General features: G+C 66.3%; 106 protein-coding genes, 1 tRNA gene, 1 other RNA gene and 1 pseudogene (1 of these 109 only partly in view). 48 read left to right on the top strand and 61 right to left on the bottom strand.

Features of this window, described 5'->3' with window-relative positions; all coding sequences use genetic code 11:
- Positions 1-109 carry the start of a putative pterin-binding protein gene (locus CXR42_RS00820; protein ID WP_146037972.1) on the bottom strand. The gene continues 410 nt to the left of window position 1, outside the view, so only the first 109 of its 519 coding nucleotides appear in the window; its start codon is at positions 107-109; its stop codon lies beyond the left edge, outside the window.
- Positions 110-387: 278 nt separating this feature from the next.
- Between CXR42_RS00820 and CXR42_RS00815 the strand changes: the two genes are divergently transcribed.
- The 25 genes from CXR42_RS00815 to CXR42_RS00695 all read left to right on the top strand — a co-directional run bounded on the left by CXR42_RS00815 (position 388) and on the right by CXR42_RS00695 (position 28800).
- Positions 388-987, top strand: coding sequence for a response regulator transcription factor (locus tag CXR42_RS00815; protein ID WP_103255626.1), 600 nt, complete (start codon positions 388-390; stop codon positions 985-987).
- 69 nt (positions 988-1056) lie between these two features.
- A complete protein-coding gene (locus CXR42_RS00810; RefSeq protein ID WP_103255625.1) occupies positions 1057-4164 on the top strand; it encodes a hypothetical protein in 3108 nt (1035 codons plus the stop codon).
- The gene (locus CXR42_RS00805) at positions 4148-5200 is read left to right on the top strand and encodes a hypothetical protein (protein ID WP_103255624.1); all 1053 of its coding nucleotides are present in this window, start codon (positions 4148-4150) and stop codon (positions 5198-5200) included. Before CXR42_RS00810 ends, CXR42_RS00805 begins: the two co-directional genes overlap by 17 nt.
- Positions 5197-6741, top strand: coding sequence for a glycoside hydrolase 5 family protein (locus CXR42_RS00800; protein WP_146037971.1), 1545 nt, complete (start codon positions 5197-5199; stop codon positions 6739-6741). Before CXR42_RS00805 ends, CXR42_RS00800 begins: the two co-directional genes overlap by 4 nt.
- Before the next feature lie 135 nt (positions 6742-6876).
- Entirely contained in the window at positions 6877-8109 is a 1233-nt protein-coding gene (locus tag CXR42_RS00795; RefSeq protein WP_103255622.1) for a glycosyltransferase, read from the top strand.
- A gap of 168 nt (positions 8110-8277) precedes the next feature.
- Entirely contained in the window at positions 8278-9165 is an 888-nt protein-coding gene (locus tag CXR42_RS00790) for a glycosyltransferase (protein WP_103255621.1), read from the top strand.
- A gap of 1 nt (position 9166) precedes the next feature.
- Entirely contained in the window at positions 9167-10429 is a 1263-nt protein-coding gene (locus CXR42_RS00785; protein WP_146037970.1) for an MATE family efflux transporter, read from the top strand.
- 10 nt (positions 10430-10439) lie between these two features.
- Positions 10440-11864: a mannose-1-phosphate guanylyltransferase/mannose-6-phosphate isomerase gene (locus CXR42_RS00780; protein WP_103255619.1), complete on the top strand. Its 1425-nt coding sequence runs from the start codon at positions 10440-10442 to the stop codon at positions 11862-11864.
- A 56-nt stretch (positions 11865-11920) separates the two neighbouring features.
- Complete coding sequence (locus CXR42_RS00775) at positions 11921-13291, top strand: phosphohexomutase domain-containing protein (RefSeq protein ID WP_103255618.1); 1371 nt, start codon at positions 11921-11923, stop codon at positions 13289-13291.
- Between the two features lie 81 nt (positions 13292-13372).
- Positions 13373-14437, top strand: a complete 1065-nt coding sequence (locus CXR42_RS00770) for a DUF4123 domain-containing protein (RefSeq protein ID WP_180995943.1) — start codon at positions 13373-13375, stop codon at positions 14435-14437.
- Entirely contained in the window at positions 14434-15090 is a 657-nt protein-coding gene (locus CXR42_RS00765; RefSeq protein ID WP_103255616.1) for a hypothetical protein, read from the top strand. Before CXR42_RS00770 ends, CXR42_RS00765 begins: the two co-directional genes overlap by 4 nt.
- The gene (locus CXR42_RS00760) at positions 15087-15752 is read left to right on the top strand and encodes a hypothetical protein (RefSeq protein ID WP_103255615.1); all 666 of its coding nucleotides are present in this window, start codon (positions 15087-15089) and stop codon (positions 15750-15752) included. The genes CXR42_RS00765 and CXR42_RS00760 overlap by 4 nt, the downstream gene beginning before the upstream one ends.
- Positions 15749-17008 carry a phospholipase effector Tle1 domain-containing protein gene (locus tag CXR42_RS00755; protein WP_103255614.1) on the top strand — a complete coding sequence of 420 codons (1260 nt, stop codon included), beginning with the start codon at positions 15749-15751 and terminating at the stop codon, positions 17006-17008. Before CXR42_RS00760 ends, CXR42_RS00755 begins: the two co-directional genes overlap by 4 nt.
- Before the next feature lie 2 nt (positions 17009-17010).
- On the top strand, positions 17011-17268 hold the full coding sequence (locus CXR42_RS00750; RefSeq protein WP_103255613.1) for a PAAR domain-containing protein: 258 nt from the start codon (positions 17011-17013) through the stop codon (positions 17266-17268).
- A 107-nt stretch (positions 17269-17375) separates the two neighbouring features.
- Positions 17376-19427, top strand: a complete 2052-nt coding sequence (locus CXR42_RS00745) for a type VI secretion system Vgr family protein (RefSeq protein WP_103255612.1) — start codon at positions 17376-17378, stop codon at positions 19425-19427.
- Positions 19428-19433: 6 nt separating this feature from the next.
- Entirely contained in the window at positions 19434-20411 is a 978-nt protein-coding gene (locus CXR42_RS00740; RefSeq protein ID WP_103255611.1) for a DUF4123 domain-containing protein, read from the top strand.
- A gap of 1 nt (position 20412) precedes the next feature.
- Positions 20413-21021 (top strand): hypothetical protein, encoded by a 609-nt coding sequence (locus tag CXR42_RS00735; RefSeq protein ID WP_103255610.1) that lies wholly within the window; start codon positions 20413-20415, stop codon positions 21019-21021.
- The gene (locus CXR42_RS00730; RefSeq protein ID WP_103255609.1) at positions 21021-21605 is read left to right on the top strand and encodes a hypothetical protein; all 585 of its coding nucleotides are present in this window, start codon (positions 21021-21023) and stop codon (positions 21603-21605) included. Before CXR42_RS00735 ends, CXR42_RS00730 begins: the two co-directional genes overlap by 1 nt.
- A 222-nt stretch (positions 21606-21827) precedes the next feature.
- On the top strand, positions 21828-22202 hold the full coding sequence (locus CXR42_RS00725) for a hypothetical protein (protein WP_103255608.1): 375 nt from the start codon (positions 21828-21830) through the stop codon (positions 22200-22202).
- A 226-nt stretch (positions 22203-22428) separates the two neighbouring features.
- On the top strand, positions 22429-24027 hold the full coding sequence (locus CXR42_RS00720; RefSeq protein ID WP_103255607.1) for an ABC transporter substrate-binding protein: 1599 nt from the start codon (positions 22429-22431) through the stop codon (positions 24025-24027).
- A 44-nt stretch (positions 24028-24071) separates the two neighbouring features.
- Entirely contained in the window at positions 24072-25133 is a 1062-nt protein-coding gene (locus tag CXR42_RS00715) for an ABC transporter permease (RefSeq protein WP_103255606.1), read from the top strand.
- The gene (locus tag CXR42_RS00710; RefSeq protein WP_103255605.1) at positions 25130-26035 is read left to right on the top strand and encodes an ABC transporter permease; all 906 of its coding nucleotides are present in this window, start codon (positions 25130-25132) and stop codon (positions 26033-26035) included. The genes CXR42_RS00715 and CXR42_RS00710 overlap by 4 nt, the downstream gene beginning before the upstream one ends.
- Entirely contained in the window at positions 26032-26874 is an 843-nt protein-coding gene (locus tag CXR42_RS00705; protein ID WP_103255604.1) for an ABC transporter ATP-binding protein, read from the top strand. The genes CXR42_RS00710 and CXR42_RS00705 overlap by 4 nt, the downstream gene beginning before the upstream one ends.
- 100 nt (positions 26875-26974) lie before the next feature.
- Positions 26975-27751 carry an ABC transporter ATP-binding protein gene (locus CXR42_RS00700; RefSeq protein ID WP_103255603.1) on the top strand — a complete coding sequence of 259 codons (777 nt, stop codon included), beginning with the start codon at positions 26975-26977 and terminating at the stop codon, positions 27749-27751.
- Positions 27748-28800 carry a dipeptidase gene (locus CXR42_RS00695; RefSeq protein WP_103255602.1) on the top strand — a complete coding sequence of 351 codons (1053 nt, stop codon included), beginning with the start codon at positions 27748-27750 and terminating at the stop codon, positions 28798-28800. The genes CXR42_RS00700 and CXR42_RS00695 overlap by 4 nt, the downstream gene beginning before the upstream one ends.
- Positions 28801-28915: 115 nt before the next feature.
- Here the strand turns inward: CXR42_RS00695 and CXR42_RS00690 are convergent, their stop codons facing one another.
- A complete protein-coding gene (locus CXR42_RS00690) occupies positions 28916-29287 on the bottom strand; it encodes a response regulator (protein ID WP_103255601.1) in 372 nt (123 codons plus the stop codon).
- Complete coding sequence (locus CXR42_RS00685; RefSeq protein ID WP_103255600.1) at positions 29284-30786, bottom strand: sensor histidine kinase; 1503 nt, start codon at positions 30784-30786, stop codon at positions 29284-29286. Before CXR42_RS00685 ends, CXR42_RS00690 begins: the two co-directional genes overlap by 4 nt.
- A 135-nt stretch (positions 30787-30921) precedes the next feature.
- Here CXR42_RS00685 and CXR42_RS19680 point away from each other — a divergent pair.
- A pseudogene (locus tag CXR42_RS19680) lies at positions 30922-31434 on the top strand (integrase core domain-containing protein); the annotation flags it as partial.
- Between the two features lie 503 nt (positions 31435-31937).
- Here the strand turns inward: CXR42_RS19680 and CXR42_RS00675 are convergent.
- The 5 genes from CXR42_RS00675 to CXR42_RS19675 form a co-directional block, all read right to left on the bottom strand.
- Positions 31938-32408 (bottom strand): hypothetical protein, encoded by a 471-nt coding sequence (locus CXR42_RS00675; protein WP_103255598.1) that lies wholly within the window; start codon positions 32406-32408, stop codon positions 31938-31940.
- A 321-nt stretch (positions 32409-32729) separates the two neighbouring features.
- A complete protein-coding gene (locus CXR42_RS00665) occupies positions 32730-35414 on the bottom strand; it encodes a DEAD/DEAH box helicase (protein WP_103255596.1) in 2685 nt (894 codons plus the stop codon).
- The gene (locus CXR42_RS00660; protein ID WP_103255595.1) at positions 35414-37042 is read right to left on the bottom strand and encodes a site-specific DNA-methyltransferase; all 1629 of its coding nucleotides are present in this window, start codon (positions 37040-37042) and stop codon (positions 35414-35416) included. The genes CXR42_RS00665 and CXR42_RS00660 overlap by 1 nt, the downstream gene beginning before the upstream one ends.
- A gap of 75 nt (positions 37043-37117) precedes the next feature.
- On the bottom strand, positions 37118-37774 hold the full coding sequence (locus tag CXR42_RS00655) for a hypothetical protein (RefSeq protein ID WP_103255594.1): 657 nt from the start codon (positions 37772-37774) through the stop codon (positions 37118-37120).
- Between the two features lie 9 nt (positions 37775-37783).
- Complete coding sequence (locus CXR42_RS19675) at positions 37784-38359, bottom strand: hypothetical protein (protein WP_245875310.1); 576 nt, start codon at positions 38357-38359, stop codon at positions 37784-37786.
- A gap of 236 nt (positions 38360-38595) precedes the next feature.
- On the opposite strand from CXR42_RS19675, the gene CXR42_RS00645 reads away from it, so the two are divergent.
- A complete protein-coding gene (locus tag CXR42_RS00645) occupies positions 38596-38817 on the top strand; it encodes a hypothetical protein (RefSeq protein WP_103255593.1) in 222 nt (73 codons plus the stop codon).
- Between the two features lie 63 nt (positions 38818-38880).
- Here the strand turns inward: CXR42_RS00645 and CXR42_RS00640 are convergent, their stop codons facing one another.
- The 24 genes from CXR42_RS00640 to CXR42_RS00520 form a co-directional block, all read right to left on the bottom strand.
- Positions 38881-39333 (bottom strand): hypothetical protein, encoded by a 453-nt coding sequence (locus tag CXR42_RS00640; RefSeq protein WP_103255592.1) that lies wholly within the window; start codon positions 39331-39333, stop codon positions 38881-38883.
- Positions 39330-39761, bottom strand: a complete 432-nt coding sequence (locus tag CXR42_RS00635; protein ID WP_103255591.1) for a hypothetical protein — start codon at positions 39759-39761, stop codon at positions 39330-39332. The genes CXR42_RS00640 and CXR42_RS00635 overlap by 4 nt, the downstream gene beginning before the upstream one ends.
- A complete protein-coding gene (locus tag CXR42_RS00630) occupies positions 39758-40279 on the bottom strand; it encodes a hypothetical protein (protein WP_103255590.1) in 522 nt (173 codons plus the stop codon). Before CXR42_RS00630 ends, CXR42_RS00635 begins: the two co-directional genes overlap by 4 nt.
- Positions 40280-40587: 308 nt before the next feature.
- Positions 40588-41175 carry a hypothetical protein gene (locus tag CXR42_RS00625; RefSeq protein ID WP_103255589.1) on the bottom strand — a complete coding sequence of 196 codons (588 nt, stop codon included), beginning with the start codon at positions 41173-41175 and terminating at the stop codon, positions 40588-40590.
- Complete coding sequence (locus CXR42_RS00620) at positions 41172-41606, bottom strand: hypothetical protein (RefSeq protein ID WP_103255588.1); 435 nt, start codon at positions 41604-41606, stop codon at positions 41172-41174. The genes CXR42_RS00625 and CXR42_RS00620 overlap by 4 nt, the downstream gene beginning before the upstream one ends.
- A 68-nt stretch (positions 41607-41674) precedes the next feature.
- Positions 41675-42292, bottom strand: coding sequence for a hypothetical protein (locus CXR42_RS00615; protein ID WP_103255587.1), 618 nt, complete (start codon positions 42290-42292; stop codon positions 41675-41677).
- Positions 42293-42502: 210 nt separating this feature from the next.
- On the bottom strand, positions 42503-42898 hold the full coding sequence (locus CXR42_RS00605) for a hypothetical protein (protein WP_146037969.1): 396 nt from the start codon (positions 42896-42898) through the stop codon (positions 42503-42505).
- Positions 42891-44171, bottom strand: coding sequence for a hypothetical protein (locus CXR42_RS00600; RefSeq protein WP_103255584.1), 1281 nt, complete (start codon positions 44169-44171; stop codon positions 42891-42893). Before CXR42_RS00600 ends, CXR42_RS00605 begins: the two co-directional genes overlap by 8 nt.
- A 182-nt stretch (positions 44172-44353) precedes the next feature.
- Positions 44354-44548 carry a helix-turn-helix domain-containing protein gene (locus CXR42_RS00595; RefSeq protein WP_103255583.1) on the bottom strand — a complete coding sequence of 65 codons (195 nt, stop codon included), beginning with the start codon at positions 44546-44548 and terminating at the stop codon, positions 44354-44356.
- A 237-nt stretch (positions 44549-44785) separates the two neighbouring features.
- Positions 44786-46039: a tyrosine-type recombinase/integrase gene (locus CXR42_RS00590; protein ID WP_103255582.1), complete on the bottom strand. Its 1254-nt coding sequence runs from the start codon at positions 46037-46039 to the stop codon at positions 44786-44788.
- Between the two features lie 188 nt (positions 46040-46227).
- A tRNA-Ser gene (locus tag CXR42_RS00585) sits at positions 46228-46317 on the bottom strand.
- Positions 46318-46364: 47 nt separating this feature from the next.
- Positions 46365-47084: an alanyl-tRNA editing protein gene (locus CXR42_RS00580; protein ID WP_103255581.1), complete on the bottom strand. Its 720-nt coding sequence runs from the start codon at positions 47082-47084 to the stop codon at positions 46365-46367.
- Positions 47081-49501 carry a DUF3772 domain-containing protein gene (locus CXR42_RS00575; RefSeq protein ID WP_103255580.1) on the bottom strand — a complete coding sequence of 807 codons (2421 nt, stop codon included), beginning with the start codon at positions 49499-49501 and terminating at the stop codon, positions 47081-47083. Before CXR42_RS00575 ends, CXR42_RS00580 begins: the two co-directional genes overlap by 4 nt.
- On the bottom strand, positions 49498-50532 hold the full coding sequence (locus tag CXR42_RS00570; RefSeq protein WP_103255579.1) for a cysteine synthase A: 1035 nt from the start codon (positions 50530-50532) through the stop codon (positions 49498-49500). The genes CXR42_RS00575 and CXR42_RS00570 overlap by 4 nt, the downstream gene beginning before the upstream one ends.
- A gap of 229 nt (positions 50533-50761) precedes the next feature.
- Complete coding sequence (locus CXR42_RS00565) at positions 50762-52156, bottom strand: aspartate aminotransferase family protein (RefSeq protein ID WP_103255578.1); 1395 nt, start codon at positions 52154-52156, stop codon at positions 50762-50764.
- 229 nt (positions 52157-52385) lie between these two features.
- Positions 52386-53042: a GntR family transcriptional regulator gene (locus CXR42_RS00560; protein WP_103255577.1), complete on the bottom strand. Its 657-nt coding sequence runs from the start codon at positions 53040-53042 to the stop codon at positions 52386-52388.
- 57 nt (positions 53043-53099) lie between these two features.
- Positions 53100-54671, bottom strand: coding sequence for a glycoside hydrolase family 43 protein (locus CXR42_RS00555; RefSeq protein ID WP_103256953.1), 1572 nt, complete (start codon positions 54669-54671; stop codon positions 53100-53102).
- 93 nt (positions 54672-54764) lie between these two features.
- Positions 54765-55898: a Gfo/Idh/MocA family protein gene (locus CXR42_RS00550; RefSeq protein WP_103255576.1), complete on the bottom strand. Its 1134-nt coding sequence runs from the start codon at positions 55896-55898 to the stop codon at positions 54765-54767.
- A 12-nt stretch (positions 55899-55910) separates the two neighbouring features.
- On the bottom strand, positions 55911-56660 hold the full coding sequence (locus CXR42_RS00545) for a sugar phosphate isomerase/epimerase family protein (protein ID WP_103255575.1): 750 nt from the start codon (positions 56658-56660) through the stop codon (positions 55911-55913).
- A 15-nt stretch (positions 56661-56675) separates the two neighbouring features.
- Positions 56676-59048: a beta-mannosidase gene (locus CXR42_RS00540; protein WP_103255574.1), complete on the bottom strand. Its 2373-nt coding sequence runs from the start codon at positions 59046-59048 to the stop codon at positions 56676-56678.
- A gap of 3 nt (positions 59049-59051) precedes the next feature.
- Entirely contained in the window at positions 59052-60131 is a 1080-nt protein-coding gene (locus tag CXR42_RS00535; protein WP_103255573.1) for an ABC transporter ATP-binding protein, read from the bottom strand.
- Between the two features lie 3 nt (positions 60132-60134).
- Positions 60135-61037 carry a carbohydrate ABC transporter permease gene (locus tag CXR42_RS00530; protein ID WP_103255572.1) on the bottom strand — a complete coding sequence of 301 codons (903 nt, stop codon included), beginning with the start codon at positions 61035-61037 and terminating at the stop codon, positions 60135-60137.
- Positions 61030-61860 carry a carbohydrate ABC transporter permease gene (locus tag CXR42_RS00525; RefSeq protein WP_219727930.1) on the bottom strand — a complete coding sequence of 277 codons (831 nt, stop codon included), beginning with the start codon at positions 61858-61860 and terminating at the stop codon, positions 61030-61032. The genes CXR42_RS00530 and CXR42_RS00525 overlap by 8 nt, the downstream gene beginning before the upstream one ends.
- Before the next feature lie 178 nt (positions 61861-62038).
- Positions 62039-63259 carry an ABC transporter substrate-binding protein gene (locus CXR42_RS00520; protein ID WP_103255570.1) on the bottom strand — a complete coding sequence of 407 codons (1221 nt, stop codon included), beginning with the start codon at positions 63257-63259 and terminating at the stop codon, positions 62039-62041.
- Positions 63260-63571: 312 nt separating this feature from the next.
- Here CXR42_RS00520 and CXR42_RS00515 point away from each other — a divergent pair, with 312 nt between their 5' ends.
- The 3 genes from CXR42_RS00515 to CXR42_RS00505 all read left to right on the top strand — a co-directional run bounded on the left by CXR42_RS00515 (position 63572) and on the right by CXR42_RS00505 (position 66925).
- Positions 63572-64618 carry a LacI family transcriptional regulator gene (locus CXR42_RS00515; protein ID WP_103255569.1) on the top strand — a complete coding sequence of 349 codons (1047 nt, stop codon included), beginning with the start codon at positions 63572-63574 and terminating at the stop codon, positions 64616-64618.
- Positions 64619-64642: 24 nt separating this feature from the next.
- On the top strand, positions 64643-65698 hold the full coding sequence (locus CXR42_RS00510) for a sugar phosphate isomerase/epimerase family protein (protein WP_103255568.1): 1056 nt from the start codon (positions 64643-64645) through the stop codon (positions 65696-65698).
- A gap of 66 nt (positions 65699-65764) precedes the next feature.
- The gene (locus CXR42_RS00505; RefSeq protein ID WP_245875309.1) at positions 65765-66925 is read left to right on the top strand and encodes a Gfo/Idh/MocA family protein; all 1161 of its coding nucleotides are present in this window, start codon (positions 65765-65767) and stop codon (positions 66923-66925) included.
- A gap of 120 nt (positions 66926-67045) precedes the next feature.
- On the opposite strand, the gene CXR42_RS00500 is transcribed toward CXR42_RS00505, so the two are convergent.
- The 5 genes from CXR42_RS00500 to CXR42_RS00480 all read right to left on the bottom strand — a co-directional run bounded on the left by CXR42_RS00500 (position 67046) and on the right by CXR42_RS00480 (position 72493).
- The gene (locus CXR42_RS00500) at positions 67046-67930 is read right to left on the bottom strand and encodes an NUDIX domain-containing protein (RefSeq protein ID WP_281256676.1); all 885 of its coding nucleotides are present in this window, start codon (positions 67928-67930) and stop codon (positions 67046-67048) included.
- Position 67931: 1 nt separating this feature from the next.
- Positions 67932-68384, bottom strand: a complete 453-nt coding sequence (locus tag CXR42_RS00495) for a TrgA family protein (RefSeq protein WP_103255567.1) — start codon at positions 68382-68384, stop codon at positions 67932-67934.
- Between the two features lie 9 nt (positions 68385-68393).
- A complete protein-coding gene (locus tag CXR42_RS00490) occupies positions 68394-69608 on the bottom strand; it encodes an SAM-dependent methyltransferase (RefSeq protein WP_103255566.1) in 1215 nt (404 codons plus the stop codon).
- A gap of 58 nt (positions 69609-69666) precedes the next feature.
- Complete coding sequence (locus CXR42_RS00485; protein ID WP_103255565.1) at positions 69667-71079, bottom strand: cryptochrome/photolyase family protein; 1413 nt, start codon at positions 71077-71079, stop codon at positions 69667-69669.
- A 187-nt stretch (positions 71080-71266) separates the two neighbouring features.
- The gene (locus CXR42_RS00480; RefSeq protein WP_103255564.1) at positions 71267-72493 is read right to left on the bottom strand and encodes an aminotransferase class V-fold PLP-dependent enzyme; all 1227 of its coding nucleotides are present in this window, start codon (positions 72491-72493) and stop codon (positions 71267-71269) included.
- A 425-nt stretch (positions 72494-72918) separates the two neighbouring features.
- Here CXR42_RS00480 and CXR42_RS00475 point away from each other — a divergent pair, with 425 nt between their 5' ends.
- The 13 genes from CXR42_RS00475 (at position 72919) to CXR42_RS00415 (ending at position 83757) form a co-directional block, all read left to right on the top strand.
- Positions 72919-73965, top strand: coding sequence for an ABC transporter substrate-binding protein (locus tag CXR42_RS00475; protein ID WP_103255563.1), 1047 nt, complete (start codon positions 72919-72921; stop codon positions 73963-73965).
- Between the two features lie 65 nt (positions 73966-74030).
- Positions 74031-75401, top strand: a complete 1371-nt coding sequence (locus CXR42_RS00470; RefSeq protein WP_103255562.1) for a bifunctional enoyl-CoA hydratase/phosphate acetyltransferase — start codon at positions 74031-74033, stop codon at positions 75399-75401.
- A gap of 37 nt (positions 75402-75438) precedes the next feature.
- Complete coding sequence (locus CXR42_RS00465; protein ID WP_103255561.1) at positions 75439-76986, top strand: cation:proton antiporter domain-containing protein; 1548 nt, start codon at positions 75439-75441, stop codon at positions 76984-76986.
- A 96-nt stretch (positions 76987-77082) separates the two neighbouring features.
- Positions 77083-77438, top strand: a transfer-messenger RNA (tmRNA) gene (gene ssrA, locus CXR42_RS00460).
- Between the two features lie 118 nt (positions 77439-77556).
- Entirely contained in the window at positions 77557-78207 is a 651-nt protein-coding gene (locus CXR42_RS00455; RefSeq protein ID WP_103255560.1) for a DUF1194 domain-containing protein, read from the top strand.
- A gap of 110 nt (positions 78208-78317) precedes the next feature.
- Positions 78318-79115, top strand: a complete 798-nt coding sequence (locus CXR42_RS00450) for a chromate resistance protein ChrB domain-containing protein (RefSeq protein WP_103255559.1) — start codon at positions 78318-78320, stop codon at positions 79113-79115.
- Entirely contained in the window at positions 79112-80368 is a 1257-nt protein-coding gene (gene chrA / locus CXR42_RS00445) for a chromate efflux transporter (RefSeq protein ID WP_103255558.1), read from the top strand. Before CXR42_RS00450 ends, chrA begins: the two co-directional genes overlap by 4 nt.
- A gap of 86 nt (positions 80369-80454) precedes the next feature.
- Positions 80455-80916: an SspB family protein gene (locus CXR42_RS00440; protein ID WP_103255557.1), complete on the top strand. Its 462-nt coding sequence runs from the start codon at positions 80455-80457 to the stop codon at positions 80914-80916.
- Positions 80916-81467, top strand: a complete 552-nt coding sequence (locus CXR42_RS00435; RefSeq protein ID WP_103255556.1) for a class I SAM-dependent methyltransferase — start codon at positions 80916-80918, stop codon at positions 81465-81467. Before CXR42_RS00440 ends, CXR42_RS00435 begins: the two co-directional genes overlap by 1 nt.
- Before the next feature lie 122 nt (positions 81468-81589).
- Positions 81590-82984 (top strand): class II fumarate hydratase, encoded by a 1395-nt coding sequence (gene fumC, locus CXR42_RS00430; protein ID WP_103255555.1) that lies wholly within the window; start codon positions 81590-81592, stop codon positions 82982-82984.
- Complete coding sequence (locus CXR42_RS00425) at positions 82984-83163, top strand: DUF4169 family protein (protein ID WP_103255554.1); 180 nt, start codon at positions 82984-82986, stop codon at positions 83161-83163. The genes fumC and CXR42_RS00425 overlap by 1 nt, the downstream gene beginning before the upstream one ends.
- Before the next feature lie 47 nt (positions 83164-83210).
- Entirely contained in the window at positions 83211-83441 is a 231-nt protein-coding gene (locus tag CXR42_RS00420; RefSeq protein WP_103255553.1) for an N-(5'-phosphoribosyl)anthranilate isomerase, read from the top strand.
- A 91-nt stretch (positions 83442-83532) separates the two neighbouring features.
- Positions 83533-83757: a ribbon-helix-helix domain-containing protein gene (locus tag CXR42_RS00415; RefSeq protein WP_103255552.1), complete on the top strand. Its 225-nt coding sequence runs from the start codon at positions 83533-83535 to the stop codon at positions 83755-83757.
- Here the strand turns inward: CXR42_RS00415 and CXR42_RS00410 are convergent.
- The 3 genes from CXR42_RS00410 to CXR42_RS00405 all read right to left on the bottom strand — a co-directional run bounded on the left by CXR42_RS00410 (position 83736) and on the right by CXR42_RS00405 (position 85321).
- A complete protein-coding gene (locus CXR42_RS00410) occupies positions 83736-84371 on the bottom strand; it encodes a DUF1638 domain-containing protein (RefSeq protein WP_103255551.1) in 636 nt (211 codons plus the stop codon). The two genes, CXR42_RS00415 and CXR42_RS00410, sit on opposite strands and share 22 nt — an antisense overlap.
- A 22-nt stretch (positions 84372-84393) precedes the next feature.
- The gene (locus CXR42_RS19420; protein ID WP_180995941.1) at positions 84394-84552 is read right to left on the bottom strand and encodes a hypothetical protein; all 159 of its coding nucleotides are present in this window, start codon (positions 84550-84552) and stop codon (positions 84394-84396) included.
- A gap of 73 nt (positions 84553-84625) precedes the next feature.
- Entirely contained in the window at positions 84626-85321 is a 696-nt protein-coding gene (locus tag CXR42_RS00405) for a corrinoid protein (RefSeq protein ID WP_103255550.1), read from the bottom strand.
- A gap of 156 nt (positions 85322-85477) precedes the next feature.
- Here CXR42_RS00405 and CXR42_RS00400 point away from each other — a divergent pair, with 156 nt between their 5' ends.
- Positions 85478-86560 (top strand): PA0069 family radical SAM protein, encoded by a 1083-nt coding sequence (locus CXR42_RS00400; protein WP_103255549.1) that lies wholly within the window; start codon positions 85478-85480, stop codon positions 86558-86560.
- 75 nt (positions 86561-86635) lie between these two features.
- Here CXR42_RS00400 and CXR42_RS00395 read toward each other — a convergent pair whose 3' ends face one another.
- The 3 genes from CXR42_RS00395 to CXR42_RS00385 all read right to left on the bottom strand — a co-directional run bounded on the left by CXR42_RS00395 (position 86636) and on the right by CXR42_RS00385 (position 88519).
- Positions 86636-87007, bottom strand: coding sequence for a DUF4260 domain-containing protein (locus tag CXR42_RS00395; RefSeq protein WP_103255548.1), 372 nt, complete (start codon positions 87005-87007; stop codon positions 86636-86638).
- A 3-nt stretch (positions 87008-87010) separates the two neighbouring features.
- A complete protein-coding gene (gene bmt / locus CXR42_RS00390) occupies positions 87011-88024 on the bottom strand; it encodes a betaine--homocysteine S-methyltransferase (protein WP_103255547.1) in 1014 nt (337 codons plus the stop codon).
- Positions 88025-88204: 180 nt separating this feature from the next.
- Positions 88205-88519, bottom strand: coding sequence for a DUF1476 domain-containing protein (locus CXR42_RS00385; protein ID WP_103255546.1), 315 nt, complete (start codon positions 88517-88519; stop codon positions 88205-88207).
- Positions 88520-88697: 178 nt separating this feature from the next.
- On the opposite strand from CXR42_RS00385, the gene CXR42_RS00380 reads away from it, so the two are divergent.
- Together CXR42_RS00380 and purS are read left to right on the top strand one after the other, a co-directional pair.
- Entirely contained in the window at positions 88698-89450 is a 753-nt protein-coding gene (locus CXR42_RS00380) for a phosphoribosylaminoimidazolesuccinocarboxamide synthase (RefSeq protein ID WP_103255545.1), read from the top strand.
- Positions 89451-89523: 73 nt separating this feature from the next.
- Positions 89524-89763, top strand: a complete 240-nt coding sequence (purS, locus tag CXR42_RS00375) for a phosphoribosylformylglycinamidine synthase subunit PurS (protein ID WP_103255544.1) — start codon at positions 89524-89526, stop codon at positions 89761-89763.
- A 394-nt stretch (positions 89764-90157) separates the two neighbouring features.
- On the opposite strand, the gene CXR42_RS00370 is transcribed toward purS, so the two are convergent.
- The 3 genes from CXR42_RS00370 to CXR42_RS00360 are packed head-to-tail and all read right to left on the bottom strand — an operon-like array spanning position 90158 to position 93509.
- On the bottom strand, positions 90158-91483 hold the full coding sequence (locus CXR42_RS00370; protein WP_103255543.1) for a cytochrome P450: 1326 nt from the start codon (positions 91481-91483) through the stop codon (positions 90158-90160).
- Positions 91480-92691 carry a hypothetical protein gene (locus tag CXR42_RS00365; protein ID WP_103256950.1) on the bottom strand — a complete coding sequence of 404 codons (1212 nt, stop codon included), beginning with the start codon at positions 92689-92691 and terminating at the stop codon, positions 91480-91482. Before CXR42_RS00365 ends, CXR42_RS00370 begins: the two co-directional genes overlap by 4 nt.
- A 59-nt stretch (positions 92692-92750) precedes the next feature.
- Entirely contained in the window at positions 92751-93509 is a 759-nt protein-coding gene (locus tag CXR42_RS00360; protein ID WP_103255542.1) for a cytochrome c biogenesis CcdA family protein, read from the bottom strand.
- 124 nt (positions 93510-93633) lie between these two features.
- On the opposite strand from CXR42_RS00360, the gene CXR42_RS00355 reads away from it, so the two are divergent.
- Positions 93634-93864, top strand: coding sequence for a sulfurtransferase TusA family protein (locus tag CXR42_RS00355; RefSeq protein ID WP_103255541.1), 231 nt, complete (start codon positions 93634-93636; stop codon positions 93862-93864).
- A gap of 471 nt (positions 93865-94335) precedes the next feature.
- Here CXR42_RS00355 and CXR42_RS00350 read toward each other — a convergent pair whose 3' ends face one another.
- The 6 genes from CXR42_RS00350 to purQ all read right to left on the bottom strand — a co-directional run bounded on the left by CXR42_RS00350 (position 94336) and on the right by purQ (position 102850).
- On the bottom strand, positions 94336-97068 hold the full coding sequence (locus CXR42_RS00350; protein ID WP_103255540.1) for an Rne/Rng family ribonuclease: 2733 nt from the start codon (positions 97066-97068) through the stop codon (positions 94336-94338).
- Between the two features lie 416 nt (positions 97069-97484).
- A complete protein-coding gene (locus CXR42_RS19245) occupies positions 97485-97688 on the bottom strand; it encodes a hypothetical protein (RefSeq protein WP_146037968.1) in 204 nt (67 codons plus the stop codon).
- A 130-nt stretch (positions 97689-97818) separates the two neighbouring features.
- Positions 97819-98721 carry a hypothetical protein gene (locus CXR42_RS00345; protein ID WP_146037967.1) on the bottom strand — a complete coding sequence of 301 codons (903 nt, stop codon included), beginning with the start codon at positions 98719-98721 and terminating at the stop codon, positions 97819-97821.
- Positions 98722-99038: 317 nt separating this feature from the next.
- Positions 99039-100367 carry a sigma-54-dependent transcriptional regulator gene (locus tag CXR42_RS00340; RefSeq protein WP_103255538.1) on the bottom strand — a complete coding sequence of 443 codons (1329 nt, stop codon included), beginning with the start codon at positions 100365-100367 and terminating at the stop codon, positions 99039-99041.
- 10 nt (positions 100368-100377) lie between these two features.
- The gene (locus CXR42_RS00335; RefSeq protein ID WP_103255537.1) at positions 100378-102135 is read right to left on the bottom strand and encodes a sensor histidine kinase; all 1758 of its coding nucleotides are present in this window, start codon (positions 102133-102135) and stop codon (positions 100378-100380) included.
- Positions 102136-102181: 46 nt separating this feature from the next.
- Positions 102182-102850, bottom strand: coding sequence for a phosphoribosylformylglycinamidine synthase subunit PurQ (gene purQ / locus CXR42_RS00330; RefSeq protein ID WP_103255536.1), 669 nt, complete (start codon positions 102848-102850; stop codon positions 102182-102184).
- A 97-nt stretch (positions 102851-102947) separates the two neighbouring features.
- On the opposite strand from purQ, the gene CXR42_RS00325 reads away from it, so the two are divergent.
- Positions 102948-104321, top strand: a complete 1374-nt coding sequence (locus CXR42_RS00325) for an FAD-binding oxidoreductase (protein ID WP_103255535.1) — start codon at positions 102948-102950, stop codon at positions 104319-104321.
- Here CXR42_RS00325 and CXR42_RS00320 read toward each other — a convergent pair whose 3' ends face one another.
- From CXR42_RS00320 to murB, 9 genes are all read right to left on the bottom strand, one after another.
- The gene (locus tag CXR42_RS00320) at positions 104322-104483 is read right to left on the bottom strand and encodes a DUF3563 family protein (RefSeq protein ID WP_103255534.1); all 162 of its coding nucleotides are present in this window, start codon (positions 104481-104483) and stop codon (positions 104322-104324) included.
- Positions 104484-104612: 129 nt separating this feature from the next.
- Positions 104613-106256: a DNA repair protein RecN gene (gene recN / locus CXR42_RS00315; RefSeq protein WP_103255533.1), complete on the bottom strand. Its 1644-nt coding sequence runs from the start codon at positions 106254-106256 to the stop codon at positions 104613-104615.
- A 39-nt stretch (positions 106257-106295) separates the two neighbouring features.
- Positions 106296-107135, bottom strand: coding sequence for an outer membrane protein assembly factor BamD (locus CXR42_RS00310; protein WP_103255532.1), 840 nt, complete (start codon positions 107133-107135; stop codon positions 106296-106298).
- A 137-nt stretch (positions 107136-107272) separates the two neighbouring features.
- Positions 107273-108190 carry a UDP-3-O-acyl-N-acetylglucosamine deacetylase gene (gene lpxC / locus CXR42_RS00305; RefSeq protein ID WP_103255531.1) on the bottom strand — a complete coding sequence of 306 codons (918 nt, stop codon included), beginning with the start codon at positions 108188-108190 and terminating at the stop codon, positions 107273-107275.
- A gap of 191 nt (positions 108191-108381) precedes the next feature.
- Positions 108382-110037 carry a cell division protein FtsZ gene (ftsZ, locus tag CXR42_RS00300; RefSeq protein WP_103256949.1) on the bottom strand — a complete coding sequence of 552 codons (1656 nt, stop codon included), beginning with the start codon at positions 110035-110037 and terminating at the stop codon, positions 108382-108384.
- Positions 110038-110237: 200 nt separating this feature from the next.
- Positions 110238-111572 carry a cell division protein FtsA gene (gene ftsA / locus CXR42_RS00295; protein ID WP_103255530.1) on the bottom strand — a complete coding sequence of 445 codons (1335 nt, stop codon included), beginning with the start codon at positions 111570-111572 and terminating at the stop codon, positions 110238-110240.
- Entirely contained in the window at positions 111569-112474 is a 906-nt protein-coding gene (locus CXR42_RS00290; protein WP_103255529.1) for a cell division protein FtsQ/DivIB, read from the bottom strand. Before CXR42_RS00290 ends, ftsA begins: the two co-directional genes overlap by 4 nt.
- Complete coding sequence (locus tag CXR42_RS00285) at positions 112462-113382, bottom strand: D-alanine--D-alanine ligase (protein ID WP_180995939.1); 921 nt, start codon at positions 113380-113382, stop codon at positions 112462-112464. Before CXR42_RS00285 ends, CXR42_RS00290 begins: the two co-directional genes overlap by 13 nt.
- A gap of 39 nt (positions 113383-113421) precedes the next feature.
- The gene (murB, locus tag CXR42_RS00280) at positions 113422-114348 is read right to left on the bottom strand and encodes a UDP-N-acetylmuramate dehydrogenase (protein ID WP_103255527.1); all 927 of its coding nucleotides are present in this window, start codon (positions 114346-114348) and stop codon (positions 113422-113424) included.
- Between the last annotated feature and the right edge of the window lie 2 nt (positions 114349-114350).

The following is a 114350-nucleotide window of genomic DNA, read 5'->3' as shown; positions in this document are numbered from 1 at the left end:
CCAGCACGACCTCGCCCGTGGGGGCGGGCAGATCCTGGGCCAAAGCCGGCGAGGCCAGCAGGGCCCCAACAACAAGGGCAAAAGCGCGTCTGGTCAAGGCAATCGTCATGATTCCACCTGCAAGGGGCTGTCCACGGTTCTTTCGCATAGGAACGGCAATGGGTCATCCGCTCATCAGGATAGTCCGCTATCCTTTCGTATAGGTTTCGCTCTCATTTGCGATGGGTTTCGCGCCCTTTGGCAGCGCGACGGGGCGAAGGATCGGCGTTACTTCCATTCAGGACGGCCAACACCCCGGTTGGCACAGAAGGAAGTCGATCCATGCATGTAGCAGAGATTTTGAAGCGCCCGTTGACGGTTGTCTCCGCAGCCCCCAATGTGGCCGGCATGCGAGTGCTGATTGCCGATGACCATGATCTTGTCCGCGAGGCGCTCGCCTCGTTCCTGAAAAGCGAAGGCGTCGCCGAGATCGTGACAGTGCCCACGCTGGACGATGCGATCCGCGCTGCCGACGAGAGCGGCAGCTTCGACCTGGTCCTGCTGGATTACAACATGCCGGGCATGAACGGGCTTGAGGGGTTGGGCCGTATGCTGGCCGCGAATGACCGCCGTCCTGTGGCGATCCTGTCCGGCAATGTCTCGAAGGCGATTGCCGAGCAGGCGATCCGTGCAGGCGCCGCCGGGTTCGTGCCAAAGACCATGTCCTCACGCTCGATGGTCAGCGCCGTCCGGTTCATGGCCGCCGGCGAGGTCTATGCCCCCTTCAACATCCTGCAACAGGCGGACACCGCCAGCGGCAACCTTAGCCAGCGCGAGACGGATGTGCTGCGCGGGTTGTGCGAGGGCAAGTCGAACAAGGAAATCGCGCGCAGCCTGGACTTGCAGGAAGTGACGATCAAGCTGCACGTCAAGACGCTTAGCCGCAAGCTGAACGCCAAGAACCGCACCCATGCCGCGATGATCGCGCGTGAGTTGAACCTCATCTGACCCCCCTTTCCAGCCTAGCAGCGGAACCGGCCGGCCCATGGGGTTTGGCCGGGCGTCCCGGGACTGTCCATGTCGCAGCCACGCCCCCTTTCCGATGCCGATCAGGCCGAGCACAGCGCCGGGCTGCGCCTGCTGCTTGTCGCCCTTGCGGCGGTGGTGCTGTTCCATGGCGGGTTGCTGCCGTTCACGCACGGCAACACCTACGACGCCTTCATCCACATGTTCTTCGCCGACCACTATTTCCGCAGCTGGTTCGACCCGTGGGAGCCGCGCTGGTACACCGGCTTTGCCGTCACCTCCTACCCGCCCGGCACCCACATGGCGATGGCGGGGCTGATGCACCTGGTTCCGCTGCGGGCGGCCTTCGTGCTGGTGCAACTGGGCGGGCTGTTGCTTCTGATCACCGGCATCTACCGCTTTGCCCTTTTGTGGGTGCCCCCGCGGGCGGCGGGCTATGCGGCGCTGGCGGGGGTGCTGGCCTCGTCGATCTCCGAGACGGTGCATCTCTTTGGCCAGTTGCCCACGATCTGCTCGCTGGGGATCTTCCTGAACGGCCTGCCCTACGTCTATCGCTGGATCGTGCATGGCGGCTGGCAAAGCTGCGCGGCGGCGGTGATCTTCTCGGCGGCGACGACAGCGGCGCATCACGTCACGACGATCTTCGGCGGCGTCCTTTTCATCCTTCCCCTCGGCCTTCATGCACTGAAGGCCGTGGCCGAGTTGCGGCCGGCCACCGGCAGATCGCGATTCTACCTGCTCTGGCGCTTTGTGCCCCCGCTGACGCGCGGTGCGGTGCTGGCGGTGCTGATGCTGGGCGCCATCATCGTCACCGTCTTTCCCTACTGGTACTGGTCGGTGACCGACCCGATCACCCAGGTCTCGATCCCGCATGGCAGCCGGGAAAGCTTTATCCAGCGGCTGGACCTTGGGTTGGTGTTCTTCGCGATCCCCTGGGGGGTGGCGCTGCTGTTCCTGCCCTATGCCATCTACAAGACCGCCACGACCCGGCTTTGGCCCCTGGGCCTGTCCCTGCTTCTGTGCGTACTGCTTGGCACTGGCGGGACCACCCCCCTGCCCCGCGCGATCCTGGGGGGGGCTTTCGACATCCTGACGCTGGACCGCTTCACCTTCTGGGCGACCATCCTAATCCTGCCCTTCCTGGGGCTGATGTTCGACGGCCTGCTACATGGCCGCTCGCGCGCCATCATTGTCGAGGCGTTCGGCAATGGCCTGCACCGGCTGCTGGTCGGCGGCATCTTCGCCGCGATGACCGCGATGGCCGTCCTGCCGGCCGTCCTGCCCACCGTCCAGCCCACCCAGCCTGAATTCGTCGATCCCGCCCCCATCGCCAATTTCATGGCCGAGGACGAGCATGACCGCTGGCGCTATCTGACGCTGGGGCTGGGCGACCAGTTCGCCTATCTCTCGGCCCAGACCACGGCGCAATCGGTGGATGGCAACTACCACTCGGCCCGTCGCCTGCCCGACCTGACGCGCTTTTCGGTCGAGCGGCTGGAAAACGCCAAATACCTTGGCGTGCCGGGCCTTGGCTCCTTGCGGCAGTTTCTGGTCAACGCCGAGCGATACCACCTGAAATACGTCTTTTCCAACGACGCCTTCTATGACCCGCTGCTGCACTTCACCGGCTGGACCCGGCTGAACCGGCTGGGCAACGGCGTGGTCGTCTGGGAAAAGCCCGACATTCCCCCCTTGCCGCTGGTCCAGCCCCGACGGCAAATCCCGGCGCTGCATGTGCTGATGTGGGGCCTTTTGCCGCCGCTGGCCCTGGCTGCGGCGGGCCTTGTGTTCCTGGGCTCGGCCCTCGGGCGGACCTTCGGTTTCCGCCCGACCGAGGTCCGGCAGGTGACGCGCGCGCGCCACCGCTTCCGCAACCCCGCAAGGGTCCGCACCGTGGTCCTTGGGCTGGCCGCCTGCGCCCTGGTCGGGGCGGGCGCGCTGGCCTGGCAGCTTCGCGGCCATCTTGTGCGGGACATCCCCCCGCAAGAGGTGATCGCCGCCTATTTCGCCGACCTCGACTTTCGCCGGCACGAGGCCGCTTTTGCCCGGCTTGACCCCGAAACCCGCGGCCGGTTTCAGGATGTCCAGTTCGGCTGGCGCTGGACCGGGGGGCTGGTCGCTTCGTACGGGAAACTGGTCGATGTGGACGTGACGCCCCTGCGTCTGGACGGGGCTATCGCTGACTTCTCTGTCACGCTGCGCTGGCTGACACCGCTTGATGTGCAAGAGCAAAGCCTGACCGTTCGCACTGTCCAGCGCGGCGGCGCCTGGTATCTGGCGCCGACCGTGCTGCGGCCGGTGCAGACGCCGCTTTTGCTGCAACGGCAGGAAACGCTGGAGTTGAACGTGGTCGGCCGCCGCCAGCCCCGCCCCGAGACTGACCTGCACCGCGACCGGCTGGACCGCCCCCGCATCGCGATCTCGGGCGCGCGGCTGGTGCGGCACGGCGACCGCTTCGCCGTCATCGGCCAGGTCACCAATGCCGATGCCGACCCGGCGCATGTCTCGCTGACCGCCGACATGATCGGGCAGACGCAGGTCCTTGCGCAAGAGGCCGCGGGCCTGATCAGTGCCCACCGCCTGCTTCCGGCAGATACCGCCGGGTTCCGCATCGACTTCGAAGGGGTCTTGTCCCTGCAAGACGCCCGCGCCGGTGGCGAGTATGACCCGACGCTTTTCATCCCGCCCGAACTGCCCGAACCGCCCAAGGCCGCCAGCTTGACCGGCCGCGCGCTGGTCACCGGCAAGGACCTCTATCGCGGCATTTCGCTGAACGGCATCCGCAGCCGGGTCGAGGGGGGGCAGCTGGTCGTGACCGGTCTGGCCGTCAACACCGGCACGGAAACCGCCAGCATCGTCGCGCTGAACCTGCTGCTTTACGGCCCGGACGGCCGCCCGCTTTGGACCGACTGCGGCACCGTGCCGGCAAACATCTACCCCGGCCAAAGCGCCCCCTTCCGCGTCAGCCTGCCGCTGGGGGCGTCGATCACCGTCCTCCACGAGCTTTCGCCCGCCGACGTCACCGCCAACGGCCGCACGCAAGAGCCGGACCTGTCCCCGCCCGACGCTAGTGCCGGCACCATCCCCCTGCCCCCCGCCTCCGGCTTTTCCGCCGTCCGCATCCTGGCCACGAGCATGACCCATGACCCGTTATTCTAGCCTTCTCCCGCTTCTCATCGCCCTGCCGCTGGCTGGAACCGCCGCCTCCCAGACGCTGATTGCCGATGCCTTTGGCCTGTACGACCCCACAAGCGCGCCCGGGCGTCAGTCTTGGGCCGGCTGGACCTCGGCCGGACTGGTCGCTGCTGCCGGGCCTGACCGGGTGCTGATCCTGGCTGGCCCGAAAAGCCTGGTCGCGGGCAAGGACCCCGGGCATGTCGTGGCCCTTGTCCTTGACCGGCATGGCAATCTGGTCGCGGATGGGACCCCGGCCAGCGTGACCGTCGATGGCACTCCCTTTCCGACGCCGACCCGGGGCGGGATTGCCGATCTCCTTGTCCCACCAATGACCCGCGCGGGCGAGGTTTTCGCAGGCGCCACCGCAGGCGACCGGCAAAGCCCCAAGGCCATGCTTGGCGTCACGGCCGACCTCGCCTCGGTCGCTCCAGCCCTGGAAAAGGTCCAGTCCAACGTTACCGGCGAAACATTCTTCGAAATCGCCTCGGCCAAGCTGACGGATCGCTTCGGCAACCCCCTGCCCGAGGGCACAGCGGCCAGCGTGATCTTGCAGCACGAAGACGGCAGCCACAGCGTTGCCTACGGCTTGGCGCTGCAAGATCGCATCGGGGCACGCTTCATCGCACGCGACATCGCCGGCCCGGCCACGGCGCAGCTTGCGCTCGGGTCCCGAACTTCGGACGAAACCGGACTTGCCATCCTTGCCCCCCAGCCGGTCGGCCGCCCGAACCTGGAGGTGACCGCCCTGCCCCTGGTCGCCGCCGTGGACGTCCGCCTGGGCCCGTTCCTGACGACCGACGGCTATACGCTGAACGATGGCGCACCGGTGACGCTGGCCCTGGCCCTGGGCGACGGCACCACCATCACCGAAGCCGGCTGGATCCGCGATGGCGAGGTCAGCCTGACCCTGCCCATTGCCCCGGGCACCGGCGTCACCGCCGTCACGCTGACCTCGCCCCTGGGCATGCTGGACTTCCTGGCCGATTGGCAGGCCGCCGCGCCGAGGTCGATGCCATGACCCGCCGCCTGTCCCTTGCCCTGGCATCCGCCCTGTTTCTGGCGGCGGGTGCGCTGCTCCTTTGGCTTGCCGCCGACGCCTTCGCCGCCGCGCAGACCCGCGAGCGTGAGTATCGCTATCTGACCGAAGCCCTGGACCCGGTCGAGATTCCGGCGGCCGCGGTGACCTGGGGGCCACCCCTGCGGCCCCTGGTGCGCGACTTCGCGCCCACAGATAAACACCTGGTCGGCACGGCGCTGACCCAGGCCTGGCGCGCGTTTGCCGCCGCCTCGGACACGGGGGAAACCCGGGTTCTGGCTGACCATTTCTCGGGACAGGCCTTGCAACGCGCCACGCTGGCCGCGGCACAGGCCTGGCAGGACGGAACCCGCATGGTGGTGCTTGAGACCTCGGCCCGCCCGACGTTCCTCCATCTCGACGGCTCTCTCCTGCAGGTCGAGGGCGAGGCGCTGAGCGTGCGCTATGCGCTGCGGGACGGCGCGCTGCACCGGGTGGAGGTGACCCGCGACGCGGTGCGTACCACCCTGACCAACGAGACGACCGGCTGGCGCATCTTCGGCCATGAGCTTACGGCCTCTGCCCCGCTGCCAGCGGTCGCCCGCACCGACCGGGCCGTACCGCGCCTTTTCGGGGTAAACTACTATCCCGCCCGAACCCCCTGGCGCCGCTTCTGGCCCGAGTTCGACGCCGCCATCGTGGCCGCCGACCTTGATCTTGTCCGCAGCCTTGGCGGCAATTCCGTGCGCATCTTCCTGCCCACCGCCGCTTTCGGACCCGATGCCGGTGGCCAAAAGAACCTTGACCGACTAAAGCTTTTCCTCGACCTGGCAGAAGAGCGGCAGCTTGCCGTCGTCCCCACGCTCTTCGACCTGAAACCCGGATATCGGCCCGCCCTTTGGGCCGAGGATCTGGCCTACCTGCGCCGCGTCCTGCCGGTTCTGGCCGGTCATCCCGCCGTGGCGCTGGTTGACCTGAAGAACGAGCCGGACCTGGACCGCGAAGCGCATTTACCGGGCCAGGTCGATGCCTGGCTGGCCACCATGATCCACCTGTCGCGGTCGATTGCCCCCGACCTGCCCCTGACCATCGGTTGGGCCAGCGCCTCGGCCGCACAGGCCTTCGCGGCCGAACTGGACGCGATCACCTACCACGACTATGCGCCCGTCGAGGGCACCGCCGAGCGTCTGGCCACGGTCCGCGCCGCCGCCCAAGGCAAGCCCGTCCTGGTGACCGAGATCGGCGCAAGTTCCTATACCTTCGCCCTGGGCGTCCCCGGCTCTCCCACGGCGCAGGCAGGATTGCTGGCGGATCGGCTGACCCACTTGCAGGGGGCTGACGGCGCCCTGGTCTGGACCTTGCACGATTTCGAGAACCCCGATCCCGGCGCCTTCGGGGCCTCGCCCTGGACCCTGCGCCTGCAAGGCCGCTACGGGCTTTTCGACCCCATGGGCACCCGGAAACCGGCCGCGCAAGCCGTTGAAAAGGCGTTTGCCGCCGCCCGTGCGGCCACCCCTGCTGCCGGCTATACCGATCCGCCCTGACCTATCCGAAAGCGCACAAGACCTGAGACGCGGCCCACGCCAAGAAGGGAACAGGACCGGCCGCCCGCCCGCACCACGCCGGGCGGGCGGCCACCGATCCATTAGCCCAACCGTCCCGTCTCAGGAGCATCGCCCGTGTCCCCCCTTTCCTCGCCCCGCCGCATCGCCCTGGTCTCGGCCTTTCCGCCCGGCACCCAGACCCTGAACGAATATGGCCTGCACCTGGCCAAGGCCTTCGCCGCCCGCCCGGATGTGGCCGAGGTCGTCATCATCGCCGACCGCCTGCCCACGCCCTTGCCGGAACTGGACCTGGGTCCCAAGCTGCGGGTCCGCCGGGTCTGGGACTTCAACTCACCGCTCGCAGGCGCGCGGATCGTGGCGGCGCTGCGCCGCGAGCGGGTCGACGGGGCAGTGTTCAACCTGCAGATGGCCAGCTTCGGCAACAGCGAAGTGCCGGCGGCGCTGGGGCTTCTGGCCCCCCTCGCCGCCCGGCTGGCGGGCATCCCCTCGGGCGTGATCGCGCACAACCTGATCAGCGGGGTGGATCTGGAACAGACCCAACTCAAGGGCCAGGTCCTGCGCCAGAAACTGGTCCGCCTGGGTGGGGCGGTCATCACCCGGGCCCTGCTGGCGGCCAACTACCTGACCGTGACGCTGGAAAGCTACCGCGCCGACCTCAAGGCCCGCTATCCCGGTGCGCCGGTGATACTGGTACCCCACGGCACTTTTGACACCGAATGCCGCGCCCTGGTCCCGTCCCACCTGCGCCCGAACCGGATCGTCACGATGGGAAAATTCGGCACCTACAAGCGGCTTGAGACGCTGATCGCCGCGGTCCGCCACTTGCGCGACCAGCCAGGCTTTGCAGACCTGGAGCTGGTGATCGGCGGGACCGACCATCCCAATACCCCAGGCTACCTGGCTTCGGTGGCCGAACGCTGCGCCGGTGAGGCGGGGCTGCACTTCCACGGCTATGTGGCCGAGGACGATATCCCCACCTTCTTCGCCGAGGCGCGGGCCAGCGTCTTCGACTACAGCACCACGACCGGAAGTTCCGGCGTCCTGCACCAGACCGCCTGTTACGGCGCAGTGCCGGTCTTTCCGCGCATCGGCGATTTCGTCGACGTCTGCCGGGACGAGGGGATCGACGGCGCGACCTATGCCCCCGGCGATGTCTTGGGCATGGCCGACGCCATCGCCAGCGTCCTGGCTGATCCCGGTTGCGCCGACCGGCTGGCAGAGGCCAACCGCGCAGCGGCGCTTGGCATGCCGATCAGCGCGGTGGCCGAGGTCCACATGACCCTCCTCGCCCAGCGCCCCAAGTCGCGCCCGCTCCCCGCGCCTGTGTCCGCCAAGGCAGCGGCCTGAACTCGTAGACGACCTATCCGAAAGAAGTGCGCGGGGTCCCATTCGGGACCCCGTTCCGCTTGAAAGGATAGCCCGCGTATCCGTCAGATTACCCAGCATATACATAGGCTTGAGCGACACCTTGGCAGAAATTTGGCACAGTGGGATCAGTCAACAAGGGGGACCGACATGACCGCTTTCGCACCCGACGCCACCTTCACCACCAACGTCATCCCGCTTTATGTCGAGCCGGCCGAACGACCCGCCAGCGTTGCCATCGTCGTGCCCTGCTACAACGAGGCCGCCCGTCTGGACCTTCCGGCCTTCTCATCCTACCTGTGCGCAAATCCCTGGGTGCGATTTGTCTTCGTCAATGATGGCAGCAAGGACGACACCCTCGGCGTCCTCGACCGGCTGCACGCCCAGCACCCCGACCGGATCGAGGTTCTGTCGCTCACGCGCAACTCCGGCAAGGCCGAGGCGGTGCGCATGGGATTGGCCTACGCCGCGCTGACCGGCTGCGATTTCCTGGGCTATTGGGACGCAGACCTTGCCACGCCTCTGGATGCGATCGGGGATTTCCTGCGGATCTGCCGCCGGTATGACGACGTCGAAGTGGTCTATGGCGCACGCCTTCAGCTTCTGGGTCACCGCGTCGCGCGGACCCTGACGCGCCGCATCATCTCGCTCATCTGCGCCAGGATGGCCCGTGTCGCGGTCGGGTTGCCGATTGGCGACACCCAGTGCGGCGCCAAACTGATGCGGATGAGCCCGCGCCTGGCTCATGCCTTGTCCGAACCATTCTCGGCAGGCTGGCTCTTCGACGTCGAACTGTTCAGCCGGATCGCTGACACCGCCAGCTGCAAAAGCAGGGCGTTCTACGAATACCCGCTGCCGGAATGGACCGAGGTTCCGGGCTCCAAGGTGACCGGCCGCGCCATCCGCCGCGCGGGGTTCGCCATGCTGCGTCTGATTGCCGAGCGCAAGCTGGGCCTGCGCGCCCGCACTCCGCGGCAAGCCCCGGCGGGGCTTCAAGTGCACCGCTCGCTGGTCGTGGCCCTGGAACAGGCGGCCTGACATGTTCGCCCCCCCAGCCCACCCACGCCGCATGCTGACAATGGCGACGGCGCTTTGCGCCAGCCCGGTTGTTGCCATCTTCCTCTCTGCGAACCTGGCCAACCTCGGGAACCTGGCGTTCAACGTTCTCTTCAGCCGCTGGATGGGGCCGATCCTTTTTGGCCAGCTGGCCACGTTTCTGACCCTGTTCCTTGGGGTGATGGCCGTCCTTGGCGCGCTGCAAATCGCGGTCAGCCAGCGCATCGCCGCCCACCGGGACGAGACGCTGCTGCCGGCCCTGGCGCAGTTGTCGCAGCGCGGTCTGACGGTGACCCTCGTGGCCCTGCCGGTCCTGATTGCGCTGACCCTTGTCACCAATATCGGCCCGGCCTTGGGCCTTGATGCGGTCGGCTTGCTGCCACTGCTTCTGCTTTGCCTGCCCTTCGCGCTACCTTTGGCGCTGGCGCGCGGGGTGGCCACCGGCAAACTGGACGCACGCGCCGTGATCCTGTCGGCACAGGTCGAGATGTGGGTTCGCCTGATCGGGGCCGCGCTCGCCTGGCATGCAGGCCTTGGGCTGCAAGGGGTGACCGCCGTCATCGCGCTGTCGGTGCTGGCGGGCTGGCTTCCGCTGCGCCGCGCACTTGGCGCACCCAGCGCCGATGCACCTGACCTGAAGCGCACCCTTCTTCTGGCCGCCCTGCCCTTTGCCCTTCTGCAAGGTGCCCAGGTCATCCTGATGGATGGCGACGTGATCCTGGCCCAGGCCCTGCTGCGGGCCGAGGATGCGGGCCACATCGCCGCCCTGGGCCTCTTCCAGCGCATCCAGTTCTTCGCCTGCTTCAGCCTGGTGGCCGTCCTTCTGCCCACCGTCACCGCCGAGATCGCCGCCGGGCGCAACCCGCTGCGCGCCGCACGGCCGGTCTTCGGGCTTTATGCCCTGGTCTCGGTCAGCCTGGTGACCCTGGCCTTCGCCGCGCCCGAAGACCTTGTCATGGCCCTGGTCGGCTTCGACTTCCTGCCGGCGGCCCAGTTCCTGCCCTTTGTCTCGCTTTCAGCGGCCGCCTTCACGCTCAGCTACCTGCTGGCGACCTATCTTGCCGCGATTGGCGACCGCTGGGGGATCTGGGCCCTGACCATCGCCTGCCCGCTGCAACTGCTGGTCCTGCTGCTGCGCACCGACAGCCTGGCCACCCTGATCAGCGCGAAACTTGCCTTCCAGATCGTCCTGGCCGCCTGGCTTCTGGCCCGCGCCCTTCACTCTGCCGCCCCCCGTAAATGTTAGGAGATTTCCGATGTCCCTGCCCAAGATCCATCCCGTCATCCTCTGCGGCGGCTCTGGCAAGCGCCTCTGGCCCGCCTCGCGCAAAAGCATGCCCAAGCAGTTTGTCCGCTTCGGCGATGATGTCAGCCTGCTGCAACAGACGATCCGCCGGCTTGAGGACATCAGCTGCGCCCCGCCGGTCCTGTTGACGGCGCATGACTACCGCTTTGTCGTCGCCGACCAGACCGCCGAACTGGGCCTGCGCGGCCACAAGCTGGTGGTCGAGCCTGAACCGCGCAACACCGGCCCCGCCGTCTGCGCTGCGGCGGAACTGATCCACGCCCAGGACCACGACGCCCTGGTCCTGATCTGCCCGGCCGATCACCTGATCACCGACGTGATGACCTTTGCCAAGGCGGTCGCCGCCGCCATCCCCAGCGCCGCGCGGGGCGAGATCGTGACCTTCGGCATCCGCCCCGACCGGGCCGAAACCGGCTTTGGCTATATCGAACTGGCCAGCGCCCATGCGGCCGACGGCCTGCCGCATCCCTTTACCCGCTTCGTGGAAAAGCCCGACGCCGCCACTGCCGCGGCCATGCTCGACAGCGGCCGGTACGTCTGGAACGCCGGCATCTTCCTGGCCTCGGCCAAGACGCTGATCGCCGCTTTCGGCCGCCATGCCGGTTCGCTGCGCGCCATTGTCCGCCGCTCGATCCGCGAGGCAAAGACCGACCTCGACTTCCTGCGCCTTGGCCCCTGCTATGGCGAGGCCCCCGATCTGTCGGTCGACTATGCGGTGATGGAACATGAGAAGGGCACCGTTGTCCCGGTCTCGATCGGCTGGAACGATCTGGGCAGCTGGCGCGCGGTCTGGGAAACCGCCAAGCGCGATGCGGCGGGCGTGGCGACCAGTGGCCAGGCCCTTGCGATGGACTGCCAGGACACCCTGCTGACGGCCCGAGATGACGGTATCCAGGTCGTCGGGATCGGCCTGCGCAACATCGCCGCCATCGCCACGCGGGATGCGGTCCTGATCGCCGATCTGGACAGCACCCAGTCGGTCGGCGAGGCGGTGAAAGAGCTGAAACTGCGCAAGGCCGCCCAGGCCGAAGGCTTCCGCAAGGAGTTCCGCCCCTGGGGCCATTACGAGACGCTGGCCCTTGGCCCGCGCTATCAGGTCAAGTCGATCGTCGTGAAACCGGGCGGCGAGCTTTCGTTGCAAAGCCACATGCACCGGTCAGAGCATTGGGTCGTCGTCGAAGGGACAGCACGGGTGACCATAGGGGCCACCGTCTCCAACGTCGCCGAGAACCAGTCGGTCTACATCGACCTGGGCCAGGTGCACCGTCTGGCCAACCCCGGCAAAGTCGACCTGCGCCTGATCGAGGTCCAGACCGGCGCCTACCTCGGCGAGGATGACATCATCCGCTACGAAGACATCTACGCCCGCGCCTGAACCTGTTCGGGCGGGGCCGCCCCGCCCGTCACCCCTGTTGGAGAGGAACGAGTCCCATGCACAAGCTTGCAGCCTTCAAGGCCTATGACATCCGCGGCAAGGTCGGCATCGACCTGGATACCGACTTTGCCTTCGACCTGGGCCGCGCCATCGCGCACCGGCTGGCCGTCACCTCGGTCGTGATCGGACGCGACGTGCGGGAAAGCTCGCCTGTCCTTGCGGCTGCACTGGCCCATGGCCTTGCGTCCGAAGGTGTGGATGTCCACGACCTTGGCCTTTGCGGCACCGAAGAGGTCTATTTTGCCACCGATCACCTTGGGGCCGGGGCCGGCGTCATGGTGACCGCATCCCACAATCCCATCGAATACAATGGCTTCAAGCTTATCGGCCCCGGCGCGCGCCCCCTGACCGAGGCCGAATTTCGCGGGATCGAGGCCATGGTCGCCGCCCCTCCTGCCCCTCGCGCCGATCAGCCCGCCGGCCGCATCCGGCCCGCCGACCTGCGCGCGGCCTATGTCGACCGTGTCCTGTCGTTCATCGACCCCGCCGGACTGGTGCCGATGCGGCTGGTCGCCAATGCCGGAAACGGCGCCGCAGGGCCGACCTTTGACGCCATCGCCACTGCTCTGGCCCGCAAGGGGGCCCGGCTGGACATCCGGCGCGTCCACCATCTGCCCGACCCCGGCTTTCCCAACGGCGTGCCGAACCCGCTGTTGCCCGAAAACCATGCCGCCACGGGCGATGTGGTCCGCTCTGCCGGCGCGGACCTTGGCGTCGCCTGGGACGGCGATTTCGACCGCTGCTTCTTCTTCGACGAAACCGGCGCTGCCGTGCCGGGCGAATATGTCGTGGGCCTTCTGGCCCGCTCGATGCTGGAAGCCGGCGGCGCCGGGCAGGTCGTGCATGATCCGCGCGTGGTCTGGAACACCCGGCGGATCGTCGCGGCCTATGGCGGCACCACCGTCGCCTCGCCGGTCGGCCATGTCTACATGAAGGACCGGATGCGCCGCACCAATGCCGGTTATGGCGGCGAGATGTCGGCCCATCACTATTTCCGCGATTTCATGTATTGCGACAGCGGCATGATCCCGCTTTTGCTGATCCTCGCCCTTCTGTCGCGCACCGGCCGCAACCTTGGCCAGGAAATCGCCGAGATGCGTCAGCACCACCCCTCCTCGGGCGAGTTGAACTTTCGCGTCACCGATCCCCGCCACGTCCTGTCGCAGATCCGCAGCCGCTATGCCCCGGATGCCACGCTGGTCGACGATCTGGACGGGCTAAGCTGCGAGTTCCCGGACTGGCGCTTCAACCTGCGCAGTTCGAACACCGAACCCCTGCTGCGCCTGAACCTGGAAACCGCCGGCTCGCCCGACCTTCTGCATGTCCGCCAGGACGAGATCAGCGCGCTGATCCGTCTGGCCGGTTAGTCAACCGGATTGCGCCGCCACTTGCCATACCACGGACGACCTGCCTAAGCTTGGGGCGGTTGTGAATGGTCGCAGGTGGCGGTGAATCTAGCACCCGAGTTTCTAGGGCTTAGTGCAGGCGAAGCCGGTCCAGATCGCTGGCTGTCCGTCGATTTCATCGACGACATCCTGCCATTGTCCGGCACGACCGCGCCGGCGGACATCCAGCCGACTGCCGATGGCTTTCGGACCCTCCTGTTCGATCCCCAGCGTGCGGACGGGACGCGGCGCCGGACCTATGCGATCCTTGACGCTGCGGTCTGTCCCCACCTGCCCGAACTGCTGGAGACAGCGGACCTGGAACACCGCTGCTTCTTCACCGGCGAAGCGTTCGAAGAGACGGGCGACGTCGCCCCCTGGCTGGTCGCGCTAGAGCTGGACCACCGCCTGACCCGGATGCTGATCAGCACCTCGGACCGGCCCGGCGGGCTGTGGGACCTCCAACCCGGCATCATCCTTAAGTCCAGCCTCGATTTTGCGGCGCTTTGGACCCACTGCCGCAAGTTCACCCGGATCCAGGACGCCGAGGGGAAATGGCTGTTCTACCGCTTCTGGTCTGCCCCGGTCAGCACACGCGCCATGTCCTTGGGCAACCGGCCCGAAATGGTGCAGTTCGTCAGCCCGTTCTTTCCGACCAGCGATCCGGGGTTCGAGGTCCTGCTGCTGAACACCGACCTGAACGCGCGGCTCACCCGGATTCCCGGCACGCATCCCCCACCCCACCGCCCCATCCTGACCGAGGCCGTGCATCAGACCATCCGCCAGGTGCGGCGCGCCCAGCAGTATGAGGAGCTGATCGAGATCACCCTGCGGCATGTGCAGGGCAAGACCCCGCTGGCGGAAGCGGTCATCCGCCACAATCTGCGGATCAAGCGCGACTGGTACTTTCAGGTGGGCTTCTGGCAGCGCGACCACATCGCCAAGCTTCTGGTGTGGGAAGTGCTGCTTGGCCCCGACTTCATCGAAACCTATGCGGACGGCACCATCCGCGCTATCATCGCCTCGGCGCAGCAGCCCTACGAGGCCATAATGAACATCGAGTTCTTCCTGGAGGCCCAGGAAATCCGCCGCGCCGAGCAGGCCGCTCGCCAAGCGGCGACGCCATGAGGGCCGGGATCTGGCTGGCTGGGATCTGGCTGGCCGGGATTGCGGCGGCGGGTCTGATTGCTGCGGGGGGAGTGTTCGCCAAGGACGAGACCAGACCCAGCCGGGTCTCAATCGCGGTCGAGCCGCATGGCTCGGCTCTCGCGGTGATGAGTGCAAGCGTGAAGGGCCTGCCACTCTTCGACTGGTCGCTTCGGGGTAGGACCGAGTCGCGCAGTCCTGGCTATCCGGGGTCTGACAAAGCCACACTGGCGGTGGAGCTGATGTGGTACGACATTCCTTCCGACCGCTACTACCAACATGCGTTTCAGCTGGATGCCCGCGACCTGTCCACCTTTGGCGACCGTACGGACCATGCCGAGGTCAGGATCGTCATGGGACCCGGTGCCGATATCACCGTCACCACGCCCCATCCCGAAGCATTGCGGCTGGTCGGATTGAACCGGATGGACGAGATCACGCCGGAAATGGATGTGGATATCGTCCTTGCGGAACTCTGCGCCACCGCGTCGACAAATGACCCTTCCGCCGACAAACGGCTGAACCTGACAGTGGCCGAAGCGGCCGAGGTTGAAAGGGCCACCTTCAACCGCGACAACTGGCTTGCCGCAAATGCAGCCTCTCCGTCGCGCTGCAGTCCAAAGGAAGGTCAATGATTTTACCGCGTCAGATCGTCGGAAAAGCCGGTATCGTCCTGGCTGCGCTTGCCGTTCTGGGCGCGCTGTCCACCGGGGGGATGATGTCCAAGGCCGAGACCAGACCCAGCCAGGTCTCAATCGCGGTCGAGCCGCATGGCTCGGTTCTCGCGGTCATGCGGGCCGTCGTGAACGGCCTGCCGCTGTTCGTTTCCTCTTTGCAGGGACGGACCGAGTCGCGCAGTGCGGACTATCCGTCCTCTGACGATGCCACACTGGCGGCGGAACTGATGTGGTACGATATCGCAGCGGACCGCTACTATCAGCTTGCCTTTGATATCGATGCCCGCGACCTGTCCACCTTCGGCGACCGCACGGACCATGCCGAGGTCAGGATCGTCATTGGCCCCGGTGCCGACGTCACCGTCACCACGCCTCATCCTGAGGCATTGCGACTGGTCGGATTGAACCGGATGGACGAAATCACGCCCGAAATGGATGTGGATGTCGTCATCGCCGAGCTTTGTGCGACCCTCTCGGCGGAAGATCCTTCTGCAGACAAAGACCTGCGTATGGCGATGGGTGATGAGATCGCCGTGGGCGAGGCCGTTTTCAACCGCGACAACTGGCTCAGCGGCAATGCCGCCCCCGCACCCAGGTGTCCGGCGGAGGATGGCCAATGACCACGCCCGGTGAGGCTTTGCAGACAAGTACCGCCGCCGGTGCCGCCGCCGGGTCCCGGTCAGCCGATTCCACAACGGCGGGCTGCGATCTGGTCCGGGTCGGCATGTTCTTCGACGGCACCGGCAACTCACGGGCCCATGTCGGCACGGACAATATCGATTCGTGGCACAGCAATGTCGATCTGCTGGAGCGACGGTATCGCAAGACCAGCGCCCCGGTCACCGCCACACATAACGGCGCTTCCGTCCGCGCATCCTTCGGATCGCGCTACATTCGCGGCGTCGGGATCGAGGAAGGCGGTGGCAACCAGCAATGGGGCATCCCGCGCGGGCTGGCCTGGGGCACCGGGCCCGAGGGCGTCGCATCGCGCACGCGTGAGGGGCTTGACGCCGCACGCCAGGAGATTCGCACCCGGGCCAGAGGCTTGGAGCCGTGCTTCGTCCTGCTCGACACTTTCGGCTTTTCCCGCGGGGCCTGCGTGTCGCGCGACTTTGCCAATCATATCAAGGACGGGGCCATCGTCTTTGCCGGCAAGACCGCGCAGGTCATGGTCATGGGGCTTTGGGACACCGTCTCGTCCATCGGCAATGCCGGCAACACCGGCAACTGGCCCGATGAAAACGTGCGCATCAACACGAATGGCACCGCGCGCCATATCGTGCATATCACTGCCAAGGACGAGTTGCGCGTGAACTTCCCCCTGACCCTGGCGCAAGGCGGCAAACGCATCCAGATGGTCGGGGTCCACTCGGACATCGGCGGCGGCTACGCGCCGGGGGTCAACACCGGAACTGTCGCCTACTCGGCTGGCAGCCAGGATGCGTTCTTCGACACGATCGCCGAAAAATGGGGGCTGCAGCTTGGCAACTGGCAGCGGTCCTTCACGGTGCAATCCCGGGAATCCGCGCGGGTCGAGGGGGATCGGCTGAGCGAGGTGATGGTCCAGGGGACCTGGATGAAAGCCTTCAATTGGTCGGCACAGCACGGGCTGCAGTTCGTCTCGCTGCGCCTCATGCATGATCAGGCGCTTGCCCAGGGTGTTCCGCTGTTGCCACTCGGCAATGCGATCGACGGCATCAACGTCAGTATCAGCGGGGATCTTCTGGCCTATTACACGCAGCTCAAGAACGCCCCGCACGCCAGCGACCCCGCGACCGAGCTGAACATCCGCCGCAAGCACGCGCATATGTCGGTGGCCAACTCTACCGGCATGGGCCCCGAACCGTCCGGCCGCCGCCGGGTAACGACGTTGTAAGCATGATGCGCCAGGTCGCCTGTGTCGGAGACATCCATATCTGCCCGGCCCACGGGCCGAACGCCATTGCGGCTGGGGGAACAGCCATTCTGGACGGCCGGCCGGTGGCGCGGATCGGTGATCCTTGTCTGTGCGGCTGCCTGATCGTCGACGGCGCGGGGGACGTGCTGCTGGACGGGCGGCCCGTCGCCCTCCTGGGCGCCAAGACGACCCTGGGCGGGGTGATCACGGCCTGTGCCGGCACGGCGGTCGCCAAATAGCCCGCCGGTACGAATCCTGTCGGCTGGTCCTTGCGCATCTTCGGCTATCGCTTGCGCGGATTGTCGCGTAAGCTCTCGGCGTCAAAGACGAGTTTGTGCGGGGTGACATGACGGATCACTTCTTCCAATCCGCCCGCTTGGGTCGTCTGACGACGGCTCTCGGGCCAGATGTTCTGGTGCTGATGCGGTTCGAGGGGGAAGAACGGCTGAACGGGCTGTTCGACTTTGATGTCGACTGCCTGGCCACCAGCGCGGACCTGGATTTCGACAAGCTGCTGGGAACGCAGGCCAGCGTGACGCTGTCCAACCGCAAGTCCAAGCGCCAGTTCGACGGGATCGTGACCGAGGCGCGCTGGCTGGGCGCGGGCGAGAACGGGCTGCGCTATCGCCTGCGGCTACAACCCTGGTTCTGGCTGGCTGGCCTGCGCCGCAACCAACGGATCTTTCACAACCGCACCGTAGTCCAGATCCTGGAAGAGCTGCTGGCAGACTACGCCGATGCGGGCCGCCTGGTCGTCGAGACCGAGTCCGATTACCCCAAGCTGGAATACACCGTCCAGTTTCGCGAATCCGACCTGGATTTCGCCTGCCGGATGATGGAGCGGCACGGCATCTCCTACCACTTCCGCCACCACGACGGCGGGCATGACATGGTGCTGACGGACGCCGCCGCCGCACATGCCACCATCGGCGACCGCGAATTCCACCCCGACGAAGGCCACCACTGGATCGAAGACGGCCATTTCTGGTCCTGGCAGCCGGCGCGGCGCATCACCACGGGCGCGATCCGGCTGACCGATTACAATTTCAAGAAACCCCACGCCCGGATGGAAGTGGACCGGATTGGCGATGCAGCCCACCCGCAGGGGCGGATTGAAAGCTTCGACTGGCCGGGCGACTACCTTGATCTGGACCGGGGCAAGGTCGTGGCGGCCCTGCGCGGCCAGTCCGAGCGCGGGCAGGACTGCCGGTTCGAGGCGGAAGGCGATGTGCTGTCGCTCTCGGCCGGGGCGCGGATGACGCTGGCGGGCGAGCCGGTTCCGGGCACCGGTGCCACGTATCTTTGCCTGGTCGCAACCCATTCCTACACGTCCGACAACTATGGCTCGGGCGGGCAGCAGGGCGAAGAGATGGCCTATCGCGGGCGCTATGTCCTGATGCCCGACACCGCGCCGATGGTGCCCGAACGCAAGACCCCGCGCGCGGATGTGCGCGGGCCGCAGACGGCGGTGGTCGTGGGCGCCAAGGGCGAAGAGATCGACTGCGACGAGTACGGCCGCATCCTTCTGCGCTTCCACTGGGATCTGGAGGGCGCCTGGTCCATGCGCTGCCGGGTGTCGCAGAACTGGTCCGGCAACGGCTGGGGTGGCATGATCATCCCCCGGATCGGCATGGAGGTGGTGGTCGAATTCCTCGATGGCGACCCCGATCAGCCGCTGGTGACCGGCTGCGTCTACAACGGCCGCAACTCCCCGCCCTATTCCCTGCCCGAGGGCAAGACCAAGTCGGTATTCAAGACCGACACGCACAAGGGCTCGGGCTTCAACGAGTTGACCTTCGACGACGACAAGGACAACGAACTGATCTACATGCACGGCCAGAAGAACCAGCAGATCGAAATCCTGAACGACAGGTCAAAGACCATCGGGCGGGACGAAACCAACGGCATCGGCCGCGACCGCATCCAGACCGTGGGGCAGGACGAAACCATGTCGGTCGGCCGCGACCAGCGCGAGGCCGTCGCCCGCGACGTGGTCTACAACGTCGGCCGCAACCAGCAGGAATCCTATGGCAAGGACCACGTCCATGTGGTGGGCAACATCCACAAGCAGGACATCTTCGCCGACCACCTGCTGCAGATCGGGCGCAACTTCGAAGGGGCGGTCTCGGGCAAGTACACGCTGGATGTAACCAACTCGATCACCACCAACACCGCCACCCACACGCTGATGGCCTTCGGCAAGTTCGTCATCAAGGGTCCCGCCGGCAAGATCACCCTGGATGCCGCCGGAATCACGCTTGAGGCGCCGCTGATCCAGTTGAAGGGGATGGTCAAGATGGGCGGCTCGGGCAGTTCGCAGGTGCCGACCTTGCAGGGTGCCGCCAACGACGCGCTGCCGCTGGTCGAGGAATGCGTGAAGCAGACGACGGACGAGTGATCCGCGGTGCAGTTCACGCGCCATCCGACCCTGCCGGTCACGCCGGCCGCCACCCCGGCCCCGCTGCAAGACCCGCTGCGCGCGGCGCTGTTTGCGGGGGACGCCTTCTGTTACGCCCTGATCGACGGGGCCCGCGTCCCCGCACTTGAGGCGATCCTGCAGATGGCCGGGGCCGAAGGGCACAGCCTGTTCCATGCCGATGCGCTTGAGGATGTCGCCGCCGCTGGTCCCTGGCTGGTCCGGCTGGGTCCAGACGACCCGTATACCCGGTTGCTCTTTACCGCGTCGAAAGCGCCGCAGCACCTTTGGGGCCGCGTCAGCCTGGTCCTGCTGCGCAGCCACGCCGACGCCCCGACGCTGATCGCGCATTTCCGGCACTACATCCGGTTACGCCGCGCCGACGGCTCGCGCCCGCTGTTCCGGTTCTGGGATGGCCAGGTCCTGTGCGACTATTTCGACGGCTGCGCCACCCTGCCCCAGCGCGCCGCGCGCTTTTTCGGGGCGCAGGGCGACGCGCCACTGGTCAAGACCTTCCTGCTGGCAACCCGCGACGCGGCGGGGCTGGAGGGTTTCAGCCTGCACGGCCCTCTCCCGCCCGAGGCGCGGATCGCCGATCCCAGCCTGACCGCCGAGGATGAGGCGATCTTGCGCGCGGCGGCCGACAGGCGGATCGTGCGCCGCGTCGAAACCCGGCTGGCCGAACGCTTCGCCAAGGTCGATCCGGCCCAAGCCCATCACGCACAGCCCTATGCGCGCGGGGCCATGTCCTTCATCCGCCAGTTCGGCAGCGGACAGATGGCCGACATCGAAAAGGATTGCTTCCAGCTTGCGCTTGTTGCCTTCCTGCTCGGGCAGTCCTGGCCGACGGTGGCCAAGGGACCGATGCTGCGCGAACGCCTGGTGCCGATGTCGCAGCGGATCGCGATGCTGCGGGAAAGCTATTTCGCGGCGCTGCAAGCGGCGCCGCCGCAAGGAAAGGGCTGACATGGTCGTACAAGCAGCAGCACCCGTCTACGTCGGAGGCGCGGCCCTGGTCGCCGGGGCGCTCTGGCTGATGACGCCCGCCGGACAGCGCGCCTCGCAGTCGCTGGGCGAGGCGATGGTCGCAGGCAGCTCACAGGCAGTGGACAACATCCGCAACCTCTTTGCCGACGAGACCGAGGCCCCCGCCGTCCCCGGCACCCAGGAAGGCACCCGAACCGAGGAACGCCGCTGCGACGGTCCGCACCGCGGGCGGCTTCAGGTCCAGGGCTACCGCCCGCCACATGATCCCGTCCCGGTCGAGCTTTCCTGGCCCTGGAACCGGTCCTGCATCCCGCCCTTGCGGCCCGAGGGGCTTGTGGCACTGTCGGGGGATCTGCTGCCGCGCACCCGGGCGATCAGCTTCACCTCGGCCGGGCATCGCGGGCCGGCGTTTTCCAAGATGAGCCAGCACATCCAGTCGGCCCCCCCGACCGGGTTTCTGGCGGGACACCGGATGGGCTGGGGCATCCATCCCGCGACCGGCCTTGCCGTGCCGAACCTGCGCGCAGGCCCAGCCGCCCCGCGCGTCGATCTGGAGGTGCACGCCGGCCGTGCATTCGGGGTGCGCTGATGCTGCTGGTTGAGACGTTCAAGGACGATCCGTTTTTCCCGTTTGCGGGCTATGCGACCGATATCCAGCATTTCATCGGCGCGCAGCGCTATTGGCTGACCCTCTTGCGCGCCATACCCGAGTTTCACGAAGAGGATTGGCATCCCGTCCTGCGGGCGGTGGATGTGACGGCGGACCAACTCTCCGGCCTGATGCTGCGATTGCAGAACCTGCGGCAGGCCAAGCTCTTGACCCTGCACACCAACAGCCTTGACGGCTGCGCGGCCGAGCTTCTGGCCGACAACCCGCCGATGACGCCGCAGGCGGTGGCCGAGGCGCAGGATCAGTTCGACTGGACGCCCGACGCCACACAGATCGCCGGACTGACGCCCGAGGCAGCCCGACGCGACGCTGCGCTGATCTATACGCCCTTCACCAGCCAGGTCGAAGGCTCCGAGATCTACCTGCCGCAGTCCGGCCATCCCGAAGGCGGCGTTCTGGTTCCTGCCCGGCACCTCCTCCTGCAATCCGAAATCTCGCGTGAGTGCGAACCCCTGGCCTGGGATGCGCTTTCGGATTTCCTGCGATCCGGGGCTCCGGCGTAAAGCCACGGGAACTCCAGATGATCCTCCATCGCTTCCGCGACCTGCCGGATTTCCCGTTTCCGCACTATTTCGCGGACCCGGCGCAGTTCCTTCATGCCCGGCACTACTGGCTGGCCTTGCTGCACGACACCAAGGGCTTCGTTGACGCACAGTGGCAGCCCACATCTCGGCCCGAGAACCTGGCCGATGACATGTATGTGGGCACCAAGCCTCGCAAAGGTAATGTCGATCCAGACCTTCAGCCTGGAGGGGGACATCAACATGGCCTTGCGCGAGAACGGCCCGATGGACCCGGCCAATGTTTTCGACCTGCCGGACCCGGCGCAGCGCGCTGCGATCATTGCGGGCACACCGGCGGACAAGCTGCACCGCGACACCGTCGCGCATCATGTGCCGATGCTGGTCTGGGTGGAAAGGGCCACGGTCTGGCGCGCAATTCCCGGCCATGCCGAAGGCGGCACCGAAATTCCGATTGAACGCCTGATCCTGACCGCGACCATTTCCGAGGATTGCGAACCACATGCCCGCCGCGCGCTAGAGCTTTTTCTTGCAGACGGTGCTGCAGCCGAACGGGTCAACTCCGCATTTCCCGGATGAAAACCGGCCTGGATGGTCCTCGCATGACGGCCCCCGTGCGTTGCCACAACCGCCGATCCCGCTCTGACCCTCGCGCGTCTCACGAAAGGGGCCAGCCATACGCAGGACCGCCAAACCGCAGCGCATGCTGACGGTTAACCATTGACTCCTGAGGCCCGCTTTCATCCAATCGAAGCAGGCTCTGGCAGATGTCGGGACCTCATCAATCGATCAAGGGAGATGGACAATGCAGATAAAGCATGGATTTAGCCGTGCGGCGGCGATTGCTGCGCTCTTGGGCGGCACCGCGCCATTGGCCTTGTGGGCCGAGACTCCGGCCGACACGTTGGTCCTTGCCGACGCGATCGACGACATCGTGTCCATCGACCCGCATGAGGCCTTCGAATTCTCGGGCACCGACCTTAACAACAACCTCTACGACACCCTGATAGAGCTTGACCCGACCAAACCCGGAGAGCTTGTTCCCGGCCTTGCGGAAAGCTGGGCCGTCGCCGAGGACGGCATGACCTACACCTTCAAGGTCAAGTCCGGCATCACCTTTTCCTCTGGCAACCCCGTCACCGCCGAGGATGCGGCGCTGTCCCTGCGCCGCGTGGTCAAGCTGAACAAGACGCCGGCCTTCATCCTGACCCAGTTCGGCCTGACGCCCGAGAACGTCGATCAGATGATCACCTTCGACGGTGACACCGTGACGCTGAAGACGGACAAGGCCTATGCCCCCTCCTTCGTCTACAACTGCCTGACCGCGGGCGTGGCCAACATCGTCGACATCAAGACCGTGATGGCGAACGAGGTCGAGGGCGACATGGGCAATGCCTGGCTGAAGCAGAACAGCGCCGGGACGGGTGCCTATGTCCTGCGCTCGTTCAAGCCGAACGAAGGCTATGTGCTTGAGGCCCGCACCGGCCACTGGCGCGGCGATGCGAAGATCAAGAACGTATTCATGCAGCACGTCCCCGAAGGCGCGACCCAGCGGCTGCTGCTGGAAAAGGGCGACATCGACATCGCGCGCGAGATGACGCCGACCGATATCGACGGCGTGACCGGCAACCCTGACGTCACCGTCCAGAACGACGTGGGCGGCCAGCTCTACTATCTGGCCCTGAACCAGAAGAAGGCGGAACTCGCCAACCCCAAGGTGCAGGAAGCCATGCGTTGGGCGGTCGACTATTCCGGGATGACCGACAGCATCCTGAAAGGGCAATGGGTGGTCCACCAGGCCTTCCTGCCTGAAGGGTTCCTTGGCGCGCTGACCGAAAATCCCTACAGCCTGGACATCGAAAAGGCCAAGGCGCTTTTGGCGGAATCGGGCGTGACCCTGCCGCTGGAAGTCGGCCTGACTGTCCGCAACAACCAGGAGCGGCTTGATATCGCCACCTCGCTGCAGAACACCTTCGCCCAGGCCGGGATCAACCTGACGCTCGACGTCGGTGACGGCGCCCAGGTGCTGGAGAAGTATCGCGCCCGCCAGCACGACATCACGATCCAGACCTGGGGCCCGGACTATCCCGATCCGCACACCAACGCCTCGACCTTCGCGATGAACCCCGACAACAGCGACGAAGCGGGCGCGACCGGCTACCTCGCCTGGCGCACCGCATGGGAGCCGGGTGAGCTTCACGCCATGACCGAGGCCGCCGTGGTCGAAAAAGACACCGCCGCCCGCACCGCCATGTACGAGGAGATCCAGCGCAAGCACCGCGACAACTCGGCCTTCGTGATGATGTTCCAGCAGGCCCGACAGGACGCGATGCGCGCGAATGTCTCGGGCTTCTACGCAGGCGGGGCGACGGACTCGGCCACCTACTGGCTTGTGACGAAGTAAAGCGTTCGGGCCGCCGCCTTCCCGGCGGCGGCCCGGTATTTCGAATGACCTCGATCCCGTCACCCCCGCGCAACCCGCTGATCCAAGGGCTTGGCCAGGTCGGCCTTGGCCTTCTGACGCTTGCGATCACCCTTCTGGGCCTGCTGCTTGTCACCTTCATCATCGCCCGCGTCGTGCCGACCGACCCGGTCCTGTCGATCGTGGGGGAACGCGCGACGCAGGCGCAGATGGACGCGATCCGGGTGCGCCTGGGCCTTGACCTGCCACTCTGGCAGCAATTCCTGATCTATGTCCGCGACGCGGTGCAGGGCGATCTTGGCACCTCGATCCGCAGCGGGCAAAGCGTCGCCTCCGAAATCGCGCGCTACTTCCCCGCGACGCTGGAGCTTGCAACGCTTGGCACGATCTTCGGCACCCTTGTCGGCGTGCCCGCCGGCGTCCTTGCCGCCACCAGGCCCGGCAGCATTGCCGACCAGATCGTTCGCGTCGTCGGCCTCATGGGCTATTCGATGCCGGTATTCTGGCTGGGCCTGATCGGGCTTCTGGTGTTTTACGGCCAGCTTGACTGGGTCGCCGGCCCCGGCCGTCTTGACCCGACCTATGACATGATGATGCAGTTCACGCTGACCTCCTATACCGGGATGATCCTGGTCGACAGCGCGCTGAACGGCGCCTGGGACGTGTTCGCCAACGCGATCAGCCATATCGTCCTGCCGGCCGGCATCCTTGGCTATGTCTCGATGGCCTACATCAGCCGGATGACCCGCAGTTTCATGATGAACGAGCTTGGCCAGGAATACATCACCACCGCCCGCGTGAAGGGGATGCCGGAGTGGCGGGTGATCTGGGTCCACGCGATGAAAAACGTGTCGGTCCCGCTGATCACGGTCATCGCGCTCAGCTATGCCTACCTCCTCGAAGGGTCGGTCCTGACCGAGACGATCTTCGCCTGGCCGGGCCTTGGCAGCTATATCACCGACGCGCTTTTCGCCAATGACATGCCGGCGGTGCTGGGCGGGACCGTGGTGGTGGGCGTGGTGTTCGTCACCCTCAACATGGTCTCGGACATCCTTTACCGCCTCGCCGACCCGAGGGCGCGGACATGACCACGCTGCGCGCCTGGCTTGCGGACCCGAACCCGACCTCGCGGCGGCAGGCGCGGCTGGGGCAGTTGTGGCTGGCCTGGGTGCGCATCCGGCGCAACCGACTTGCCATGGCTGGGCTTGTCATCGTCGGCCTCCTGCTGGTCGTCGCGATCTTCGCCCCGCTTCTGGCACCGCACAATCCCCTGACGCAGGACCTCTCGCGCCGGCTTCTCCCACCCGGCACGCCCGGCAACCTGCTGGGCACCGACGATTTCGGGCGGGATATCCTGTCGCGCATCATCTACGGCTCGCGCATCACGCTGTACATCATCGCGCTTGTGGCCGTGACCGCGCCGGTCCTTGGCCTTCTGATCGGCACCGTCGCGGGCTACTTCGGCGGCTGGATCGACGCCGTCCTCATGCGGGTGACGGACATCTTCCTCGCCTTCCCGCGGCTGATCCTGGCGCTCGCCCTTGTCGCCGTCCTCGGCCCGGGGATCGAGAACGCCGTCCTTGCCATCGCGCTGACCGCCTGGCCGCCCTATGCCCGTGTCGCCAGGGCCGAGACCTTGACCGTCCGATCCTCCGACTACATCGCCGCCATCCGCCTGCAAGGGGCCAGCGCGCCCCGGATCATCGCGGGGCATGTGGTGCCAATGTGCCTGCCATCGGTCATCATCCGCGTGACCCTGGACATGGCGGGTGTCATCCTGATTGCTGCGGGCCTTGGCTTCCTTGGCCTTGGCGTCCTGCCACCCGCGCCCGAATGGGGGCTGATGATCTCCTCCGGCCGGAAGTTCCTGTTCGAACAATGGTGGGTCGCCACCATGCCGGGCCTTGCCATCTTCCTCGTCTCGCTTGGCTTCAACCTCTTGGGCGACGGCCTGCGCGACGTCCTTGATCCCCGGAGCGCCAGCCGATGAGCCTTCTGGACGTGAAGAACCTGCGCGTCACCTTCGCGACCGAGACCGGCCTGGTCGAGGCAGTGCGCGGCGTCTCGTTCAGCCTGGGGCACGAACGCCTGGGCATCGTCGGCGAAAGCGGCTCGGGCAAGACGATGACCGGCCGCGCCGTCCTGCGCCTGATCCGCCCGCCGGGCCGGGTTCAGGCCGATGCGATGACCTTCGACGGCCAGGACATCCTTGCCGCCAGCGAGCGCGAGATGCGGGCGCTGCGCGGCAAACGGATCGGCATGGTGATGCAGGACCCGAAATACTCGCTGAACCCGGTGATGACCGTGGGCCGCCAGCTGACCGAAGGGCTGCGCCTGCGCGACCGGCTGGGCGCGGCCGATGCCACCGCCAAGGCCGTGGCCGCACTGGAAGCGGTCCAGATCCGCGACCCCGCCCGCGTGATGGAAGCCTACCCGCACGAGCTTTCGGGCGGGATGGGCCAGCGGGTGATGATCGCCATGATGCTGATCCCCGAGCCCGACCTGCTGATCGCCGACGAGCCGACCAGCGCCCTGGACGTCACTGTCCAGGCCGAGGTGCTGTCGATCCTCGACCGCCTGGTCCGCGACCGGGGCATGGGGCTGATCTTCATCAGCCACGACCTGCGGCTGGTGGCGCGGTTCTGCGACCGGGTGCTGGTGATGCACAAGGGCCTGGTCGTGGAAGAGATCGCCGCCGCGAACCTCTTGCAGGCGCAGCACCCCTATACCCGGGGCCTTCTCAACTGCCTGCCCCGGATCGGCGGGCCACGCGGGCCGCTTCCGGGCCTGGACCGGACCGGTGCCTGGGCGACCGAGGGGCGGACATGACCCGCCAGCGTCAAAGCCTGGAAGGCTTCCAGCCCGGACCCATGGCAGAACCCCACGCGATTTCGGCGCAGAAAGCGCCCCCCTGCCCGAAGGTCCGCGCATGAGCCTGATCGAGATCGAGAACCTCAGCGTGGTCTTTCGCGCCAAGGGCCGCGACGTGCGCGCGGTCGAGAATGTCAGCCTCTCGATCGACGCGCAGGAAAGCTATGGCCTTGTGGGCGAAAGCGGATCGGGCAAGTCGACGATCCTGCGCGCGATCTGCGGCATGGCCCCGGTATCCGGCGGCATGATCCGCATTGCGGGCCAGCCGGTTCCCACCCCGCGCGGGCGGGCCTTCTCGACCCAGGTGCAGATGGTGTTCCAGGACCCTTACGCCAGCCTGCACCCCCGCCACACTATCGACCGCACCCTGGCCGAGCCGCTGGCGATCCATGGCCTTGGCGACCGCGACTCCCGCGTCGTGCAGGCCCTTACCGATGTGGGCCTGCCGCCCGCCTTCCGCTTCCGCTATCCACACCAGCTGTCCGGCGGCCAGCGCCAGCGGGTGGCCATTGCCCGGGCGCTGATGCTGAAGCCGAAGATCCTGCTTCTGGACGAACCGACCAGCGCGCTGGATGCCTCGGTCCAGGCCGAGGTGCTGAACCTTCTGAACCGCCTGCGCGCCGAACTTGGGCTGACCTTCCTGATGGTCAGCCACGACCTTGCCGTGATCGACCACATGTGCGACCGGATCATGGTCCTCCAGCATGGCAGGCAGGTCGAGGAACTGACCCGCGACGACCTTGCCGCCGCCCGAATGACCACCCCCTACGCCCGGAGCCTCTTTGACGCGAGCGCGGACCGGATGCTGGACAGCCCGACGGAGCCCGCCCGATGATCCCCGTTTTCGACGGCCACAACGACATCCTCCTGCGCCTTCTGCAGGCCCCCGCGCGGCGCGAAGAGATCTTCCTGACCGGCGAAGGCAAGGGCCACCTTGACCTGCCGCGGATGCGCGAGGCGGGCTTTGCCGGCGGGTTCTTCGCGATCTACCTGCCCTCGCCCGTCGCGCATGACGATCCCGATTACCACGCGCTGATGGCCAACCCGCCCTATGCGCTGCCGCTGCCCGACCCGATCCCCTTTGCCCAGGCGATCGAGCCTGCCGTGCGGGCCGCGGGGCATCTGCTGTGGATGGAACGCGCCTCGAACGGCGCGCTGAAGGTCTGTCGCACGGCGGCAGAGGTGCGGGCCGCAGTTGCAGCCGGCGTCATTGCCGCGATCATGCACATGGAAGGGGCCGAGGCGATCGACGAAAGCCTGGATGCGCTGCACCTCTTCCATGCCATGGGCCTAAGGTCGCTGGGTCCGGTCTGGTCGCGCCCCACGATCTTCGGCCACGGGGTCCCCTTTGCCTATCCCTCCAGCCCCGATACCGGGCCCGGGCTGACCGACGCGGGCAAGCGCCTTGTCGCCGAATGCAACCGCCTTGGCATCATGCTCGACCTCAGCCACATGAACGAGGCCGGGTTCAACGACATCGCCCGCCTCTCCACCGCCCCCCTTGTCGCGACCCATTCCAACGCCCACGCCCTGTGCCCTTCGTCGCGCAACCTGACCGACCGGCAACTGGCGATGATCCGCGAAACGGGCGGCATGTTGGGCCTGAACTTCTCCGTTTCCTTCCTTCGCCCGGACGGCCGGCAACTTGCCGAGACCGGCTGGGACCCGGTCCTGCGCCAGGTGGACTATCTTCTGGAAAAGCTTGGTGAAAACCACCTTGGCTTCGGCTCCGACTTCGATGGCTGCACGACCCCCGACGTCATCGGCGATGTGACCGGCCTTTCAAGGTTGGTGCAGGCGCTGGCGGACCACGGCTATGACAAGCCGCTGCTGGAAAAGCTTGCCCATGCCAACTGGTTCGCACTCCTGGACCGCACGCTTTAGCCCCCTTTGCCGCCACCGCCCGGGCCCCTCGGTCAACCGATCACCCAGCCCGAAGTCCTGCGATGGACCCCTCGCGGTGGCATATCCCAGGGCGCGGCACGACACGGGCCGTGGATCAGCTTTGACAACGATCCAGCAGCGCCAGTGCCAGCTGGTCGTCGATCTCCTCCCAAGTGTAGGGTTTGGCAACCACGCGCGCCTCGAACCGGGTGGTACGCTCGTCAGCGCCATAGCCCGTCGTGAAGATGAACGGAATCCGGCGCATCCGCAGTTCCTCTGCAATCGGGTCGCTCCAGGCGCCGTTCAGGTTGACGTCAAGGATTGCCGCGTCAACCTCCTGTTCCTGCAAAAGGATCATTGCATCCCTCACGTTCGTTGCTGGACCCACGACCGTGGCAGAGGCATCCTCCAGCATGTCGCAAAGGGCTGCAGCGATCAGGAATTCGTCCTCGACGACAAGAATTCGGCGGTTGGCGAGGCGGCTCATAGGCGTGTTCCTTCACATGCGGCTTCGATCCGGCACACCAGGCCACCGGGTTGGAAATCCAGCTTCGCCGCGCCGTTCAGTTCAGTGACCAGGCCCTGTTCCAGCATCAGCGTCCCAAAGCCGCGTCGTGCGGGTTGGGCGACGGGTGGCCCGCCGCGCTCTTGCCACAAGATTTCGAGACGACCTTCAGCATCCGGCTTCCAGGCAAGCGACACAGTGCCGCCCTCGACGGAAAGCGCACCATATTTCAATGCGTTGGTCTGCAGTTCATGCAGCGCAAGTGCCACGGCCAAGGCTTGCTTCGGCGGCAGAAGGAACGCTGGGCCGTCGATCATGATGGTTCCACGGCTGGAGGGAACGCCGGCCAGCACGTCGCGCACAAGGTCCTGCAGGGGCGTGCTTTCCCATCTCACGCCCGACAAGATGTCATGCGCCCTTGCCAACACCCTCAGCCGACCCAGAAATGTCGCCACGGTTGCAAGGTCACGATCGGCCTTGAAAGTCTGTTGGGCGATGGCCTGAACCACCGCGAGCGTGTTCTTCACACGGTGGTTCAACTCGGCCAGCATCAACTCGCGCTGGCGGGAAATGGTTTCCTGTTCGGTGATGTCGACATTCACCCCGATCATGCCGAGAAAACTGCCGTCGGCGCTGTAGCGGGGGCGCGCTTCGGTCTGCAACAGACGCCAGTCGCCTTCCCGGTTGCGGTAGCGACCGCGCACGTTGACCGGATGCGCTCCGGCGATCGCCTGTCCCATCTGCGCAAGGACAGAAGCGCTGTCCTCGGGGTGGATGGTGCCGGCCCAGTCGAACTGGTCAAGCCCGTCCTCGGCAACCCCCCAGAAGTCGCGGGCAAGCCGGTTCAGCTGCTCGCAATGCCCCTGCGGGTTGCTCATCCAGATCATGACCGGAGCCTCTTCCGTCATCTGGCGGAACCGGGCTTCCGACCGCTGGACCTCCAGCAGCGCGGCCTCGCGGGACGCTTCGGCCCGGGCGCGGCCAATGCTGAACCCAAGTTGCCGGGCGATGGTGACCGCAAGCGATATGGACCGCGACTCAAAGTCCTGCCGCTGCGCGTAGTACGTCATGAACTTGCCGATCACCCGACCTTCAAGCGTCAGGGGAACGAAACCCAAGCTTACAATGCCTTCGCTGCTGATCTCGTCCTTGATCCAGTCCGGCTCGTTGGTCTCGCGGATGTCCGGGACAAAGATGGGCGGAGGATCCTCGTCCGCCGGCGTCCAAGGCGTATGCCCGGCAAGCCGTTCGCGATAGCGATCCGAGAGCCCTCTCCATGCGACGAATTGCATGATACCGTCGCCATCAAACAACAGGATGGACGCTCGCTCGCAACGCAAGGTCAGCGTTATCGCATCCAGTGCCGAGGCATAGATCTCATCGGCCGTACGCGCGTGATAGACCGCGTCGGTGAACTCATAGAGTGCCTTGAGAGTATCGTCGGGAGATAAATCCTGACTCAGCCAGCCCGACTCTGACACGTTTGCCCCCCCAAGCGCCCCATATCATCAAAGGTGACAACGCTTTTGTGGCGGGCGGGTTCCCATGTGCCGGAAATGTTTTTCCCGTGCAGAATGGCGAGCTTTCTTGAAGAGTGATGTGTGACGATGGGCCGAGTGCATGACCCGTTCGCCAGCGGGCGGCCCTTCCGGGTGCTCCATGTGGTGCAGGATGTCACAAGGGAATGCCCTGCCGCGAGGTGACAGCGCGGATCGAACGGCGTGGCAATCCCGGCTTGATCGGTCGTGACAACGGAACAGAACTGACCTTGAACGCCATTCTGAACTGGCGCACCAAGGCCAAGGTAGAAGGGCCTACATCGCTTCGGGCAAACCTGTGCAGAACGGCTTCGTGGATAGTTCCCACGGCAGAATGCGGGACGAACTTCGGAGCGAGACCCTGTTTCGCAACCTGGCCCCTGCCCGTGATCTGATCCCAGCCTGGGTTACCGGCTCCAACACCGAACGCCCTCACTCGGCCCACGGATACCAAGCCCGGGCGGGTTTCGCCCACCTGACCACCGCCATCGCCCGCCCCGCCGCACGCGATGAGAGTTCCACGCGCCGGCGATCGCTCAACCCGCGCAAATCGACGTAAAGGACCATCGGTCTCCAGTCGTGGCTGGATGAAAGATCAGTGGCAGGTCAGTGCTGACGCCCAAGCGCCTGGAAACCTCCCGAACAGGATATCCACACACCGTGGTCTGATGCGCCGCGTCCCGATTGAACGCCTCGCAGGTATTGCTTGTTCCGATGCTGGCCTCTTCGCCTCAAATGGAGAAAAGCGTCTAGAAACCTGGGGCCACCTCAAGCAGAGGTCGAAACGCCGGGGCAGAGAGTATGACCGGAGAAAGACCACCTCAGGGTATCTTGGCGCAGGGATCAGTGCCTAGCCATTCCCGCACAACCCCATAAAACACCGGAAAATACGATCGCAGCCCGGCCGAGGCAATTATTTCACGAGAGAAGGTGGCGGACAGTGAGGAAGGCGGATTTAGCACGCAAACCTATGAAAAATATAATGTTTTTCAATGGCAAGACATGCGAACCCTAGCGTCCTCCCTAGCGGAATGGAGACGCTGCTTTCGCCTCCCCTTGAGGCCAGATCAAGCAATGGCCTCGCAAAATTCGGATCACGGAAGGTAGACGCCCGACTTGTGGGCTGCTGCCACCTTCTGCCGAAATGCTTCAACTTCACTGACCATCGAGTTGGCTTCGGACCGAAAGTTGATCAAGGCTGACAAGGCGGCCTCCGCCTGACGACGCGCCAAACGGCTGTCTAAACTGGGAACTGCCGCCAGACGGACCTGCAGACTGTCGAGGGACCGATATAGCAGGGAGAGTTCCGCCAGGGTTTGCTTCGGCTCATGTCGAGAAAGTGAGATGGACGGACGACCACCAAACCTGATGGCTTCGCCAAGATCTCCTAATGTATGGGACATTGACGCCATCATCGCATTCAACTCAGCGCGTTCTCTCGTGACGTCGAGCAAGTGGTCACGCCGACGATAGCTAGTCGACTGAACTAGGGCGAGAACGGCCACCGCCAGAGCGATGAGTGAAACCACATCGCTAAAGGACACCTGCAATAGATTGCTCGCCATCAAAAGCCCACCGCTCTAACGTATCGGGTTGACGATACGTGAACGCACCCATTCCGCAAGCAGCTCTTGCGCGCCACTGTCAGGCAGAGGCAAACCGCGTCCAACACCATACCAATAAATAGAACAACAGCTTTGGCAGCGACTGCGCCCGGACGGCGTCCAAGACCATTCCTTCATGATTGTAGTTGCCAAACCCCTGCGCCATCGCTGCGGCCTTCGCCCGCAACTGGTCGAGCGTCTTAGTCGGGGCAGCGACAATCGGCCCGGCCAAGCTGTGGACCTCTCACAAAGCGGCCTCAAAGTCGACGTGGTCGGCAAATTTTAAGTGCTGGGGTTGGTTGCAATCTCACGGTCAATTGCTGCGAAATCCCTAGCAACGGGCATCACGAACAGGCATGCCCCGCAGCTGGCTTCGGCCCACGTTTGCCCAACGATCCTTTTGTCTTTCTCACTGTCGAGTTGCGCGAAGGTCTTGCCCTTGTATTCGACCACCAAAGTCCGCCCGTCTTTCAGACGCACCACGAAATCGGGGTAAAATTTGTCCTGCGCAGTCTGAAGCCAGAAAGTGTTTGGCTTGCGGACAAGGTTCCGGACCCAAAATTCAGTCTTCGGGTGGCGGTCGATGTGGAGGGCGCAGTCGTATTCTTCACCCCGGTCTTTAAGGTCTCCGATCTGGGCGAAGTAGTGTCGCTTGAACGTCCCCCCGTGGTTGTTGAACACCGTCGTCGGTGCATATTTCGCTTCGTCGAACAACAGCGGCTCAATCTCAGCGCTCGTGACGAATTGGTCGGCCTTGGCCGGGAACAGCGCTGCGAACGCACCGATCTCGCGGGTCTCGCGGTGCTTCTGAATTTCCTCTGCCATCACCCGCCGAACCTCATACTTGTAGCGAGCAAGCTGATCCAGGTTATAGCCCTTGCGGCTCATCACTGCTTCCAGCGCGCGATGGATGAAGATGCGGGCGGCGGGCTTTGTCACGTCATCGTGCTTAATCCCTCGGTCAATCCAGTTCACGAGGCGTGGCAATGTCCATGCTGCTTCCTGGATTGCCATGGCCAATTGGTCGTGCAGCTGGCCGATGTAGTCGATCCGCAAGGCACCTGTGTCGGACACGTCGATCTGCCCCGTGATCGTGCTGGCATCAATGGCGAAGCGCTGGGCAAAGGGGGTCGGGTCGCAGGAGGACAGGTCCCAGGGCAGGTCAAGGAAATGGTCTTGGCTGAACAGCTCCAGAACACCCTGATGCCGAATGGCCAGACGCGGCACGATGAAAGGTGGCAGGTCGGTCGGCAACTCGCTGTCGATGATCCGATTCGACTTGCGGTAAAGCCGGTCAATCACACGGTCGGCCCCGCGCACGGGCGCGAAGACCAGCTGCATGACCGTGCGGTCCTGCGACGACAGAGCCCCGGCAACAGTAAACGTCCGGGAGTCAGCCGCGAAGGACACGCGGGCCTGCAACTTTGAGGGCAGCTTTGCTAGGACACGCTCCACCACTTCCGGGGCGGCAGTCGCGTCTTCCGGCAGGGCTTCCGACTTGTAGGTAAAGGTCGCCTGCGTGCTGGCGATGTCGGCCAATTCGAACTGCTTGACCAACTCCTTCACTTCCAGCCGGTTGAACCCCGCACCTTCCACGAGGCCATCCTTCAACTTCTCCGCCGTCTCTTGAAAGTTGTCGGAGGTCACGAAGGCATAGGCGCGGTTCAGCACGTCCTGGCCCTTGCGCCGCGCCTTTGGCATGCGCAGCACGCGGCCAAGGATTTGCTCGACCGCCGTGGCAGAGGTCAGCGCAGCGACCGAACACAGCACATAGGCAAACGGGCAGTCCCAGCCTTCCCGCAGTTTCTGGATGGTGATGACATAGCGCACCGGGCAATCCTCGGACGCAATGTCGGTGATCCCGTCCAACTCGTTGAAGCCGCCGCCGTGCCGGGCGATCTGATCTTCCGGCACGCCTGCCTCGCGCAGCGCTCCATAGACCTTTTCGATGGTCAGCCGATCCGGGTCTGCCGCCGATTTCGACTGCGCCTGAAACAGGATGATCGGGCGGATGTACTCGCCGGTTGCGGCGCGTTCAGCCTGGGCGGCTTCCTCCAGCATGGCGCGGCAGTCGCGGGCTTGCCCCATCACTTGCAGCCAGTCCCGGTCGGTGTTCAGCCGGATCGGCAGCTTGATCATGTCCTCGGCCTTCAACTCGGCGGCAGAGACATGGAACAACACGTTTGAAGGATACTCGCCCTTCGCCGGGTTCGATGCCAGTTGAGGGGTCGCGGTCAGTTCAAGGATCAGGGATGGGTCGAACCCCGCCAGCGTCTTGAACGACAAGTCGGTGCGGGCATTGTGCGCCTCGTCCACGATCACCATCGGGCGGTGCAGGCGCAGAAGGTTCGCCAAGGTGCAGGCAGGCGTCTCCGTCCCCTCTATTTTGTCCAGCCGCGCAACCTGTGACGGGTCCAGACCGCTGAAATGGTCCATCAGCCCGCCGTTGTGCTTGTAGACGTTCAGGCCGGATGTGTCGTCGCGGCGGAAGGCCTGGATCGTGCCCACGATGATGCATGCCCCGCCCGTGGCATCGGCGCGGCTCAGGGCAAGCGCCTCGGCCACGGTCAGGACGGAAAGGTTGCGGCCAAAGTTGGCGGCAAGCGCCGCGCGGTAGGGGTGATCCTCGTTGCGCAACGCGGCAAGCGTCTGGTCAAGGATTGCGGTTGACGGCACCAGCCACAGGACCATCGGATTGTCGGCTTGCAGGTATTCTCGGGCGGCCACACCAACGGAATAGGCCCCCAGGATGGTCTTTCCGCCGCCCGTGGGAATGCGGATGCAGACATAGGGCACCCCCGGCCCAACCTCGGGCGCGGGGACGTAGGGCGCGTTCGTTTGCACCTGAAACGCCGCCTGAGCCGGGTTCGCCTCGTCGCCATACCGGATCACGCGGCGCAGGTAGCTGCGCAGAGCATTCAGCGCGGCGGTCTGATAGCCGCGCAGTTCGAAATTGACCGCCGCCATCAGACGCCCTCCACCTGATAGGGTATCTGCTTGAAGATCGCGCCATGAGCTTTCAGCCGGTCGGGGCTGACGGTGCAGCCCTCGGCATAGATCACGCGCAGGCCTTCGAGGCCCTCGGGCGGATCGGGCAGGCGCGACAGGCGGTCGGGGGTCAGGACGTTCCCCGCCGCCTCACGCGGAGTTCCGGGGTGGGCGGCATCAAACAGGAGGTAGACCGCGCGGCCCTGATGCACGCCCAAGAGTTCCGATTGCGCCCGCGCCGGGATGGGAACGCCGGTTTCGGAAAAGAAGATATGGGCGGCAAGGTCGGGAAAGGTCACGTCCTGCGCCACGTCGCCGTATTCGTCGAACAGGGGGGTGCCAAGGCGGCAGAAGCGGAAGCCGCCGCCCAGGCCTTCCACCGCCTTTGCCTTGTCGCCGCCCTTGTCATAGCCTCCGATCACCCGGCGCAGGCGTTCGGCGGTCACGTCCTTGGCAATGCCGGGGTCCATTTCGCACAGGATGAAGCGGCGGTTGCCGCCGTCCTGCTTGTTCAGGTCCAGCACGGCATGGCCGGTGGTACCGGAACCGGCAAAGCTGTCAAGGATCAGATCGCTTGGACCAGTCGCAATCGAGAGTATGCGAGTAAGTAAGCGCACCGGCTTTGGCGTTGCGAAAATTGTGTCTCGTGTAGCATCCGAGAAAATAGCCCCCAATTCCTGCTTCGCTTCTTGATTGTGGCCTACCTCCGAGTGAAGCCAAAGCGAACTTGGGATCACACCTTGCGTCACCTCGCTAAGAAAACGTTTCAGTCGTGGAAAGTTTGAGCCGTCCGCACCCCACCAAATGCGGTTCTCTCGGTGAAGCCGTTCGAAGTTTTCTTTAGAGATCGTCCAATATCTGCCGGCGGGTGGGCCGTCGATCTTCCGGCCAGATGGTGTTTCAAGCGCATAGACCCCAAGACTATAAGGGTTTCTGGCCGAAAGGTCGCTTGCCGTCCAGGGGCCACGCGGATCGCTATCCGGGTTTCTATATCGACTATCTTCCGCATCAGTTCGACCTAAGAGATTGAGCACCAATCGTTGTGTGTTTCTGGCAAAAACAACCACATGCTCATGGGTATCCGAAACGAACTTAGCTGTATTGTTGCGCCCAAATATCTTCTGCCAAGCTATACAGGATATAAACTGGTTCTTCCCAAAAATGTCGTTCATCACACAAATTAGATGGTGAAGCTCATTGTCATCAATACTGACAAAGATCACACCATCTTCCCGCAGAAACTCCCTCAACAGCCGCAGCCGGGGATACATCATGCACAGCCATTTGTCGTGGCGCGACAGGTCCTCAGCCTCTTTCCCCACGACCTTGCCCAGCCAATCCCGCATTTCCGGGGAATTGACGTTGTCGTTGTAGACCCAGCCTTCGTTTCCAGTGTTGTAAGGCGGGTCGATGTAGATGCACTTCACCTTGCCCGCGTAATAGGGCAGCAGCGCCCGCAACGCCTCAAGGTTATCCCCCTGCACCAGCAGGTTCCCGGCCTCGGCGTCGCCCGCCGACAGGGCGCTGTCGCAATGGATCAGGCGGTAAGGCACTTCGCGGTGATGGTTCACAACCGCCTTCTTCCCGATCCAGTCCAGCGTCGGCATGCGTTCTTCCTCCGTCTCCCGCCAGGGCAGCGGTTCCCGACTTACCTACCGAACGCACGCCTCCGGCTCAATCGTTCAATCGCTGGGTCCGGGATAGCCAGGCGAACCTGCCTGTCTCTGCTCTCGCCAACGCGCGACAAAAGCCCGATGAAGCTCCTCGCACCCCCAGAAAATGCTCAGACGGAAAACGTCGTCGTTGAGGCCGAAGATCATAGCCTTGTCCCGGCTGTATAGGCCCGGCACCAGGTAGCGAAACATGCTGCCCCCTTGGCTATGCCGGTCGCTTGCCCAGTAGACCTGCCGACGCAGATCAAGCTCGTCCAGCGCCGAACCGATCTCGGCATTGCTCAAGACACCAAAGTCCTTTGCTGCCTCAATCGGAAGGCCCAAGCCCGATTGCAGATCATCGCGCGCGCCCCGAAGGCGATCTCGCCATCTATTCCGGACCGCCTTCTCCGACGCGCGGATCAGCGGTCCACCACGCTTACTTCTTCGAACGCTGGCGTAAAGTCGCGCCAGGTTGTGCCCAAAGTCCTCTACCGAACGACCAGGATCATCGTCGAGGATGCACCCCTTTAGCATCAACTCAAGGGCATGGGCGAACAACAAGTCCACCGGATGTTCGAAGCGAAGCCGAAGGGATGCTTGGTCGAGATCGGCCTGCAACGCGCGACTGGCATCGAGATAGCTCTTGCCCAGCTCAACAAATCCGAGAGCTTTGTCGTGTTGCATGGCGCTCCTTTAGCTCGAAGTCCGAACACCGTCCCTGTGGAGACCCTGGGCGATCAGGGACAGCCCTCGGTCGCGCATCCGATAGGCCAAGGACCGGCCCACGCCGCGCGCCTGTAGCGCCTGATCAAAGGACAGCCTGTAGGCCCGGCTGGCTGCCCACAACCCCAGCATCCTCGCGCTGCCGGTGTGCCCCATAGGGACGAGGTAGGTCGCGGGCCACGCTAGGACCGCCTCGTAACGCGAAACCTGAGCGGCTGAAGGCGTGATCCGAATGGGCGGAACGTCTTCGGGATCGGCCACCTCAGGCAGCCCCCACAAATCCATCCGGTCTTCCAGTGAAAGCTTCGCCTCCGGCCAGCGAATCCCGACAGCCCCGGAAGGGCCGGTCCGCCCTGCGGAATACCGCGCCCATCGCAGAGCTTCGATCAGCCGCTCACCTACCGCCTTCGGCGTCCAAGTGTCTAGATCCTCTGGCCTGGCATCATTGGCCTGGATCGCCGCAAAGGCATCGGAGACCCACCGGTCCAGATCGGAAGGGTGCTGCTTGTGCTTCGTGCGGCGCGGTTGGGTGACAGCGTCGAACATCAAGGTGGTCCTCACGTTGTCGGGATTCCTTGAACCTACCCCGTTCAGCTCGTTGCGCATAGCCCCGACCCGAAATGCGGAAGATGCGGCCCAAGTCGCTTTGGAGCCCGCTTATTGCCGTATCGGCGCGCCGCGACAGTGCACTCCCGCGATTTTATCTCTTAAAGTCAGATGTTTGGACTTGCTCTTTAGGTGATGTCGGCGGTGTCTGCGACACCTTGAAACGGAGCTTTCCGATGCCCGCCACGAGCTACGCCCTTACCGGCCACGAGGCAAATTGCCTCGCTGACGCCGATCACTTCATCGCCTGTCGAGGGTCCAAACCGGCGAACCGCATCCGCGCCCGTTTTGACCGGATAGATCTGGCCGAAGCTTTCGCCGAGACGTTCTGCGACAGCCGGACGATGATCTACGCGGTCACCGCCGAAGGCCGCTCAGCCCACATCAAGAACGCCTGACCCCCAGGCGAGGCGGTGAAGTTCCACATTATCAGAACGCTCGCCTCACAACGGGACTTTCAGTCAGAGGACTTGCAGGTCGCGCGCTAGCGCAGCCTGCGCTTGATGCAACGCCGCCTCGACCCGGCGGCGGAGGGGCACATCGCGCGTGATCCGCGCGGGCATGGCAGACAAGCTAGTCAGGATCGCGCCGACAACGTGATCCAGGGCGGCCTCCCCATCTTCAACAGGGATCAGCTCACGCCTTGCTTCGGCAAGGCGGAGTTCCTGGGCGTCGGCCCGCGCCGCCCGCGCCGCTTCGGCGGCGGCGGTCGCGGTGCCAGCCGCGGCTTCCTGGCGAAGCGCTTCGAAGAACATCGGGACCGCGACCGTGATCGCCACCCGACCCTGCTTGTCCGGCTTGAGCGTTCCGGCGGCCACGGCACGGGCCAGGTGGCCGGTCTTCGGACCGTCCCCGAGGATCTGGCAAAGCTCCGCCAGGCGCACAGTCGCGCCGGTAGGCGAGGTGGAGGTCATCGCTTTCCCCTCCCTGCCCGAAGGACAGCCCCCGCGTCCTCCGCCACCGCCCGCCGGATGCCCGGCAGGCGGTCGGCAAGGCGGGCGTCAAGGCCTGCAAGGGTCAGTGCCAGCGCGTCAAGGATGAGGACAACAGCCGCAGCCAAGGCGGCCACGGCGGCACGGGCGCGGGCCACGGGGACGACCGACCGGGCGGCCTTCTGGACCGCGCGGCGGGCGGCCATGTAGGCCGACCGCCGCTCCGCCCGTGCTTTATTGAGCTGGGCTTCCAGATGCCGTCGCATCGCCCGCCAGGCATCGAAAAGCGTGACAACGCCGCCCGACGCCACACCGGCCACCGCTTCCTCCGGCACGATCAGCAGCGCAGCCGCCGTCGCAAGGTCAAGATGGCGGGCCAGGAACGCCCGCGCCTGATCTTCGCTGATCATCGCTGGCCCCCGAGCCCGAGACGGTCAAGGTCGCCGGTCAGAAGCGCCTGGCGCGCCTCCCGCTCGGCTTCCTCGACCTGTTCAATCCCTTTCGCCACCTCACGCTTGACAGCCTCCTGGATCGCGGTCGGAAGTCCTTTGAGCGCCCGCCCGGTCGTGAAGCCGCGAAGGTGGCGGGCCGCGATTTCGCGCAAGGTGCAAAGGGCTACTTCTGCATCGACGCGGGGCATAAGCTCCGCCCGGCGACGTTCGGTTGCGGACGAAACCAGCGCCGCTTTGGCTTGGTGCGTCCGGCCCATCGCCGCGCTTTCCGGCTTCGTGATCTCGGCCCGGAGGAACGCGCTGTATCCCCGCAACAAACTGACGAGCCGGACCCGACCCCGTCCTGCCCCGACCGCATGGCCGCCCCGGATCAGCTGGCGGATGCGCTCAGCCGATAGGCCGAGAAGGCGACCGGCCACTTCGATTGTCACCGCATCGGGCGGTGCGTATGGGCGGGCGTCAGCGTTGGCGGGCATCGGAACTTTCCTTGGGATTGCTGGGATTTCAGGATCGGCAAGGCAGGCATTCTCAGCTTGAGCGAGAGGTCGAAACACAAACCAAGTGCAAAAACTCGAACCTGCAAAACGAACGCACACCGGGCCGTCCTTGCGCCGCGCTAGAGGGGGCTATGGAACGGTCCCTAAGGGGGGAGGGGGGGTCCTCCCCTCCCTCGGTGGATGTGATGCCCCGCCGTCGTAACGACGACGACGGGGCTTGCCCGAGGTGGAGCGATTACCCCGGGCGCGGAGGGCGGCAACAGCAACGAAAACGCCCCCCAACTCTTTCACCCTGCCAGCCGGGCCAAGGCGCTGTTGGTTGCCAGGACGATGCTCGGGTCCGCATCGGCCCGACGGCTGACGGCGACGCCAGATTCTTCCAGGGACCGGACAGCCGTTTCCTCCATCGCCTCGGCCTGCCGCAGCTGGGCTTCGACCTCGCCGATCAGGCGGGCCCGCTCGGCATCGGTCAATGTCTCCTTTCCAGCGGTCAGGTCGGAGAGCTGACCGGCCAAGGTTTTGCGGACCTGATCGCGGGCCACGAGGAGGACAAGGCCGAGGAGGGCATCCACGGCAGGGCGGGTATCCGGCCCTGCGTTTGCGCTGATCGGCCCTATCGGCAACTCGATCCCGCGCATTGCGGAAGGGTCGAGCAGGCGGTCGATGCCAAGGCTGTCGATGGCGACTGTCGCATGCTGGTCAGCCCATGCATCGAAACGGGCCAGCGCCGCAGCAATAGGCAGGGGGGCGCGGTGCAGGGCCGTGATCTCCATCCGCTTCTGCGCGATGGCTTCGCGGAGCCCATCCAGGGCGTCGAGGCCTTCGGCGGTCGCAGTGCGGGCTTTGCCCAAGGATTTGAGAATGCCGCCGATCACGCTGCACCCCCAACCGCACCGAGGGGCGCGAAATTGCGCGGCTTGGCCTGCTCCACGAGCTGAGCGGGGATCGGGAGGCCGCGCCCGTGGGCGAAGTCGAGGCAAGACTTGAACAGAGACGCAGCCTCGCTTGCTTCGCCGACGATGCAGTCTTGTTCCGCCTGGATTTCATACAGGCGGGAGGTCAGCTCCCGCTCCTGCGCCTCAAGCAACGCGATCTGCGCATCGCTTTCGGCGCGGAAGCCGTGGCGGTGCAGGTCAGCGTTTTGACGGGCGAGGGCGAGGCGGCGGGTCACGTCTTGCCGCTCCTCGCGGGCGGTCTGATACTTTTCGGCCAGGGACCGCGCATATGCGCGGCGCGTGTCGCGGGCCTTCGCGAGGGAGAGAAGGCGGGTCGCGTCGAATTCGGGTTCGGGTTCGGGTTTGGGCATCGGTGCACCTCCTGCCCTGACCATCCCCCGACCTCTACTTCCAGCGCCACCCCTAGGGCGCGGGAAGTTCAGCGGCCTTCCCGATCCTCGCGGATCATCCGCGCAAGGTCGTCTTGTCGCGGGACCGCCCCCTGGGGCAGTTTCAGGCGCAGGACGCGCCAAGCGGTAGCCGCGATCTGATCCGCCGGGGCAGCGGGCCGGTGGCGCTCGCGGCCCCATCTGCGCACCTCATAGTCCGTGATGGCCTTTCGGATCGCGGCGGCGGCAGCCCAAGGGCCAAGGTCGGCAAAGGCTGTGCGGGCAAGTTTGAGCAAGAGCTGATCCCTCTCCGCCCGCCGGGCCTGTAGGGCCAAGTCCGGCCCACCATCGCGCCTCCGCAGGCCGAGCGCGGCGTCCAGGTCCTCACCCCGTAGATCACCAGTCAGGTATCGCTCAAGCAGGGCGGCGGCCTCGCGCACCGACTGCCACGGGGCATGACGTCCCCACTTGGCAAGCAGCAACAGCGCCGACGCGACTGCGACCGGTCCGCGCGACCTGAGGGCCTCCGGATCGTCCTGGGCGAACGTCCGGCTGCATACGACGGTCTCGACAGGCTCCACCCGGTGCCAGGTCGGGGCGGTTGTATCGTCCAGCAGATCGTCAGACCGGATCGTGGTCAAAAGCGGCAATTCATCGTGGTCGCGCATCGCGGCTCGCCCGTTCCCAGGTCACGCTTTCCGAACGGAGGCCCGAGGTCGCCCGGCGACCGTCGATCATCCAAGTGAGCAGCCATCCAGGCTCGCCGTCGCTGCGGCGGTGGATGGGCGGGACCTCCACGAGGACCGCCCGTTGCCCTCGGTATGCGATCACCGTCCCGACCGGCGGCGGCTCGGTGAAGTCGATCTGATACCGACCCATTAAGACACCCCTTTCCAGAATGCATCGGTCTGCGTGAATGCATACCAGTCGGCCTCGCGCTGCTCCGCGCGAGCCAGCTCAAGCGCGCAGGCCGCGCGCACCCGGCGGTGCCATTCAGCGTGGAGATCGAAGGCCGCGCGGCCACGGATGCCACGCTCGCGGAAGACGACTTCCAAGCCCGCCTTCCGCGCCGCCCAGGTCGGACGGGCTGCATCCTTGGACTTGCGCTGTGCAATCTTCACGAGGTCGCGGGCGATCTGGTCGGGCCGAAGCTCGGGGGGAAGCCAGCGAAAAAAGGCTTCCCTGCTCACTGCGGGCGAAGCGGCCTTTGCGCCCTCTGCGACCGGGGTCGATGCCGAAACGCGGGAGCTGGGGAACGGGATTGGCTCAGACATTCACAGCCTCCTCGGCTTTGGGATCAGACTTGCTTTCTTCGGTGTGCGAAGCCTTGCGCCGCGCGGAAGCGGCGGCGGCCTCGCGGTTCAGGTCGATCACGGCCAGCTCGCCGCGCTCCGGCGAGACCGCCAGCCGGGCTACGGCGCGGGAAAGGGCGGATTTGACCGCTTCCCAGACCGGGAGCGCCCGCCACCGGTCAAAACCAGCGAAGGCCGCCGCGAGTGCATCCGCAGCCCGGCGCGCAGCGTCGTCATCGCCGACGTCAGCCGGGAAGCCACTCAACAGATCGGCGGCTAGCTGATCGGGATCGTCCAGGTCGAAGCCGAAGGCCGTGGCCAGGGCGTCGGCCAGCTCGACCTGCTCAATTGGAGCGTCCTCGACTTCGGCGGCCACCAAGGCCGCACGTTCCTCGGCCTCGCGCGCGTCAAGGTCAGCTTCCGTGACAGCGGAAGCCCGACCTTCGCCACCCTTACCTTTGGGAGCAGCCGCAGGATCAGGATCAGCCGCAGGACCGGGAGCAACGTCGGGGTCTTCGGGATGATCAGCCTCGGTGAAGGTGATAGCCGCGCAGAGCGCGCGGCTGTCACCGTCATCTTCCAAGAGCTGAAAATCATCTTCTTCTTTATCTACAGAACCGCCTTTGATTGGTTCAGCGGGCGCGCGCGAAAGCGCGCCCGCAACAAAGGTCAATCTCTTCATCGTGCCCCCCGGGGGGCATTCACCGGGTGCCCCCCGGGGGCCATCAACGCGTTCGCGCCCCACGGGGGGCATGAACGGCGTTTTTTTCTGTTCGTGCCCCTCGGGGGGCATGGACGGAGAGAAATCCTCGCCCCGATCGCTTGCCGCTTTATCGACTGGAAGGGCGAGGAAGATGCGCCGCTTCGGGACAGGGTAGCCGCCGGTCGCCTGCGGAAACTCCTTCGCAATGAACACCGTCCCGTCTTCGACAAGCTCTGCCAATGCGGCAGCCGCCTTGCGCAGGTTGATGCCACCCATCATCCGCGCGGCCTCGTCGTTGGTGAAGACGGCATAGCCGTTCACCCAATTGAAGCTCCGACCGATCACCGCGACCAGCGAGGCGGAGTTCCTGCCGCGCCGCTTTTCGACCTGTATGGCTAGGGTGCGGAGCTGCCAGTCGTTGAAGGCGCGATTGCGGGCGGCAACGTCATCGGGCATCTCCACCAGGGCGATACCCGTCGGAACGATCAGCCCCTCCGGCTTCGGTTGAACGGGCTTGCGGGGACGGCCAGGGCCGCGCTTCTCGCCGCTCATGCCTCACCTGTCCTTGGCTCTATCGTGGTCTTCATGCTGTGTGCCCTCCTGGCGCGCGCCTCGCGGCGCAAAGGTTCACCTTCGCCACCCGGCAGGAAGGCGCGTTGTTCCGGTCCAACAATCAAACAGAAGGCCGCTACGCGGGCCGGGCGGAGGCGGCGGAAGCGCCGCCCGATGGCCAATCAGGCCGCGACGTCGGTTGGGATCAAAGTCGCGATGAACCTGTCAAGCTCCGCCCGCGCAATCAGGGTCTTGCCGTGGAGCTTTGAGGCCCGAAGCTCCCCGCTGGCGAGCAGCTCGTAAATCTTGCTGCGGCCACACCGCAGAATGCCGCGCGCCTCTTGCAGCGTCAGGAAAATCGGCTGTTCGGTATTCATCTTTGCCTCCAAGTTTATCCGCGCCAGTCCGCCTGGCGTCCTTATGTATTGGGAAGGCTTTTCTCGTAAGTCTATTGGAATATTTCCTATTATTTATTCAAGAGGACCCCAATTACCGCAAGAATTAATTGGAAAAAATCCAACCGTTTGAATTGCAAATCCTTTCGTCGATCTGGCAAAGGGAAGGCGCGCCGAAATTTTTTTGGCGCGCCCTTGTTGAGACCACCTTCGAAGCCGTCAGGCCGTCGCGGATCGGATCGGGACGACAACCTCGGCGGCATCTTCGGGCGGCGTCATCACGTAGCTTGCCCAGTGTCGCATAAGCTCGATCCGGCGCTCGAACAGGTCGCTGCGTTGGTATGCCGTCACCGTCTGGTCGCCGACCGCGTGGGCAAGCGCCAACTCGCAAACCTCGTGCGAAAAGGAGGTCGCCTCGCTGCACCAAACCCTGAATGACGACCGGAAACCGTGGATCGTGACCCCAGACGCACCCATCCGCTTCAAGACAGCCGAAAGGGTCATGTCGCTCAACGGTGCGCGTCGCAGTCCGGGAAAGACGTAGGCGTCCTGGAAGTCCCGGCGGGGCCGCAAAGGCAGCATGGTCTGGACGACCGCCACGGCGGCCTCCGCCAATGGCACGCGGTGGGGCCGTCCGGCCTTCATTTTCTCCGCGGGTATCTCCCACACCCCTCGGTCGAGGTCAAATTCCGACCAGACCGCATTGCGGACCTCTCCGCTGCGCGCCGCCGTCAAGATCGCGAACTGCACCGCGCGCGCTGCGACGCCCTCCCGTTCTTCGAGCTTGGCCATGAACGCAGGCAGGTCCTGCCAAGCCATGGACGCGTGGTGGCTCCGGCCTCGGGGGCCGCGCTTGGGCAGTAGCAGCGCAAGATGCCCGCGCCAGCGCGCCGGGTTCTCTCCAACCCTCTTGGCCTCGACCCTCGCCGCGTCGAGGACCTTCTCGATCCGCAGTCGAAGGCGGTTCGCCGTCTCCGGCGTCGTCGTCCAAATGGGCTTGAGGACCTTCACCACGTCCTCGGTTGTGACCGCGCTGATCGGTCGCTTCCGCAGATCTGGGATATAGGTATCGGACAGGGTGTTTTCCCACTGCTGTCGATGCTTCGGGTTCTTCCAGCCGTCGCGGTGCAGCCTCACGAAGTCGTCGGCAAACTGTCCGAAGGTGATCTGCCGCTCCTCCTCCGCCTTCGCCTCGGCCTCAGCCTTGCGGCGGGCATCGAGGGGGTCGATCCCAAGCGCGAGAAGCTTCCTTGCCTCCGCCGCAAGCTCGCGGACTTTGGCGAGCGTTACCCCGTCCTCGCCTGCCGGGCCAAGGCCCATCTCCCGCTGCTTTCCGTTCAGCCGGTAGAAGAAAATCCAGCTTTTCGACCCACCTTTGGCGACGTTCAGATACAGATTTCCACCATCAGAGAAGCGCCCAGGCTCCTTGAGCGCCGCAACGGACTTCGCCGTGAGCTTGTTGATTGCCGCCATCCATGCTCCCTTTCCCTAGCGGGCCGACTGGGGTCGGCCTGGTTTCCCTAGCCCTGACCCTAGCGCAAGCGGTGGATTCTGGCAAACCAGCGCGGACAATCTCGGGCCACATTAGGCGAGAGCTGCGGGAATTTCCGCGCATTTTCCGGACGTTAGCGGCAAAAATAAAACGAGCGTGGAAAGAGAATTGGCGGACAGTGAGGGATTCGAACCCTCGAGACGGTTCCCCGCCTACACACTTTCCAGGCGTGCGCCTTCGACCACTCGGCCAACTGTCCGTGGCGGGGTGCTTAGCCTGCCGGGGGCACGGGTTCAAGCCCTTCCGTCACTCGGCCAGCAGGATCGAGACGCGGCGGTTCTGGCGGCCCTTGTTCTCGATCTTGCCCAGGGTGACGCGGCCGATTTCGCCGGTGCGGGCGACGTGGGTGCCGCCGCAGGGTTGCAGATCGACCTGATCCGCGCCCTGGCCGATGCGGACCAGGCGCACGCGGCCTTGGCCGGTGGGCGGACGGACCGACATGGTTTTCACAAGGCCGGGGTTCGCCGCCAGGTCCTCGTCGGTGATCCAGTCCTCGGTCACGGCAAGGTCACGGGAAATCAGCGCGTTCAGGATGCCGGCGATCACGGCAGGGTCGCCTGGCGGCTCGGGCATGTCAAAGTCCAGCCGGCCACGGTCCTGGGCGATGGCGCCGCCGGTCACCGGCAGCGGGATCACCACCGACAGAAGGTGCAGCGCGGTGTGGATGCGCATGTGGCGGTGGCGACGGGTCCAGTCGAGCATCTGCCGGGCCGCGGCGCCGACGGGGGGCATCGGCAGCGGCTCGGCCGGGACCAGGGCGACCTGCCCTCCCTCCAGCTTCAGCGTGGTGGCGATGGGCAGCAGGCCGCCGGACCATTCCAGCACGCCGCTGTCGCCCGGCTGACCGCCGCCTGTGGGGTAAAAGACCGTCCGGTCGACCACCAGCCCGCCTTCGGGCGTATGCGCCAGGATCCGGCACTCCGCCGCCGTCTGATAGGCATCCGCCCTGAACAGAAGTTCCGTCACCGTTCCGCCCCCTTGACATCCCCCGACTGCACCTTGCGCCCTGCCCGCTTTGCCAGCGGCGGCCGTTCGGTCTGCACCAGATCGGCCAGCGCCAGCACCGTCTGCGCGGTCTTGACCGGGTCAGGCTCGGCCGGAGGTGCCGGGGGCGGCAGGATGTTGATCCCCTCTTCGGCAAAGCGCGCCATGATCTGGTGGTAAAGCTCGCTGCGGACCTGCACGCTGAAGTTCACGTCGCGCAGGATGATGCGCAGCTCGAAGTTCAGCTGGTTTGTGGTGTAGCCCATGAACACGATCAGCGGCGGCGGCTTCAGGATCGCCAGCGGCTGGGCCTCGGCCAACTCGCGCAGGATCCGCTCCACCTTCCGGGTGTCCGACCCCATCGCCACGGCCACCGGCACGATGATCCGGCCCGACAGGTTGAACCGCGTCCAGTTCGTCACGCGCCCGGTGATCAGGTCGGCGTTCGGCACGATCACATCATTGCGGTCGAAGGTCTCGATCCGGGTGGACCGCACGCTGATCGCCCGCACCCTGCCCTGCACGCCGCCGACTTCGATCCAGTCGCCCTCGCTGACCGGGCGCTCGACCAGAAGGATGATGCCCGAGATGAAGTTCGACACGATCTGCTGCAAGCCGAAACCGATACCGACCGACAAGGCACCGGCGACGATGGCCAGGCCGGACAGGTCGATCCCCGCCGCGTTGATCGCCACCAGCGCGGCCAGGAAGATCCCGACATAACCCACCCCCGCCACCAACGCGGTCTGCCCGCCCTGGTCCATCCGCGTCTTCGGCAGGATCGTTGCCCGCAGCGCCCCCTGGAACAGCCGCGTCACCATGTAGCCGACGATGAACACCGCCGCGAAGATCATGAAGTCGGTGGGCGAGATGCGCGTCTCGCCCATCTGGAAGCCCTCGGTGAAGCGGGTCCAAAGTTCCGTCAGATCGGAAAACCGCGCGCCCCAGATCAGCGCAAAGACCGGCAGCGCCGCCAGCACCATGGCAAAGCCCACCAGCACCGGAACCAAGGTGTCGGCGGCCTGCTCGTCGGCCTTGACGATCAGCGCCCAAATGTCGCTGAACAGCCGCTGCAGGATGAACAAGAGCGTGATCAGCCCCAGCGTCAGGATCGCCGGATAGATCAGCGCCGTCGCGGCCTGCACATAGCCAAGGCCCGCCAGCACCGGCCCGGCCACCCCCACCACCGTCAGCGCACGCGCGAACAGCAGGAGCAACCGCAGCACATAGCTTTTTTCCTCGGCATCCCGCGCCTTGCGCAACAGCCGCCCCGTCCACAGCAGCACCAGCCCGCCCGCCAACAGGATCGGGAAGGACATCACCCCGGTCGTCACGTCGGAATAGGCCTGCGCATCCATCGCGGCCGAGCGCAGCATCTCGACCGCCACCACCAGACCCATCAGCAGCGCCAGGAACCGTCCCTCGGCCCGGTGTTCCGGCGGCATAGGCAGCACCGCATTGTCCAGTTGCACGCGCGGAAAGGCCCGCGCCCCCAGCCAGGCGGCCGAGAAGATGACCAAGCCCATCGCGGGCAGCGCCGCCACCACCTGCCGCCCGATCTCGCCCGGCATGCCGCTGGCGACCAGCGCCGTGGCCAAGGCCACCACGCCCAGCGTCGGCAGGATGATCTCGCCCAGCGAGGCCAGCAGCGACCAGACCTTGCGCCCCCGCGCCGTAGCACCCTGTTGCAGCCGTTCGGCAAATCGTTCGACCCAGCCCCGGACATAGACCACCAGCGCCACCGCGACGCCCAACAGGACCAGGATCAAGGGCAGGTTGTCGAAAAGTTCCGCCCGCGCCTCGGGGTCGGTCCAGGCGGTCGCAGCCTCTTCCCACAGCCGCTGCACCGTGTCCGACAGGCCGATCGCCGCCTCGGGCCAGTTGCCGGGGTTCAGGGGCGAGGGCCAAAGCTGCAACAATTCATCCGCCTGACGCTCGCGCAGGGTGCGGTCGATCTCGCGGATCAGGCCGTCCGCACGGCGATAGCCCTCTTCGGCGGCGATGCCGGGGGCCTGCAACTTGACCAGTTGCTGCGCCAATTCCTGCCGGCGGCGCGAGATTTCCTCGGCCTCTGTCTCGCCCTCGGCCGGGGCGGGGCCAAGGGCCGCAATCTGTTCGCGCACCGTGGCGATCCGGGCCGAGTTCGCATTTTGCGCCGTCAAGAGCGCCGCGCGCCATTGCGCCAGTTGCGCCCGGATTTCCTCCAGCCGGTCAGACGAGGTGCGGCGCTCCGCAATCTCAGCCTCGGCGCGCTGTGCGCGGCGGTCCCAGTCGCTATAGTCCAGCACCGACCCGTCGCCGACGATGTCCTGCAACGGGGGCGGGGTCAGATCCTGCGCCGCCAGCGGTCCGGCCACCAGGACCAGGACCAGCGCCAGCCATCGCAAGAGCAGCGTCATGCGTCTTCGTAGACGGTGGGAATCGCCCGGGCCGGGTGGTCCAGCCAGTCGGGCACCGGCAGGCCCTTTTCACGCAGGAAGGTCGGGTTATACACCTTGGACTGATAGCGGCTGCCATAGTCGCACAGGATCGTGACGATGATCTTGCCCGGCCCCATCTCCTTGGCCATCCGCATCGCGCCCGCGATGTTGATGCCGGTCGATCCCCCCATGCACAGCCCCTCGTCCGTCAGCAGGTCGAAGATGATCGGCAGCGCCTCGGAATCCGGGATGCGATAGCTGAAATCGGGGGTGAACCCTTCCAGGTTCGCGGTGATGCGCCCCTGACCGATGCCCTCGGTGATGGAACTGCCCGGGGCCTCCAGCTTGCCCGTGGTGTAGAAACTGTGCAGCGCCGCGCCCTCGGGGTCGGCCAGGCCGATCTTCACGCCCTTCGGCTGCAAGGCCGCCGCCACGCCCGCCAGCGTGCCGCCGCTGCCCACGGCGCAGATGAATCCGTCTACCTTGCCCCCGGTCTGCTCCCAGATTTCCGGGCCCGTGGTCTCGATATGGGCCTGACGGTTGGCCACGTTGTCGAACTGGTTGGCCCAGATCGCGCCGTTCGGTTCGGTCTTGGCCAGGGCCTCGGCCAGGCGGCCCGAGTAGCGGACATAGTTGTTCGGGTTGCGATAGGGGGCCGCCGGAACCTGGACCAGCTCGGCCCCCGCAAGGCGCAGCATGTCCTTCTTTTCCTGGCTTTGCGTCTCGGGGATCACGATGACGGTGCGGAACCCCATCGAGGCGCCGACCAGCGCCAGCCCGATCCCGGTGTTGCCGGCCGTGCCCTCGACAATCGTGCCGCCGGGCTTCAGCAGACCCTTCGCCACTGCATCCTTGATGATGTACAGCGCCGCCCGATCCTTGACCGACTGGCCGGGGTTCATGAACTCGGCCTTGCCCAGGATGGTGCAGCCGGTGATCTCGCTGGCCTTCTTCAGCTTCAGAAGCGGCGTGTTTCCGATCGTGTCGGCCAGATCACTGTGAATGCGCATGCGGGCGGTCCTTCCTTGATCCCAGAAGGTGTATTGGGGTCGCGCGCCAAACTCAAGCCGCGCCGCGCGGAACGGCCTTCGCGGGCAAGAGGCCGCCCGTCCGGGACAGGCGTAAGGTGGGCTATACCGCCCACCCTACCCCCGCGCAACATGGTTGACGGATCCTAAACGTCCACGGACAAACCTTTGATCCTGAACGGATAGTCCGGTTTGTCCACCGTGGACAGGATCACGCCTCGACCCACAGCCCCTCGTCCTTGACGATCTTGTAGGCCTCGTCCAGCGACGTCTTCGCCCGCTCGATCAGGATGTCGATCTCGGCCGTCGTGATCACCAGGGGCGGCGAGATGATCATCCGGTCGCCGACATGCCGCATGATCAGGTTGTTGGCAAAGCACCGCTCGCGGGTCTTGAAGCCGACCGTCCCCGCCTCGCTGGCAAACTTGGCCCGCTTGGCCTTGTTCGGGGTCAGCGCGATGGACCCCATGAGACCCACCAGCTTCGCCTCGCCGACCATCGGATGATCCGCCAGCGCGTCCCACCGCTCCTTCAGATAGGGGTGGGCCACGTCCCGCACATGCTCGACGATCTTTTCGTCCTGCATGATCCGCAGGTTCTCCAGCGCCACCGCCGCCGCGACCGGATGGCCCGAGTAGGTGTAGCCGTGGAAGAACTCCCCCGCCCCGCCGACAACCTCGGCCACCTCGTCACAGACGATGCTGCCGCCGATCGGCTGATAGCCCGAGGACAACCCCTTCGCGATGGTCATGATATGCGGCTTGATCCCGAAGGTCTGCGACCCGAACCAGTTCCCCGTCCGCCCGAAGCCGGTGATCACCTCGTCGGCGATCAGAAGGATCCCGTACTTGTCGCAGATCCGCTGGATTTCCGGCCAGTAGGTCCGCGGCGGAATGATCACCCCGCCCGCGCCCTGAACCGGCTCTCCAATGAAGGCCGCCACATTGTCAGGCCCCAGCTGCAGGATCTTCTCTTCCAGCTGCCGCGCGCGGGCAAGGCCGAAGTCGTCCTCCGACATGTCCCCGCCCTCGCCCCACCAGTAGGGCTGGTCGATATGCTCGATCCCATCGATCTTGCCGCCATGCGCGTGGATCGGCTTCATGCCGCCCAGGGAGCCGCCACCCATCGTGGACCCGTGATACCCGTTCCAGCGCGAGATGATGGTCTTGCGCCAGGGCATCCCCTTCACATCCCAGTACCGCCGCACCAGCCGGATGTTGGTATCGTTCGCCTCGGACCCCGAGCCGGCAAAGAAGACGTGGTTCAGATCACCCGGCGCCAGCTTCGCAATCTCTGCCGCCAGGGCAATCGCGGGGACATGGGTCGTCTGGAAGAAGGTGTTGTAATAGGCCAGCTCCTCCATCTGCCGCGCCGCGACCTGGGCCAGTTCCTTGCGGCCGTACCCGATGTTCACGCACCACAGACCCGCCATCCCGTCGATGATCTTGTTGCCCTCGCTGTCGGTGAGCCAGACCCCCTTGCCCCGCGTGATGACCCGCGCCCCCTTGGCCGCCAACCCCGCCTTGTCGGTGAAGGGATGGAAGTGGTGCGCCGCATCAAGGCGCTGCAACTCTGCCGTGGGCAGGTGGTTGGTGATCATGTTCATGGGGTGACCTCGCGGAATCAGCAGGGCCGAATGCCCCGTCTTGCCCGCAGGATATGATCAAACGGGCGACCGTTCAAGAAATTTGATCAAATTATCCAGCACAGCTTTCCCTTCGCCAAATATCCTGGGGGTTTGGGGGTAAAACCCCCATCAGCGAGGAGGAGGGCGCAAGCCCCGACGACGAGACAAGAGCCTCGCGCCGCCAGGCGCTCAATTTGACACGTGCGGTTCAGGACGACTCGGCCAGGGACTGACGAACATGGTCCACGCCCTGCTGGATGTCGCGCTCGATGGCCCCGGCCAGCGCCTTCGCGTCTCCAGAGCGCATCGCGGCCAGGGCCTCGCGGTGCAGGTCGGGCGCAGTCTCACGGCCATAGCGGGCAATCACCGCCCGCAGGCTTGGCCCGGCCCGCAGCCACAGCGAGCGGGCGAGGTCCAGCAGCACCGGGGCCTCGGCCGCCTTATAAAGCGCGAAGTGAAAGGCATGGTTGGCCGCCAGATAGTCGGACAGGCATCCTGCCTCGATCGCGCGGTTCACCTTGCCGTCGATCGCCTCCAGCCGGTCGATCTGGGCGGGCGTCAGCCGGCCGCCGGCCAGTTCGGCCAGCTTCGGCTCGATCGCCAGGCGGGCGAAGGCGACCTGGTCCAGCATCTCGGACGACAGTTGCGGCACGGCCACCCGCCGGTTGCCCTGCGGCAGCAGCGCGCCTTCCGCCGTCAGCCGCCGGATCGCCTCGCGCACCGGGGTCATTCCGGCGCCAAGGTCGGCGATCAATCCCTGGATGGTGACCGGAGCGCCGGGTGCCAGATGGCCATACAGGATCATGTCGCGCAGGCGCGCGTAAGTGACCTCGTGGCTGGGTATCTTCCGCTCTTCCGCGTCCATTGGGGGCACCTCTCTTGCCCCCTTTATGACGCGCTGTGCCCGGCAATCAAGAGTTGATCAAATTCCGTCGTCATAGCGGAACCTGGTCACATCCGCCGTCCAGCCCTGCCCGGTCAGATCATGCGCCACGACACCGACGAAGGCGCCGGTAAAGCTGGCATGTTCCCCCCTGCCCCCCTCGTCCGAAACGATGGAGGCGTCCAGCGCAGGCCCGACCGCCGCGCCGTTCACGCTGAACTGCTGCACCGCCCGGTCCACCGTCACGCCCAGCGTCACCTTGCCCTCGGCCACCGAGAAGCGCCCGTGGAAGGTCAGCCCCTCGCCCGGCCAGTCGCCCAGACATGAGACCAGCGTGACCACCCGCTCGCCACCCTCGCGCGTGATCAGCGCGGCGTGGAACTTGTGGCGGTTGTAATAGGTGATCAGACCCGCCGCCCGCTGCCAGTTCGGCGGATCGCACAGGAAGTCGGCCTCGGCCCGATAGGCCGCTTCCTCTTGCCGCCGGGCGACCAGCGACTGCTCGAACCACGACCCCAGGCTTTCCCGCCCGGTCAGGCGCAGACAGGTGCCTGTCATCTGGAACAGCCGCTCCGGGTGCGGATGGCGCAGCCACTGGAATTCGGGCGGCAGATCGGGACCGGAGAAGTCCCGCTCTACCGGGCCGCGCGGGATGCGGGCGGCCGGCAGGTCGATGGTGGTGGGCGGCAGTTGCCCGCCGTCCTTCAGCCACAGCCAACCGTCGCGCCAGACGACCTCGGCCAGCCCGGTCTCGCGTCCCGTCGCGCAGAACGGGCCATGCGGCCCCTGCTGCGGACGACCGCAGAGGAAGCTGTGCCAGTGCCGTCCATCCGCCCCCTCGACATATTGCCCGTGGCCCATGCGCTGGATCGGGTTTTCCGGGTTGAAGCGGGCGGTGATCAGATGCTTGGCCGGATGCGTCTCATAGGGCCCGCCGATATCCCGCGACCGGGCCATCGTGACCGCGTGGTCATAGCCCGTGCCGCCCTCGGCCGTGGTCAGGTAGTACCAGCCGTCGCGCTTGAACAGGTGCGGCGCCTCGGTCAGGCCAAGGTCGGTGCCGGTGTAGATCGTGGCGACCTCGCCCAGAAGGCCGCGCTCGGGATGCCATTCCTGCAACTCGATCCCGTCGAACGCGTCATGCGCGGGGTTCAGGCCGGTGCCCTTCCCCCGATGGTTCCAGCGCATGTTCACGAACCATTTGCGCCCGTCATCGTCGTGGAAGAGCGAGGGGTCAAAGCCCGAGGAATTCACATAGGTCGGATCGGACCAATCGCCGTCCACCGTCTCGCAGGTGACGATATAATTGTGCGCGTCCTTGAACGCGCCATCCAGCCGCTTCACGTCCGTATAGACCAGCCAGAACCGCCCGTCCGCATGGGACAGGCAGGGTGCCCAGATGCCGCAACTGTCGGGGTTGCCGCGCATGTCCAACTGCGCCGCCCGCCGCAGGGGGCGCGCAACCAGCGTCCAGTTCACCAGGTCGCGGCTGTGGTGGATCTGCACCCCCGGATACCATTCGAAGGTCGAGGTGGCGATGTAGTAATCCTCGCCCACCCGGCAAAAGGACGGATCGGCATTGAAGCCGCGCAGCACGGGATTTTCCAGCATCATCAGACCTTTGTGGAAGCGCGGGCGGAGAGACCCCTCAATCCCTCCGCCCGCTGGGCCGCGCCCGACAGGGAGGCGCCGGGCGCGGCTGTTCTAGACCAGAAGCGCCCGCGCCTCGGCCGGCGACAGGGCCGCGGGGCGCGAGCAGGTGGTGGTCATGGTGACGAAGTCCCCCGTCTCGCCCGATTTCAGGCAGGCGGTCATCACCTCGACCCCGTGCAGGGTGCGCTCCAGGCTGCAGCGCGCGTCCCGGCCCGACATCAGCGCCGCGACCATGTCGGCCAGCCCCGCCGTGCGATAGTTCGCCAATGCGCCGTGCTTGGGATGCTCCTGGTTCGGGATGCCGAACGGATGATCCCACGGCTCCAGCACGGTCAGGCTGCCGTCCTTGCCACCGACCTCGACCGTGCCGCCAAAGAAGTTCGGGTCGGGGACATAAAGCGTGCCCTCGGTGCCATAAAGCTCGAAATGGTTGCGCTTGTGGTGCCAGACGTCCCACGAAGTCGTCAGGTTCACCACTGTGCCCGAGTGGAACTCCAGCAGCGCATGAATGTTCGTCGGAGTCCTAACCGGGATCTCCTGGCCGGCCCGCGCGCCCGAGCCGATGGTCCGCGTCGCCGTCTGCGACGAGGTGATCGCCCCGACCCGCTTCACCGGGCCAAAGAAGTTGATCAGGTTGGCGATATAGTAAGGCCCAAGGTCCAGCATCGGCCCCGCGCCGGGCAAGAAGAAGAAATCGGGGCTGGGATGCCAGCCTTCCGGCCCGTGGTTCTGCACGCAGGCCACCGCGCTGGTGATCTGGCCCACGCGTCCCTCATCCAGCGCGGCTCGCGCCTGCTGATGCGCGCCGCCCAGAAAGGTGTCGGGCGCGCAGCCCACCGCCAGGCCCTTGGACTTGGCCAGGTCGCGCAGGGTGACGCCTTCCTCCAGCGTCAGGACCAGCGGCTTTTCCGAATAGGCGTGCTTGCCCGCCTCCAGAATCCGCTTCGTCACGCCATAATGCGCGTCGGGAATGGTGAGGTTGATCACCACATCCACGTCCTTGTTGGCCAGCAGGTCCTCGACCGACTGCGCCTTGACCCCGAACTCGGCCGCGCGGGCCTGCGCGGTGTCCATGTTCATGTCGGCGACCGCGCGCACCTCAAGCCCCTTGAACAGGGGCGCCAGGCGCAGATACGCGCTGGAGATATTGCCGCAGCCGATGATACCCAAACCCAGATTTGCCATTTTCACTGATCCTCAGAATGTCTTGGCCGACGCGATGGAGCGTTCTGCGAACCGCTCGTGATCCTTCGGGTTGTCGTGTTCCATGACGAAGTGCCTGACCCCGATCGCCCGCAGCGCCGCCATGATCGTGGGCCAGTCGATCGTGCCATGGCCCACGTCGGCCCAGCCGTCCTCGTCCGTGCATTCGCCGGCCGGGGCGATGTCCTTCACATGGGCGGCGGTAATCCGGTCCTTGTATTTCTCGATCCAGGCCAGTGGGTCGGCCCCGCCCCGGATGACCCAGGCCACGTCCATCTCCCATTCCAGGCCCGGCCCGCCTTCGAAGATGCGGTCCTGCGGGATCGAGCCGTCGGCCAGCGCCTTGAACTCGAAGTCGTGGTTGTGCCAGCCAAAGCCGTAGCCCGCTGCCTTGTAGGGCGCGCCGACACGCTGCAACCTTTCGCCAAAGGCGCGCCAGCCTGCGGCATCGGTCGGCCGGTCCTGCGGCATGATGTGGGGGCAGTACAGCCGCTCCATCTTCAGCGCGCGGGCGATGCCCAGAACCTTGTCCACCTCGCCCTCCAGCATCGCCAGGCTGAAATGCCCCGTCGGCATGGTCAGCCCGGTCGCCGCCAGCCCGGCCTGCGTCGCCGCGACCGCCGCATCATCGGCATAAAGCGCGCCATAGCCTTCCACGGCGGTATATCCGGCCTTGGCCAGCATCTCGAAGGTCGCGGCCATCGGCGGGAAGTTCCGCGAGGAGTAGAGTTGGTATGAGAACATGAGGGGTGCCTTTCGTCAGCCGCCGTAAGTGGCGGAGTGGAGATCGCGGAGGGTGAATGTCGGCCGCGCCGAGGGGTCCTCGGGCGTGAAGGTGATCGTGGTGGGGTGGCCGGGGAACAGTGTCACGGCATTGGTCGAGAGGCGGCCAGGAACTTCAGACTCCACTGCAACAAACGGGGCGAGGGCCTTGACCTGCAGCGTCAATTTCCACTCCGCACCCTCCTGCCGGATATCCGCCGCCAGGCCCGAGGGGAGAAGGTCATACGCCTTCCACGGCTTCGGCGCATGGACGTCACCGCCCTCGGCATCGCCCGCCCAGGTGAAGGCCAGAACCTCGTCCGGCCCCAGGGCGTCCGGGGCAAGGTGCAGGACCTGCACCGCCGCATCGGGGGAAACCGTGACCGTGGCCACAGCCAGGTCCCGCGTGGTCCCGTTCATCGCGGCTGCCCGCGCGGTCACGGTGATCGTCACCGCCTCTGGCCGGTCATTCGCCGCCCGCAACACGATGCCACCCGCCTGCGGTACCGCCGTCACCAGGACCGGCGCATAGAACCGCGCGGCCATATGATGCAGCAGCTTCCAGTTCCCGCCGTGGTCCAGGCTGGCCCAGGAACAGACCGGCCAGGTGTCGTTCAGTTGCCAGTAGAGCGTCCCCTGGCAATGCGGCTTCAAGCTGCGCCAATGCGTGACCGCCGTCTTGATCGCCAGCCCTTGCTGGATCTGGCTGACATATACGAAGTTCGGGAAATCCACCGGGAAGCGGAAGTAGCGGAACATCGTCTCGGCGATCCGCGCGTTCCCGCCGGGGTTCTTCTGGTGGCTTTCCATCACCGGGGCGGCGATGTTCCAGTCCTTCTTGTCGGCAAACCGCGCGATGGCGGTCAGCGAGGGATAGGACTGGAACCCGAATTCCGAACAGAACCGAGGGCTTACGTCGCGATAATGATCAAAGTCCTTCCCCTCATGCCACACGCTCCAGAAATGCATGTCGCCGCTGGAGTCGTCATGCCAGGCATCCCCGAACGCCAGCGGTCCCGGGCTGGGCGAGGACGGCCACCAGTTCGCGCCCGGCAATGTGTCCAAAAGCGCGGCCTCGACCGTGCGGTTCAGCCGGTCGTAGTTCACAAGGTAGCGATCCCGGTCCTTGCGGCTTTCGGGGAACCAGGTCAGCGCCCCGATCAACTCGTTGTCCCCGCACCAGAGGGCGATGCAGGCGTGGTGGCTGATCCGGGCCACCACATCGCGCACCTCGGCATCCACCTCGGCCAGGAATTCGGGCGTGGAGGGATAGAGGTGGCAGGCGAACATGAAGTCCTGCCAGACCATCAACCCCATCTCGTCGCACAGATCGTAGAACCAGTCCGGCTCGTACCGGCCACCGCCCCAGATGCGCAGCATGTTCATGTTGGCATCGACGGCGGACTGCAACAGCGCACGCACGCCCTCGACCGTGATCCGCCCGAAGAGAGCATCGGCCGGGATCCAGTTCGCGCCCTTGGCAAAGACCGCGCGGCCGTTGACCTGCACGCCGAAGGACCGCCCCGCCGCGTCGGGTTCGGACACCAGCTTCATGTCCCGCAGCCCCAGGCGTTTGACCACCCGCGCCCCGCCGCCCGTCAGCACCAGGTCGTGCAGCACCTGCGCACCCTGACCCGCCGGCCACCACAACACGGGGTCGCGGATGACCAGGGACAGCAGCGCCACGCCATCCACCACCGGGGCAGTTTGGCTTACGCCACAAAGGCTTGCCGTCACGTCCTCAGACGTCGCATGAACCCTTAGTTGCACCTCCACCTGACTGGCGGAATGCACCTGATCGACCAGCACATCCCCGATCCGTGGGCCCACGGCCTCCAATCGGATCGCACCCGACACCCCGAAGATCCCCAGCGCAATGTTCCAGTCCCAGCCGAAATCGCACTGCTGTTTCCGCAGCATGTTGGCATGGGCAATCGGCCCGTTGACCTGCTGATACGGGATAGGAAACGGCATCCGCGCCGCCCGCGCCACGGCCTCGCGCACGGGGGAACGGAAGAGGATCTCCACCGCGTTCTCTCCCGCCCGCAGCGCCGCCGACACGTCCACCCGCCAGCGCCGATGCACGTTGGCGGCGGACAGGACCAGAGCTCCGTTCAGCCGTACCTCGGCCACGGTGTCCAGCCCTTCGACCACCAGTTCGGCGGCCGAGCCGTCATGCGTGAAACTGCGCCGCGCCACCCAATCGCGTTCGGACACCCAGCGCACGTCATATTCGTTCCGGCCCCAATACGGGTCCGGGATCACCCCGGCACGGGCCAGCGCCGAGACCCCGTCCCCCGGCAGATCGAAAGGCACGACATGGGCGCCGCTTTCATCCGAAAGCGTCCAGCCGCCCGCCAGATCCAGCATCCCTCAGATCCTTTGTTCCGTCTTTACGTCAAACAGAGAGGCCTTGGGGATATCCAGGCCCAGATGCACCTTGGTCCCCGGCGGCAACCGCCCCTCGACCGGCACCCGAACACTCATGTTCGCGCCTTCGGCTTTCAGCCACAGCAGGCTGTCGGCGCCCAGGTGTTCGTCGATCTCGACCTCGGCCGGGATCGAGGGGCCCGGGACGGGCGTCGTGGACACGGTGATATGCTCGGGCCGCACGCCCAGGATCGCATCGTCCCGCTCCAGCACCGCACCGCCGTCATAACCCGCAAGGTCGATTCTGGTGGCGCCGAACTGGAAGGCGCGCCCCCCCTCGATCGTGCGGCCCTTGAGGAAGTTCATCGACGGGCTGCCGATGAAGCCGGCGACGAACAGGTTCGACGGACGGTTGTAGATCTCCAGCGGTTCGGCCAGTTGCTGGATCACCCCGCCCTTCATCACCGCGATGCGGTCGGCCAGCGTCAGCGCCTCGATCTGGTCATGGGTCACATAGACCATCGTGTTGCCAAGCTGGTTGTGCAGGCGCTTGATCTCGACCCGCAATTCGCTGCGCAGCTTGGCGTCCAGGTTCGACAGGGGCTCGTCGAACAGGAACACGTCCACATCCCGCACCAGCGCCCGGCCGATGGCGACGCGCTGGCGCTGGCCGCCCGACAGGGCCGCCGGCTTGCGGTCCAGCAAAGGCTCGATCTGCAGGATCGACGCCGCACGCGCGATGCGCTTGTCGATCTCGGGCTGCGGGACCTTGGCGTTCTTCAGCCCGAAGGACAGGTTCCCCCGCACGGTCATCTGCGGATACAAGGCATAGGACTGGAACACCATCCCGATCCCCCGCTCGGACGGTTCGGACCAGGTGACGTTGTTCCCCTTGATCCAGATCTGCCCGTCGGTGATGTCCAGCAGGCCCGCAAGACAGTTCAGCAGCGTGGACTTCCCGCAGCCGGACGGCCCCAGCAGGACGACAAACTCCCCCTCTGCCACATCAAGGTTCATGTTCTTCAGAACCGAAACCGAGCCGAAGTTCAGCGTCAGGTCCTTGACTTCAATCGAATTACCCATGGATCAGCCTTTCACGGCACCGGCGGCGATACCGCGCACGAAGAGTTTGCCAGAGACGAAGTAGACGATCAGCGGCACCAGCCCGGTCAGCACCGTGGCGGCCATGTTGACGTTGTACTCCTTCACCCCCTGGACCGAGTTGACGATGTTGTTCAGCTGCACGGTCATCGGATAGAGGTCCGGCTTGGTGTAGACGACGCCAAACAGGAAGTCGTTCCAGATGCCCGTCACCTGCAGGATGAGGGCGACCACGAAGATCGGCAGGCTCATCGGCAGCATGATGCGGAAGTAGATGCCCCAGAACCCCGCCCCGTCGACGCGGGCGGCCTTGAACAACTCTTCCGGGATCGAACTGAAGTAGTTGCGGAACAGAAGCGTCAGGATCGGCATCCCGAAAATGGTATGCACGATCACCAGGCCCCAAAGCGTGCCGTACAGCCCCGCTTCGCGCAGCAGGATCACGATGGGATACAGCATGATCTGATAGGGTATGAAGGACCCGAAGATCAGGATCGTGAAGAACACGTCCGATCCCTTGAACTTCCAGTTGATCAACGCATAGCCGTTCACCGAGGCGATGGCGATCGACAGGATCACCGAGGGCACCGTGATGATCACGCTGTTCCAGAAGCCGCGGCTCAGCCCGTCACAGTTCAGGCCGGTGCAGGCCTCGGACCAGGCCTTGACCCAGGGCTGGAACGTGATCTCGACCGGCGGCGAGAAGATATTGCCCAGCCGCACTTCGGGCATCCCCTTCAGGCTGGTCATCACCATCACCCACAGGGGCAGAAGGTAATAGACGCAGACCATGATCAGGATGCCGTACAGCATGATGTTGCGGGGGCTGAGCGCCCTCTTGGGCTTTGCCCCCCGGGGGCCGCTCATGGCCATGCCGACGTCAGCCATGTTTCTTGCCTCCGAATTCCAGATAGGCCCAGGGGATCAGCACGATCAGGACGCTAAGCAGCATCATCGTGGACGCGGCGAAGCCCTGGCCAAGGTTCTGCGCCTGGAACATGTAATCATAGACATACATCGCCGGGACCTGGCTGGCGTTGCCGCCGGGACCGCCCGAGGTCATCGCGACGACGAGGTCGTAAAGCCGGATGATGCCGGATGCGACGATCACCAGAGTGGTGATGAAAACCGCGCGCATCATCGGGATGATGACCACGACATAGGTCTTCCAGGTCGGAATGCCGTCAACGCGGGCGGCTTTCCAGATATCCTCGTCGATCCCGCGCAGCCCGGCCAGCATCAGGCACATGACAAAGCCGGTGCCTTGCCACAGCCCCGCGATCAAGAGGCCGAACAGCACCGTGTCCGGGTTGTTCAACGGATCGAAGGTGAAACTGGTCCAGCCCATGTCGCGCACGACACCCTGGATGCCGAACTGCGGGTTCAGGATCCACTGCCACACGAGGCCCGTCACGATGAAGGACAGGGCGAAGGGATACAGCATGATCGTGCGGAATGTGTCCTCGAACCGGATCTTCTGGTCCATCAGCACCGCCAGGACAAAGCCCATGACCACGGTAAAGACCAGCGACATGACGCCGTAGAACATCAGGTTCTGGATCGAGACGATCCAGCGGCTGGTCTCCCACAACCGCTCATACTGGTCGAGGCCGACGAAATTCGTCCGCGGCAGCAGTTTGGAGTTGGTGAAGGAATAGACGACGGTCCAGATCGTGCCGCCCAGAAAGATCACCAGGGCCGTCGCGACCATCGGGATTGCCGCGATCTTCGCACTGATGTTGCGCGTCAAGCGCCGTCGCGGCCGCGCCGCGGAAGTGGTGCGGACTGGCTCCGCTTCGGTGGTTGCTGACATCGGCCCCTGCCTCCCTGTGTCTTAGCGGTGCGAAAGGGGCCGCCCGATCCGGACGGCCCCCCACGTCAAGACAGTCTCAGAGACCCGACTTCAGGTTTTCCACCCATTTGGCATGGGCATCGGCCGCCGGCATGTCGGACTTCCAGAATTCGACCATCAGGTCTTCGTTCTGCTTCTGGACGTCCGGCGACCAGACCATGTCGCCCGAGGGGACGATATTGCCACCGGCCAGGATCTCCAGGCCCTTCTTCATGCAGTCGTTGGCGGCCGAAAGGTCGATGTCGCCCCGGATCGGCAAGGAGCCCTTCTTCAGGTTGAACGCCACTTGCACTTCCGGGCTGACCAGCTGGGCGGCCAGACGCTTCTGGGCTTCTTCCTTTTCCGGGTCATCCAGCTTGGGGAAGTAGAAGGCGTCGCCCCCGGTCGAGATGTACTCGTTCAGGCCCAGACCCGGCAGGCAGGTATAGTCGGTGCCGGCCACTTCGCCCGCGACCTGGAATTCGCCTTGCGCCCAGTCCCCCATGATCTGGCCGCCGGCCTGATCGGTGATGACAAGGTTTGTCGCCTGGTTCCAGTCCTGCACGGCCGAGCCTTTGGCCAGTTCGCGCGCCGCGGCGGCGGCTTCAAAAACCTTGGCGTATTCCGGCCCGGCCGCAACATCCATGTTCTTGTCGACGTTCACGGCCTTCCAGGCATCCAGACCCGCCACGGCGATCTGCATCGCGCCGAACGCGAGGTTCGACTGCCAGGGCTGGTCGCCCAGCGCCAGCGGCAGCTTGCCCGCTTCGCGCACTTTCGGTGCCGAGGCGACAAACTCGTCCCAGTTGGTCGGGACCGGCAGGTCCAGATCCTCATAGACCTTGTTCGACAGCCACAGCCATTCCGGCGAGTGGATGTTGACCGGGGCGCAGTAGATGCGGCCGTCCACGGTGCAGGCGTCCAGAAGCGACGGTGGGAAGACGACTTCCTTCCAGTTGTTCGCTTCGGCCACGTCGGTCAGATCCAGCATCAGGCCGGCCTCGACCAGTTCCAGCGCCTGCTGGCCGTGGTTGAACTGGGTCGCCCCCATCGGGTCGCCGCCCGTGATGCGGGAAATCATGATCGGGCGGGCCGTGCCGCCACCGCCGGCGATGGCGCCGTCGATCCATTTGTCGCCCGAGGCGTCGAACGCCTTGGCCAGTTCGGCCACGGCGGCAGCTTCGCCACCGCTGGTCCACCAGTGCGTGACCTCAAGCTCGGTCGCCATGGCGGGCATCGCCACGGTCGCCAGAAGCGCCGTCAATTTCGTCAGTTTCATCCGTTCCTCCCGGTTTCTAAAACGTTATAGAAATAGCCTATAACGTTATAGTTTTGCCGATCAACTAATCTTTTCGCTTGTCTGCCCCCTCGCGCCAAGTTTTGATCACGGGATGATTCCGCGTAATTCCGCGCGGAAATCCGGGCCGGAACCGACCGATGCCGCAGCGCCGAAACACCCAGCAACTGCTTGTCCGCAAGGCGTTTGCCACAACCGGCGCGTGCTTGTCTGCTGCGGTTGCACGGTCGCGCCCGACGTCCGAATCGACCCTGACGATTCGCCTGGCCGGTGTCCCGGCGGGAAAGGTGCACCATGCCCCGGCCCCCTGAACCCGCGACGATCCTGACCGCTGATTCGGAGCATGAGCGCCCCACGCTCAAGACCATCGCCGCCGCGACCGGCCTTGCCATCGCCACCGTCAGCCGCGCCCTGAAGGACGCCCCCGACATCGGCGAAGAGACCAAGCGCCGCGTGCGCGAGACCGCCGCCCTGCTTGGCTACCGCCCCAACCGCGCCGGGGTCCGCCTGCGCACGGGCAAGACCAACGTCATCGCTCTGGTCCTCTCGACCGAGACGGACGTGATGAACCACACCTCGCGCCTGATCTATTCCATCGCCAACGCGCTGCGGGGCACCGCCTATCACCTTGTCGTCACGCCCTTCTTCCCCGACCAGGACCCGATGGAGCCGATCCGCTACATCGTCGAAACCGAAAGCGCCGACGGGATCATCCTGAACCAGACCAAGCCCGACGATCCGCGCATCCGCTATATGCACGACCGCGGCTTCCCCTTTGCCGCGCATGGCCGCACGATGATGGGCCTCGATCACCCCTATTTCGACTTCGACAACGAAGCCTTCGGTCGCCTTGGCGCCCGTGTGATGGCCGAACGCGGGCGCAAGCGGCTGTATCTGCTGCCGCCCCCGCGGTCGCATATGTACGCCCGCCACATGACCTTTGGCTTCTCGGACGAGGCGGCGCTGCGCGGCCTGCCCTTCGAGGTGGCCGAGACCGTGACCTCCGACAGCGGCGGCGAGGCGGTGGAGGCCGCAATTGCCGCCCGCTTCGCCCTGCCCAACCCGCCGGACGGCCTGCTGGTCGGATCGACCACCTCGGCCATGGCCGCCATTGCCGGGGCGGAACGCTCGGGCCGGGTGCTGGGGCGCGACTTCGACGTGGTGGCGAAAGAGGCAATCGCCGTGCTGCGCCGGTTCCGCAAGGACATCCTGATTATCCGCGAAGACGTAGGCCGCGCCGGAGAGTTCCTGGCCCGCGCCCTGCTGGCCGCGATCGAAAAACGCGACTGGGCCGACCGCCAGGGGCTTGAGGTTCCGGTCAAGGTGGAAACCGGCCCGTAAGGGCCATAAGGGGTGGGAATAGACATGAAAACGATCAAGGGCCCGGCCCTCTTCCTGGCGCAATTCGCCGGCGACGCGGCCCCGTTCAACTCCTGGGGCGCGATCACCCGCTGGGCGGCCGACTGCGGCTATGTCGGCGTGCAGGTCCCAAGCTGGGACGCGCGGCTGTTCGACCTGGAAAAGGCATCCAGTTCAAAGGCCTATTGCGACGAGTTCAAGGGAATTGCGAAGGACGCCGGGGTCGAGGTGACCGAGCTTTCCACCCACCTGCAAGGCCAGCTTGTCGCCGTCCACCCCGCCTATGACACCCAGTTCGACGGTTTTGCGGCCCCCGCCGTGCGCGGCAATCCAAAGGCCCGCGCCCAATGGGCGGTGGACCAGGTGAAGAAGGCGCTGACCGCCTCGAAGAACCTCGGCCTCACCGCCCACGCCACCTTCTCCGGCGCGCTGGCATGGCCCTACCTCTACCCCTGGCCACAGCGCCCTGCCGGGTTGGTCGAGGAAGCCTTCGACGAACTCGCCCGCCGCTGGACCCCGCTCCTCAACCATGCCGAGGACTGCGGCGTCGATGTCTGTTACGAGATCCACCCCGGCGAGGACCTGCACGACGGCGTCACCTTCGAGATGTTCCTGGACCGCGTGAAGGGACACAAACGCGCCAACATGCTGTACGACCCCTCGCACTATGTCCTGCAACACCTTGATTACCTTGAGCATATCGACATCTACCACGACCGGATCAAGATGTTTCACGTCAAGGACGCCGAGCTGAACCCCACCGGCCGCCAGGGCGTCTATGGCGGCTTCCAAAGCTGGGTGAACCGCGCAGGCCGCTTCCGCTCCCCCGGCGACGGGCAGGTCGATTTCGGCGGCATCTTCTCGAAACTGACCCAGCACGATTTCGACGGCTGGGCCGTGGTCGAATGGGAATGTTGCCTGAAACACCCCGAGGACGGTGCACGGGAAGGGGCCGCCTTCGTTGATGCCCACATCATCCGCGTGACCGAGAAAGCCTTCGACGACTTCGCCGATGCCGGCACCGACCGCGCCGCCAACCGGCGGATGCTGGGTCTTGATTGACACCCCGGGGCGCTGCCCCGGACCCCGGGATATTTTCGGACAGAAAATGACAGACAGAGGTTAGACATGCCCATCGACGCCGCCCACACCGCCCGCCCCGAACGTCTCCGCCTTGGCATGGTCGGCGGCGGACGCGACGCCTTCATCGGCGCGGTCCACCGCATCGCCGCGCGGATTGACGACCAGTATGAACTGGTTGCCGGTGCTTTCTCCTCCAATCCCGAGAAGGCCCTCGCCTCCGCGCAAGACCTCGGTGTGCCCCGCGCCTATACCAGCTTCGCCGAGATGGCCGCCAAGGAAGCCCGCCGCAAGGACGGCATCGACGCCGTCGCCATCGTGACCCCGAACCACATGCACGCCCCCGTCGCGATGCAGTTCCTCAAGCGCGGCATCCATGTGATCTGCGACAAGCCCCTGACCGCGACCCTGGCCGAGGCGAAGAAGCTGGCCAAGGCCGCCGAAGCCAGCGGCGTGGTCTTTGCGCTGACCCACAACTACACCGGTTATCCGATGATCCGGCAGATGAAGGCGATGATCGCCAATGGCGACCTCGGCGACCTTCGTCTGGTGAACGTCGAATACGTCCAGGACTGGCTGACCGAACCCGTGGACAACAAGCAGGCCGACTGGCGCACCGACCCGGCCCGCTCGGGCGCAGGCGGCTCCACCGGCGACATCGGGACGCACGCCTTCAACCTGGCGAACTTCGTCACCGGGCTGACACTCGACACGCTCGCGGCCGACCTTACCGCCTTCGTCCCCGGCCGCCGCGTCGATGACAACGGCCATGTCCTGATGCGCTACCAGGGCGGCGCGCGGGGCATGCTCTGGTGCAGCCAGGTCGCACCGGGCAACGAGAACGGCCTGCGCTTGCGCGTCTACGGCACCAAGGGCGGCCTTGAATGGGCGCAGGAGGATCCGAACTACCTCTGGTTCACGCCCTTCGGCGAGCCAAAGCGCAAGATCACCCGGGGCGGTGCCGGTTCGGGACCCGAGGCCGGACGCCTGACCCGCATCCCCCCCGGCCACCCCGAGGGCTACCTCGAAGGCTTCGCCAATATCTACACCGAAGCCGCCCGCGCCATCCGCGCCGCCAAGACTGGCACCCCGGTCCCCGACGGCACCACCTTCCCCGGCCTGAAAGAGGGCCTGGAGGGCGTGGCCTTCGTCAACGCCTGCGTCCGGTCGTCGGCCCGCAACGGCGCCTGGGTGGGTCTGAACCTTTAAGGTCTTTCTCTTCCCCAAATATCCCACGGGGGTCCGGGGGTGTGAAACCCCCGGGGGTCGTGCAGAAGGGGTGACTCCGCAGCAGAGTGCAGGCGTAGGGTGGGCGATCCGCCCACCCCCCTACCCACGTAAGCGCGGCCGTTCGCGCTGCAACCACAGCACCGTCAGCAACAGCGGCGCGTTCCCGATCTCCCCGGCCGCCACGACGTCAAGCAGCCGGTCAAAGGACACAAGGTGCCCCTTGATATCCTCGGCCTCCTCCGCCGCGCCAAAGACACCTGCCACGCCATCCGGCAGGTCGCAGAACGCAACGTAGGAATAGAGATATTCCGTCACCGCCCCCGGCGTCGGATAGTATTCCGCCACCTTCTCCAGCGCGCCCAGCACCAGCCCGGCCTCTTCGACCGCCTCGCGCCGGGCGGCGTCTTCCGGGGTTTCGCCGGGGTCGATCCGCCCGGCAATCGCCTCCAGTTGCCAGGGATGCGCGTCGCCGCGCCCGAAGGGACCCATGCGGAACTGCTCGATCAGCAGCACCCGGTCGCGTATCGGATCATAGGGCAGCACCGTGACGGCGTCGCCGGCCACAAAGACCTCGCGGTGCAATCGGGGGCTGCGGCCACCGTCAAAGCGCGGATGGGACAGCTCCAGCGCCTCCAGCGCGAAGAACCCCGCATGCGGATGCTGCCGCGCCAGAACGTCGACCGCCCCCCCGCCGGCGCGCAACAGCGGAGCCGTTGACCCAGCCGCCCGGACCCGGCTGGCCGCCGCGACCCGCAAAGAGCCCAGCCTGCGTCGCAGCACCGCAGCGGGCACGGCCGGATAGGCCTCCATCACCAGCTGCGCCAGCGCCTCCGCCTCGGGTCCGGCCGACGCAGGCACCCAGGCCCCGGGATTGCCCGGCACCTCCTGCCCTGTCACCTGCGCGTAATGGGCCAGTCGCGCCGCATGGTCAGACCCGGGCGGTCCCAGGACAATGTCCCGCAGCGCGCCGCTTGCGTCCTGCACCTCAGCGCCAGCGCCGGCTGGCGTTCTCGGCCAGGATGCCACCAACAACGCCACCGATCAGCATTACGACCAGCACGCCAAGGGACGACAGCGGCGGTGCCCGCTCCATCATCCGGGCGAAGATGTCCACCACGGCCTCAAGCGGGCCCTCGTAGCGCATCTTGGTCGAAAGCTGGACCATCTCGTAGACCCCGACGGTCAGCAGCGCCATGAAGACCAGCACCACAACGGTCTTCAACCCTGCGGCGGCCGATTCGACATAGCCCTTGCCGACCGACGGCCCCATCACCTTCCACCCGCAGATCGCGCCGATCACGGCGGTCATCTCGCGCACCCGGCCCACGGCCTCGGAGGTTGGCATGTTCTCGACATAGGTATTCGCTATCAGCCAGCCCACCACCGCGAACGCGGCAGCGGACATGGCCTTGGCACCGGTTGGCATCTGGGTTGCCATGGCAGGACCTCAGTTCGGACGCGTCACCGTGATCTGCGTCACGTCGCAGTTTCCACCCTGAAACGCCCCCGCGCAAGAGGCGAGGTAGAAATCCCACATCCGCTTGAACCGGTCGTCAAAGCCTTGCCGCTTCACCTCGGCCCAGCGGTCGGTAAAGGTCTCGTGCCAGCGGCGCAGCGTCAGGCTGTAGCTTTCGCCAAACTCGATCGAGCCCTTGACCCTCAGGCCGGCCTTCTCGACCTCGGCCCGCAGGACGGATGGCGCGGGCAGCATCCCGCCCGGGAAGATGTATTTCTGGATGAAGTCCACCCCGCGCTTGTAGACATGCCAGCGGGCGTCGGCGACCGTGATGATCTGCAAGGTCGCGTTGCGGCCCGGCTTCAGCCGCTGATGCAGCGCGTCGAAATAGACCGGCCAATAGCGTTCGCCCACCGCCTCGAACATCTCGATCGACGCGATCCCGTCGTAACTCCCGCGCTCGTCGCGATAGTCCTGCAGCTTGATCTCGACCCGGTCGGACAGGCCCGCCTTGGCGATCCGCGCCACCGCATAGTCATGCTGCGCCTGGCTGATCGTCAGGCCGGTGACGCGCAGGCCCCGCTCTTTCGCGGCATATTCGGCGAAGCCCCCCCAGCCGCAGCCGATCTCCAGCACATGCTCACCGGGCTGGGCGCCCATCTGGTCGACCATGCTGGCATATTTCCGGCGCTGCGCCGTCTCCAGGCTTTCCTGCGGGTTCTCGAAGATGGCCGAGGAATAGGTCATCGTCTCGTCCAGCCACAGCCGGTAAAAGTCGTTCCCCAGGTCATAGTGATAGGCGATGTTCTTCTTCGCCTGACGGCGAGAGTTCGACTGCAACCAGAACCGCAGCCGTTCATAGGCGCGCACCAGGCCAAGCCCGGGATAGCCGTCGCCCACCACATTGTTCGCGGGGCGCTGGATCAGGTCCAGAAAGGCCTGCAGGTCCGGCGTGTCCCACCAGCCCTCCAGATAGGCGTCGCAAAAGCCCAGGTCGCCCTCGCGGATCAGGCGCGCAAACAGGTCGGGGTTCAGCACCCGGATCTCGGCCGCGATGCCGGGGGCCTTGCCCTCGATGCGGAACCGCCGGCCGTCGGGCAGGACAAAATCCAGCCGCCCCTCGCCCAGGCGCGTCGCCGCCTCGAAGGCAGCCGAGAAATAGCGCGGCAGGCCGGTCTGGCCCCGCACCGCAGTCAACACGTCCATGAGCCCACCCCCAGGGTTCTTGTCGCAGGGACCAGTTTCATCAAGCCTCCCGCTCACATCAAGCATTTCGTGCCGCATATGCCGCCAGGGCACGTGCCCGGCCCTCGGCCAGGTCCACCACCGGCTTCGGATAGGACTGGCCCGGCCGCAACCCCCAACCGCGCGGCACCGCGTCGAAGAAACCCAAAGCCTCCGCCCCCGGTTCCCGGGCCAGCTCGGCGATGAACCGGCGCTGATAGGCACCCTTGCCATCGAACTTCTCGGCCTGCCCCGCCGGGTTGAACACCCGGAAATAGGGCGCCGCATCGGGGCCCGAGCCGGCGACCCACTGCCAGCCCATCGCATTCGCGGCCGGGTCCCAGTCGGTCAGACACTCGGCAAACCAGTCCAGCCCCACTTTCCAATGCGTCAGGAGATGCTTCGTCAGGTAACTCCCCGCGATCATCCGCGCCCGGTTGTGCATGGTCCCCGTGACATACATCTCGCGCATCGACGCATCGACGAAAGGCTCGCCCGTCATGCCGCGACGCCAGCGCTCCGCCTCGGGACTGTCGCCGCGCCAGGGAAAGCGGTCCCAGTCCGGCTTCCAGTTCGCGCTCACGATCTGGGGCGAGTGGTGCATGAGGTGATAGCTGAACTCGCGCCAGGCCAGTTCCCGCAGAAAGCTTTCCGCCCCCGCCTGCCCCTCGTCGCGCGCACGAAGGCCCGCGTGCCAGACCTCGCGGATACCGATCTCGCCATAGGTCAGGTTCTCGGACAGCCGCGACGTGCCTTGGACACCGGGGATATCCCGCATCTCGGCATAACGCCCGACCGGCCCGGCCAGGAACGCCGCCAGCTTCGCCCGCGCCCCAGCCTCGCCGACCGTCTGATACCGCGAGACGACCTCCGCACCCCGGTTCATCGCAGCCCCCAGCCGCCAGTCCTCCAGCTGCTCCGACCGGGGCCAGACCCCAACCCCGCGCAGCCCCGTCGGCGCCGCAGACGGAGCAACCACCCCCATCCCCCGCGTCGCCTTCCAATACGGCGTGAAGACCCGGTAGAACCCGCCCTGCCCGGTCTGCACCTCCCAGGGCTCATGCAGAAGATGCCCGGCAAAACTGCGCGCCTCGACGCCCTCAGCCCGCAGCGCCGCCTTCACGCCGGTATCCCGCGCCACACTGGCCGGATCATACAGCCGCGACCACCAGACCCCGCCCGCGCCCACCTCGGCGATCAGCGCGCGCAAGACCTCCAGCGCCGGCCCCCGGCGCAGGACCAGCCGGACGCCCAGCCCCTCCAGCGCCGTGGCAAAGGCCCCGACCGACAGGCCCAGCCGCCACTTCGGCGCGGCGCCCAGCGCCTCGGTTTCGGGGTCCAGGATGAATACCGGAATCACCGGCCGCCCCGAGGCCACCGCAGCCGCCAGCATCGGCTGGTCCCCCAGCCGCAAATCGCGGCGGAACCACAAGATTAACGGTGTTTCGGTCATTCCCCGGCCTTATCCCACCCCACAGATACGCCGGGCGATCCGACCCGGATCACCTAAGCCCTTTCATATTGGCTCAAATATCCTCTGGGGGTTTGGGGGGCGAAGCGCCCCCAACGCCGTCCCTTGCGCCTCTTCGCGCAAGGGACAAACGCAAGGGCTTGCGCGCAAGCGCTCCGCCAGACGGCGGTTACAGCACCCGGTCCAGGGCCGCGATCAGCCGGCTGACCTCTTCGGCGCTGGTGTAATGCACCGCACTCATCCGCAGCACGCCCTTGTCCCGGTCGATCCCCAGCGCCTCCAGCGGCCGAACAGCATAGAAATCCCCCGCCCAGCAGGCGATCCCGTTGCGGCCCAGCTCCTCGGACACGGGTTCTGCCACCCGGTCCAGTTCCACCGCCACCGTCGGCGCCCTCCGCTCCGCATCGCGGGGCCCCAGCAGCCGCACATCGTTCCGCTGGCCCAGATAGTCCAGCAAGGGCTGGATCACCGCCACCTCCTGCGCCCGCATCAGGTCATGCACCCCCCGGTTCCGCGCCGCCGGATCGCCGCCGATCCCGTGCCGCTCGGCCAGGGCATCGATGTAATCCGCCATCCCGGCGCAGGCCGCGATCTGCGCATGGTCCGGTCCGGCCGGCGTGTGCCGCTTGTACAGCGTGCCATGGTTGAAGAAATGCGCCTGCCCCGGCAGTTCGAACCCGAAAGCCTCGCGCAGCACCATGATCCCCTGATGCGGCCCGAAGGTCTTGTAGGCCGAGAACAGGTACACGTCGCACCCCAGAGCTGCCACATCGGGGAACCCGTGCGGCGCGTAACTCACCCCGTCCACCACCGTCCGCGCGCCCGCGGCCTTGGCCATCGCGCAGATCGCCGCCACGTCGTTGATCTCGGCAATGACGTTGGAACAATGCGGAAAGCAGACCAGCTTCACCTTGCCATCCGCCAGAAGCGAATCCAGCGTCTCAAGGTCCAGCGACCCTGTCGCCCGGTCCAGCTTCCACTCGCGGACCTCGATCCCCTCCTCCGCCAGCCGCCGCCACACGCCCGAGTTCGCCTCGTGGTCCTGGTTCGTCACCACCACCGCGCCGCCGGTTCCGGCCAGCCATTTCCGCACGGCCTGCGCCAGGACATAGGTGTTGGCGCTGGTCGATGGCCCGAAGGACACCTCTTCACGCGCGACCCCCATCATCGCCGCCAGCCTCTCCCTTGCCTCGTCCATCTCGGCGCCCCCCGCCTGCGCCCCCGGATAGGGGCCATAGGGCTGCACCTTCCGGTCGCGATAGAACCGGGTCAACCGGTCCACGACCTGCACGCACGGATAGCTGCCGCCGGCGTTTTCAAAGAAGGCATGGCTGGACAGCACCGGCGACGAAAACGCCGGAAACTGCGAGCGAACGAAATCCAGATCAAGTGTCACCGCGCGACTCCTCCTGCGGGCCGCGGCACCGGATACCGCCGCGCGAGGCGGGCAAATCCCGGTCCGCGGCAGGTCTTCCAGCCAGACCCCGGGCTGTCTCGCCCCAGGCCAGACCCGGCCGCCGCATCGGGCGCCCGGTATCAGCGCAAGAAGTAGCGTCCCCGGCCCGGACCCGCAAGCCTGTGGTGCGCCGGTGCAACCCGCGACCGCCACGCAATCGGGCAGCGCCGGTCAGCTTCCCCGACCTTTGCGCCCGATTCTTCGGCAAAGGCCGCAAAAACCTGCAAATTCCCCTTGTCCTTTTCCCCCGCGCATACAACCTTCACTCTTGGAAGCGGGGTCAGGGGGCCCGCGCCTTCACGTAAAAACTAAGGATCGTCCGGTGCCCGTTTCCCGCCGCCGGACTGCCACGCAGAGGAGCATACATGAGCCGCAAGACCCTAGTCCTTCTCAGCGCCGTTTCGGCGTTGTCCATGTCCGTCGCCGCCCATGCCGCCGATCCCGAGCTCACCGTGCTCGATTGGGCCGGCTGGGAAATCGACGGGATGCTGCAGCCCTATGTCGACAAGAACGGCCAGAAACCGACCTTCGTTTTCTTCGGCGACGATGACGAGGCGTTCCAGAAGGTCTCCTCGGGCTTCAAGGCCGACGTGGTCCACCCCTGCGCCGCCTCGGTGCCGCGCTACAAAGAGGCCGGCGTGGTCGAACCCTGGGACACCTCGAAGATCCCGGAATTCGCCAATATCCCGGAACGGATGACCAAGCCCTTCACCAATGATGATGGCGTGTTCTTCATCCCGACCGACTATGCCTATACCGCCGTCGCCTACAACGCCGAGACGGTTCCGGCCGAAGACGTGGCCTCGCTTTCGGTGTTCACGAACGAGAAATACGCCGGCCGCATCTCGATGCCGGACAACACCGACGACGTCTGGTCGCTGGCCTTCCTCGCCACCGGCGTCACCTCCTGGGACAACATCACGGACGAGCAGTTCACCGCCGCCGCCGACTGGCTGCGCAAGGTGCATCCGAACGTCCGCGCCTATTGGGCCGACCCCTCGGAACTGGCGCAGTTGATGGCCTCGGGCGAGGTGCAGGTTGCCTGGTCCTGGAACGACCCGGTCGCGATCCTGCAGTCGGAAAACTTCCCCGTCGGCTTCAACCGCACGCCCACCGAAGGTGCAGCAACCTGGTACTGCGGCTATGTGAACGTCAAGGACGGCCCCGGGAACGAGGACAAGGCCTACGACTTCATCAACTCGATGCTGGCCCATACCTCGGCCCAGCCGCTGCTGGACGCGATCGGCTATGCCTCGGCCAACGACGCTGCCATGGCCACCATCTCGGCCGATGCGCTGAAAGCCGCCTTCGTCGATCCGATCGACACCACGCTTTTCGTGCAAAGCCCGCCTTCGGCCGACCTGCGCGACCGGATGATCGAGGAATTCGAGATGATCAAGTCGGGCTTCTGATCCCGGCCTGAACTCTTCCAGGCGCCCGGACCCGCTCCGGGCGCCTGCCTTTTCAGGGGACCAAGATGCGCCTGGTGAACCGCACCTTCGACGAGCTGCAACCCGGCGACAGCGCCGAACTACGCCGCCTGATCACCGCCGACGACCTTTTCGTCTTTGCCGCCGCCTCGGGGAACTACAACCCGATGCACCTGACCGACACCGACCTTGACGCCGACGGCCAGACCGAACGCGTGGCCCCCGGCATGTTCGTCGCCTCCCTCATCTCGGCCGTCCTGGGCACCCAACTGCCCGGCCCCGGCACCACCTACCGCCGCCAGGTCCTGGATTTCCACGACCGCGCCCTGGCTGGGCAAGAGGTGCTGATCCGCGCCTCCGTCCTGTCCAAATCCGCCGGGCTCGTCCACCTGCGGACCGAGGTGCGCCGCCTCTCCGACGACGCCCCCCTGGTCACGGGTGAGGCTGAAGTCCTTGCCCCCACATCGAAGTTTTCGGCCGAGGATGTCGAACTCCCCGGCCTCATCGTCCAGCGCCACCGCCATTTCGAGGCGATCCTCGCCCGCGCCCGCCCGCTGCCCGCCATCACCACCGCCGTGGTCTGCCCCGACGACGCCAATTCGCTGGGCGGCGCGCTGATGGCGATGCGCGAAAGCATCATCATCCCGATCCTTGTCGGCCACGCCGCCGCAATCCATGCCGCCGCAGCCGAAATCGGCGCGGATCTCTCGGGGATCGAGATCATCGACATCCAGGGCGACCAGCCCGCCGCCGCCCGCGCTTGTGCGCTGGTGCATGAAGGCCGGGCGCAGGCGGTGATGAAGGGGCACCTCCACACCGACGACCTGCTGAAACCGATGGTCGAACGCGACACCGGCCTGCGCATCGGTCGCCGCTTCACCCATGTTTTCGTGATGGACGTGCCCGGCCAGCCCGAGCCGATCTTCGTCACCGATGCCGCAATCAACATCGCTCCCGACCTGCCCACCAAACAGGACATCGTCCAGAACGCCATCGACCTTGCGCTGTCGCTGGGCATGGACCCGCGCGTCGGCGTCCTGTCGGCGGTGGAAACCGTGAATCCCGCGATCCAGTCCTCGATCGACGCGGCGCTTCTGTCCAAGATGGCCGACCGCGGCCAGATCACCGGCGGCCAGGTCGAAGGCCCGCTGGCGATGGACAACGCCATCGACATGGCCGCCGCCCGGACCAAGGGCCTGAAAGGCAACGTCGCCGGCCGCGCCAATATCCTGGTCGTGCCGGGAATCGACGCGGGCAACATGCTGGCCAAGCAGCTTGCCTTCGTCAGCCATGCCGAGGGCGCGGGCCTCGTCCTTGGCGCCAAGGTGCCGGTGATCCTGAACAGCCGCTCGGACAGCCCGATGTCGCGGCTTGCGTCCTGCGCGGTCGCCGCGATTCACAGCCTGAACCGGCGCTGATCTTGCGGCCCCCCGGCCCGGCCCCTAGTCTGCCGCGATGATCGAAACCATCTGCCTCAGCCTCGCCCTGGTGTGCGGCCTTTCCCTGCGCCAGATCGGCCTGCCACCGATGATCGGCTACCTTGTCGCGGGCTTCGCCCTTACGGCGCTTGGCCCCCGGATCGGCCTGCCCGAGGAAACGCGCCCGGTCCTGGAACATCTGTCGCATCTTGGCGTCATGCTTCTTCTCTTCGCGGTGGGGCTCAAGCTGAAACTTGGCCAGATCGTGCAGCCGCAGGTGCTGGGCGGCGGGTTGACCCATGCCGCGCTGACCACGGCCCTTCTTTCCCCGGTCATCACCTTCAGCCTTGGCCTGGACTGGTCGACCGCCATCCTTCTGGCCATCGCGCTGTCCTTCTCCTCTACCGTCTTTGCCGCCAAGACGCTGGAAACCAAGCGCGACCTTGGCACCTTCTACGGCCGCACCGCCATCGGCATCCTGATCGTGCAGGATCTCATCGCCCTGGCCGTCCTGCTGGTCTGGGGCGGCGAGGTTCCCAGCCCCTGGGCCGTCCTCCTCCTGACCCTGCCGCTCTTGCGCCCTGTGCTGCATTGGCTGCTGGACCTTGCCGGCCATGACGAGCTTCTGGTCCTGGCTGGCCTTGTCGTGGCATTGGTCCTTGGCGGCGCCGCGTTCGAAGGGCTGGGTCTTTCGTCCGAGCTTGGGGCGCTGGCGATGGGCGTCCTCCTCTCCACCCACCGCAAGGCAGGAGAGCTGTCCGATGCGCTCTGGTCGATGCGCGAGCTGTTCCTGGTCGCCTTCTTCCTGCAGATCGGCCTGTCCGGCCTGCCCGGCTGGCATGACCTGATCGTCGCGGCCGGGCTGGTGGTGCTGCTGCCGCTCAAGGCCGGGCTCTTCTTCCTTCTCTTCGTCCGCTTTGGCCTGTCGGCCCGTACCGCCTTCCTCTCCGCGCTCAGCCTGGCGACCTACAGCGAGTTTGCCCTGATCGTCGCCGCCCGGCTTCTGCCCGAATGGCTGGTGCCGCTGGCACTGGCGGTCAGTCTGTCCTTCCTGATCGCCGCGCCCCTTGACCGGCTGGCGCAGCGCCTGTTCGAACGCTTCGAAGCGCGGCTTTGCCGGTTCGAGCCCGCCCGCCTGCACCGCGACGACCAGCCCGCCGCGCTTGGCGGGGCGACGGTTCTGGTCCTTGGCATGGGCCGCACCGGCACCGCCGCCTATGACCAGCTGGCCGAAACCTGCCCGACGATTGCCGGCCTGGATGCCGACAGCTACCGCGCCGCCGCGCACCGGGCCGAGGGGCGCAATGTCCTGATGGCAGATGTCGAGGATGCGGGCTTCTGGCGCGCGCTCGACCTTGGCCCGCTGACCGCCGTCCTGCTGGCGATGGACGGGATCGAGGCCAAGGTCTATGCCGCCCGCGCCCTGCGCGCCAAGGGCTTTGCCGGCCCCATCGTGGGCCACGCGCTTTTTCAGGACGAACTCCCCCGCCTGCGCGAAGCCGGGGCGACGCATACCTACCTGACCATGGCCCAGGCCGGGGTGGCGCTGGCCGACCAGACCACCCGCGCGCTGGCCGAAGCCTGACCAGGCCCCCCGGCCCAACCCTTGCCAAACCCTTAACACGGGCCGCCAAGTCCCTGATCCGCAAGGCTTCGCCCGCTTTGTCCAGCGTGGACACCTGCCCTTGCGCCCCCCGTCCCCCGCCCCTATATTGGCCCTGTCGGGGGCAACCCCGACTATGGCGATAAACGCACCTGTAATAATCGGCTCGGACCCGGGGGCGGTACCCGGCGGCTCCACCAGACTTTCCCGTTCGTTGCGGGCGTGTGGGGCCGAAATAGGATCGACGAACGACCAAAGAGGCCAGCTTTCGCTCGGTGAGGTACCACCGTTATCGGTCCATGATCACAGTTGCCAACGACAACCGTGCTCCGGTGGCGCTGGCCGCGTAAGCGGCTCGCAAGACCAAAACTAAGCCCTTGCGGTTAGCACCGTAAGGCGGGGCCCGCCGGAGCCTGGCAACAGAATCCGGCACCTTCCCCGCATCACCGCTCCTCGTGCGACTTCGTCTTCTCGTCGCAAGGCCCGGCGAGGAGTGACGAAGTCATCGACGAGCGGCTTGCCAGATCGCACCGGCCAGGCCCATCCTTCCCCATGCTCCGCGCCGCCCTTTTCGCCTGCCTCCTCGCGCCGCCTGCCCTCGCCTGCGAGACGGCGCTGCTTCTGTCCATCGACGTCTCCGGCTCCATCAGTCCCGGCGATTACCGGCTGCAGACCGACGGGCTGGCCGCCGCCCTGTCCGACCCCGCCGTGACCGAGGCCCTGGTCCGGGATCAGGTCGCCCTCGCCGTGGTCCAGTGGTCCGGTCTGGGCGAACAGGCGCTGGTCCTGTCCTGGCAAAGGATGCTTTCCCCCTCCGACGTCGCCCGCTTCGCCGCCCGCGCGGGCGCCTTGCCCCGCGCCTTCTCTGGGTCGGACACCGCCCTCGGCCAGTCGATCCGCTTTGCCACCGCCCAGTTCGCCGCCGTCCCCGACTGCCGCCGCAAGGTCCTCGACCTCTCCGGCGACGGGCAAGAGAACGCGGGCTTCACCGACGCCGCCGCCCGCCGCGAGGCCATCGCGGCCGGCCTGACCATCAACGCCATCGCGATCGAAGCGCCGGGCGCCGGCCTGCCGATCACCACCTATTTCCGCAACTGGATCATCACCCCCGGCGGCTTTGTCGTCACCGCCCGCGGGCTGCAGGACTATGCCGAAACCCTGCGGCTGAAGCTTCTGCGCGAGCTTGCAGACTCCATCGGCTGACCCTTGACCCGCGCATCCCAAACCCCTACCCCTGCGCCATGGGGTCCGCGTCCACCCCGTGAGGCTCAGGCCCAAGCGTCGCATCCCTGACCCTTGCCACGGATGCACCCATGCCCCAGTTCGGCCAGATCACCCCCTCCCAGACCTTTCGCCTGCTTGGCACCCCTGACGCACCCCACCTCATCGATGTCCGCACAGACGAGGATGTGGCTGCCCTCCCCCGCCTGATTCCCACCGCCCGACGCATCCCGCATGGCGACATCGCGGGTCTGACCGATCCGCCCGGCCGGGCCGTCGTGGTCTGCACCAAGGGCCGCAAGCTTTCCGAAGGCGCTGCGGCCTGGTTGCGCACCGCAGGCTGGCAGGCCGAGGTGCTGGAGGGCGGCACCCTGGCCTGGGCGGCGGCGGGCCTGCCGATGATCCCGCTTTCCGTCCTTCCCCCGCCAGGAACGCCCTGGGTCACCCGCCACCGGCCGAAGATCGACCGCATCGCCTGCCCGTGGCTGATCCGCCGCTTCATCGACCCGGCCGCCCGTGTCCTGTTCGTCGCCCCCGCCGAGGTGCAGGCCGTCGCCGATCGCTTCGGCGCGATCCCCTTCGACATCGAGGGTGTTGCCTTCAGCCACCGCGGCGAAAACTGCAGCTTCGACGCGCTGCTGGACGACTTCCAGCTTCACACCGAGGCGCTGGACCGCATGGCCACCGTCATCCGCGCCGCCGACACCGACCGGCACGACCTGGCCCCGCAGGCCGCCGGACTGCTTGCCCTGTCTGTCGGCCTGTCACGGATGTATCGCGACGACCTGCTACAGCTTGAGGCCGGGATCGCGCTTTACGACGCGCTGTACCGCTGGGCCCGCGACGGGCATGAAGAAGGCCACGACTGGCCGCAAGGACGCCGCGAATGACTGTCTCCCTGTCCGACCTGACCCGCACCTTCGCCCGGATCGGGCTTTTGTCCTTTGGCGGCCCGGCCGCGCAGATCGCGCTGATGCACCGGGTGATCCTGGACGAAAAAGGCTGGGTCAAGGAAGCCGACTATCTGCGCGCGCTGTCCTTCTGCATGCTGCTGCCGGGGCCCGAGGCGATGCAGCTTGCCACCTGGATCGGCTGGCGGCTGCATGGGGTGAAAGGCGGCCTGATCGCCGGGGGCCTCTTCGTCCTGCCCGGCGCGCTGGTGGTCCTGGCTCTCAGCCTGGTCTATGCGGCCTTTGGCGGTGTTCCGGTGGTGGCGGCGCTTTTCACCGGCATCCAGGCCGCCGTGATCGCCATCGTGATCGAGGCGCTGATCCGCGTCTCGCGCCGGGCGCTGAAATCGCGCGAGGCCTACCTGATCGCCGCCGCCGCCTTTGTCGCGCTGTTCTTCCTCAAGCTGCCGTTTCCGGTCATCATCCTGGCGGCCGGGATCTGGGGCTTCCTGCGCACCCCCGCCAGCCCGCGCGACCCCGGCGCGCCCCCCCCGCCCGCAGCCCTGGCCCGCGCCTTACGCGCGGCCGCCATCTGGCTGGCGATCTGGCTGCTGCCCCTGGCCGCGCTGGTGGCCTTCGCCCCCACCCGCCTGGCCGAGATTGGCATCTTCTTCTCGAAACTCGCGGTGCTGACCTTTGGCGGCGCCTATGCGGTCCTGGCCTGGATGGCGCAAGAGGTGGTCGAGGTAAAGGGCTGGCTGACCCTGCCGCAGATGATCGACGGGCTGGGCCTGGCCGAGACGACACCGGGGCCGCTGATCCTGGTCAACCAGTTCGTCGGCTACATGGCCGCGCATCAGGCGGGCGGCTGGACCCTGGGCCTGGCCGGCGCGGCGGTTGCGCTGTGGATGACCTTCATCCCCTCGTTCCTGTTCATCTTTTCCGGCGCCCCTTTCATCGACCGGCTAACCCACATGCCCCGCCTCTCGGGCGCGCTGGCGGCAATCACCGCCGCCGTGGTCGGCGTGATCGCCAACCTGTCCCTATGGTTCGCGCTGCATGTCCTGTTCGGCAATGTGCCTGAAACCACGCTTGGCCCGCTGCACCTGACCTGGCCGGACCCCACCAGCCTGCGGCCCCTGCCCACGCTGATCGCGATCTTGGCGGCCCTGGCGCTGCTCTGGCGACACTGGTCGCTGGGCCTTGTGCTTGGTCTTTCGGCAGCCGGCTCCGCCCTTGCGACGCTTCTGTGAAGGGACAGCGACAATCCGCCTGCCGCCCCTTCCCTTGTCTCTCGAATCCCCTATGCTGCACCCCAATCCGGGAAAGGACGGCGACAATGGCGCGCAGCATCGACTATGGCACTCTCATGCACCGGGCGATGCGCGGGCTGATCCAGACCGTCCTGAAGGACGTGGCGCAGAACGGCTTGCCCGGCGCGCACCACTTCTTCATCACCTTCGACACCACCTATCCCGGCGTCGAACTGGCCGATTGGCTGCGCGAACGCTATCCGTCCGAGATGACCGTGGTCGTGCAGCACTGGTTCGAGAACCTGGAGGTCGAGGATGACCTGTTCCGCATCACGCTGAACTTCGGCAACCAGCCCGAACCGATGGTGATTCCCTTCGACGCGGTGCGCACCTTCGTCGATCCCTCGGTCGAATTCGGCCTGCGCTTCGAAAGCCAGTCCGACGATGGCGAGGACGAAGAGGACGACGACGTCGAGATCGAGGTCGAAGAGGATCGCCCCCAGCGCGACGCCGAGGTTGTCTCGCTCGACCAGTTCCGCAAGCACTGATGTCCGACCTTGCCCTGTTCCGCCGGCGGCTGCTGAAGAACCCCCGGCAGGTCTCGGCCATTGCGCCGTCGTCGCGCACGCTGGCGCGGGCGATGACGCTGGGCCTGGGTCCGAACAGTGGCCCCGTGGTTGAATTCGGCCCCGGCACCGGCCGCTTCACCGAGGCGATCCTGGCCCGCGGCGTACCGCCCGAAAACGTCACCCTGTTCGAGTTGGACGAGGAATTCGTCGATTACCTACGGCAGAAGTTCCCCGGCGTGACGGTCCACCAGCTTCCCGCGCAAGAGGCGGCCCGGCTGGTTCCGGCGGGGGTCTGCACCGTCATCTCGGGCCTGCCGCTCTTGTCGATGCCACCCGAGGTGCGCGAGGGGATCGTGGCCGCCGCCTTCGCGATTCTGGCTCCGCGCGGGCACTACGTCCAGTTTACCTATGGGCCCCGCCCGCCGCTGCCGCCCGAAACCATCGCCGCTTTGGGGCTGAAGGTGAACAAGGGCCACAAGGTCTGGGCCAACCTTCCCCCCGCCACCGTCTACCGCTTTCGCCGCGGCTGAGCGATCGCTCGTCAACCAATTCGCGCACTCCTCGCGGTCGCGCGTCCGGTATGCGACGGTATGCCGATTGATTTTGCGCGCCCCCGGCGCTATGGCACGCGCGAGAGCATGAGGAGTCCCCGATGACCGCGACCCGCACCGAAACCGACAGCTTTGGCCCGCTTGAGGTTCCCTCCGACAAGTACTGGGGCGCGCAGACCCAGCGGTCGATCATCAACTTCCCCATCGGCTGGGAACGCCAGCCCGTCCCGATCATCCGCGCGCTTGGCGTCATCAAGCGCGCCTGCGCCGTGGTGAACATGGCACAGGGCGACTTGGACGCCACATTGGGCAACGCCATCGTCGCCGCAGCGACCGAAGTGATCGACGGCAAGTTCGACGACAACTTCCCGCTGGTGGTCTGGCAGACCGGATCGGGCACCCAGTCGAACATGAACGCGAACGAGGTCATCAGCAATCGCGCGATCGAGATGCTGGGCGGCGTGATGGGCTCGAAAAAGCCCGTCCACCCGAATGATCATGTGAACATGGGCCAGTCGTCGAACGATACATTCCCCACCGCAATGCATGTCGCCATCGGGATGCACACCCGCGACGTGCTGATCCCGGGACTGGAGAAACTGTCCAGGGCGCTTTGGGCGAAGTCCAACGAATTCAAGGACATCATCAAGATCGGCCGCACCCACACCCAGGACGCGACGCCGCTGACGCTGGGCCAGGAATTCAGCGGCTACGCCACCCAGGTCGACCGCGGGATCGAGCGGGTGAAGATGTGCCTGCCGCATATCTACGAGCTTGCCCAGGGCGGCACCGCCGTCGGGACCGGGCTGAACACCCGCGTCGGCTTTGATGTGCGAGTCGCGACCGAGATCGCCGCGATCACCGGCCTGCCCTTCGTCACCGCCCCGAACAAGTTCGAGGCGCTGGCCGCCCATGACGCGATGGTCATGTTCTCGGGTGCCCTGAAAACCGTGGCCGGATCGCTGTTCAAGATCGCCAACGACCTGCGCCTTCTGGGGTCCGGCCCCCGCTCGGGACTTGGGGAACTGATCCTGCCGGAAAACGAACCCGGCTCCTCGATCATGCCGGGCAAGGTCAACCCGACCCAGGCCGAGGCGCTGACCATGGTCTGCGCGCATGTGATGGGCAACGACGCCGCCGTCGGCTTTGCCGGGTCGCAGGGCCATTTCGAGTTGAACGTCTACAACCCGATGATGTCCTACAACGTGCTGCAATCGATCCAGCTTCTGGGCGATGCGGCCGCCAGCTTCACCGACAACATGGTGGTCGGGACGCAGGCGAACATCCCGCGGATCGAAAAGCTGATGAAGGAATCGCTGATGCTGGTGACGGCGCTAGCGCCCACCATCGGCTATGACAACGCGACCAAGGTCGCCAAGACCGCGCACAAGAACGGCACGACGCTGCGGGAAGAGGCGATTGCGCTTGGCTTCGTCGACGGCGAGACCTTCGACCGCATCGTCCGCCCCGAGGACATGGTCGGCCCGAAAGGCTGATGGCCGAGGTCGTCAACCTTCGCACCGTGAAGAAGCAGGCGGCCCGCAAGGCCGCCCGCCAAACGGCCGACGCCAACGCGGCCAAGCATGGCCGGACGAAGGCCGAGCGCGAATTGGAGAAGGCCCGCGCAGCGCAGGCCACCAAGGCTCTGGACGGCCACAAGCGCGACACCGAGTAACCCGCCGTTAACCCTGCCTTGGCAGAGTTGTCGCAGGAGGTGCGGCGATGACTCAACTGCCTGACGTGGTTTCCCCGGAAAAATGGATTGTCCATCTCTTCTCTGCCAAAAGCGTGGCCGAGGGTGGAACAGTCAGACGCAAGGTCAGCGATGTGGAGCGGCTGATCGGACGCGACCGCTTCTTGCACGAAGTGCGGCGGCGGGGCTTCCGGGTTGTCGAGAACGCCGGGCAGTTCATCATTTTCTGCAACCGTGAACCGGTTTACGTCCTGAACTGACGGCACAGCCGGGCGCAAATCTTTTCGAAAAGATTTGCAAAATCCTTCGAAGGATTTTGTCCCGGCCCAACCGGTGCGCTACACGTCATGCATGCCCACCCGCCCTGCAAAACACTCGCTCACGCTTCACGGCCACCGCACCAGCGTTTCACTGGAGCCCGAGTTCTGGGAGGCCTTCCGCGCCATCTCGGCCCAGCTTGGCGTGCCGCTGAACCAGCTTGCGGCGGAGATTGACGACAGCCGCCAGGGCGATGCGGGCCTCGCCTCGGCGATCCGGGTATTCGTGCTGAACCACTACCGCGCAGCGACCCGCTGAAGCGTGGTCGCAAGCTCACCGTACCCGGTAAACCGCCGCTCATACTCCAGCCCCAGGCGGGCCGCGCATTCGCGGGCCTTGGCGTCCAGCGCCGGATCGTCCAGCTGCGCCTGGTAGACCAGCTTGCGGTAGTTGCCGAAATAGATGTCCCGCAGTTGCGGATAGCGGTCCAGACCCATCGGCTTCCAGACGAAGGCATCGAACTGGCGCACCAGGAAGTCGGTCAGATAGAAGGCGTCGAACTCGGTCTCGGCGCGCGCCGCAAAGACGGCGTTGCCCTCGAAGAAGGCATAGCAATGCGGGCCCTCGACCATCTCGACGCCCAGGGCGCGGCATTTTTCCTGAAGCTGACCGCCGGTGCCGCAATCGGCATAGACCACAAAGACGGTGTCATAGCGCCCCCGCGCCTCGACCACCGCCGCCTCGACGGCGGGGGTGATCCGGTCCGGCCAGAGATGCAGGTTCGCCGGCAGGCATTGCAGGTCGATGTGGTCCCATCCGTTCGCCGCCTTCAGGGCGACGATCTCATGCGCCAAGGCCCCGCAGGCGATCAGCAGGATCCGTCCCACCCGGGCGGGATCGAGGCCGGTTTCCGAAAGCGTCAGATCGTCCATGGGACCCCCAGGGGCGGACCGGTCAGCGGCTGACACGGGTCCAGGTCAGGATCACGCTGGCCGCCAGGGCCGCAAACATCAGCGCGACCATGGGGATGCCCGTGTAGAAGGCCAGCCACAGGGTCAGGCCGGCGGCAAAGACCACCAGAGCGATCAGACCCAGGAAATGCGTCAGCGGCATAGCACGTCCCCCTGACACCAATCTGCGCCCGGATCCGGCCCGGGGCAACCCCCGGCCGGATCACAGGGCCGTGTCAGGCGGAAAGCTGGTTGTGCTTGCGGGCCACGAACTGCTTGGCGGTCTCGACCGCGACGGCGGCATCGCGGCAATAGGCATCCGCGCCGATCGCACGCCCGAACTCTTCGTTCAAGGGCGCCCCACCGACGAGGACAATGTAATCCTCGCGCATGCCCTTTTCCTTCATCGTGTCGATCACGACCTTCATGTAGGGCATCGTCGTGGTCAGAAGAGCAGACATGCCCAGGATGTCGGGCTGTTCCTTTTCCAGAGCTTCCAGATACTTTTCGACGGCGTTGTTGATGCCAAGGTCCACGACCTCGAAGCCCGCGCCTTCCATCATCATCGCGACAAGGTTCTTGCCGATGTCGTGGATGTCGCCCTTCACGGTGCCGATCACCATCTTGCCCATCCGCGGCGCGCCGGTTTCCACCAGCAAGGGCTTCAGGATGAACATCCCCGCCTTCATCGCGTTGGCGGCCAGCAGCACCTCGGGGACGAACAGGATCCCGTCGCGGAAGTCGGCGCCGACGATGGTCATGCCCGCGACCAGCGCCTTGGTCAGGACGTCATAGGGCGTCCAGCCGCGCGCGATCAGGATGTTGACGCCCTCTTCGATCTCTTCTTTCAGACCGTCGTACAGGTCGTCGTGCATCTGCAGCACAAGTTCGTCATCCGAAAGGTCGGACAGGATGATCTCGTCGTCGGCCATGGCGGGCGCTCCAAGGAAGGGTATTGCCTTGTGAATGGCCGCAATCCCGGCCGGTCACTATTCGCCAAACGACATACACCGGATGAAAGCCGACAGAAAGCCGTCGCGGGCGGGAAAGTGCTGGCATTTGTTCTTGTCTTGTTCTAGTCTTTGACCATGACCGACAGCACCATCCTGCCAAGCCAGCGCCTGCGGGCGCGGGGGGCCGCCAGCAATCGCACCGGCCGGTACGAGGCGACGGCGCGCGAAGCCTTCGACGACGGCTGGGACGTGGAGGAGGAGGCGCGTCTGGTCGCGACCGAGGTTCGGCTGGAACGCCCCCGCTCGGCCCTGACCTTCAACCGCTCGCCCGATGTGCCTTTTGATCGGTCGATCAACCCCTACCGGGGCTGCGAACACGGCTGCATCTACTGCTTTGCCCGGCCGACCCATGCCTATCTGAACCTCTCGCCGGGCCTGGATTTCGAAACCCGCCTCATCGCCCGCCCCGGCATCGCCGAAGTGCTGGAGGCCGAGTTGCGCCGGCCCGCCTACAAGGTCCAGCCTGTCGCCATCGGCACCAACACCGACCCCTATCAGCCGATCGAGCGGGAGCATGGCCTGATGCGGCAGATCCTGCGGGTCCTGTCCGACTTTCGCCACCCGGTCTGGATCACCACGCGCGGCACGCTGGTCGAGCGGGACATCGACCTGATCGCTCCGCTGGCCGCACAGGGGCTGGCCTCGGTCTCGATCAGCGTGACCACGCTTGACCCCGACCTCGCCCGCCGGATGGAGCCGCGCGCGCCCGCCCCGGCGCGGCGGTTGCAGATCATCCGGGCGCTGGCGGGCGCGGGGATTCCCGTGCGGGTTCAGGTCTCGCCGCTGATCCCGGCGCTGACCGATCACGAGCTGGAAACGGTGATGGAGGCCGCGCGCGACGCCGGCGCGGCCCACGCCAACGCCATCCCGCTGCGCCTGCCGCGCGAGGTGGCAGGACTGTTCCGCGACTGGATCGAGACGACCTTCCCCGACCGGGCCCAGCGCGTCATGGGCCGGGTGCGCGAGTTGCACGGCGGGCGCGACTATGACCCGGAGTTCGGCAGCAGGATGCGCGGCCAGGGCCTTTGGGCCGAGCTGATCCACCGCCGGGCCGAGGTGGCGCGCAAGCGGCTTGGGATGGTCGAAGGGTTGCCCCCGCTGCGCAGCGATCTTTTTGCGCCGCCGCCGCGTCCGGGCGACCAGTTGTCGCTGTTCTGACCGCCGCGACCGGGACCCAAATTTCTTAAGCAAGAAATTTGTCAAAATCCTTACTCAAGGATTTTGGCCCCCGGCTCAGCCGTCGCGCCCGATCCGCCCCAGATGCGTGTGCCCGAACCCCTCGGGCAATTTCAGCCCATAGCCCAGCATCCGGTCAAACCCGGAATGTCCCAGCCACAGAAAGCCCAGCGCCGTGATCCAGGGTTGGTCCAGCCCCGCCCCCAGCGCCAGCACTGCCGCGCCGAAGCCGTAGACATGCACCAGATTATAGCCGAAAGCGCCGATGCGCGGTCCGGCCAGATAAGCGGCAAAGGACAGATCTGGCACGAAGAAGGCCAGGATCAGCACCCACCAGGCCAGGGGCTGCCAGGGCTGCGCCAGCACCGCAACCACCGCGCACAGAACCAGCGCGCCCTCCACCCGTTGCCAGAGGACGGCGCGCGCCACGTGCTAGCCCCGCCGCCCGCGCCGCTCGCGCTTGGGCTCGCCCGACGTGTCGCCCGTGCCGTCCGAGGCCGAGGAGAAGCCGCCCAGCTTGGCCGAGATATCCTCCAGCGTGGGACGGGGGCCTTTCGGCCGGCCTTCCAGCGCCTGACGCATCGCGCGCAGGTGCTCTGGCATGGTGCCGCAGCAGCCGCCGATGATCCGCGCCCCGGCGTCGCGCGCAAGGACCGCATATTCCGCCATCAACTCGGGCGTGCCGTCATAGTGGATGTGGCCGTCGTGGTATTTCGGGATGCCGGCATTGCCCTTGGCGATGATCGGCCGCGTCGTGCCGGTCGCGGCAAAGCCCAGCACGGTGCGCATCAGGTCGCTGGCGCCCACGCCGCAGTTCGCGCCAAAGGCGATCGGCGGGTTCGGCAGCTTTTCCACCATCTCGGCCATCGCGGCCGAGGTCACGCCCATCATCGTCCGCCCGGCGGTGTCAAAGCTCATCGTGCCGCACCAGGGCATCCCGGCCCGCGCTGCCGCTTCGGCTGCGGCGCGGTACTCCTCGGGGGCGCTGATCGTCTCGATCCACAGCACGTCGACCCCGCCTTCCTTCAGACCTTCGGCCTGTTCCTGGAAGATCTCGACCGCAAGCGCATGGGTCAGGGTGCCCATCGGCTCGAAAATCTCGCCCGTGGGGCCGACCGAGCCGGCGACGATCACCGGGCGGCCCGCCTTGTCGGCGATCTCGCGTCCCAGTTCGGCGCCGATCCGGTTCAGCTCGCGCACCCGGCCCTGCGCATTGTGCAGCTTCAGCCGCGCGGCGTTGCCGCCAAAGGTATTGGTCAGGAACAGGTCCGACCCCGCCTCGACCGCGCCGCGATAGAGGGAGCGGATGTTGTCGGGCTGGTCGACGTTCCACAGTTCCGGCGGTTCGCCCGAGGACAGGCCCATGTTGAACAGGTTCGTCCCCGTGGCGCCGTCGGCCATCAGCCAGTCGCGTTCGGCAAGCATCCGGGAAAGCGCATCGGTCATTCGGTCAGGGCCTTTCAGTTGGCAAGCGTCCGACCTTCCCTTGCCATGCAACCGGGGCAAGGGCAATTTCATATTCCGCATCACATCTTGCGGCCGGCCTCAACTTCGCCATGCAAAAGGCAGGCCCGTCCGGTTGGGACGGCCTGCCGGATCAGCTTCTGTCAGCCTGGTGGCCGACTCTCAGATCTCGGACATCAGCTGCGCCTTGGCGACCGGCATCAGCTCGCTCATCTTGGCGCGCACCACATCGGCGCTGGCCTTGCCGGCGAGGTCGGCCACCACCTTGCGCACCACATCCTCGTCGCCCGCTTCCTCGAAGTCGGCGCTGACCACTTCCAGCGCATAGGCCGCCGCAGCGTCACCCGACTTGCCCATCAGCTCGGCCGCCCAGAGACCCAGAAGCTTGTTGCGGCGCGCCTCGGCGCGGAACTGCATCTCGCTGTCATGGGCGAACTTGGCCTCGAAGGCGTTCTCGCGGTCGTCAAAGGTGGTCATGGGGGCCCCCAAAGTTGGCGTTTCCTCCCATATGCCCCTCGCCCGGCCATGCCGCAAGCCCCCTTCCGCCCCCTGACGCCGCCCTCGCGCCTTGCGACGATGCCCCCCTTGGACTATAGCCCAAGAGAACGCCCCCGGGACCATCGGCCCCCAGGGCGCACCCGTCAGCGGAGCAGGCATGGCACGGCGCAAGAAGGTCTACGAAGGCAAGGCGAAGATCCTGTACGAAGGCCCGGAACCCGGAACCCTGATCCAGTACTTCAAGGACGACAGCGCCCCCACCGTCGCGGCCCCCGCCACGCTGGAAGGCAAGGGTGTGCTGAACAACCGCCTGTCCGAATTCTTCATGGCCGGGCTGAACCAGATCGGAGTGCCGACGCATTTCATCCGCCGCATCAACATGCGCGAGCAGCTGGTCCGCATGGCCGAGATCATCCCGCTGGAAATCGTCGTCCGCAATTTCTCGGCCGGACCGATGACCGCGCGGCTGGGGATACCCGAGGGCACGCAACTGCCCCGGCCGATCGTGGAATACTACTACAAGGACGACCGCCTGAACTCTCCCCTCGTGGCCGAGGAACATATCGTCGCCTTCGGTTGGGCCAACCAGCAGGACCTTGACGACATCGTGGCGCTGGCGCTGCGGGTGAACGATTTCCTGTCGGGCGTGATGATGGGGGTGGGCATCCGCCTGGCCGACTTCAAGATCGAGGTCGGGCGGATCTGGGAAGGCGATTTCATGCGTCTGATCGTCGCGGACGAGATCAGCCCCGACAACTGCCGGCTGTGGGACATGCGCCTGCCCGAGCGTCCCGACGGCTCGGCCCCCGATCCGCTGCCCTTGGCGGATGTCTATACCGAGCTCGCGCGGCGGCTGGGCGTCCTGCCGTCCAACGTCACGCATACGACAAAGCCGACCCTGATCAACTAAGGGCGCCCGCCCCACCCTTGCCCGTGGCCCGGCGCTTCGCTAAGGACGGGCCGAACATCCCTTGGAGGCCGCGATGAAAGCCCGTGTGACCGTCATGCTGAAAACCGGCGTTCTGGACCCGCAGGGCGAAGCCGTACGCCACGCCCTGGGATCGCTGGGCTTTGCCGGCGTGCAGGGCGTGCGTCAGGGCAAGGTCATCGAACTTGACCTGACCGAGACCGATGCGACCAAGGCCGAGGCCGAGGTCAAGACGATGTGCGAAAAGCTGCTGGCCAACACCGTCATCGAAAGCTACCGGGTCGAGCTTCTCTGATCCCGCCAGGGTGGGCGCATCGCCCACCTTACGCCCGCGCCTGACGCCGGGGCGATCCGTCCTTGTGGCTGCTGTCGGGCGTTGACCTGGGACGAGGCCGAGTCCATTCGTTCCCCCTCACAGCCAAGACGTGTCCGCCGGGTCGAGTGGTCCAATCCTTGCGGTGCCACGGGAATTCCGGCCCACAGCAGGGCTTTGCATGAACAACAGCCCCTCGCAAAGCCCACGCGGATCGCCCTGCGCCGCCTTGGCAACCCGGACGCGGCCCGTCGGAGTGAGCGCGCCACCGACACCGCAGCTTTGCCGATTGGGCCCGGCCGCAGCAACCGAGCGACCGCCCCCGGACCCGCACGGGCGTAGGGTGGGCGATCCGCCCACCGTCCGATCTGGCGCCCTATCTGGGGCTGACCCGCAGCCAGATGCCGTCCTGCGCCCGCACCGTCAGATGCGCCACCGGCACCGGCACTCGGTCCGGCAGGGCCTCGAACCGGAAGGACCGCAGCAGATGCGCCAGCAACAGCGTGCCCTCCAGCATCGCGAATCCGGCGCCCGGACAGACCCGCGCCCCGCGCGAGAACGGCAGGTAGCCCCCAGCCGGCACTTCGCCCGCCCAGCGGTCCGGGTCGAACGCGTCCGGCCGGTCCCACAGCCGTTCATGCCGGTGCAGGTGCCAGGGGCTGATCACCACCTGCGCGCCCTTCGCCACCTTGCGGCCCCGGAACTCTTCCGCCTGCGCCGTCTCGCGCACCAGCATCGGCACCGGTGGATAAAGCCGCAACGCCTCACGAAACACGTCGCGGGTAAAGCGCAGCCCGCCCACCACCCCGAACTCCGGCCGCAGGGTCGCCGCCTCGGCCGCCACGCGCTCCTGCGCCTCTGGATGGGTTGCCAGCAGATACAGCGCCCATCCCAGGGCCGAGGCGCTGGTCTCGTGCCCGGCCAGGAAGAAGATCGCCACCTGGTCCACCATCTCGGCCGTGCCAAAGGGCGCGCCGGTGACGGGGTCGGGCGTGGTCATGATCTTGGTCGCCAGGTCCTGCGGCGCCCCGCCGGCCGCAATCGCCGCCGCCCGCTCCGCCGTCAGTCCCTGGATCAGCCCCCGGATCGCCTTGGCCGACCGCAGGGTCGCCCGCCGGTGCAGGCGCGGCACCCAGCGCGGCAGGGGCAGGAAGGCCCCCAGGTTCAGGATCGGCGCGGATCGCTGATAGGCGCGGAACTCCTGGAACACCGCCTGAGCCACCCGGTCCTCGATCGGGATCGAGAAGAGCGTGCGGAAGATCACATCCGCCGCCGCATGGCTGGCCGCCAGTTCGACCTCGACCACACCCCCGGGCATCCGCGCCACGGCCGCCTCGCAGGCCGCCCAGATGGCGGGGAAGCTGTCCTTCAGCCGCCCCCCCTCGAACGCCGGGTCGATGATCCGGCGCTGGTGCAGCCATTCCTCGCCATTGGTGACAAAGACCGACCGGCCAAGCAGTGGCCGCAAGCCTTCCGTCACCCGGTCCGACTTGGGGAAATCCCCCGGCCGCTCGTCCAGCACCCGCCGCACCAGCGCCGGGTCATTGCACAGGTAGCTGCGGAAAAAGGGCGTGCGAAACTCGGCCATCCAGGCCCGGTACAGGCGCGCGGGCTGCGCCGACAGGATATCGCGCCGGAACGCCCGCAAATGCCCCCAAAGCGACACCTTGTCCGCGCGCGGCACTGGCTTCGGCGGGGTCATGCCACATCCCTGTAGGGGCTGGCCGCCCGGGTGATCCGGCTGGCCGAGGGCTTGCGGTCCCGAAACCGGTCGGCCAGCGTCACCGGCCCGGCGGTGATGCGGAAATAGTCATAGCCCTCGGGCCGGTCGAAGGCGCAAAGATACTGGAAATGCAGCCGGAAATAGCGCCGCCGCAGCGCCTGCCACCTTTCGGGGCTTAGCGTCTGGCTGAAGGCGGCCGACAGGACCAGCGGCCACCGCTGCCCCCCCGTCGCCACGCCGCTGACCGCCACGGGATCGCACAGCGCGAAGGTGCAGCCGTCGCCCGGCGCGCTGACATCGACCCAGGTCAATTCCTCGCGTTCCGACAGATAGCGCAGATCGCCCCGCAACCGCCCCGCGCGCGGCAGGAACGACACCATCGGCACCACCTGCCCCAGGCTCAGGAACCCCAGCGCCGGGCCTTCCGGGACCCCCTCGCGGATCAGGTCGGCCAGCACCGACACCGCCAGATGCGCGCCCGAGGAATGGCCGACCACCAGCACCTCGTCCACGCCCGACCCCAGCGCCGCGCGCAGCTTCGCGCGAAACTCGACCAGCCGCGCCTCCAGCACCGCCGGATAGGCACCGCCTTCCAGCGCGGTGAAAGCATAGTCGTGCATCAGGTAATAGGCGTAGAACCGGCGATCCAGCCGCCGGAAGGCCGCCAGCACCGCCCAGACCGTGCCCGCCGCCGCCACCCAAGCCAGCAGCGGCCAGGGCACCAGCCACAGCACCACCCCGGCCAGCGCAAACGCCACCACCGCCTGCAGCACCAAGAGCACCGCCGGATAAAGCGCCGCCACCATCGGCCCCTTGCGCAACCGCACCAACCGCCGCAGCGCGCCCGAGGCCGCATAGACCCAGGCCGTCCGCGCCAGCAACAGGTAAGTCCCCGCGATCCCCTGCCCCATCGAGCGTTGCACCAGATCGGACCAGACCAGCACCTCGACTTCGGCCTCGGCCGGGCGGCCCATGTCGCTGGTCACCCGCCAGGCATAGCCCGGACCCACCCGCCCCTCGACCGTCAGCGCATAGCCCGAGATGGCGGCCTGCGCGGCCCCCTCCTTGCGGTAAAGCTCGCGGTAGCGGCGCGGCGGGAAGGGGTCATAGCCCGGAATATACAGGACCCGGCGCCGAAAGACGTCGCCCCCCTGTTCCTGCCCCGAACCTGTCACTTGATCCGCCATCCCGGCCATATTCGCCGCGCCAGCTTAACCATTGGCAAAGCTTAGGGAAGCCCGTCCGGTCACCCCGGCAGCGGCAGGCCCAGAACCTCGTAGGTTTCCAGCATCCAATAGCTGAAATCGGTGAAGGCCCCGGTCACCAGCGCCAGGCCGACGATGATGAGAAGCGCACCCATCATCCGCTCGATCAGCTTCATGTGGCGCTTCAGCCGGGCCATCACGGTCATCGACCGCTCGATGAAGATCGCCGCCAGCAGGAAGGGCAGCCCCAGCCCAAGGGCATAGACCCCCAGCAACAGCGTGCCGCGCTGGGTGCTGCCCTCTTGCGCGGCCAGCGACAGGATCGCGCCCAGTTGCGGGCCGATGCAGGGCGTCCAGCCAAAGGCGAAGGCCAGACCCAGCACATAGGCGCCCAGCGCACTGCCGCCGCGATCCCCCGCATCCACCCGCATTTCACGGTCCAAAAGGCCGATACGGAAAACGCCCAGAAAGTGCAGCCCGAAGATGATGATGACCCCGCCCGAGATCCGGGCAAGCAGAACCTGGTTCTGCAAGACGAAGCCGCCAAAGGCCGAGGCGGTGAACCCCAGAAGCAGGAAGATCGTCGACAGCCCAAGGACAAAGAACAACGCCGGCAGGATGACCCGCCGCCGCGCCGCGCCGCCGCCGGTCATCTCGCCCATGCTGATCCCGCCCATATAGGCCAGATAGGGCGGCACGATCGGCAACACGCAGGGGCTCAGGAAGGAAAGCACCCCCGCCACCAGCGCAACCAGCATCGCGGGCAACAGGGCAGCGTCGAAGATCTCGATTCCGAACATGGGGCTCTCCGTCCTGCTTCCAGATAGCCGCTTTGTGCCCTGCCGTCACGCCATGCCTGCGTCACAAGCGCGTGGCGGCTGTGTAACCTTGCCGCAGGCGCTGAGGACGGCTAGAGCGGGCGTCATGGCCGAATGGGACGAAATCCTGGATTGCGAGGGGCTGCTGTGTCCCCTGCCGGTGCTGCGGGCACGCAAGCGGCTGTTGGCGCTGGGGCCAGGCACGGTGCTTTGCGTGCGTGCCACCGATGCTATGGCGCTGGTCGACCTGCCGCATTTCTGCGGGCAGGCAGGGCATGACTACCTTGGCGCTCAAGCCGAGGGGGACGTGACCCTCCACCTGATCCGCCGGGGCTGACCCGCCGCCCCGCTCGTCGATGACTTCGTCACTCCTCGCTGTGGTGCCTGCGACGTGGCGGCCATGCCGAAGACGGGCGTTGCTGTCCCTTGATCGGCACCGGACCCTGCGGGACAGCAGACAACTGGGCTGACGGATTGCAAGCGGTCACGTTGTCCCTCGCGCCGCCACAGATCGCGATGCGAACCAGACAAAGACAACGCCTGCCCGATCTAGCGATCCGGCGACCGCCCGGCCCCGGTCCAGCGCGGGCGCTCCCCTGCCACCGATCTCGTCCGCGACGAAATCCCACGACGAGGAGACAAAGTCGACCGAGGAGTGCGCGCCTGCGACCCTGCGACCAGCAGCCCCTATGAGGCAGGCGCTTCGTTGGGGGTTAAACCAAAGCCGACCCACGAGGGGCCCCACATTCGTCTCTCCTCGCCGCGGAAACCCGCGACGAGGAGACGAAGTCGAACGAGGAGCTGTCCCTCAGCGGCCCAGCGACCACCAGCCCTTGCGCTTGGGCTTCGAGCTGTCCTCGGCCACGCCAGTGGTTGCCTGGGCTTCAGCCGGGTCCGAGACCACTGTCTCGGCGGTTGGCACCAGACCGGGGTCCGGCATCAGGGCAGGCTCCGCAGGCGTCTCGGCCGCAGCAGCGGGCGCGACAGGCGCAGGCTCAGCCGCAACCTTGGCCCGCGAAGCGCGTGTCCGCGCCGGCTTGGCAGCCGGGGCTTCGGCCGCGGTCTCTGCCGCAGTTTCGGCTGCGGTTTCGGCCGGGGCTTCCGCAGCGGCCGCCTTGGACCGGCTGGCGCGCTTCCTCGGCGCAGGTGCGGATTCGGCGGCAGGTTCCGCGACGGGTTCGGCGACCGGCTCGGGCGCCGGGGTCACGGCCAGCTCGGCCACACCTTCGGCCCCAGCCTCGGCCCCAGCCTCGGCGGCGACCGCCGCCTTGGCACCGCGCGGCTTGCGGGTGCGCTTCGGCTTCGACGCCGGCTCTTCGGCCACAGGGGCCGCTGCCACCGGCTCGGACATCGCCTCATCGGCCGCGTCATCCTCGTCGTCGTCGTCCGACGCCTCGTCGCCATCCGCCGCCGCTTCGCCGCCGTTCACCGCGCCGTCACGGCTGCCACCGCGCCGCCGCCGCCGCCGGCGCTTCTTCTTGCGCGGCTGATCGCCCTCGCCCGCCGCAGCCGCCGGCACCACCGCGGCAGCTTCGACCTCGGTCTCCTCGACTTCCTCCTCGACCAGGTCCTCGACGATATCCTCGTCCTCTTCCTCGTCGACCGGCGCGCCCATCAGCCCGGCATGGCCCGAGATCACCGGGGTCTCCGGCACCACGCGCAGCGCGGTCTTGAACTTCTCGATCGTGTAATCCGGGCTGACCAGCAGCGGGTCGGCCTCGATCCGCACGCTCATCCCGTAGCGCGCCTCGATCAGCGCGACATGCTCACGCTTCTGGTTGAAGAGATAGTTCACGATCCCGATCGGCGCCTTCAGAAGCACCTCTTTCGACCGCTTCCGCGTGCCCTCTTCTTCCAGCGCACGCAGCACCTGCAACGCCATGGAGTCATCCGACCGGATCAACCCGGTGCCGTGGCAATGCGGGCAGGGCTGGGTCGTCGATTCCAGCATCCCCGGCCGCAACCGCTGCCGGCTCATCTCCAGCAGACCGAAGCCACTGATCCGCCCGACCTGGATCCGCGCACGGTCGGTCTTGAGCTTGTCCTTCAACCGCTTCTCGACCGAGGCGTTGTTCTTCCGCTCTTCCATGTCGATGAAGTCGATGACGATCAGCCCCGCCAGGTCGCGCAGGCGCAGCTGGCGCGCCACCTCGTCGGCGGCCTCCAGGTTGGTCTTGAGGGCCGTCTCCTCGATCGACCCCTCTTTCGTCGCCCGGCCCGAGTTCACGTCGATCGCCACCAGCGCCTCGGTGACGCCGATCACGATATAACCGCCCGATTTCAGCTGGACCGTCGGGTTGAACATGCCCGCCAGATAGCCCTCGACCTGATACTTCGCGAACAGGGGCGTCGGGTCGGTATAGCGGATCACCTGCTTGGCATGGCTTGGCATGATCATCCGCATGAAGTCCTTGGCGGTGCGATAACCGCCCTCGCCTTCGACCAGCACCTCGTCGATCTCGCGGCTGTAAAGATCGCGGATCGAGCGTTTGATCAGATCACCTTCCTCATAGATCTTGGCCGGAGCGATCGACTTCAGCGTCAGCTCGCGGATCTGCTCCCACAGGCGCATCAGATATTCGTAGTCGCGCTTGATCTCGGGCTTGGTCCGCTTGGCCCCTGCCGTCCGGACGATCAGGCCGGCACCTTCCGGCACCTCCAGCTCGCCCGCGATTTCCTTTAGCTTCTTGCGGTCCACCGCATTGGTGATCTTGCGGGAAATCCCGCCGCCGCGTGCGGTGTTCGGCATCAGCACGCAATAGCGGCCCGCCAGCGACAGATAGGTGGTCAGCGCCGCGCCCTTGTTGCCGCGCTCTTCCTTGACGACCTGGACCAGCATGATCTGCCGGACCTTGACGACTTCCTGGATCTTGTAGCGCCGGGCGCGCGGGCGGCGCGGCTGGGCGATTTCCTCGGCCACGTCCTCTTCGGCGATGGACTCGATTTCCTCGTCGGTGTCGCTGGCGTGGTCGACCGCGCGATAGCGGCCGTTGTCGCCATTCTCGACCGACTCGTTGTGGTGATCATGGTCATGCGCATGATCGTGGTCGGACCCATGGTCATGGTCGTGGTCATGGCCCGCGGCCTCGACCAGCGTCTCTTCCTGGCCTTCGTCCTCGCCCAGGTCGACCACATCCATGCCGGCCGGTCCTTCGGTCACGGCATCCTCGGCCTTCACCGCCTCGGCCTTCGCCTGCGGACGCGGGCCGCGACGCCGCGATCGGCGGCTCTCTTCCTCTTCCTCGGCGCGGGCCATCGCCCGCTCTTCCTCGATCAGCGCCTTACGGTCGGCGACCGGGATCTGATAGTAATCCGGGTGGATTTCGGCGAAGGCGAGGAACCCGTGGCGGTTGCCGCCATATTCCACAAAGGCCGCCTGCAGCGAGGGTTCGACCCGCGTCACCTTGGCCAGGTAGATGTTTCCGGCCAGTTGGCGCTTGTTTACGGTCTCGAAATCGAATTCTTCGACCTTGTTTCCGTCGACCACGACCACCCGGGTTTCCTCGGGATGGGTGGCATCGATAAGCATCTTCTTTGACATGTTGGTCCATTGCGCCCCGGGCGCAACAGGCCCCCTGGCGGACCAGCGGGTTGATCGAAACGGACGGGGCGGCTTGTCTGAGCGCGGGCAGCGGGCACATGCAGCAATCCTCGACCCAGGGGGCCGAACGGGTCGCTGCGCAAGATGCTCGCACGCCTCATCGCGGTTACAATTGAAGGGCCTTTCGGGCCCTCCACCTAATATAGCCAACAAATCCAGGGACTTGCGGGCAATGTGCACGGCCTTGCGGCCGATCCGGCTCCCCCAGGGCGACACGCTTTCGCGCGCCCACGGCCCCAAGGGAGAGAATTCCTCGGGCAGTCAGACTGCCTTCCCGCGACCCTATCGGCAAAGCCGGCCCAAGGGCAATGGCCATTTTTCCTGACGGTCGCGCGGCAGTCGATGCCAGAACCAGGTCAAAGGTCGGTCTTTTGCTCTTCCGTCTGGTCCTGTCGCTTTTGCCGGCGGGATGCGATCACACCAATCACGCCAATCACGGCAAGCACCACCAGAAAGCCGACCGTCGACAGGATGGCCTTCTGCCGTGCAAGACACCCGTGAAGACACTCTGCCGAGGCAGGACCGGCCACGAGCAAAAGAACGGTAACAAGTCGCAACATTCCAGCACCTTCAGACCGGGACCAAGGTCCCGAAACCCTAAGCATCGGGAACCCACGACACAGTCAGGTATTCCGACAAGCGCCTTCCTGCCCGACAGCGCCGCTGTCCGGCACAGTCTTTGGGCGGGCGCTAACGTTCGATCTGGTCGCGGCAGAACCAGTCGACCTCGCCCCCCCGGTCGGGGCAGATCGACTTGACCGCTTCGGCCACGCCAGCACTTTCGTTCTGCAACCGCTGCCAATGGCCAGGGATCAGCGGAAGGCCAAGCGCCTCGGTGATCAAGGACAGGTCCAGAAGATCGAAATTCAGCGCCGCGAAATCCAGGTGCGGCGCACCGGGGGTCAGCGGCGCCATGCCCAGCCGCACCAGCACCGCGCCGTCCAGGCCGCGCAAGGTGGGATGGGACTGCAACGCCGCCTCGATCGCGCCGGGGTCGGCGCGGTAATAGGGCTCGGTTGTCAGCACCAGGTAGTCAAGCCGGGGCAGGATGGCATCTCGTTCGGCCAGGGTCAGGCCGCGCTGGATGGCCCCGCCCGATGCGCCCTCGCGCCACAGTTCAAGCGGCAGTGCGGCCAGCACCAGCGGGCGCGACAGATCAAGCCGCTCCAGCGCCTCGACCGGTAGCACCACCACGCCGCGCGCGCCCCGTGCGGCCAGCAAAGCCGCGCAGGCATCGTCGCGACAAGCCCAGCTTTGCGCGATGACCAGAGGCTCGCGCAGTTCCAGCGGCGGAGGCGCGCCCACCACCTCGCGGCTTTCGACCCGCCACAGGACCAGGCGTTGCCAGGCCTGGCTGACCAGCGGCACGCCAACCGCGATGGCCAGAACCACCGCCAACGCGCGCAAGCCGAAACGCCGCCATTTCCGCCGGGCCTGCAGGATCAGCAGGACAATCGCCACCAGCGCATAGACCACGATGGCGATCAGCGCGGTCAGGAGCCCGTCATAACAGCCCCCGCCCAGGCATTCCGCCTGCGCCGGCCCCGCCATGGCAAGCCCGGCCCCCAGCGCAATCCATCCCCTGCCCGACACCTTGTCCCCCTGCGCCGCCGATTTGGCGGCCAGAAAGCACGGCAGGGTCGGTCCGGCAAGTCGGGCCTTCCGCCCCCCCCCCTCCTCATTCGACTTCGTCTCCTCGTCGGATCGCCCCGCCCAGCGGTCGGACGAAACAAGAAGTGACGCAGTCACCGACAAGCGTGCCCCCGAAAGGCCGCTTGCCGTCCCCCCGCGAGGAGTGACGAAGTCATCGACGAGCAAGCCCGGGAAGTCGTTAACAGACCCCTAATGCCCGCGCGCAACCCGTTGTTTCAGATTGACATTCCAGAATTGTCCACCGTGGACAGGTCCGGTCAGACATAGTCCGACCGGCTCAGCCCATACTTGGCCATCTTCTCGTTCAGGGTTCGGCGCGGCAGGCACAGCTCCTCCATCACCGCCACGATCGACCCCTTGTGCCGCCGCATCGTGTTGTCGATCAGCATCCGCTCGAAGGCCTCGACATAGTCCTTCAAAGGCTTGCCCTCGGTCGTCAAGGCCGGCCCCGCCGCCTCGTTGTCGGCCATCAGAAGGCTGGCAATCGACCCCGACCCGCGCCGGTTCTGCAGGACTGCCCGCTCGGCGATGTTGACCAGCTGCCGCACGTTCCCCGGCCAGGGTGCCTGCAGAAGCTGGGCCGCCTCCTGCGCCGTCACCTGCGGGGCGTCGCAGCCGTATTCCTCGGCGAACTGCTCGGACAGGCGGGTGAAAAGGGTCAGGATATCCTCGCCCCGGCTTCGCAAGGGCGGCAGCACGATCGTCATCGCCCCCAGCCGGTAGAAGAGATCGGGCCGCAAGGCCTGTTCCAGCGTGCTGTCGGGGGCGTGCTGGTTGCAGATCGCGATGATCCGGGTCTCGGGCGGGGTGCCCTGATCGTTGATGAAGGTCAGAAGCCGCGCCTGCAGCGCATTCGGCAGCGCCTCGATATCCTCCAGACACAGCGTCCCGCCACGGGCTTCCTCGACCAGGGGCAGCGCGCCGTCCTCGGCCGGGCCGAACAGGCGGGCGGCCAGCTGATCTTCGCCCCAGGCGGCGCAAGAGATCGCGACGAACTTCTTCGACGCCCGCGGCCCCACCGCATGCAGGGCGTGGGCGACGAGGGTCTTTCCCGTCCCCGTCTCGCCGTCGATCAGGACGTGGCTGTCGGCCTGGCCAAGGTCCAGGATATCCTCGCGCAGCCGCTCGATCGCGGGGGAGGAGCCGATGAGCTTTTTCATGATGGTGGTGCCATCCGACAGCTCTTTCCGCAGCGCCCGGTTGTCCAGCGTCATCCGCCGCGCCTGAGTGGCCTTCTTGGCAAGCTCGGTCATCCGGTCCGGGTTGAACGGCTTTTCCAGAAAGTCGAACGCCCCCACTCGCATCGCCTCGACCGCCATGGGCACGTCGCCGTGGCCGGTGATCATGATGACCGGCAGACCCGAGTCCTGGCCCATCAGCCGCTTCAGGAAAGCCATCCCGTCCATGCCCGGCATCCGGATGTCGCTGACCACGACCCCCTGGAAATCCGGGCCGATCACTTTCAGCGCCTCTTCGGCCGAGGCGTAGGTTTCGGTGTCGAACCCCGACAGCGCCAGCCACTGGCTGATCGACTGCCGCATGTCTGCCTCGTCATCGACGATCGCCACCTTCATTGCGCGGGCCATTTGGACCTCTTCATTCTGCTGCTTCCTGTTTGTTGCCAAGGATCGGCAACTGCATCTCGAAAACGGCGCCGCCGCCTTCCGCGTTCCGTGCCGTCAGCCGGCCGCCCAGATCGGTCACGATGCCCGAGCTGATCGCCAGGCCCAGACCGACGCCTTCGCCGGGTTTCTTGGTGGTGTAAAAGGGTTCGAAAAGGTTCTCGAGATCGGCGATCCCGTGACCGTTGTCGCGCACCGTCAGCGTTGCCGTCTCGCCCGCCGACAACAAGAGGTCGATCTGCGGCGCGGACACGGTCTTGGTCGCGTCCAGGGCGTTGCGCAAGAGGTTGATGATGACCTGCTCCAGCCGGATTCGGTCGGCCAGCACCATGACCGGCTGGCGGGGCAGGCCGCGGCTGATCTTGACCACGCGGGCCTTCAGCTGCGGCTCCATCATCGCCAAGGCCGAGGACACGCAGGCGCGAAGGTCAACCTCTTCAAAGGCTTCGCCGCCTTTCCTGGCATAGGACTTCAGCTGCCGGGTGATCGCACCCATCCGCTCGATCAGGTCGTCGATCCGCTGAAAGCTGGACAGGGCCTCTTCCGGGCGCTTGCGCTGCAACAGAAGCCGCGCGCCGGCGAGATAGGTTTTCATCGCGGCCAGCGGCTGGTTCAACTCATGGCTGACGGCGGCGGACATCTCGCCCAGGGCGGCCAGCTTGGACGACTGGGCCAGCGTCAGTTCGGCAACCTCCAGATCCTTCTGCACCTTCTCGCGTTCCGCGATCTCGCGTTGCAGGCGCATGTTCAGCATCCGCAACTCGGCCGATTCGCGCTGGAAGGACAGCGAGCGCGACATGGCACGGCGCGACAGGATGTAGAACGTAAAGGCCATCAGGATGGCAAAGCCCATGATCTCCAGCGCGAGGATGCCGTTCACCTGCTCGCGGACCGAGCCAAAGGCGGTGAAGGTCGACATCTTCCAGCCGCGGAAGGGCACGCGGGCCTCGGTCTTCATCACCGCTTCGCCACGGACATAGGCGTCGGGCGGTTCCTGCGCCCAGTCGGTCGTGGCCTGCAGGGCGCGCGCGATAGCGGAAGGTGGGTCGCGCAGCGCCAGCGCCTCTTCCATCTTCTGGCCGCGCCAGCGCGGTTCGGTGGACAGGACCACCGTCCCCTCGCTGTCGGTGACCATTACCGCGTCCTGCAAGCCCGACCAGGCGCGTTCGTATTTCATCAGGTCGACCGAGACGACAATCACACCGACCGGCCGGGCATCGCCCATGATCGCGCGGGAATAGAGAAAGTCGAACCCACCCGATTCGCGCCGTTGTGCGGTAAAGACCGTCTCCTTGGTGCGCTGCGCCTCGACGAAGTAGCTTTCGTTGCGCTGGCTGGTGCCCAGGACGTTGCGGTTGGTCGCGCCCACCGTGCGGCCATCCGCATCCAGAAGCCGGATCGAGGCCACGCCGATCTGTGCCTGCAGCGCAATCAGCTTGGCCGAAGTGGCCGAGAAATTGCCGTCCCGCAGCGCCTGGACCAGTTCGGGGTCGCTGGCCAGCAGCAGCGGCACGACCGAGGTGCGCTGCAATTCCGACATCAGGTTGCCGGTGTAAAGCGCCAGCCGCACCTCGGCCCGGCTGCGGGTATCGGCGGTGTAGCGGTCGGTCAGCAGCCGGTTCGACACCAGAACGATCGCCACCGCCAGCAAGACCAGCAGGCCGACAACCAGCTTCACGCGCCAGGACAGGCCGGGCGCGGCGCTGGAAAGGGGGGACGTCTCGGTTGCCATGGCGGCAGACTAGGGCCGGGGTGCGGCCCCCTCAAGCCGGAGCGGGTCAGGCCAGCGCCATCCCGCCCATCAGCGCGGCAAAAAGCGGGCGACCGTCTTCGGACCCCAGCACAGCCTCGGTGGCGCGTTCGGGATGCGGCATCATGCCCAGGACACGGCGGTTCTCCGACAGGACGCCCGCGATGTCGGCCATGCTGCCGTTGGGGTTTTCGCCATAGGTAAAGGCGATGCGGTCATCACCTTGCAGACGGGCCAACCCCTCGGCGTCGATGGTGTAATTGCCGTCGTGATGCGCGACCGGCACGCGGATCTTCTGGCCCAGCACATAGCCCGAGGTGTAGGCGCTGTCGGTGGTCCCGACCCGCAGCGTCACCGTGCGGCAGACGAATTTCAGCGTGGCATTGCGCATCAGCGCGCCGGGCAGGAGGCCCATCTCGGTGATCACCTGAAAGCCGTTGCAGATGCCCAGCACAAAACCGCCCCGGTCGGAATGGTTGCGGATGGCGCGGGCGATCGGCGACTGCGCGGCGATGGCCCCGCAGCGCAGGTAATCGCCAAAGCTGAACCCGCCGGGCACGCCTACCACGTCCACGCCCTTGGGCAGGTCGGTGTCCTTGTGCCAGACGCGGGCAACCTCGAACCCGGCGGCTTCGAAGGCGACGGCAAGGTCGCGGTCGCAGTTCGATCCCGGAAAGGTGACGACGGCGGCTTTCATGGGCGATTCCCCTGGCTGGCGGATGCGCGCCTTCTAGCGGATCGCGGGGCCAAGGGCCAGTGCTTGCGCCGGTCCCGAAAGCGGTTAGGCTTCGCCCATGCTGCCCGATGCCCTTGCCGCCCTGCGCCAGATCTTCGGCGACCGTGCCTCGGACGCGGGGGCCGTCCTGGCCGAGCATGGCCAAAGCGAAAGCCTAGTGACGGCGGGCCTGCCCGAGGCCGTGGTCTTTCCACGCTCCACCAATGAGGTCGCGGCCCTGGCCGCCTGGTCAAGCCTGCACCGGGTGCCGCTGATCGGCTGGGGGGCCGGAACCTCGCTGGAAGGACATGCGCTGGCCCTGGCGGGCGGTGTGGCGGTGGATTTCCGCGAGATGGCCGCCGTGCTGGAGGTCCGGGCCGAGGATCGGCTGGTCCGGGTCCAGCCCGGCATCACCCGTGAGGCGTTGAACCAGGACTTGCGGACGACCGGGCTGATGTTCCCGGTGGACCCGGGGGCCAATGCCTCAATCGGCGGGATGGCGGCGACGCGGGCCTCGGGCACGACGGCGGTGCGTTATGGAACGATGCGCGACAATGTGCGGGCGCTGGAGGTGGTGCTGGCGGATGGCCGGGTGATCCGCACCGGGACCGGCGCGCCGAAGTCGGCGGCGGGCTATGACCTGACGGCGCTGTTCGTGGGGTCCGAGGGCACGCTTGGCCTGATCACCGAGTTGACGCTGCGGCTGCACGGCCAGCCCGAGGCGGTGATGACCGCAGTTGCGGCGTTTCCGTCGGTCGGCGCGGCGGTCGATTGCGTCATCGCGACGATGCAGATGGGCCTGACTCCGGCGCGGATCGAGTTTCTGGATGCGGACACGGTCGCCGCCTGCAACGCCTATTCCCGCCTGACGCTGCCCCCTGCCCCGCAACTGCTGGTCGAATTTCACGGCCACCCCGAAGGCCTGGCCGAGGACGTGCGGCGTTTCCGCGATCTGGCGGCCGAGTTCGGGGCCGAGGGACTGGATTGGGCCGACCGGCAAGAGGACCGCACCCGCCTTTGGGCCGCACGGCATTCGGCCTATCGGGCGATCCTGGCCTCACGTCCCGGGGCAAAGGCGGTGGTGACGGATGTCTGCGTGCCGATCTCGGCCCTGGCGCAGGCGGTCGAGGAGACGCGGGCGGATATTGCGGCCTCGGGCATCCCCGGCCCGATCCTGGGCCATGTCGGCGACGGCAATTTCCACGCGATCCTGCTGGTGGACCCCGGTCAACCTGGGGAAATTGCGGTGGCAAAGGCGCTGGCCGCGCAGATGGCCGAGCGTTCCCTGCGTCTGGGCGGCACGATCACCGGAGAACATGGGGTGGGCTTTGGCAAGCTCGGCCTGATGGCGGCCGAGCATGGTGCGGGCTGGCAGGTCATGGGCGCGATCAAGGCCGCACTGGACCCGCTGGGCCTGATGAACCCCGGCAAGCTGGTGCCGGGTCAGGGTTGATCAGAGGTCAAAGCTCGACCGGCGGAAGAGGCCGTTGTCGACCTCACGCTGGCGGCGTTCCAGGTCATAACGCGAGACCGAAGCGTTCAGATAGGCGCGCTCAAGGTCGGCGATCCGGGGGAAGGCTTGGCCGGAAACCAGCGATTTGAACAGGTTGAACATGATGGCATCCTTTCTTCTTGGCTTGAAGATAGGATGCCGCAGCGCAGCATTGTAGGGACAACGGCGACGTGCCGCCATGCGCCGGGCGCATGGGTCATTCAGGTTCCGCCGCAGATTTCGGCAAGCCGCTCAGCCCGCAAGCAAGGCCCGCGCGGCCGCCCGGGCGGCCTCGGTCACCGTGTCGCCGGCCAGCATCCGGGCGATCTCCTCCACCCGCTCTTCGGCGCCAAGGCCGGTGACGGTGGACAGGGTCTGTCCCTTGGCCACCCGCTTTTCCACCCGCCAGTGCCGCGCGCCAAAGGCCGCGACCTGGGGAGAGTGCGTGACGACCAGCACCTGCCCGCCCTCTGCCAGCGCCTTCAACCGCCGACCCACGGCATCGGCAGTCGCCCCACCGACACCCCGGTCAATCTCGTCGAAGATCAGCGTCAGGCCGGGATTGCCGCCGGTCAGGCAGACCTTCAGCGCCAGAAGGAAGCGGCTGAGTTCCCCGCCCGACGCGATGCGGTTCAAGGGCCCCGAGGGCGCGCCGGGGTTGGTAGCGACAGTAAAGGTCACCGCATCCACGCCATCGGGTCCCGGATCGCCGGCGGTAATCTCGGTCACAAAGACCGCCCGTTCCATCTTCAGGGGCGCCAATTCCGCCGCCATCGCCGCATCCAGCCGCTTGGCCGCCGCAACCCGTGCCTTGGTCGCCCGAATTGCCTCGGCCGCATAGGCGGTCTCGGCCTGGACCACCACCTTGCCCAGCTTGGCAATCCCCGCCGCACCGCCGTCGATTGCCGCAAGCCGGGCGCGAAGGCCCTCGGCAAAGCCGCCCAGATCGTCGGGAAGGACACCATGCTTGCGGGCCAGGGCGCGAATCGCGAACAGACGTTCTTCCAGCCGCTCCAACTCACCCGGGTCGAAGTCCAGCGCCTCGAGCGCGCGCTCGACCCCGTCCTGCGCGTCGCCAAGTTCGATCAGCGCGCGGTTCAAGGCGTCCATCGGTGCGTCCAGCCGCCCCTCGGCCTTGTCGGCCGCGCCGTCCAGCCAGCGCAACGCGTCGCGCATCCGCCCCTCGGCCCCGTCCTCCGACAAGGACGCCAGCGCCTTGGCCACATCTTCGCGGATACGGCCCGCACCCTGCATCAGGCGGCGACGGGCATCCAGCGCCTCATCCTCGCCGGGTTCGGGGTTCAGGTTGTCCAGTTCCGCGACCGCATGGCGCAGGAATTCCTCCTCGGCCGCCGCTCGGGCCAGCGCGCCCTCGGCCGCCGCCAAGGCCGCCCGCGCCTCACGCTGCGCAGCCCATGCCGCCCGCAGCGGCGCAAGGTCCAATCCCGCAAACGCATCCAGCAGCGACCGGTGGCCGCGCGGGTTCAAAAGGCCCCGGTCGTCGTGCTGGCCATGCAGTTCCACCAGATGGTCGGACAGATCGCGCAACACCTCGCCCGAGACGCGGCGGTCATTGACGAAGGCGGTCTTGCGGCCATCGGCCGTGTTCACGCGGCGCAGGAAAAGCTCATCCTCGGCCTCGATCCCGGCCTCTTCCAGCACCGCGCGTGCGGCATGGCCAGGGGCAAGGTCGAAGACCGCCGTCACCTCGCCCTGCGCGGCCCCCTGGCGGACCAGTTCGGCCCGACCGCGCCAGCCCAGCACGAAACCAAGCGCGTCCAGCAGGATTGACTTGCCCGCCCCGGTTTCGCCGGTCAGCACGTTCAGGCCCGGCTCAAGCTCCAAGCTTAGCCGGTCGATGATCAGCACATCGCGGATGTCCAGGCTACGCAGCATGGTCACGGCCCGTAGGGTGCGTGCTTGCACGCACCATCCCTACAACCACTCGCCCCGCACCATCTGACGATAGATCGTGCGCAGCCAGCTTTCGCCCTTCGCCTCGGGCGAGAGACCCCGGCCCTTCAACAGGCGGAAGCTGTCGTCGTAGAACGGCGAGGACTGGTAGTTGAAGCCAAGAATCGCCGCAGCGGTCTGCGCCTCGTCGTTCAGGCCAAGCCCGACATAGGATTCGACAAGACGGTGCAGCGCCTCGGCCGTGTGGGTGGTGGTCTGGAAATCCTGCACCACGACGCGGAAGCGGTTGATCGCGGCGGTATAGTGGCGGCGCTTCAGGTAATAGCGCCCGACCTCCATCTCTTTCGCGGCAAGCTGGTCGAAGGCCAGGTCGAACTTCAGGATGGCCGAGCGGGCATATTCGCTGTCGGGATAGGTTTCGATCACATCGCGCATGCCGGACAGCGCCTGGAAGGTGATCCCCTGGTCGCGGCCGACGTCGTCGATCTGGTCGTAATAGCTGAGCGCCATCAGGTACAGCGCATAGGGCGCGTCCTCATCCCCGGGATAGAAATCCAGGAAACGTTGCGCGGCATCCCGTGCCTCGGGGTACTGCTTGGCCTTGTGGTGGGTATAGGCCTGCATGATCAGGGCGCGCTTGGCGAATTCGGTATAGGGATAGAGGCGCTCCACTTCCTGGAAGTAAATCAGCGCCTCCTTCGGCTTCTTGCCGGTTTCAAGCTCCAGCTCGCCCTTCTTGAAGATCTCTTCCGCTGAATAGCTGTCCAGCGCACGTTCCTGCGGCCCGCGGGCACAACCCGACAGAACCCCTGCGATCAGCGCGACTGTTAGAAACCCAGCGCCGGGCCTGCTGCCTGACATCTTCCGCCTATCCAAAGTCTTGCCCCTGTCCGGCTTGCCGCATTCGGGCCAGCCGCCCGGACGATTTGACTTGTCCTAGCACAGAAAAATCCGGGGCGCAAAACGCCTTTCGTGACTTTTCCACACCAGAGAATTGGTCAGGCGTAAGCCGGCAGATCGCCTGCATGGACGCCAACGCCGGGCAGCTTGCCCAAGGTCTGCGGCCCGCAGTCCACGATCCGCCAGGCCGTCGGGTCCGCAAACAGTGCCCGCAGCAGCCGATTGGTCAGCGCGTGGCCGGCCCGGTCGCCGGTATAACGGCCCAGGATCGGCCCGCCGGCCAGCGCCAGATCACCCACCGCGTCCAGCATCTTGTGCCGCACGGGTTCATCCGCGTGGCGCAGGCCCCCCGGCGAAAGCACCCGGTCACCGTCGAACACCACGGCGTTTTCCAGCGTGCCCCCCAGCGCCAACCCATTCGCCCGCATCGCATCCACATCCGACTGGCGGCAGAAAGTGCGGCTGTCGGACAGTTCGCGCACGAAGGCGCCATTGGCCATATTCAGCCGGCGGGACTGCATCCCGATCGCGGCTTCGGCAAAGTCGATGCGGAAGTCGATCTCCAGCATGTCGGCCGGTTCCAGCCGGGCCACGGCCTCGCCCTCGCGGACCTCGACCGGTTTCAGCACCCGGATCGCGCGCACGGGGGCCTCTTGCTCGGCGATGCCAGCCTTGAGGAAGCCAGCCACGAAAGGCGCGGCCGAACCGTCCAGGATCGGAACCTCGGGGCCGTCAATGTCGATCAGCGCGTTGTGGATCGCCGAGCCAGCAAGCGCGGCCATCACATGCTCGATCGTCGAGACCGAGACGCCCGCCTCCGTCTCGACCACGGTGCAAAGACGCGAAGGCGTGACGGCATCCCAGCGCGCCGGGATCAGCGGGCGTCCAGGCAGGTCGGTGCGACGGAACGCGATGCCCTGATCGGCCGCAGCCGGACGCACGGTCATGCGCACCGGCTGGCCGGAATGCAGGCCAAGTCCAGTGAAGGTCGCAGGGGTAGCCAGGGTATTCTGCACGACGCCAACCTTTTCGCACGACCGGTCTCAGCCGGCCTTCGTATGCAGTTTAGCTAGTCGCTGGTGGGGGCGATCACAACTCACTCTTTGTGACGGTATGTGACAGCGTTGAAACATGTCCTATCCCCTTGCTCTGAAAAGAAAAAGGCCCGGTCGCCCGGGCCTTTTCCAAAGCGCTTGCCGCGCGTGTTTCAGTTGGCCTGGCGGCGCAGGAAGGCGGGAATCTCGATCCGATCCTGGTCGCTGCCCATCTCCTGGTCGTCGTCATAGGCGGTGACCGGCGGCTGGGTGCGCGTGGCCGGCGCAGCGCCACCGGGGGCTTCCAGATGCCCGGCCATGCGGTTGATCAGCGAGCCGATCCCGAAGCGCGGCTTGGCAGCGGCCTGCGCTGCGGGGGCCGGAGCCGGGGCCGGCGCGACCGGGGTCGGACGGGCGAACTGCGACGCGGCAGGCGCGGCAGCGGGACGGCTGACCGCCGCCTGAAGCCGGGCGAGCGCCTCGGCCGAAGGCTGACCGGCCGCCCGCGGACGCGGGGCGACGAAGCTGGACGGGTCCGCCTCGATTGCGGCGGGGGTCGAGCGGATCATGGTCGGCTGCGGCGCGGGCGCCGGACGATAGGCCGGGGGCGGCAGGTCGTCGGCCATCTGCTCATAGTCCATTCCGGCGCGCGAGGCGACCGGATCAAAGGTCGGCATGGCCGCCGGCGCGTCGTCATACTCGGGCTCGTCGGCGATCGACAGGGCGATCGGCTGCGGGGCCGGGGCGGGGGCGGGGGCAGGCGCGACGGCGCGCGGCGCCTCGACCGGCTGCGGGGCCGGGGTCAGCGTCAGCGGCGCGGCCATCGAGCGGCGCGCGACCGGCACGTCCAGCTTGGCAGCCGAGGCGTCGATGCCCGTCGCCACGACCGAGACGCGGATGCGCCCTTCCATGCCGGTGTCCAGGGTGGAGCCGACGATTATGTTCGCCTCGGGGTCCACCTTCTCGCGGATGATGTTCGCGGCTTCGTCCAGTTCGAACAGGGTCAGATCATGGCCGCCGGTGATGTTGATCAGAACACCCTTGGCGCCATGCAGGCTGATTTCGTCCAGAAGCGGGTTGGCAATCGCCTTTTCGGCGGCCTGGATCGCGCGGTCGTCGCCGGTGGCTTCGCCGGTGCCCATCATCGCCTTGCCCATCTCGTCCATCACGGCGCGGACGTCGGCGAAGTCGAGGTTGATCAGGCCCGGCCGCACCATCAGATCAGTCACGCCCTTGACGCCCTGATACAGCACGTCGTCAGCCATCGCGAAGGCCTCGGTAAAGGTCGTGCGCTCATTCGCAAGGCGGAAGAGGTTCTGGTTCGGGATGATGATCAGCGTATCCACGACCTTCTGAAGGGCTTCGATCCCATCCTCGGCCTGCTTCATCCGCTTGTTGCCCTCGAACTGGAAGGGCTTGGTCACGACGCCGACGGTCAGCACGCCCAGTTCACGCGCGGCCTGCGCGATGATCGGGGCCGCGCCGGTGCCGGTGCCGCCACCCATGCCAGCGGTGATGAAGCACATATGCGCGCCGGCCAGGTGATCGACGATCTCTTCGATCGTCTCTTCCGCCGCCGCTGCGCCGACCGAGGGCCGCGCGCCCGCGCCCAGCCCTTCGGTGGCCTTGACACCCATCTGGATGCGGGCATCCGCCCGGCTTTGCTGCAGGGCCTGGGCGTCGGTGTTGGCCACGACGAACTCGACGCCTTCCAGCGCCTTGTCGATCATGTTGTTCACCGCGTTCCCGCCTGCCCCGCCCACACCGAAGACGGTAATGCGCGGCTTCAGCTCTTCACGCTCGGAAGTCATCGTCAGATTGAGTGCCATGGGTTTGCCCGTCCGTTTCTTGTCCGCCGCCTGTTTCTTTTTCGACCCGCGCACCTGTCCCGCGTGCAAAGGGCCGATTTATCCCCGATTCTATCCACAACCCGGAATAACGTCACGCAAAAACTAAGCATGACCCGCAAAATCTGGGGCGATTGTCCCGGAATTCAGCGGTATTTCGCTTGGGGTGCAGGATATGGTGGTCACCAGTTATCCTTGAACCATTTGACCGCGCGGCGCAGCGACCGTGCCGGGTAGCGTTCTGCGGGGATTTCGAAATCCCACCATTCGTCCTGCGGATGCGCCGCGAAGAGGCAAAGCCCGACCGCGCTGGCAAAGGCCGCCCCCGTCGCCGCCTGCGGCAGGCCCTGCACGCGCAGCGGGCGGCCCAGACGGACACGTTGCCCCAGGATGCGCGTCGCAAGTCCATCAAGGCCGGGGATCTGGCTGCCGCCGCCGGTCAGCACGATCTGCTGGCTGGGCAGGCTGTCAAAGCCCGCCGCATCCAGCGTGGCGCGCACTTCCTCCAGGATTTCCTCGACGCGCGGGCGCATGATGCCGATCAGCTCGGTCCGGCTGATCTGGCGGCGGTCCTTTTCCCAGTCGCCGCTGTCGCCGCCGATATCGATCATCTCGCGGTCGTCCATGCCGGTGGCGTAAAGCCCGCCGTGGCGCGTCTTGATCCGCTCGGCCACCGCCATCGGGATCTGCAAGCCCTTGGAAATGTCCGAGGTCACATGATCCCCGCCCATCCGCACGCTGTCGGCATAGATCATGTGCTTCTTGATGAAGATCGACAGGCCCGTGGCCCCGCCGCCCATGTCGATGCAGGCGGCACCCAACTCCTGCTCGTCCTCGACGAGGGAGGAGATCCCCGAGACATAGGCCGACGAAGCAATCCCCGCCAGTTCCAGGTCGCAACGCTTGATGCAGTAAAGCAGGTTCTGCACCACATCGCCGTCGACCGACAGAAGGTGCATGTCGCAGGCCAGCCGGTGCCCGATCTGCCCGCGCGGATCGCCCAGGCCCGACCGATGGTCCAGCGCAAAGTTCACGGGCTGGGCATGCAGCACCTCGCGCCCCTGCCCCAGGTCCGGCACGTCGCACGAGGCCAGGACGCGGCTGACGTCCTGTTCAGTGACAACGCTGTCCTGCAACTCCAACTCACCCGCCAAGCCATAGCTGCGGGGGGCCGCGCCCGAGAAGCAGGCGATCACATGATCGACGCGGACGTTCGCCATCTTCTGCGCTGCCTGGACGGCGGTGCGAATGGCACGCTCGGTCTCGTTCATCACGGCGATCTCGCCGAAGCGGACGCCGCGCGACCGGGTCGTCGCCGCACCGATGACGCGGAACTGGCTTTGCCCGGCCATCGGCCCGACCCCGTCCTGTTCGCGCAGGCGGTCGGGACCGTCAAAGCGCAGGATCAGGCAGGCGATCTTGGAAGTGCCCACGTCAAGAATGGCGATGACGCCGCGCTGCATGGCAGCCCGACGCATGTTCCGCATCGCGCGCTGGGAAGTATAGAGATCGGTCACAGTTCGTTCTCCACGGTTTCGATGCCTTGTGCGCGGCGCAACTCGGCAAGGGCGTTGGGGGTAAGGCGAAGGGTAGGCCGGTGGTCCGACCGCAAGTCGACAGTCAGCACGTCGCGGGTCATCACGTCCTGGGCATGGTCCAGCGCGAGCAGCCGCTCCAGCGCCTGAACGGGGTTCTTTTCGGGCAGCAGCACGCGCTGGTCGCGGTCCAGCACCACATCCCAGCGCCGGTCGCCGATGCGCACCAGGCCCCGGATACGCGGCAGCAAGGGGCCGGCCGCATCGAACAGGGCCAGCGCCTCGGGCATGGCGCGGTCGGCACCCTCGCCGGCCACCAGCGGCAGGTCGGGCCGGTCGGCCCGCGACAACAAGCCCGCAACGCGGTGGCCGGAGTCGTCAAGAAGGGTCAGTCCGGCTTCGGTCCGCCAGATTGCCACCGGCTCGCGCTCGGTGATCATCACTTGCAGCACCCCGCCCGAGCGCACCCGCAGGTCCGCGCGCAGGACGGCATCCAGCGCCTCGATCCGCTCGCGCGCGGCGTCAAGGTCGATGTCGAAGGACGACATCGGCAAGGGCAGCGCCAGCCGGGCGCGCACCGCCTCGGACAGTTCGGGCGACGCGCCCTCGATCCGGGCCAGGCTGACGCGGAACTCGGGCCGGGCCTCGAATTCCGCGCGCAGATGGGTCAGCTGCGCGACCAGAGCCAGACGGTTCGGCTCATTGCTGAACCAGACGCCGATCCCGCCCAGAAGGACGATCGTCGGCAGACCGGTGCGCAGGAAAAGCCGCACATAGGGCGTCAGCATCCAGCGTTGCAGCCGGTAGGCCCACTTCGACGGTGCAGGGTCGCGGCGCGGCGGCGTGCGGCGCAGGGTCGCGCGTTGGGCGGTCAGCGGTTGCATGACGCGTCCTTCACCATCCAGGCGCAGAAATCGGGGAACGAAATCCCCTGCATCGCCGCCTGCTCGGGCGCCAGCGAGGTGGGCGTCATCCCCGGTTGGGTGTTCGTCTCCAGCAGGATCAGGCCCGCAAGGCCTCGGCTTTCATCCCAGCGGAAATCGGTGCGGCTGACGCCCCGGCAGCCGAGGGCGCGGTGCGCGCGCAGGGCATAGTCCAGGCAGGCCGCCTCGATCTCGGCGGGGATCTTCGCCGGGCACTCATGCCGACTGCCGCCCGGCTTGTACTTCGCGTCATAGTCGTACCAGCCGTCAGTGATGATATCCGTCACCCCCAGCGCCCGGTCACCCATCACCGTCGTCGTCAGCTCGCGTCCCGGGGCGTAGGTTTCCACCATCACCACCGCAGGCATCGTCGCCGACAGACGCGGCGCGTTCGACCCTTCGCGGACGATATAGACCCCGACCGAGGAGCCTTCATTGTAGGGCTTCACCACATAGGGCGCCGGCAGGACATGCCCCGCCTCGACCGCTTCGCGCGAGGCCAGCACGCTGTCGACCACCGGCAGACCGGCCGCCTTGTAGACTTCCTTGGTCTTTACCTTGTCCATCGCCAGCGCCGAAGCCAGCACGCCGGAATGCGTATAGGGCAGGCCCAGCCATTCCAGCAGGCCCTGGACGCAGCCATCCTCGCCCCAGCGGCCGTGCAGCGCGTTGAAGCAGACATCGGGTTTCAGGTCAGCAAGACGCGCAGGCAGATCGCGGTCGCAATCGACCTCGACCACCTCATACCCGGCCTCCCGGAGCGCCTGCGCGCATTCGCGCCCAGAGACAAGCGACACCTCCCGCTCAGCGGAAGGCCCACCCATCAACACCGCCACTCTGGGGGCCATCCTGCTCGATGCGCCCGCCATGTTCTGCCTCATCCGGGTCTGTTGCCGACCCGTGATTGTTTATTTCTGCAGGTGTTCTCCGACCCGCATGATTTCCCACTCTAACGTGATACCGCTTGATTGGAAAACCTTTTTTCGCACATCCTCGCCCAGATTTTCCAGATCGGCGGCGGTGGCGCCACCCGCGTTGATCAGGAAGTTCGAGTGCATCTTGGACATCTGTGCCCCGCCGATCCGCGCACCGCGCATCCCGGCGTCGTCGATCACCTTCCAGGCCTTCAACTCATGCGTGTCGTCGGCCCGCCCGGTGGAACTGTAGCCGGCCGGATTGCGGAAGGTGGACCCCGCGCTGCGGTCCTTTGTCGGTTGGCTGGCGTCGCGCTTGGCGATCTGGTCGGCCATCCGCGCCTCAAGCGCAGCGGGGTCGCCGGGGGCTGCGCGGAAGGTGGCGGCGACGATCACCGCGCCCTCGGGCAGGTCGCTTTGCCGATAGCGCAAGGACAGGGCAGCGGCGGGCAGGGTTTCCACGCGGCCGTCGCGCGTGACGATCCGCACCTCCTCCAGCGCATCGGCGACGTATGATCCATAGCAGCCCGCATTCATCCGCACCGCGCCGCCGATGCTGCCGGGGATGGTGCGCAGGAAGGTCAGGTCACGCCCTGCCTCGGCCGCCCGTCGCGCGACATGCGCATCCAGGGCCGCGGCCCCGGCGATCACTCGGTCGCCCTCGACGCTGATCGCGTTGAACCCGCGCCCCAGCCGGATCACCACCGCCCGGATACCGCCATCCCGCACGATCAGGTTCGACCCGACACCCATGGGAAAGACCGGCACCTTGGGGTCAAGCTCGGCCAGGAACTGGGCCAGATCCGCCTCGTCGGCCGGCTGGAACAGCCAGTCCGCCGGCCCGCCGACGCGCAGCCAGGTCAGGTCGGCCAGGGGCCGGTTCGGAGTGAGGGGGCCGCGGGGGGTGGGAAGCGTCGTCATGT

It is taken from the genome of Tabrizicola aquatica, from assembly GCF_002900975.1.
Taxonomy (GTDB): Bacteria; Pseudomonadota; Alphaproteobacteria; order Rhodobacterales; family Rhodobacteraceae; genus Tabrizicola; species Tabrizicola aquatica.
Note: the sequence above shows the minus strand (reverse complement) of the source record. Positions and strands in the feature narration are given on the sequence as shown.

Coding starts and splice junctions, on each gene's coding strand:
- CXR42_RS00815 (WP_103255626.1), top strand. CDS start 388: ATGCGAGTGCTGATTGCCGATGACCATGATCTTGTCCGCGAGGCGCTC.
- CXR42_RS00810 (WP_103255625.1), top strand. CDS start 1,057: ATGTCGCAGCCACGCCCCCTTTCCGATGCCGATCAGGCCGAGCACAGC.
- CXR42_RS00805 (WP_103255624.1), top strand. CDS start 4,148: ATGACCCGTTATTCTAGCCTTCTCCCGCTTCTCATCGCCCTGCCGCTG.
- CXR42_RS00800 (WP_146037971.1), top strand. CDS start 5,197: ATGACCCGCCGCCTGTCCCTTGCCCTGGCATCCGCCCTGTTTCTGGCG.
- CXR42_RS00790 (WP_103255621.1), top strand. CDS start 8,278: ATGACCGCTTTCGCACCCGACGCCACCTTCACCACCAACGTCATCCCG.
- CXR42_RS00785 (WP_146037970.1), top strand. CDS start 9,167: ATGTTCGCCCCCCCAGCCCACCCACGCCGCATGCTGACAATGGCGACG.
- CXR42_RS00780 (WP_103255619.1), top strand. CDS start 10,440: ATGTCCCTGCCCAAGATCCATCCCGTCATCCTCTGCGGCGGCTCTGGC.
- CXR42_RS00775 (WP_103255618.1), top strand. CDS start 11,921: ATGCACAAGCTTGCAGCCTTCAAGGCCTATGACATCCGCGGCAAGGTC.
- CXR42_RS00765 (WP_103255616.1), top strand. CDS start 14,434: ATGAGGGCCGGGATCTGGCTGGCTGGGATCTGGCTGGCCGGGATTGCG.
- CXR42_RS00760 (WP_103255615.1), top strand. CDS start 15,087: ATGATTTTACCGCGTCAGATCGTCGGAAAAGCCGGTATCGTCCTGGCT.
- CXR42_RS00755 (WP_103255614.1), top strand. CDS start 15,749: ATGACCACGCCCGGTGAGGCTTTGCAGACAAGTACCGCCGCCGGTGCC.
- CXR42_RS00750 (WP_103255613.1), top strand. CDS start 17,011: ATGATGCGCCAGGTCGCCTGTGTCGGAGACATCCATATCTGCCCGGCC.
- CXR42_RS00745 (WP_103255612.1), top strand. CDS start 17,376: ATGACGGATCACTTCTTCCAATCCGCCCGCTTGGGTCGTCTGACGACG.
- CXR42_RS00735 (WP_103255610.1), top strand. CDS start 20,413: ATGGTCGTACAAGCAGCAGCACCCGTCTACGTCGGAGGCGCGGCCCTG.
- CXR42_RS00730 (WP_103255609.1), top strand. CDS start 21,021: ATGCTGCTGGTTGAGACGTTCAAGGACGATCCGTTTTTCCCGTTTGCG.
- CXR42_RS00725 (WP_103255608.1), top strand. CDS start 21,828: ATGTCGATCCAGACCTTCAGCCTGGAGGGGGACATCAACATGGCCTTG.
- CXR42_RS00720 (WP_103255607.1), top strand. CDS start 22,429: ATGCAGATAAAGCATGGATTTAGCCGTGCGGCGGCGATTGCTGCGCTC.
- CXR42_RS00715 (WP_103255606.1), top strand. CDS start 24,072: ATGACCTCGATCCCGTCACCCCCGCGCAACCCGCTGATCCAAGGGCTT.
- CXR42_RS00710 (WP_103255605.1), top strand. CDS start 25,130: ATGACCACGCTGCGCGCCTGGCTTGCGGACCCGAACCCGACCTCGCGG.
- CXR42_RS00705 (WP_103255604.1), top strand. CDS start 26,032: ATGAGCCTTCTGGACGTGAAGAACCTGCGCGTCACCTTCGCGACCGAG.
- CXR42_RS00700 (WP_103255603.1), top strand. CDS start 26,975: ATGAGCCTGATCGAGATCGAGAACCTCAGCGTGGTCTTTCGCGCCAAG.
- CXR42_RS00695 (WP_103255602.1), top strand. CDS start 27,748: ATGATCCCCGTTTTCGACGGCCACAACGACATCCTCCTGCGCCTTCTG.
- CXR42_RS00690 (WP_103255601.1), bottom strand. CDS start 29,287: ATGAGCCGCCTCGCCAACCGCCGAATTCTTGTCGTCGAGGACGAATTC.
- CXR42_RS00675 (WP_103255598.1), bottom strand. CDS start 32,408: ATGGCGAGCAATCTATTGCAGGTGTCCTTTAGCGATGTGGTTTCACTC.
- CXR42_RS00665 (WP_103255596.1), bottom strand. CDS start 35,414: ATGGCGGCGGTCAATTTCGAACTGCGCGGCTATCAGACCGCCGCGCTG.
- CXR42_RS00660 (WP_103255595.1), bottom strand. CDS start 37,042: ATGCCGACGCTGGACTGGATCGGGAAGAAGGCGGTTGTGAACCATCAC.
- CXR42_RS00655 (WP_103255594.1), bottom strand. CDS start 37,774: ATGCAACACGACAAAGCTCTCGGATTTGTTGAGCTGGGCAAGAGCTAT.
- CXR42_RS19675 (WP_245875310.1), bottom strand. CDS start 38,359: ATGTTCGACGCTGTCACCCAACCGCGCCGCACGAAGCACAAGCAGCAC.
- CXR42_RS00645 (WP_103255593.1), top strand. CDS start 38,596: ATGCCCGCCACGAGCTACGCCCTTACCGGCCACGAGGCAAATTGCCTC.
- CXR42_RS00640 (WP_103255592.1), bottom strand. CDS start 39,333: ATGACCTCCACCTCGCCTACCGGCGCGACTGTGCGCCTGGCGGAGCTT.
- CXR42_RS00635 (WP_103255591.1), bottom strand. CDS start 39,761: ATGATCAGCGAAGATCAGGCGCGGGCGTTCCTGGCCCGCCATCTTGAC.
- CXR42_RS00630 (WP_103255590.1), bottom strand. CDS start 40,279: ATGCCCGCCAACGCTGACGCCCGCCCATACGCACCGCCCGATGCGGTG.
- CXR42_RS00620 (WP_103255588.1), bottom strand. CDS start 41,606: ATGCCCAAACCCGAACCCGAACCCGAATTCGACGCGACCCGCCTTCTC.
- CXR42_RS00615 (WP_103255587.1), bottom strand. CDS start 42,292: ATGCGCGACCACGATGAATTGCCGCTTTTGACCACGATCCGGTCTGAC.
- CXR42_RS00605 (WP_146037969.1), bottom strand. CDS start 42,898: ATGTCTGAGCCAATCCCGTTCCCCAGCTCCCGCGTTTCGGCATCGACC.
- CXR42_RS00600 (WP_103255584.1), bottom strand. CDS start 44,171: ATGAGCGGCGAGAAGCGCGGCCCTGGCCGTCCCCGCAAGCCCGTTCAA.
- CXR42_RS00595 (WP_103255583.1), bottom strand. CDS start 44,548: ATGAATACCGAACAGCCGATTTTCCTGACGCTGCAAGAGGCGCGCGGC.
- CXR42_RS00590 (WP_103255582.1), bottom strand. CDS start 46,039: ATGGCGGCAATCAACAAGCTCACGGCGAAGTCCGTTGCGGCGCTCAAG.
- CXR42_RS00575 (WP_103255580.1), bottom strand. CDS start 49,501: ATGACGCTGCTCTTGCGATGGCTGGCGCTGGTCCTGGTCCTGGTGGCC.
- CXR42_RS00570 (WP_103255579.1), bottom strand. CDS start 50,532: ATGCGCATTCACAGTGATCTGGCCGACACGATCGGAAACACGCCGCTT.
- CXR42_RS00565 (WP_103255578.1), bottom strand. CDS start 52,156: ATGAACATGATCACCAACCACCTGCCCACGGCAGAGTTGCAGCGCCTT.
- CXR42_RS00560 (WP_103255577.1), bottom strand. CDS start 53,042: ATGGACGCGGAAGAGCGGAAGATACCCAGCCACGAGGTCACTTACGCG.
- CXR42_RS00555 (WP_103256953.1), bottom strand. CDS start 54,671: ATGCTGGAAAATCCCGTGCTGCGCGGCTTCAATGCCGATCCGTCCTTT.
- CXR42_RS00550 (WP_103255576.1), bottom strand. CDS start 55,898: ATGGCAAATCTGGGTTTGGGTATCATCGGCTGCGGCAATATCTCCAGC.
- CXR42_RS00545 (WP_103255575.1), bottom strand. CDS start 56,660: ATGTTCTCATACCAACTCTACTCCTCGCGGAACTTCCCGCCGATGGCC.
- CXR42_RS00540 (WP_103255574.1), bottom strand. CDS start 59,048: ATGCTGGATCTGGCGGGCGGCTGGACGCTTTCGGATGAAAGCGGCGCC.
- CXR42_RS00535 (WP_103255573.1), bottom strand. CDS start 60,131: ATGGGTAATTCGATTGAAGTCAAGGACCTGACGCTGAACTTCGGCTCG.
- CXR42_RS00530 (WP_103255572.1), bottom strand. CDS start 61,037: ATGGCTGACGTCGGCATGGCCATGAGCGGCCCCCGGGGGGCAAAGCCC.
- CXR42_RS00525 (WP_219727930.1), bottom strand. CDS start 61,860: ATGGTCGCGACGGCCCTGGTGATCTTTCTGGGCGGCACGATCTGGACC.
- CXR42_RS00520 (WP_103255570.1), bottom strand. CDS start 63,259: ATGAAACTGACGAAATTGACGGCGCTTCTGGCGACCGTGGCGATGCCC.
- CXR42_RS00515 (WP_103255569.1), top strand. CDS start 63,572: ATGCCCCGGCCCCCTGAACCCGCGACGATCCTGACCGCTGATTCGGAG.
- CXR42_RS00510 (WP_103255568.1), top strand. CDS start 64,643: ATGAAAACGATCAAGGGCCCGGCCCTCTTCCTGGCGCAATTCGCCGGC.
- CXR42_RS00505 (WP_245875309.1), top strand. CDS start 65,765: ATGCCCATCGACGCCGCCCACACCGCCCGCCCCGAACGTCTCCGCCTT.
- CXR42_RS00495 (WP_103255567.1), bottom strand. CDS start 68,384: ATGGCAACCCAGATGCCAACCGGTGCCAAGGCCATGTCCGCTGCCGCG.
- CXR42_RS00490 (WP_103255566.1), bottom strand. CDS start 69,608: ATGGACGTGTTGACTGCGGTGCGGGGCCAGACCGGCCTGCCGCGCTAT.
- CXR42_RS00485 (WP_103255565.1), bottom strand. CDS start 71,079: ATGACCGAAACACCGTTAATCTTGTGGTTCCGCCGCGATTTGCGGCTG.
- CXR42_RS00475 (WP_103255563.1), top strand. CDS start 72,919: ATGAGCCGCAAGACCCTAGTCCTTCTCAGCGCCGTTTCGGCGTTGTCC.
- CXR42_RS00470 (WP_103255562.1), top strand. CDS start 74,031: ATGCGCCTGGTGAACCGCACCTTCGACGAGCTGCAACCCGGCGACAGC.
- CXR42_RS00465 (WP_103255561.1), top strand. CDS start 75,439: ATGATCGAAACCATCTGCCTCAGCCTCGCCCTGGTGTGCGGCCTTTCC.
- CXR42_RS00455 (WP_103255560.1), top strand. CDS start 77,557: ATGCTCCGCGCCGCCCTTTTCGCCTGCCTCCTCGCGCCGCCTGCCCTC.
- CXR42_RS00450 (WP_103255559.1), top strand. CDS start 78,318: ATGCCCCAGTTCGGCCAGATCACCCCCTCCCAGACCTTTCGCCTGCTT.
- chrA (WP_103255558.1), top strand. CDS start 79,112: ATGACTGTCTCCCTGTCCGACCTGACCCGCACCTTCGCCCGGATCGGG.
- CXR42_RS00440 (WP_103255557.1), top strand. CDS start 80,455: ATGGCGCGCAGCATCGACTATGGCACTCTCATGCACCGGGCGATGCGC.
- CXR42_RS00435 (WP_103255556.1), top strand. CDS start 80,916: ATGTCCGACCTTGCCCTGTTCCGCCGGCGGCTGCTGAAGAACCCCCGG.
- fumC (WP_103255555.1), top strand. CDS start 81,590: ATGACCGCGACCCGCACCGAAACCGACAGCTTTGGCCCGCTTGAGGTT.
- CXR42_RS00425 (WP_103255554.1), top strand. CDS start 82,984: ATGGCCGAGGTCGTCAACCTTCGCACCGTGAAGAAGCAGGCGGCCCGC.
- CXR42_RS00420 (WP_103255553.1), top strand. CDS start 83,211: ATGACTCAACTGCCTGACGTGGTTTCCCCGGAAAAATGGATTGTCCAT.
- CXR42_RS00415 (WP_103255552.1), top strand. CDS start 83,533: ATGCCCACCCGCCCTGCAAAACACTCGCTCACGCTTCACGGCCACCGC.
- CXR42_RS00410 (WP_103255551.1), bottom strand. CDS start 84,371: ATGGACGATCTGACGCTTTCGGAAACCGGCCTCGATCCCGCCCGGGTG.
- CXR42_RS19420 (WP_180995941.1), bottom strand. CDS start 84,552: ATGCCGCTGACGCATTTCCTGGGTCTGATCGCTCTGGTGGTCTTTGCC.
- CXR42_RS00405 (WP_103255550.1), bottom strand. CDS start 85,321: ATGGCCGACGACGAGATCATCCTGTCCGACCTTTCGGATGACGAACTT.
- CXR42_RS00400 (WP_103255549.1), top strand. CDS start 85,478: ATGACCGACAGCACCATCCTGCCAAGCCAGCGCCTGCGGGCGCGGGGG.
- bmt (WP_103255547.1), bottom strand. CDS start 88,024: ATGACCGATGCGCTTTCCCGGATGCTTGCCGAACGCGACTGGCTGATG.
- CXR42_RS00385 (WP_103255546.1), bottom strand. CDS start 88,519: ATGACCACCTTTGACGACCGCGAGAACGCCTTCGAGGCCAAGTTCGCC.
- CXR42_RS00380 (WP_103255545.1), top strand. CDS start 88,698: ATGGCACGGCGCAAGAAGGTCTACGAAGGCAAGGCGAAGATCCTGTAC.
- purS (WP_103255544.1), top strand. CDS start 89,524: ATGAAAGCCCGTGTGACCGTCATGCTGAAAACCGGCGTTCTGGACCCG.
- CXR42_RS00370 (WP_103255543.1), bottom strand. CDS start 91,483: ATGACCCCGCCGAAGCCAGTGCCGCGCGCGGACAAGGTGTCGCTTTGG.
- CXR42_RS00365 (WP_103256950.1), bottom strand. CDS start 92,691: ATGGCGGATCAAGTGACAGGTTCGGGGCAGGAACAGGGGGGCGACGTC.
- CXR42_RS00360 (WP_103255542.1), bottom strand. CDS start 93,509: ATGTTCGGAATCGAGATCTTCGACGCTGCCCTGTTGCCCGCGATGCTG.
- CXR42_RS00355 (WP_103255541.1), top strand. CDS start 93,634: ATGGCCGAATGGGACGAAATCCTGGATTGCGAGGGGCTGCTGTGTCCC.
- CXR42_RS00350 (WP_103255540.1), bottom strand. CDS start 97,068: ATGTCAAAGAAGATGCTTATCGATGCCACCCATCCCGAGGAAACCCGG.
- CXR42_RS19245 (WP_146037968.1), bottom strand. CDS start 97,688: ATGTTGCGACTTGTTACCGTTCTTTTGCTCGTGGCCGGTCCTGCCTCG.
- CXR42_RS00340 (WP_103255538.1), bottom strand. CDS start 100,367: ATGGCCCGCGCAATGAAGGTGGCGATCGTCGATGACGAGGCAGACATG.
- CXR42_RS00335 (WP_103255537.1), bottom strand. CDS start 102,135: ATGGCAACCGAGACGTCCCCCCTTTCCAGCGCCGCGCCCGGCCTGTCC.
- purQ (WP_103255536.1), bottom strand. CDS start 102,850: ATGAAAGCCGCCGTCGTCACCTTTCCGGGATCGAACTGCGACCGCGAC.
- CXR42_RS00325 (WP_103255535.1), top strand. CDS start 102,948: ATGCTGCCCGATGCCCTTGCCGCCCTGCGCCAGATCTTCGGCGACCGT.
- CXR42_RS00320 (WP_103255534.1), bottom strand. CDS start 104,483: ATGTTCAACCTGTTCAAATCGCTGGTTTCCGGCCAAGCCTTCCCCCGG.
- recN (WP_103255533.1), bottom strand. CDS start 106,256: ATGCTGCGTAGCCTGGACATCCGCGATGTGCTGATCATCGACCGGCTA.
- CXR42_RS00310 (WP_103255532.1), bottom strand. CDS start 107,135: ATGTCAGGCAGCAGGCCCGGCGCTGGGTTTCTAACAGTCGCGCTGATC.
- ftsZ (WP_103256949.1), bottom strand. CDS start 110,037: ATGGCACTCAATCTGACGATGACTTCCGAGCGTGAAGAGCTGAAGCCG.
- CXR42_RS00290 (WP_103255529.1), bottom strand. CDS start 112,474: ATGCAACCGCTGACCGCCCAACGCGCGACCCTGCGCCGCACGCCGCCG.
- CXR42_RS00285 (WP_180995939.1), bottom strand. CDS start 113,382: ATGGCGGGCGCATCGAGCAGGATGGCCCCCAGAGTGGCGGTGTTGATG.
- murB (WP_103255527.1), bottom strand. CDS start 114,348: ATGACGACGCTTCCCACCCCCCGCGGCCCCCTCACTCCGAACCGGCCC.